Here is a 115343-nt window from a genome sequence, read left to right on the forward strand (position 1 = left end):
CCGGTCCGGCCGGTCCGGCCGGTCCGGCCGGTCCGGCCGGTCCGGCCGGTCCGGCTCCACGATGTCGGGCGGGCCGGCCGGGGGTCGGTCCGCAGGGCAGGGCCGGCCACTCCGTCGTGGTGCCGGAGGGGCCGTCCTCGTGTCGGACAGGGGGAGAGGTCTGGCGACTCCTCGCTCCTGGCCCCGGTCGACGGGCACTGCGGCGCCGTGTGCGCAACGGCGGCGATCGCCCGGCCGTCGTGCCCTTCTGCGGGCGGTTCGGTGGTTCGGCGGTTCGTCAGTCGGCATCGTCGTTCCGGAGCGAGCGCCACTCACGCGGCGGGACGCCGTAGGCGGCCCGGAAGGTCCGGCTGAAGTGCGCCGGATTGACGAAGCCCCACCGCTGGGCGACGGCCGACACGGTCGGCCCGGTACGGCCGCGGCGGCCCAGCTCTCGGGCGCACGCGTCCAGCCGGAGCTGCTGGATCAACCGGCTCACCGTCACCTCCTCGCCCTCGAACAGCCGGTGCAGGTAGCGCACGGAGATGTGGTGGGCTCGCGCGATCCTCTCGGGCGACAGTTCCGGATCGCCCAGGTGCCGGTCGATGTACTCCCGCACCCTGCCGACCAGGTGCGCGTTCGGGGTGCCCGGCTCGTCCGCCGCCCGGGCCAGGACGAGCTGGGCGATCAGTGCGCTGAACAGGTCGGCGACGCTGCCTGCCAGCCGGTCGCCGACCCGGGCCGGGTAGGAGTGCGCGGAGGCGGCCAGGACACCGAGGAACGGCAGGAGCACGGGTCCGCACCCCTCCGCGGGGCCGACGGCCGTCGCCGACGCGTGCCGCAGGTCGCGCTCCGGCACACCCAGCAAACGGCGCGGCAGGTGGAACAGGTGGGTGCGGAACCGCTCCGGGTAGTCGACGGCGTACGGGCGCGCCGTGTCGTACAGGACGAGCCCGCCCGGCGGCACCTCGGCGCGGCGCCCGTCCTGCTCCAGGACGGCCCGGCCCGACACCTGGACGCCGACCCCGACCTGCGGTTCGCTCAGCGGCGCCCGGGCGATCAGCGCCGCCGTCCGCGAGAGCCGGGCGGCGTCCGCCTCCAGTGTGGAGATCCGCACGTACCCGAGCCGGTGCGACTCCACCAGCCCGTCGAACGGCAGCCCGGTGAGCGGGCGCACCTCGATCGGCACCAGAGTCCGCGACACGGCCCCGCTCCAGAAGCCCGCCTTCTCCTCGTCCGCGACCGACCCGGTTGTCACCCGCACGCCCATCTGACCGCCCTTCCGCCGAAGTCCTGCACCCTCAGCCTGGGGCTCGGGCTCCGCGGGGCGTTAGGTCATCTGACTGTCGTGTCCGGGCGGTGGGCCCCGGGGCGGGAGATGGGGCGTCGCGGCAGGTCAGGTGCCGTCGAGGGCGTGGGCGAGCGCGGCCCGCGAGGTGATTCCGAGCTTCGGGAAGATCTTGTAGAGGTGGGCCCCGACGGTGCGGGGCGACAGCTGGAGCTGCCGACCGATCTCCTTGTTGGTGAGGCCGGTCGCAGCCAGCCGGGCTATACGCAGTTCCTGACCGGTCAGGCCGGACGGCTCTGCGGCCGTCCCGTCCGGCGGCGGGGCCACGAAGTCGCCCGCGGCCCGCAGTTCCTCCTCGCAGTGCTGGGCCCAGGGTGACGCCTGGAGGCGGCGGAACACGTGGTGGGCCACGCGCAGCACCTCCCGGGCCCCGGGGCGGTGGCGCCGGCGCAGCCACGCGCCGTGGGCGAGCCGCAGTCGGGCGAGGTCGAACGCCCACTGCTCGGCGCCGGGTACGGCGTACGCGGCGCGGTAGGCCTCGTCGGTCTCGTCGTCCTCGGCGGCCAGGGCGGTGGCGGCCGCGAAGAGGAAGGCGTGCCGGCCTGAAATGTCCGCGGAGCGGGCCGCGCGCCCGGCCGCGAGGTGGGCTCGCGCCTCCTCGTGCCGGCCGGTGCGCACGGCGGCCGCCACCAGGTCGAAGACCAGCGCGTGGTGCCAGGGCGGACCGCCGGGCAGGCGCCCGGGCGGAGTGAGCTCGCAGAAGTGCGCGTACGCCTCCTCGTAGCGCTGGTGGGCGAGCGCGGCCAGGCCGCGCAGGTGGGTGAGGCGGTCGAGGACGTACCGCATCCGGGCGCGGGTGGCGGTGGGCCGGACGGCCTGTTCGATCTCCCGCAGTCCGGCCTCGTCGCCCCGGCCGGCCAGGAAGTGGGCATAGTGCTGACGGAACATCAGGGCATTGGTGTGGTAGCCGAGTTCGTCCGCGATCTCGGCCTCACGCAGGCAGACGGGTGCCTGGTCCCAGTGTCCGAGCAGGAAGTCCTGGTGGCACTTGGCCTTCGCGATCGAGCCCTGGGTGGCGTAGCCGTGCAGCCCGGTGAAGCGCTGCCACAGGTCGCCCTCGGGGCAGTCGAGCGCCGAGGCCGTCCACAGCAGGAGCCAGGCCGCACCGGCCTCCTGCTCCTCGGTCAGCTGCTCGGCCACCACCCGCAGCGCGGCGGCCGCGTCCGGGCCCGGGTCCGTCCAGGCCTGCAGGCACAGCCGACCCGCCTCGGAGACGCTCCCCCGGTGTCGCTCCAGGGCGCGCCAGGCCCAGGGGTCGTCCGTGTAGGTGGCCGCCAGGAGCAGTTTGAAGTAGGCCTGTTCGACCAGCCCTCCGAAGGTGTCCGCGCCCGGTGCGGTCAGCGCGTCGAGAGCTGCGGGCAGCAGTTTGGCGGAGGACTCGAAGTCGATGTGGTGGCTCTGGTCCGCGTAGACCACCGCGTACGCGAACAGCGGGGCGACGTCCTGCGGCACGGTGCTGGCCCGCAGTTCCGCCACCAGGGCCGCGGCGTGCCGGAGCTGCCCGCCGCGGGCCGCCATCACCGCGGCCCAGGTGAGCCGGCGGGCGCGGTCGCAGGAGCTCGGGCTGAGGACGGCAGCGCGTTCGAGCAGGAGCGCGCCCTCCGCGTCGCCGCCTCGGCGGGCGAGGTCGCGGCCGGCCTCCTGGAGGCGGTGCGCGAGGTCCCCGTCGGGCAGCAGCGCGGCGGACGCCTCGTGCACCAGGCGCCTCGGGTCGTCCGGCGCGAGGGATTCGGACAGGGCGCGGTGCGCCTCTCGGCGCTCGGTGTCGGAGGCTGCGGAGACGACGGCGGTCCGGACCAGCGGGTGCCGGAACACCAGCTGTCCGGCCGGGTCGAGCCGGGCCAGGCCGTCCGCCTCGATGCGTTCGAGGATCTCCCGCGCATTCTCGTCCGCGAGGGCGCGCAGCCACTCGCCGCTGCTGAAGTCCGGGCCGGTGGCGAGTGCGCCGAGCAGGAGGAGGTGACCGACCTCGGGCGTCACCTTGTCCAGCCGTTCGGCGAACATCCGCTCCAACTTCCGCCCCAGGGGGAGTTGTTCGGGCAGCGGTGCGGTTCCCCGCTGCTGGGCGTCCGCCAGTTGACGCGGCAGTTCCACCAGCGCCAGGGGGTTCCCGGCCGCCTCCGTCAACACCCGGTCCCGGGCGGGCGCCGCGAGTTCGGGGTAGCAGGTGCCCAGCAGCAGGGCCGCCTCCGTCCGGGGCAGGGCCCGCACGTCGGCGGCTTCGGCCGACCACGTCTGGGCGGCCGGCCCGTCCGGGCGGGTGGCGCCGACGATGACCACCGGCAGTTCGGCGCAGCGCCGGTGGAGGAAGTCGAAGACGGTCGCGCTCGACGAGTCGATCCAGTGCAGGTCGTCCAGGAGCAGCAGCACGGGGGCGGTCCGTACCGCCTCCTCCAGCAGCGCCAGGGCGGCGGCGCCGACGGCGAAGCCGCTCGGGGTTCCGGAGCGGACGCCGAGCGCGCTTTCCAGAGCCTCCCGCTGGTGCGCGGACAGGGCGCCGGACCGCTGGAGTGGCGACCAGAAGGCCTGGTGGAGGGCTCCGAACGCGAGGTCGGTCTCCGTCTCGGCGCCGACCGAGCGCAGGACGGTGAATCCGCGCTCGCGCGCCGCCCGCTCCACCCAGGCCAGCAGCGTGCTCTTTCCGACGCCCGCGTCACCGCGCAGCAGCACCGTGGAACCGCTGGCGCCGTCCACGGCCTGGACCAGGGCCGCGGTCAGCAGCTCCGTCTCCCGCTGCCGCCCGATCAGGACCGGCCACCGTCCGCCTTGCGCCACTCTTCGTCCCCTCGGGTCAGCCGGTCCGCTCCCCCGGGCACCCAAGGTTATCGCTCGCCAGAACCGGCCGGTACCGCGCTCCGCACCGTCCCGGGCGCGAGCGGCGTGCGGTCGGGCGTCGCTCGCGTGCTGGGCGGACGGGCCGCGCCGGGCGGCCCGGCGGTCAGCGCTCGGCGGCCCGCCCTTCGAGGAGCGGAGACGTCGCTCACGGGATTGTGTCTGGGGCCTGCTGGCCGGTGCGCTCCGGGCGCTCCTCGGGTCCTGGAGCGAGGGACGCCCCCTCAACCGCGTCTCGCGGTCGGCGGCGATCTGGTCGTGGCTCGCGCCGGCAGCCACCAGGACGATCGGCCTGCGCTCGGCGCCGGTGAGGTTGGGCAGCGTGCCGAAGGTCACGGCGTCTTCTCCGTCGGGGTGGTTCGGGCGGGTCGCAGCTGCTGCGGGATCGGTACGTCCAGGGCGGCGAGGTGGAACAGCAGCCTCGGTCCGAGCCGTTCCGCCTGGTCGGTCCCGACGACCAGCACGAGGTCGCCCTCGGCGGCTGTCTCGAAGATCCGCTGCTCCGGGCCGGGTTCGCACGGTCCGGAGCGGACGCGGTGGACGGATCCTGCTCCGAGCGCCCGGAGGGCGGCATGCTCGACAGCGTCCAGCGGATCAGGTGTGAGGTGGGCGGCAAGCGGGGTGCTGACCGGCAGCAGCACCACGTGGTCGGCATCGCCGAGAGCGGCGCCGAGCTCGTCGGCGTGCGCGCTGGTGCGGGCGATGCCGTCCGGCTCCAGGACCACGACCAGCGAGCCCTCGGTGAGCATCCGGGCGGCCGTGACGTCCTGGGCGATCTCGCGAGGGTGCCGGGCACGGGAGTCCACCACGGTGATGCCGGACTGCGTGCCAACCGTGGCCAGCGAACGCTCGACGCCGCGGAAGGCGCCGGCTCGCTCGGCGATGACCTGCGGGCCCTCGCCCAGGATCAGGGCGGTGGCGATGGCGGCGCACACGGCCAGGGCGTGGTGGCGGCCGGTGACCGGGAGGACGAAGGCGTGGTCCGTCCCCTCGTGTCGGAGGGTGACGCGGAAGTCCTCGCCGGTCCAGCGGGGCCTCGTGATCCACACGGTGTCGGCCGGGTCGGTGCCGACGGTGACCACATGCGGTCCGGGCCGGTCGCCCAGGCGCTCGCGCAGGATCTTCGCGCCGTTGTCCCAGGTGGGCAGGACGACGGTGTCGGCGCGGCGGGCGAGGCGCTCGGCGGCGTCGAGGCCGGCGATGTTGTCCTCGTAGTGCGGGGCGTTCGCGCCGGTGGTCAGGATGAGCGCGGCGGCGAAGTGGGGGCCGTGGTGGAGGAAGTGCGGTGCGGGGCGGTGCTGCCAGGCGCCGGGCGGAGCGGCTTCGTGGGTGGCGGTGTCCGGGCAGAAGTCCGCGACGATACGGCCGTCCCCGGCGTGGCCGGCGCTGCCGCCGCCGGCCGGGGTGTTCAGGACCCAGCCCGTCCGGCCGTCATCCAGCAGGGCCGCCAGGGCGGCCGCCGCGCTCGCGGTGCTGTGACTGCCCGCCACCGCCACCGCCTCGGACCCCGCCTCGGCGCAGATGGCCGTGAGCGCGACGGCCCGGCCGAGAATCGGCAGCCGCAGCACCTGGGCGCGGTCGAGCTCGGGGTGTGCCCCGGCGAAGACACCCGACCACACCACGGCCGTCCGGTCGGTGCGCACGTGCTCAGGCTTGAAGCCCACCCGCACCCGGACGCCGGCAGCTCTCAGCGCGGCCACCGCCGGGCTGTCCCGGTCGGCCTCGGGGACGCTGCCGGTGACGTCGGCGCCACTGCCCGCCAGCCACAGAGCCAGGCCCTCCATGCCGGGAGCGGCGACATCGACCAGGTGTACGGCCCTCAGCAGATCGGGCACGGCAGACGTGTCCGGGCCCGCGACGGGGTGGCTGCCGGGGTGGGTGGTGGTGTCCATCATGGTCTCCAACGGGAAGTCAATGGAAGGAAGTTGGGCGAGGCGGGGAGGGGGGCGACCCGCCGCCGATCCGGGGTACCAGGGACGCATGGCCGGCGACGGGGCTGTGCCGGACCGAAGCGTGTCCGATCGGTGGACCGTGCTGTGTTGCCTTGGTCTTCTGCTGACCGCCGTTCAGCGTTGCGAGGTACTCGGTCCCGAGTTCACCGCCTCTGGCGGGTGAGGCATCGTCGGGGCTGTCCGTCCGGCCCTGGGCGCGCGGTGTCTTCCGCGGCTGCGGTGCCCGGGGGTTTCGGGGAGCGTCTGCGACCAGGTGGCTACCGGGTTGCCGAGCCAGCGCGTGGCCGGCGGCACCTCCTCGCCGCGCATCACCAGCGAGGCCGCGCCGACCGACGAGCCCGGCCCGAGGGTGGCCCCCGGCAGGATGATCGAGTGCGGTCCGATCGACGAGCCCTCGGTCAGGCGCACCTCGTCCAGCCGCATCACCCGGTCGTGGAACAGGTGCGTCTGCAGCACCACCCCGCGGTTGACGCTGGCGCCGTCGTCCACCCGCACCAGGTCGGTCTCCGGCAGCCAGTGCGTCTCGCACCACACACCCCGGCCGATCCGGGCGCCCAGGCTGCGCAGCCAGATGTTCAGGAACGGCGTGCCGATCAGGGTCGAGCCCAGCCACGGCATGGCGAGCTCCTCGACGAAGGTGTCGTACAGCTCGTTGCGCCAGACGAAGGTCGACCAGAGCGGGTGCTCGGCGGCCCGGAACCGGCCCAGCAGCAGCCACTTCACCAGGGTGGTGGTCACGCAGGCGGCGATGCCGGCGCCGAGCAGCACCGGACCGCCGCAGGCGATGGCGGCCGCCAGGCCGTCGGTGTCCATCACGTCCTGCAGGGCGGCGAAGGTCAGGTCGCCCAGCAGCGCGCTGCACACCACCGGCAGGAACCGGCACAGCTCCACCGCGGCCCGCGCCAGCACCAGCCGCCGGGGCGGGTCGTAGGTGCGGCTCGGGTCGCCGGTGTCCGCGACCCGGGGCAGCGCGATGCCCGGCCGGCCGAGCCAGGACGAGCCCGGCGTGGCGTGCGGCGGCGTGTCGGCCAGCACGCCGACCAACGCGTTGTCCGGCAGCTCGCGGCCGGCTGCGACGATGCCGGAGTTGCCCACGAAGGCCCGTCGGCCGACCCGGGCCGCCCCGAGCCGCAGCCAGCCGCCGCGCACCTCGAACGGTGCGACCAGGGTGTCGTCGGCGAGGAACGCGCCGTCATCCACCCGCATCAGCCCGGGCAGCGTGAGCACCGTCGAGGCCTCCACCCGGCGCCCGACCGTCGCGCCCAGCAGCCGCAGCCAGACCGGCGTGAACAGGCTGGCGTAGAACGGGAAGAGCGAGCCGCGCGCGGTGTCCATCAGCCGCGCGACCACCCAGACGCACCAGCCGACCCGGCCGTGCGCCGGGTGGTACCCCGGCCTGATCGGCCGGCTGAACAGCCGGACCAGCAGCACCAGCAGCAGCGCGTAGCAGCTCACCGAGACCGCCACCAGCACCGGCGTCACCAGCATCAGCTGCAGCAGCGCGGAGCCCAGCGTCCGGTCGGTGTCCAACAGCGGGTAGGCGAGCGCCAGGGCCGGCGCCGCGGAGGCCGGCGGCAGCAGACCGAAGCCGAACAGGCCAAGGCTGTAGGCGAGTTCCCAGCGGCGGGACCGGTGATGTTCGGGGCGAGGCCAGCCGGAACCCGCAGGGGCGGCGTCGGGGACCGGGCGGGCCGGCGAGCCGTGCACGTGCGCGTCGGCCGGCACCGGGTCGAGTACGCAGCTGCCGGGGGCGACGTCGGCCCGGGCACCGACCCGGGCGCCCGGCATCAGGGTGGACCGGGTGCCGACCCGGGCGCCCTCTCCGACCTCGACCGCGCCCAGGTGCAGCAGGTCGCCGTCCAGCCACCAGCCGGCCAGGTCGACCTCGGGCTCGATCGAGCAGCCCGCGCCGAACCGGCCGAGGCCGCTCACCGGCGGCATCGCGTGCATGTGGACGTCTTCACCGATCTCACAGCCAAGTGCTCGGGCGTAGTGGCGGGCCAACGGGGTACCGGCCACTACCGCGACGTTGAACATCGCGACCGTCCGTTCGGCGGCCCACAGCCGCAGGTGCACCGAGCCGCCGCGCGGATAGCTGCCGGGCTTCATCCCGGTGGTCAGCAGCCGGGCCGTGCCGGCCCCGATCGCCAGCCGCCCGGGGGCGCTGGACAGCACCGCCCAGCCGGTGAGGATCAGCCACCACGGGGTGTACGGCGCCTGCAACAGGGTGCCGCCGGACAGGTTGTCCAGCGCGGCGAGGCCGAGCACCCAGCGCAGGCCGCTGACCGTGTACAGCACGGCGAGTACCAGGAACTGCACCAGAGCGGCTCGGCGCGGGGTCGGCCGGACGGTCCGCTGCTCGCGCGGCGGGCCGCCCAACTCGTCCAGTCTGGCGGCCATGTCGAGCAGGCCGGGGCGGGCGTAGAGGTCCGCGATCGAGACGGCGGGGTACCGCTCGCGCAGCACCGAGACCAGCTTGGCGGCGGACAGGCTGGTGCCTCCGAGCGCGAAGAAGTCGCCGTCGGCGCCGGCCGGGGTGCCCAGCAGCGCCTCCCACTGCCCGGCCAGCCAGCCGGCCGTACCGGTCGGGCGCGGGCCGTCGGCGGCGGCCGGGCCGGTGGTCGCGAGCGGCCAGGGCAGGGCGCTCCGGTCGACCTTGCCGGAGGTCTTGGTGGGCAGCTGGTCCACCACGCCGAGCACCGGTACCAGCGACTGCGGCAGTCGCTCCAGCAGCAGCGAACGGGCGGCGGCCGGGTCGAACGGGGCGCCGTCGTGCAGCACCAGGTAGCCGACCAGCACCTCGCCGCCGGCCGGGGTCCTGCGCACGGCCGCCGCGGCGGCCCGTACCCTCGGCAGTGCCTGCAGCGCGGCGTCCACCTCGCCCAGCTCGATCCGACGGCCGGCCAGCTTGATCTGCTCGTCGGCGCGGCCGACGAAGACCAGGCCCTCCGGCTCGGCCCGCACCAGGTCACCGGTGCGGTAGACCCGCGGGCTGCGCAGGTAGGGGCTGTGGCCGTACTTCTGTGCGTCCTTCTCCGGGTCCAGGTAGCGGGCGGCGCCGACGCCGCCGATCACCAGCTCACCGGTCTCGTACCAGGCGACCGGCTTACCCTCGCCGTCCACCACGGCGATCTCCCAGCCGTCCAGCGGGGCGCCGATCCGCACCGGCTGCCCGGGATGCATCTGCGCGGCGGTGGCGACCACGGTGGTCTCGGTCGGACCGTAGGTGTTCCAGAACTCCCGGCCGGGCACCGCGATCCGCTCGACCAGCTCGGGCGGGCAGACCTCGCCGCCGACGATCACCAGGCGGACCTGGGCCAGGCACTCCGCCGGCCAGAGCGCGAGCAGCGTCGGCACGGTGGAGACCACGGTGATGCCGCGCTCGACCAGCCAGGGCCCGAGGTCGGTGCCGGCCTTGACCAGCGAGCGTGGCGCGGGCACCAGGCAGGCGCCGTGCCGCCAGGCCAGCCACATCTCCTCGCAGGAGGCGTCGAAGGCGACGGACAGGCCGGCCAGCACCCGGTCGCCCGGGCCGAGCGGCCGGCGCTGCAGGAACAGCCGGGCCTCGGCGTCCACGAAGGCCGCCGCCGAGCGGTGGGTGACGGCGACGCCCTTGGGGCGGCCGGTGGTGCCGGAGGTGAAGATGATCCAGGCGTCGTCGGCCGGCGACGGCCAGGCCGGCTGCCCGCCGGGGCGGACGTGCGGGCTGGGCGTGATGGTGCGGCCGGCCCCGAGCACCGCGCAGACCTGGGCGTCCTGCCAGATCATCTCGGCCCGCTCGTCCGGGTCGTCGGCGTCCACCGGGACGTACGCGGCGCCGACCCGCAGCACGGCGAGGATGGCGAGGTAAAGGTCGGCGGTGCCGGACGGCACCCGCACACCGACCCGGTCGCCCCGGCCGATCCCCGCGGCGGCGAGCCGGCCGGCGAACTCGGCGACCTGGTGCAGCAGCGTGCGGTAGTCGAGCACCTCGCCGCCGGCGTCCAGCGCGGGGGTGTGCGGGCAGGCCTCGGCGGCCGCCACGAGGGTGTCGAGCAGCGTGCGGGCCGGGGCGGCCGGGGCGAGCGGCCAGAGCGCCCCGGCAGTTACGTCCGGAGTGACCTCGCCAGGACTTTCCGCCCCGAAATACTCGCATGTCTCCATCGAATGTCTCCATCGGCAGGGCTTCTCGACTCTCTGCCGACGGGACTCCTCATCCGCCGGCAGCAGAACGGGCGTGCAGACACCGCGGCAATCACTCCGAAGTACACGGATGAACAGAGCATCAAATGCCATTCCATGCCGGGTCTGATCTGGGGTTCGATCTCACGAGGGTCAGATGCCGAACTGAGCGTCGTACGGCGGGCTGACGTAGGAATCCGGCGGGTGAGAGGTGTTCTCGTATCCGCTGAAGGGCAGCGGCTGGGGCTGGGGAAGGCCTGTCGTCGTGATCTTCATACCTCCTGGCGGAATCGACTGCGGCGGGTCGGCTTCGTGATCGCAGGTGCCGTTCGTGGCCGTTGCACCGCGATGGGTTGAAACCGGGTCGGTGTCCGGCCCGGCGGATAGATCGCCAGTCGTCACCTCGGGAACGGCGGCGGGAGCCCGCGACCTGGATGGCAACTGCGGGACAGGACGGGAGGTTTCCGGCCTGTGGTACGCCGCCGAGCGTATAGGCATAACGACGTCAAGGCCCGATGACGGCATATGCCTTAAGGGGCTGCTAAGGATTCGCTCAGTCTCGTCCGTGGCCCGCAAAGGCGCTCGCTGGGTCAGGACACCGCAGGTCGGGGCCAATGTGGTGGTGGTTGCGACGCCCTTGTCGCCATGGAGTGGCTCACCGGAAGTGTGTCGGAAATGCCGGCCGTGCCCGTCGGGCCGGGTGAGCACTCTCCTGAATGAGCAAAACCTTATGTGTCGTTTAGGAATGGCGCTGAACGGAGCATCGAGCGCGTGGATCTCCTAGCATCCATGTCACCAGCGGCCGATCTGCCGAACCGTCATCCCGTAACCGTTTTGGCCGGCCGCCGCCGGAGAACGACCGCGATTGCGATTCCCCCTGTCAGCGATCGCCCCCTCCTTCCTCCCCCGACGAGGCATCAGCCGCGCCGGTGCCTCCTCCAGGAGTACTGACATGAAACACGATCCATTTCGCCATCGCGCCCGCGGCCGAAGCCGCAAGGTGATGGCGCTCAGCCTCGGCCTGGGCAGCGTGCTCACCGCCGGCGCCGCCGCTCTGGGGGTGTCCTTCGCCGCCACCACGTCCGCGCCGCCCGCCCAGCCCAACATGAACTGCACCCTGAAGGTGCCCGCCAACCCGCTCACCGCGAAGGGTCTGGCCACGCCGTACGTCCTGTCCGCCACCAACGCCGCCCAGGGGGCGTGCCACGAGGCCAACGCCAACCAGTCGGCGTTCGTCCAGGCCACCGTGGTCGACCCGGCCACCGGAACGGTGTCCGTCTACAACCCCCTCGTGGTGGACAAGGGGACCAAACCTGCCGCCGCGCCCGTCGTTCCGGCCCTGCCGGCCGGTGCCGTCGTTGGCATCTGGTTCGGATTCAACGGCAACGTCCTGACCATGGCCGGGCAGACCGCCGCCGGAAAGTGCGTCGGCGGCACCCCGGGCGGCCAGCCGTTCGGGCAGTTCGCCTACTGCAACGCTCCCGCCTTCTTCACCGCGGCGAATGCGGCCGACAAGGCCGGCAAGCTGAGGATTCCGGCACTGGGTACCGCCAAGGACGGCAAGCCCTGTCCGACCACCCGCGACTTCGGTGTCGTTGACCAGGACCAGAGCGACAACGTCACCTCCGAGTACCTGGCGACGGCGAAAGGTGCAACGGCACAGAAGACCAAGAGGAACTCCGCTGCGTTGAGCGGGGGGATGAAGAAGATGCAGCCCACCGCGTTGCTGAACGGCAGTGACAACCTGCTGCTCGACGACTTCATCGACCCCGCCCTCGGGTGCACCCCGTGGACCGCCCCGGACCTCGCCGACCCGGGCAGCAACGTCACCTCGCTCGCGCTGAACGAGCTGCAGGCGGCCAAGTTCCAGGCCGCCCCGATCGCCCTGGTCCCGCTCAGTGACCCCATGGTCCAGGAGAACGGCAAGCAGAACCCGGCCAAGGTCAACCTGTACCGCGCGGGCGTGGACCAGCCGCCGCTGGGCGCCGCCGCCAATGGCGCCCCGTCCGCGTACTGCACCGACATCACCACAGCCGGTACCCAACGTATCGCCCTCGACAGGCAGTTCACCACCGCTGCGGCCTCGCCGCAGGCCGGGCAGAACCTCTTCGACTTCCTCAGCCAGCGCTACACCGCCTCGCTCACCGGCCTTGGCTGCAAGCAGCCCGCCCCGACCCCGAGCACCGGACCGACTCCGACCGGCAAGCCGAGCCCGGGCACGAGCGGCAAGCCCACCGCGAACCCGAGCCCGGGCACGAGCGGCAAGCCCACCGCGAACCCGAGCCCGGGCACGAGCGGCAAGCCCACCGCGAACCCGAGCCCGGGCATGAGCGGCAAGCCCACCACCACACCCATCAGCCAGTTCCCGCCCTGCTGCAACGCAGGGCAGTAGGAGCAGCCGCCGGGCCCGGTCCCCCCGCCCGGCGGCACCCCTGCTCGTCACCCCGGACGCGCTACCGGGGTGGCGAGCAGCCCGGGTGATCGCGTCGGCGCTGGGCGAGGCCGGCGCGCTGCCGGTCACCAGCGCCGCACCTGCCAGCGGCATAACAGCGAAGAGAGTTGTGCCAATGCACTCCAGACCACGATGTCAGCGCTGCAGTTTCGACGGGCCTGGCACCGGCCACATCTGCAATCCACAATCCGACGCCCCGTTCCCACCGGACTCCCGCCTCGATCTGCGCATCCCGCCGTACCTCCTGGAGCTCGATGCTCCGGAGGCGGGAACCGAGGCGGACACAATCGTGCTCCCGGTCATCAGCGAACTGGATCCGTCCGCCGAGCGCCGCGCCGGTGATCCCGGTCCCGGAAGACGCCGAGATCCGCAGTCGTCCGGGGCTGCCGCCCGCCGGTTCACCCGCAGCACGGTGCTGATCGTCGCGCTGGCCTTGACGGTGGGGGTGGTCCTGTATACGCAGATATCGGGACTGACCGCGCCGGCCGGCTCCGGGGACGGGACGTCGGTGGCCATCCCCGGCGGCCCGGTTGGGCAGAACGATTTCTCGCTCCCGCCGTTCGCGTCGCCCTCCCCGAGCGGGGCGCCGCTCCCGCAGCAGGCCGGTGGAACACCGGGTTCCGTCGCGTCGGCGCCGGCGGGCACCACACCGGGCTCCGCCATACCGGCGCCGGCGGATACCACACCGGGTTCCGTCGCGTCGGCGCCGGTCGGCACCACTCGCTCGGACCCGCCCCTACCCCCTGCCGCCCAGGTGCTGGTGGACGCCGCGTCCGGCAACTGCCTGACGGCCGGCCCGGACGGCAGCCTGCAGATCTGGACCTGCGACGGGCGCGCGACGCAGCAGTGGACCCGTACCGCCGCCGACGAACTGCGCACAGCCAACGGCACGCTCTGCCTTGCTCCCGCACAGGACTTCGGGCAGGACGGTACCCGGGTGATGACCATCCTCTGCACCGGATCGGCCAGCCAGAAGTGGACCGTGCGCCCGGACGGCAATCTGGCCAACGCCAGATCCGGGCTGTGCCTGGACGTACTTGACGGATACCGGGCCAACGGCACCCCTCTCCAACTGTGGACCTGCCCCGGCCCGGCCAGCCCGGCCTGACAACGCCGTTACGGCACAACGTCGTTGGCAATCGGTTCCGGCACGTCCCGAGGCACGGCGAAGCCAGGGGTGAGCGATCCCTTAGCGGAACCGAAAGTTCCACGGGGGCGGTGTTTCGGAGACTGGACGGGCCTTACTGTCGGTCTCAGTCAGCCCGGCTCTGAGGGCTTTCCGTACCGGGCTCGCGGTTTCTCCGACCGCTCCGCCCGCACGGTCCGTCCGGCAGGCGGAGTCCGGCCTTCACGTCCCTGGCACTCGCCGCGCCGCCGGCCCCCGACTTCCGGCCGGTTCCACTGCGGCTCCTCGCGTCCCCGACCCGCACAGTGAGGATCACTCCATGAACGACATGACCGACCCCACCGGGGCAGCCGCCCCGGAACGAGCCGCCGAGCCGAGTCGCACGGTCCGCCCGCTCTGGGAACACGCCGCCGAAGTCGGTGCCCCCGCGGCGGTATCGGCCGCCGAAGCGCTACGGCGGGTCGCCACCGGCGAAGCGGTGAGCCGTCGGCCGGGGTCCCGTGGCTGCCCGGTGACTCCGGCCCACGGCACTCCTGGCACCGTGGCCGGCACCCATGACGGTCCTACGGCATCAACATGGCCGCCGTCGCCTTCGTCCTGCTGATGAAGTTCCTGTACGGCGTGGGCCGGAACACCATCGGCGTCAACGCCAACCGCCGCCTGCTGGCCACCGATCCGACCACCCCCGGCGGGCGCGCGAACACCACGACATCCGGCTTCCAGTTGCCGGTCTTCGGCGAATCCTCCGCCCTGCTCGCCCTCGACGTGGACCTCCCGCCCGGCGAACCCGCGGCCACCGAAGAACCCGCGAGCGCGCAACCCGCCACCGCCCAATGGGATACCGGCGAACCCAACGTGATGCTTGTCGCCGGGCGCCAGCAGTACCTGGCCGAACAGGCGGCGCTCCAACAGCAGCAGTACCAGGCCACGCCCCGGACACCCGCCACGTTCTGGGGCCCCAGGCAATCGCGCCCGCGCTCGACCCCCGACAGCAGCAGGCGTACCCCCAGCCATACCCACCCCAGGCCTTCCCCGGCCAGCCCGGGTCCGCGGATCCGGCCGGCGTCGAGGCGCAGTACCCGTCCACCGCTCCTTCGCGATCGGCAGGCCCCGCCCAGGATTCGGATCGATGCACTGTCGATCGTGTCCGTACCGCCACCTCCTTCGACGTCCGACGACAAAAGGATCAACGTATGCCCAGAACACTGAACAGACACCAGTCCCGGGCCGACAGAAGCCGGGTGGCCACACTCAGCCTGACTCTCGGTGGGCTGCTCGCCGTCGGCGCGTCCTTGCTGAGCGTCTCCTTCGCCGACACCGTCCCCGTCGCCGCCCCGCCCGCCCCCTCCGACCCGGACTGCACGCTCACCGTGCCCGACGCACCACTCACCGCCCGCGGGCTGGCCACCCCCTATGTCCTGACAGCCACCGACCCCGCCAAGGGCCCTTGCCACGAGAGCAACCCGCACCAGGCGGTCTTCGTGCAGGCCACCGTGCTCGACCCGGACACCGGAACGGTCTTCGTCTACAACCCGTTGGTGACCGACAAGGGCAGTGAGCCCGCCGTCGCCCCGGTTCTGCCCAAGCTGCCCGAACACGCTGTCGTCGGCGTCTGGTTCAGCTTCGACGGCAATACCCTCACCCTGGCCGGCCACGCCGCCGCCGGCAAGTGCGCAGGCCGATCGCCGATGCAGCCGTTCGGCCAGTTCGCCTCCTGCAATGCCGCCGAGTTCTTCAGGTCTGCGTGGTCCGCGCAGAGCGCCGGTCGGCTCGTCGTGCCGCCGCTGGGCACGGCCCGTGACGGCCGCCCCTGCCCGACCACCCGCGACCTGGGCATCGTCGGGCAGGACCACGACGGCAACGTGACCACCGAGTACCTGATCACCGCACGCGGTGCGACAGCACAGCGGACCGCCGTCACCACCGGCCGGCTTTCCGGCTCGACCGTGGCGCGCAGCGCCGTCGCACCGTCCACCGGCAGCGACAACCTGCTGCTCACGAACTTCATCGACCCGGCGCTCGGCTGCACCCCGTGGACGGCTCCCGACTTGGCAGACCCGGGCAGTAGGGTCACCTCGCTCGCCCTGGACGAGCTCCAGGTAGCCAACTTCAAGGCATCGCCCGTGGGCCTGGCCCCGCTCACCGGAAGCCCCACCGGCCCGCCGCCCGTGGGAGGCAAGGACCGGACCCGGCAGTTCCCCGCTGACGGCAACCCGCCGCCGGCCGATCACGCCACAACCGCCGATCTTCGTACCTACTGTCAGGCGCTCGCCACCGTGGACACCCAACGGCTCCTACGGGACAAGGAGTTCACTGCCAAGGCCGCCTCGCCGCAGCCCGGACGCACGCTGTTCGACTTCCTGAACCAGCGGTTGGCCGACTCCTTCACCGGCCTCGGCTGCCGCCAGGTCCTCGCGCCGGCCCCCAGCCCGACAGCCGGCGGAACGCCGACCGTCACGCCCGGCCCCACGGCTGGCGGAAAGCCGATCGCCACTCCCAGCCAGGCAGCCGGCGGAACGTCGACCGCCATGCCCAGCCAGATCCCGTCGGCCTTCGGCAACCACTTCTGAGCTTGTTGTTCAACCTCGCCGGTCACTCGACCTGCTGAGATCCCCGGGAACCGGGGACAGACGACGCGGCCGTTCTCCACGCTTCGAGATGTCAGGTAACGAAGTACGAGAGAACGGCCGCTGCGTGTGAGTCTCCCAGCCGACGAGATGCTGGTCGTCATGGACTCCGGCTGCGACGTCGCTGACACGCCGGGACGGAATACGTGTCGCGGGAGATCTCCCGCACGCCACGCCGCCCGCGATCCGCGGGCGGTCCGGCCGTGCCCCCGGCGCGCGGTGCCGGTGTCCGGGTCCCTGGTCAGCCCATGGTGAAGAGGAAGCTGCCGGAGTTGTAGTAGTTCGGCAGGTGCACCAGAAATGATCCCGGGTGCGGTGGATGCGCCTTCGTCCAGTCCTGGGGGCCCAGGAGGTGCGCGGGATAGTCGCTGGAGGGGACCGGTGGAACGAACAGGAGGCGGAATGCGGCTGCCTGGGCGTCCGGAGCGAATCGCCAGAGTTGCTCGGCCGTATCGGATCGGCAGGCCGTGAGGGTGACAGCGACACCGTTTCCGCCCGTGGTGGTGCCGTCGAGACATGTCCCGGTGCCGGTGTTGCGCAGCTGGTAGGTGTCCTGTCCGGCCGGTAGCCGCTGCCAGCGCTGGGTGGCCTGGCCGTTGCACGGCTGGAGCTGGAGCGGGCCGGCGGTCTGTGCGGCGGTCGTGGGGCCGACGCAGAGCGCCGAGCCGAGGTTGACGAGCGGAAACCCTGCGGCGACCGGTTGCGTGGGTGAAGGGGTGGTGTTGGTGGGCGTGGCGGTCACCGGTGGGGTGGGCGACGGGGAGGTGTCGATGGGAGCCGCGGCTGAGGCCGAGGCGGAGGCGGAGGGCGGGAGGGAGGACATGGCGGCCGGGCCGATTTCCGGGGGCGCATCGTCGGAGCCGTCGGTCGGCAGCGACCTGCTGGGAGCGGGCAGGGTCGGGGCGTCGACCGGCTGCGGATGTTCTCCGGCCCTCTCCACTGTGCTGAGGAGCAGGCCGGCGATGACGAGTGCGGCCAGGGCACCGGTGCCTGCCGCGGCGAAGGGTATGAGCAGGCGCCAACCGGTTCGGCCGTCGGTGCGTGCCGCTCGGGGCAGGCGCCGGTGCCTGTCGTGGGTGCCGGGGTTGGGACCGTCGGAATTCGGATCGATGGGCGTCGGGTCCTGGGGCTCCTGCCCGGGTACGAGGGCCATGACCGATGGCGATGATCCCGCATCCCACAGCACCAGTGCCTTGAGCAGGGCGGGCCGCTGCCAGGTACGGACGGTGTCCAGGTCCGCCCGGACACTTCGGCAGCTCTCGCACCTGGCGAGGTGGCGGTCGAGGTCCTCGGGTTCGCCGCCGGTGGCGTGCCGGACGCTGTCGCCGAGTCGTGCGGCCAGGTGCCGGCAGAAGCGCTGGGGCGCGCGGGAGGCGTATGTCTGGAGGCAGGCGTCCTGAAGGCGGCGCTCGGCAGGGCTCTCGGCCCCCGGCGTACGGGCCGGCGACCCGGCCGCGTCATCGAGGCGCTGCCACAGGTCCTCCTGCCGTGCCGCGGGCAGGCTCTCGAACGCGCTCAGGATGAGCGAGTCCGCTTCCGCCGCGGTGAGCGCCGCACGTGCCGACGCAGCTCCGTCGCGAGACCGGGGAAGGTCTGCGAGCCAGGCGGTGAAGGCCGGGCTCAGAGCCGATCCGCGTCCCGTGTCGGCCCACTCGGCCGCAGTCCTGGTCACCTGGGCCAGAAGCCGCAGGCGGCTCGGGCCCGGGTGGCCGCCGGGGCCGTCGGCTTCGACTGCTCGCCGCCGCGCCTCGTTCGCGAGCTCCTGCGCGGCGCGGCTGTCGGCACAGCACGTGTCGGCGTACGCCGACACGGCCTCCTGGTGGCGGTTCGTCGGCTGGGTGGCGCTGGGTTCGTCCGGCTGTCGGCTGCCCGGGAGCCGGTGTGCGGAATCGGCTTCCGGGATCGTCGCGGTCCCCGAATGTGGCATCTTCACTCCTGAGCATGCCGGTGGGAAGGCAAGTGGTCGGACAGTCACTGCTCGGCCCGGCGCGAGGGCGGGGCCGGGCGCTGCGGGCCGGCCGGAGGATGCCGTGGGTGAGGCACCCCGTGCGGCGCCGTGGCCAGTGGATTCAATGGCGGGCGTTCCCCGGCGGGATCTCCGGACCCGGCGCCGCCGAGGTCCGCCGATGGCGACCTTGGCGGGGGAATTTACCAGCTGGTAGCGGTCGGGAAAAGTCGATGATCCATCAGTGTGCGAATTATCTGTGAGACGCTCCGTCAGCAACGGGTTCATTCAGGTCTGTTTTCGGGCTGCGTGCGGAACGGAGTCGAGCCTCGCTGTGTTCCGGTCCGTCAGCCGTGTCGGCCGCGCGGCTTCTGCGCTCCCCGTCGGCGGTTGCGCCAGCGGCGGCCGAGGGGCCGTCGGTCCTGGGCCGCCAGCGCGAGGTCCACCTCCACCCGTGCTCCGCCCAGCGGGCCGGGCCCGATGCGAAGGCGGCCGCGGGTGGACTCGGCCGCGCTGCGCGCGATGTCCAGGCCGAGGCCGGTCGATCCGGCACCACTGGTTCCTCGGGAGAGCGCGACGGCTGGGTCCGCGATCCCGGGCCCGTCGTCCTCGACCACCAGGACGACGCTCTGGGCTGTCCGTCGTACGCTCACGGCGAAACGGGTGCCGTCCGGGGTGTGCCGGAACACGTTGCCCACCAGGGCGTCGACCACGGCCGCGACATGATCGCCCGGCAGCTGAACGGGCGTCGGTTCGTCCGTCGCCTCGAAGGTGCAGACCCGACCCTGTTGCTCGGCGAGGACGGCCCAGAAGCCGACGCGGTGGGCGGCGACCTCGGACACCTGGCATGACTCACCCGGGGCCGGGCCGGGCAGTCCGGTGCCCGTGGCGCGTGGCGCGACGCCGGACTCGGCCCTGGTGGACCTGGTGGACAGGGGCGTGCGGGCGGCGACGATGATCGCATCCAGTTCGTCCTCGAGTTGTTCGACCGCCTTCGCCAGCTGGGGCGCGGCCGGCGTGGGGCCGATCCGTTCGGCTGCGAGGCGCAGTGCGGTCATCGGGGTGCGCAGTCGGTGCGACAGGTCGGCCACCAGCTCCCGCTCGGTCGCCAGCAGTTGCCTGACCCGGTCGGCCATGGTGTTGAAGGCGTCGCCGACCGCTCTGAGGTCGGGCGGGCCGGTGGGTTCGACGCGGACGTCGAGGTCGCCCGCGCCAAGGGCAGCTGCGGCGTGGGACAGCTTGCGGGAGGCGCGTACCACGCGGGCGCCGAGGCGGTCGGCGACCAGCACCGATCCGACGACCAGGCTCGTGGCGAGCAGGGCCATGATGGTCCAGGCCCGGGTCAGTCCGCGGTTCAGCTCCGAGTCGGGCACGAACTCCTCGACCACGGCGATCTGGTCGTGCCCGAGCAGGACGGGTTGGAGGTAGTCCCGGCCTCCGGGAACGTCGCCGATCAGAGCGGTCCTGCCCTGCACCGCCCGGTTCAGCAACTGGGTGCCGGAATGGGTGGTGCCCAGTCGGCTGCCGTCGGTCAGATGGATGCAGAGGCGGCCCGTCGTGTCCGTGCGGGCCACCGCCGCGGCGAGATCGGCCTGGTCCGGGACCAGCGTCAGCAGCGGCATCGTGGCGGCCACGCGCTGCTCGGCGGCGAGCATCGCCTGGGTCTGGACGTGGGTGCGCAGGAGCAGGGCCAGCGGGACGAGGAACGACACGGTGACCATGACCGTCACGGCGAGTGCGACCGTGGCGAGGGCGGACCTCACCGGGGCGACACCAGTTTCACACCGACGCCCCGGACGGTGTGCAGGAAGCGCGGCCGGGCGGCGCGCTCGCCCAACTTCCGGCGCAGGCAGGACAGGTGCACGTCCACGGTCTGCTCATCCACGTAGGTCTGCCGCCACACCTCGGCGAGCAGCTGTCGTTTGGAGATCACCCGGTCGGCGTTCAGTGCCAGGAACGACAGCAGGTCGAACTCGCGTCGGGTCAGGCCGATCTCCCGGCCGGCGAGATGGACCGTCCGGGCGAGCGGGTCGATCCGCAACTCGCCGAGTACCAAAGGCTCGTGGTTCATTTTGGGGACTCCGTCCCCAGGGGCGAGCGTGCGGGCCGGGCTGTTGCAGCGACGCAGGACGGCGGTCAGTCGGGCGAGCAACTGCCCGCCGGAGAAGGGCTTGACCAGATAGTCGTCCGCACCCGCGTTGAGCAGTTTGATGATCTCGGCGTCGTCGTCCCGCGCGGTTGCCACCAGCACTGGGACCTGGGACAGTCCGCGGATCATCTTCAACGCGTCGGCGCCGTCGAGGTCCGGCAGGCCGAGGTCCAGCACCACCGCGTCCGGCTGCCACTGGGCGACCTCACGCAGTGCGCCGAACCCGTCGGGGGAACTGCGCACCACCAGTTGATGGCCGGCCAGCAGCTCTATCAGGGAGGCACGGATGGCGGGGTCGTCTTCCACGACGAGCACGGACGTCATGGCGCACACCGTAGCCGACGGGCCGATCCGGCTGACAGTGCCTTCGAACCGGTGGGCGGGCAGGGGCGGGTACACCGGGCCATCCGGTTGGCCACGGCCCCGGCCGTCATGGATTTCCGCTGGTCAGCGAGGTGATGCAGACGGGATTCGGGGAAGTTTAGCGGAGGCTTAGGACTTCCTTAGCGGAGGCACAGCGAGCGGTCTCGGCCGGGTGGCCGCGGTTGCCGGAGTAGCATGGTCCGCCCTCGGGAACTGCCGACACACCATCGGCGGCGGCATCGGTCGGCACCGTTCGTGGACGGTTCCGGCGGGCGCGGTGGGATGCCGCGCCCGCCGGGGCGGTGTTCGGACGGGCTGCGGGCGACACGACGGTCGGCCGATGCGCCGGTGCGTCCGCGGGCCCGTTCGCCCTGATCGCTCGCCGGAGTGGTCAGGAGACGTTGAGGGCGGTGTCGTCGATCACGAAGCTGGTCTGCTCGGCGCCCGTGGCCTCGACTCCGGTGAAGGTGATCGTCACCTTCTGGCCCGCGAAGGCCGAGAGGTCGAGGGTCTTGTGTACATAGCCGTCGGTTGCGTCCCGGTTGGTGTAGGTGGCCAGGGTGGTCGAGTTGGCCTTGACGGTCAGGGTGTCGGCGCCGGTGGACGGGTTGCAGCTGGCGACGTGCAGCCAGAAGCTGAGGCCGGCCCTGCAGCCGGCCTCAATGGTCACCTGCTGTGACAGGGTGTCGGTTGCGCGGTAGGGATAACCTCCCAACCAGGCATCCCAGTGGCCCGAGTGCGGCTGCATTCCCGTGAAGTCGTAGATCACGGCGTCGGTGGCCGTCCATGGCGCGGCCGTACCGGTCTCGAAGCCGGGATTGCCGAGCAACTGGGCCGGGGAACAGGTGGCTGAGGCCCGGGTGGGGGTCGGCTTGCCGGTCGGGGTGGCGGTGGGCTTGGCTGTCGGGGTGGTCCTGCTCGACGGCGAAGGACCGGTGGCGGTCGGTGTCGCGGTCGGCGTCGGCTGCTGGCAGCCGAGGCTGGTGAGGGAGGCGGCGAGGCGCTGGGTGAGGAAGCCGAAGAGGTTCTGGCCGTCCTGGGGTGAGGGGACGGCGGCGGTGAACTGCTTGTCGAGGTTGACGCGCTGGGCGCCGAGTGTGGCGAGGTTGGTGCAGTAGGCCGTCGGATCGCCGTTGGCCGCGGCGCCGAGTGCGGGCTGATTCACGCCCGCGCGGTAGAGATTGGTCTTGTTCCGGTTCTGCTGGTTGTTCTCGTTGACCATCGGGTCGCTGAGCGGGACGAGCGCGACGGGCGCCGCCTGGTGCTTGGCGGCCTGGAGTTCGTTGAGTGCAAGCGAGGTGACCTTGCTGCCCGGGTCGGCGAGATCGGGGGCCGTCCACGGGGCGCATCCCAGTGCCGGGTCCAGGAAGTTGTCGAGCAACAGGTTGTCGCTGCCGTTGAGCAGCGCGGCGGGTTGCGTCGTTCCCCCGCCGCTCATGGCGGAGAGATTCTTCGCGGTCTTCTGGGCGGTCGCGCCCTGGGCGGTGGACAGGTACTCGGTGGTGACGTTGTCGCTCTGGTCCTGGTCGACCACGCTGAAGTCACGCGTGGTCGGGCAGGGCTTGCCGTCACGGGCCGTGCCCAGCGGCGGGACAGCGAGCCTGCCCGCCGCCTCCGCAGTGTTGGCGGCGGTGAAGAAGGCCGGCGCGTTGCAGTAGGCGAACTGACCGAAGGGCTGCCCACCTGGCGTGCCGCCCGTGCACTTTCCGGCGGTGGTCTGGCCGGCCAGGGTGAGGACGTTGCCGTTGTAGCCGAACCAGATCCCCACCACGGCGTTCGCCGGCAAGGTCGGGACGACCGGCGCCACGGCGGGGGCGGATCCCTTGTCGATGACCAGGGGACTGTAGACGGATATCGCGCCGGTGGCCGGGTCGAGGACGGTGGCCTGGACGAACGCTGACTGGTTTCCGTTGGACTCGTGGCAGGCTCCCTGTGCCGGAACGGTCGCCTCCAACGTGTAGGGCGTGGCGAGGCCTTGGGCGGTGAGCGGGTTGGCTGGAACCTTGATGGTGCAGTTCGGGTTGGGCTGGGCCGCCGCGTCGGCGTGCGGCGCGGCCGGCGTGGTGGCGGCGAAGGACACGCCCAGGACGGCGGCGCCGGCGCTGAGTACGGCGGCGAGGCCGAGGACGGGCTTGGTCGCCCGGCGGCTTCGGCCGGGGGAGCGGTGATGAGCTGATCGTGAGGTCATGTGGGTCCTCAGGCGAAGATGCCGTGACGGCGCGATGAGGGGCTGGGGGAGCAGCCGCACGCGGACCGGTACTCGGGTCCACGCGGAAGTCCGCTTCGGGGGCCGCAGCCGGGGAGCGGGTCTCAACCTGCTTCGAACGGCGGCGTGTTCGATCGTAGGAGGCAGAACGGCTCGATGGCGCCGGCAGCGAGATCCCCTAAAAGTCGCCTAAGGACCAGCTCATCCGACGGACCGCTGCCGATGCCTCCGTCGCCCCTGCCACCACCCGGCCGGGAGCACGAGCACGCCCAACGCGGGCGGTGCGGACGGGGGCTGCGCCGGGAAGTGATCGGGATCGGTAGACGGTCGAGCGTGCCCCGGGCCTTCGGTCGCGGTCGGCAGCGAGGAGAGCAAAGCGGGTGCGTCCAGGTGCCGGATCCGCGGGACCGGCCAGACGATCGCAACCGCCCGACCCACCACGCTCGTCAGCGGAATGGTTCCTTGGCCCGGACTCCCCATGTGGAAGCGGGAGTCGGCGGACACATCGCGGTGGTCACCCATCACCCAGATCCGTCCCATGGGTACGGTGACGTCGAAGGTCTGTTGAGAAGGCGCATTGCCCGGCGCGAGATAGGGCTCGTTCACCGCGAAGCCGTTGACGGTGATCCTGCCGTGGTCGTCGCAGCAGGCCACGGTGTCGCCGCCGACCCCGATCACCCGCTTGATCAGGTTCCGCTTGTCGTCCGCGGGGAACAGGCCGACGAAGGAGAAAGCGGTCTTCACCGTTCGCAACACCGGCCCGTCCGAGGTGTTCTGTCGGTCTGTCTCCAGCCAGCCGCCGGGGTCATGGAACACCACCACGTCACCGCGGTGCGGCTGGCCGCCGAACCACGGGCTGAGCTTGTCGACCACGACCCGGTCGCCGATGTCGAGCGTGTTCTCCATCGAACCTGACGGAATCACGAACATCTGCGTCAGGAAGGTCTTCAGCAACAGGGCCAGCACCAGTGCCACCAGAGTGATCAGTGGCAGCTCGAACAGGCGGGAACGTCTCCGCCGGCGCACCGCACGCCGGGCGACCCTGCGCCGCTCGGCCCGCCCCCAAGTGGCACGATGGCGCATCCGCCGCCGCGAACCGCGAAAGCCTTGAGTTCTCATCGGCCCGAGCTTAGCGACTGTCTGCGGGGTAAAGCCGGTGGCCGTTCCCTCATTCAAATTCACTGACCCGATCGCAGCCCATCCGTCTGCGGCGAAGGCGAATTCACATCACTTGCCGATAAAGCTGCGCTAAGTCTTCTCTAACGGGTTTTCGGCAATGCTCGTCCGCATGTTCCCGGACCAGGAACGTTCCCATTCTCCGGAGGAGTCCGTGCGATCTCGATCGTTTGCCCTGTCCGCTGCCCTGGCCGTGCTGGCGCTGGCCGCCGTCTCGTTGAGCGCCAATGCTGCGCTGACGCCGCAGACTGCGGCCGCCCGAACGGCACTGCCGGAGACCATGTCCCCGGCCGTGTCCCATTCCCAGCGGCAGGACACTGTCGCTGCCGGCCAGCCGATGGCGGTCTCCGTCAACCTCAAGCTGCGCAACACCGCCGCCCTCGACCGGTTCCTCGCAGCCGTCTCCACCCCGGGTGACCCGCTGTACGGGAAGTACCTGACGCCCGACCAGTTCGCAGCCGAATACGGCCCGACCCAGGGCGACGTGGACAAGGTCACCCGGTTCCTCACCTCCCAGGGCCTGACCGTGACCGGGGTGAGTGCCAACCGGCAGGTGGTCAACGTCGGCGGCACGGCCGACCGGATCGCCGCGGCCTTCGGGACCCGCGAGAGCATGTACGTCGACGGCGAGCAGCACCGAACCTTCCACGCCAACGACACCCCCGCGTCGGTGCCGTCCGACCTGGCCGACGTCGTCGCGGGGATCGTCGGCCTCGACGACCACACCAGCCGCACCACCCGCACCGCGCGCATAGCCGAACCGGACGCCTCGACCCCGGCCGCCACCCCGGGCGGATTCGGCCCGGCCCAGTACGACGGCGCCTACAACCTGGACAAGGTCGGCACGAACGGAGCCGGCACCACGGTCGCCCTCTGGGAGTTCGACGGCTACCGGTCCTCCGACCTGACCACCTACGACCGCAGGTTCGGACTGTCCGGCCCGGCCGTGCGAACCGTCCCGGTGGACGGCGCCGACTTCGACGCCCACCCCGGCCAGGGCCAGGGCGAGGTCGAGCTGGACAGCGAGATCGTGCGCGGCGTCGCCCCCAACGCCCAGCAATTGATCTACGAGGCACCCAACAGCGACCAGGGCGAGGTCGACATGGCAGCCAGGATCGTCGCGGACAACAAGGCCTCGGTCATCTCGATCTCCTGGGGCTCCTGCGAGCCGGACACCACCGTCTCGATCATGACCGCGGTCAACAACTCCTTCAAGCAGGCCGCCGCCCAGGGCATCTCGATCTTCTCGGCCTCCGGCGACGACGGCTCGCGCGACTGCAGCCGCTCCGCCAGCGGCCCCGGCGTGCCCGCGGTCGACTTCCCGGCCTCCAGCCCGCACAACACCGGCGTCGGCGGCACCAACCTGAGGCTGAGCGGCAACACCTACTCCGCCGAGAGCGCCTGGATCACCTCCGGCGGCGGCACCTCCAAGGTCTTCGCCAAACCGACCTACCAGAACGGCACCGGCGTCAACGCCGCCCGACGCACCGTACCGGACGTCTCCTCCGACGCCGATCCCGCCACCGGGTTCGCGATCTTCACCCAGGGTAAGGCCGGCCCCAGCTGGCAGATCGTCGGCGGCACCTCGGCGGCCGCTCCACTGTGGGCGGGCTTCACCGCGCTGTACGACCAGAAGGCCAAGGCGGCAGGCCGGGCAGTGCTGGGCGAGGCGAACCCGAAGCTCTACGCGCTGGCCAACTCCGGCGGCGGCCAGTCGGCGTTCCACGACGTGACCACCGGCGGAAACCAGGACTTCCGTGCCAGGCCCGGCTACGACCAGGTCACCGGCCTGGGCACCCCGGTGGCCGACCAGCTGGCCGCCCGGCTGCTCGCCGCCCACCGCTGAACGGGACGGCCCCAATGGGATAGCCCCGACCGACCTTGAAGCCGCGTACGGCGAAGGCCGCTGACGAACGCACGAGGTTCCGCTCGCCCGGTGGCCTGGTGGCTCCCGATGGCCTCCCGCTCAGCATCGTCGAAGCGGTGCTGAGCGGGGCCCCGGCGGTACCGACTGAGCCTGGAGTGAGCGTTCCCTTAGGGAAGTCGAAAGTTCCGCGCTGACGGTGTTTTCGACACGCCGACAGGCCGTACGGTCTCTCTCACCAAGCCCGGTACGGGCAGCACGGCACCGGGCCCACCTCACCCGTCCACGCCGCCACGCCGGCCCGCCGCGCGGCCGGCATGCGGGCCCACACCGACGCACGCCGGGCCGGTGGCCACGGCCATCTGCCGACGCGCACCCCCCGTCACACTCCGCACCGTAAGGATCGTCCGTGAACGACATGGCCATCCCGGCTGTCACAGCCGCCCCTGAAGGAGGCGCCGAGCTGCGTCTCGTGGTCCGTCTCGACTGGCAACGCGTCGCCGAACTCGGACTTCTCGCATCCGAGTTGGCCAGTGAGCTGAAGCGGCCGGTCACTCTCGACGAAGCGGTGAGCCACCAACTGGCCTTCCGTACCCGCCCGGTGGCTCCGGCTCACGGCACCGTCGGCACCCTCGTCGGCACCACGCCGACGACGACGGTGATGCCGCTGTCCGGCGCGGCGGCCGTCGAAGCCCCTGGCCAGGCGCCGGTCGCGGCCGGCAAGCAGGCCGGACCCGCGTCGCTGGAGAGCGGCCCGTCGGGCCGGCCCGCAGCCGTTGCGTCCGGCCAGTCTCCGGTACGGCAGGCAACCGCGCCGGCGCAGACCGACGACAAGAACACTCATCCGCTGGTCGCCGCAGGGTGACCGCCGAGGCCGGACAGGTACCGCCCTCCTGGTCGGGTTCGTCCGGCTCCGGCCCGTACCGCACTCACAGCACTCATCGGAACCGCTCACCCCGGAGGGACCGCAGCATGGAACTCTCATCCCGGACCACTTCTCTCCGCCCTCGCGGCGAGGGTGGCCGAGCTGCCAGCGGCCGGCGGATGTCGTACCTCCTCCTCGCCGTCGGGACCTCGCTGCCGGCCGTGGCGTGCACTCCCACCGTCCCGACCGCCGCTCCCTCCGTCGCCGCGCCGCCGTCGGATGCCGGGACGAACGGCACGCCGACCGAACTGCCGGTCGGCGCACCGTCCGGCGGGCCGACATCCGAACCCGTGGGCACGCCGACCGGAATGCCCGCCACCACAACGGTCGGAACGCCGACGCTGAAAACGGGTGGAAAGCCCACCACCAGGCCGCCCGGAATGCCCACCGGTCGGCCGACCGAGCCGAGCGGTGTGCCGACCGCCATGCCGACGTCCGGCCCGGCCGATCCGACCTCCGGCATGCCGACGTCCGGCCCGGCCTACCCGCCCACCGGCATGCCGACCGCGGCAGGCAGTGCCCCGACGCCGGTCTACGGCAGCCACTGGTAGAGCGCCACCCGCCGGGCGCGGAGGCGCGCCGGCACCCAGGCGGTGGGTCTCCCACCGCTTTCCCCGGCGCCACACGGCCGATGTCGTCCGGCGCCGGGAAACCCACGCTCATGTGCACCGGGTCCGCGCCGACCGCCGGGCCACCATCACCATCGGACAAGGACAGAGCTTGAGGAATTCGACAAGGCCACGTCGCAAGCCCCCGCGGGACACCGTGACGCGGCTTCGCGCGGCCGCCGCCGGCACGGCGCCGGAGCTGCCGAGGCCCCCGGTCCCGGTTCTGGTCGCCGCCGTCGTGGTGGTGCTCGCCGTGGTCGCCACGGTGTTGCAGGCTCTCCAGCTCCCCGCGACGGCGCACAACCGCAGCGGCACGGAGGCGGTGCACCGGTTCGTCGACTTCTTCTTCGGCGTGCTGACGCTGATGGCCCTCAGCGGCAGTGTCACGCTCGGACTCCTGGCGGCCGAGCGACGGCTGCTGACGCCGCGCCACAGGGTCGCGGTGCAGGCCCTGCACCGAGCCGTCTCCGTGGCGGCCGTGGTGACGCTGGTGATCCACATCGCCAACAAGGTCGCCGAGGGGCATGCCGCTCCTGCGGCGGCCGTGGTGCCGTTCGCTCCCGGCACCCGGTTCGTGGTCGGCGTCGGCACCATCGCCGCCGAACTACTCGTCCTCGCCGCCGTGACCGGCGCACTGCGCGGACGGTTCACCGCCAACCCCCGCCTCACCCGGCTGTGGCGGCCCATGCACTGGGTCGCCTACGCCTCGTGGCCGCTCGCCCTCGCGCACGGGCTGGAGGCCGGGCGACCGGCCAGGGGCTGGGTCGTGTGGTCGTACGGCGTCAACATGGCTGCGGTGGCACTCGTCCTGCTCATCAAGTTCCTGTACGGAGCCGGACGCAACACCACTGGCGTCAACGCCAACCGCCGCCTGATGGCCGTGGACCTGATCGGTTCCGGCGAGGAGGCGGACTACCCTCCGATCGGCGACCAGTTGCCCGTCTTCGGCGAGTCCTCCGCACTGCTGGCGCTGGACGTGGAGATTCCGGACGCCCGGCCGGCGGCGACGCCGGAACCCGCCTCGGCTGCCCCCATGCCCGCCCCGGTGCCCATGGACCCAGCCGCCATGCAGTGGGACACCGGTGAGCTGAACGCCCTGCTCGACGTCGGCCGTCAGCAGTACCTGGCCGAGCAGGCGGCGTTCCAGCAGCAACAGCAACAGATGCAACAGCCGGCCCAGTTCACGATGGATGCCTGGGACACCGGCGAACTCAACGCGATGGTCTACGGAGGGGGTCAGCAGTACCTCGTGGAGCAGGCGGCGTTCCAGCAGCAGCAGGCCGAGTACCCCCAGCAGTCGTATGTCCAGCAGTACCCGCCCCAGGCGTACGCCGGCAACCCCGGGTACCCGCAGGAACCCGACACCGGCCCGCAGTTCCCGCCCTCGGAGGGGTCCTGGGCCGGTCCCGGCTACGGGTACCAGCCCACGTGGACACAGCCCTTCGGTTACGGCGTCGACTCCTGGCCGAACGGATGACGGCCGGCACCGCGGACGTCCCGGAGGTCATCCGGATGGGACCGCCCCGGCTCACCGCCGGGCTCGACCAGTACATCCGGATGGGCTACGAGGCCCATCTCGCCGTGCACGGGCCACTGCCCCGGTACGGCGCGCCGGAGCTGGTCGACCTCGCCCAGCGGATCGGGCTGGCCGGCAAGGGCGGCGCCGCCTTCCCCTTCGCGCGCAAGCTCCAGGCTGTGATCGACTCCACGCGGCGCCGGCGTCTGCCCGCAGCCGTCGTGGTCAACGCCACCGAGGGCGAGCCGGGCAGCGCCAAGGACCGGATGCTGCTCGCCCGCGCCCCGCACCTCGTCCTGGACGGGGCGCTGCTGGTCGGCGAGGCGCTGCGCGCCGAGAGCGTTGCCGTCGGCGTGGACGAGGGCAGCCCGGGCGTCACCTCGATGCCCGCGGCGGTCGCGGAACGCCGCTCCCGGCTGCCGATCCGGGTCGTGCAGCAGCCGGCCCGCTTCGTCTCCGGCGAGTCCGGTGCGCTGATCCGCGGCATCAACGGGCTGGTCGCCCTGCCGCCGAGCCGCAAGGTCCGCTCCTCCGACGGCGGACTCGGCGGTGTGGACGGGCTGCCGACGCTGCTCTCCAACGCCGAGACGTACGCCCAACTGGCCGTCGCTGCCCGGCTCGGAGCGGAGGCGTACCGCGCCGTCGGCCCCGACGCCGAGCCCGGAACGGTGCTGCTCACGGTCAACCGGCCGGGCGCCCGGCGGCCCGTGGTGGTGGAGGCCCCCGCCGGGACCCCGCTCGGCGCGGTGCTGGACGCCTGCGGGACCGGGCCGGGCCAAGGAGTGCTGGTCGGCGGCTACCACGGAATGTTCCTGGACGCGGCGTCGGCGGTGTCCGCTCCCTGCTCCCGGGCCGGGATGCGGCAGTCCGGTGGCACGTTCGGCGCCGGGATCGTCATCCCGCTGCCTGAGGACACCTGTCCGCTGGGCGAGGCGTACCGGATCGTCCAGTGGCTGGCCGCGGAGTCGGCAGGCCAGTGCGGCCCCTGCCGACGCGGACTGCCGGAGCTGGCACGGGCCTTCGGCGCGATGGTGGCCGGCGGCGGCAGCCGGGCGGTGGAGGAGGCCCGTCGGCTCGCCGCCGCGGTGGTGGGACAGGGAGCCTGTTCCCACCCCGACGGTTCCGCCGGGTTCGTCCGGTCCGCGCTCAGCGCCTTCAGCGAGGACGTCCGCGCGCACACGGAGGGCGCCGGCTGCGGACGGCGGGTGCGCGCAGTGCTGCCGACTGTTCCGTGGAGCCCGGACCGGGACGTCGGTGAGGTCGGCCGGGTGAACCTGAAGGTGGACTGGGCCCTGTGCGACGGGCACGGACTGTGCGCGGACATCGCCCCGGAGCTGTTCACGCTCGACCGGCACGGCTTCCCGGTGGTCAGCGAGGGCCCCGTGCCGGTCTGGCTGACGCTGTCCGCCAAACGGGCGGTCAACCAGTGCCCGGCCTTGGCCCTTCGCTTCGCCGTGTCCGGCCGCTGAGACGGATGGCCAGGCGATCGAGGGGCCGGCCCGATCGCCCTCCGGCGGGACCGGTACGAGCTCGCGGGACTCCCCCGGTGCCGCGGGTCGGCTGAGGAGTCGTCACGCCGGCCAGGTCGACGGTGACGTCCGGGCGCCACGGGAGGAGGTCGAGGTCCTGGCCCTGCAGGGCGAGGACCAGGGCTGAGTCGGGCAGCGCCCGGCGCAGCTCGCGCAGCAGCGCCTCGGCAGTCGGCCGGTCGAGTCCGGCGGTGGGCTCGTCGAGCAGCAGGATGCGTGGCCGGCGCAGGATCGCGCGAGCGACGGCGAGGCGGCGCCGCTGTCCTTGGGAGAGGGCGCGGCCGGCGGGGCCGACCGGGGTGTCCAGGCGCAGGGCGCCGAGGCCGACCGCCGCCAGCGCCGCACGCAGCCGCTCCGGGTCGGCGAGTGGTGCGGCCAGGCACAGGTTGGCCGAGACGGTCGTGTCGGCGAGCCAGTCGTCGGCCTCGACCAGGGTGAGCACGTCGGCGACGGCCTCGGCGGGCAGCTCCGCGACGGGGGCAGCCCCCAGCCGCACCTGGCCGACGGTGGTCGGCACCCGTCCGGCCAGCTGCCCGAGGAGCGTGGACTTCCCGCTGCCGTTGGGGCCGGTGACGACGACCAGCCGGGGAGCGCGGACGGTGAACGAGAGTGGCCGCCCGCCGTTTCCGGTGGGCACGTCCACCACGGTGAGCACCGGGCCGCCCGGCGTCGGCGCGGGCGTCTGCCGGTCGGCGGCGGTCGCGGCGAGCGGGCCCAGACGCGCGGCCGCGTCCTGGGCGGCGGCCAGCTCCTGGAGCAGCTGTGGAAGGCGGTCCAGGAGGTCCCACACCGCCGCGAGCAGCAGCGCCTCGCCGACGGCGTCGGCCACCGGCTGCGACCAGGCGCCCGCCTGCAGCGCGAGCAGCAGGGCGAGGCCCTGGCCGAGGGCGGCGAGCAGCCGCAGGCCCAGGCGGCCCACTCGCTGCTCGGCCGCCGCGGCGGCGGCAGCCGTCTCCTCGCGCTCCAGCGCCGTCGCGACGACACCTCGGACCTGCGGCATCGCGTCCAGGCAGCGCAGTTCGTTGAAGGCGGCCCGGGCGGCGATCAGGTCCGTCCGCGCGCCGGCCCGCGCGGCAGCGGCGCCCGCGAGGTGTCGCCGGGCCCGACGGCCGGTGCGGATCGCCCACCAGCCGCCGCCCGCGAACACGCCGAGCTCGGCCACGCCGAGTGCCGGGCTCGCCCGCAGCAGCAGCACCTCCACCAGCACCGCGGTGACGGCGCAGCCGGCCAGCGGCGCGACGACCTGGGCGGGCAGACCGGCCACCGTCTCGACATCGGTGGTCAGGCGAGCGAGCAGGGTTCCGTCGCGTTGGGCGCGGAGCTCGCGTGCGCTCAGCTCGCCCGCGCCCCTGACCAGGCGGCCGCGCAGGGTCACGGTCGTGGCGAGGACGACCCGGTGGCTGACCAGCCGTTCGAGGTAGCGAAGCGAGGTACGCAGCAGGGCGAGGGCCCGGACCGTCCCCGACGGGTACATCCACGACCAGGTCGTGTCGGCCAGCAGGGTCACCAGCGCGCAGGCCGTCAGAAACCAGCCCGACAGGCCCAGCAGGGCAGCCGCGCCCACTTCCGCCGCCGCGGCCAGCACGATGGCGATGGCCAGGTCGCGGCGGGGCACGGAGTGACGCAGCAGGTTCCAGGCGTTCATCGCGGCCTTCCCCGGTCCAGGCGGATCGTCCGGTCCGCGAGTGGGAGCAGTGCGGGACTGTGGGTGGCGAGCAGCACGCTCCGGCCGCGAGCCAGTGCGCGCAGGGCCGCCACCACACGGGCCTCCGCCACCGGGTCGAGGTGGGCCGTGGGCTCGTCCACGCAGAGCAGCGGTGCGTCCCGCAGCAGGGCCCGCACCAGGGAGAGTTGCTGGGACTGGCCGGAGGAGAGCCCGCTGCCCCGCTCGCCGAGCGGGGTGTCCAGCCCGCCCGGCAGGTCGGCGAGCAGGTCGCCGAAGCCGAGCGCGCGGAAGGCGGCGGCGAGTTCCGCGTCGCCGGCGTCCGGCCGGGCCAGCAGCAGGTTGTCACGGACGGTGCCGGGCAGCAGGTGCGCGGGCTGGCCGACCCAGGCGACCGAGGCGGGCGACGGCGGCTGCCGGATGCCCTCCCGCTCGTGGACGACGGTTCCGGCGGTGGGTTCGGCCAGTCCCGCGGCGACGGCGAGCAGGGTCGACTTGCCCGCACCGCTGGGCCCGGTGACCGCGACGAGGGCGCCGGGGGCCAGCTGGAGACTCACGTCGTCCAGTGCCGGCTCCGTACGATCGGGATGGCGGACCGTCACATGGTCCAGGTGCACGCCGACCGCACCGCCGGTGCGCCGGGCCGGCCCGGGCGGGCCCGGTTCCTCGCCGCCACTGCCGGCGCTGCCGAGGATCCCGTCGATCAGCTCCGCCGCGGCGCGGGCCTCGGCGCGGGCGTGGTAGCCGCGGGCCAGGTCGCGGGCGGGGGCGAAGTAGGCGGGGGTGAGCACCAGCACGAAGAGCGCGGTGGCCAGGCTCATCCGGCCTGGCACCAACGGCAGCTGGAGGTAGTCGAGCAGCACCAGGCCGCAGTAGGTCGCCACCACGGCGAGGGTCCCGGTGATCAGCAGCTCGATCCAGGCGGTGGAGAGGAAGGCGACCCGCAGCACCGTCTGGGTACGGCTGGCCAGTTCCTCGTCGTCCTCGCGCAGCGCGAGCCCGGCGGTCTCCCGGGCGCCCAGCCCGATCAAGGTGGGCAGGCCGCGCAGTTGGTCGAGCAGGCGCGCGCTGTGGCGGCGCACCGCCGTGAGCTGCGCGTGGACGGCGGCCTGCGTGCCGAGGCCGATGACCTTCAGGTTGGCGGGCAGCAGCGGGGTGGCGGCGACCAGGATCAGTGCCACGAACCAGCTGCGGACCGCGATGGCGGCCAGCGTCAGGCCGCTGCCCAGCAGCATCGTGGTGCGGGCGGGGACGTACTCGGTGAGCCACTCGGTCAGCCGGGCGACCTCGCCGGTCATGGACTCGGCGAGGGCGGCGTCACCGATGCCGGGGCGGGCGGGCCCGTGCGCGGGCAGAGCTGCGGCGAGCAGGCGCTCGCGCAGGGCCGCGCGCACCCGGCGGGCGCCGCGTGCGGCAGCCGCGTCGGCGGTGGCGAGCAGCGCGGACCGAACCACCAGCCCCGCGAGGACGAGCCCGGCTCCAGGCAGGACCTGCACCGTGAGCCGTCCGCCGTGCTGGCCGGTGAGCCCGCGCTGAGCGGCCCAGGCCAGACCCGCCGCCCAGAGCACGGTGCCCAGTGGGGCCAGCCCGCGCAGCAGGCCCGCCCGCCGCAGTTCCCTGCGGCCGGGCTCGGCCCATGCGTGCAGCCGGGCCGACACCTCGTCGTCCCGGCCCCGGCCTTGCCCCCGGGCCCGCTGGCCGCCGAGTTCGGTCAGCAGGGCGGTCGACGCGCTCACGTCTCGGCCCGCGCGGAGTCCGCGTCGGCGGGGTCGAGGTCGAAGACCCCGTCCCGCTGGTCGCGCCGGTCGCTGAGGAGCCAGGCGATCAGGGCCGTCGCCGAGAGGAGGGCGATGCCCACGGGGTCGATCCAGGTGGCGACGCCGCCGAAGACGTCCTGGGACATAGCCGCCAGCCCGATGCCCAGCACGGTGAGCAGCGCGCGCCGGAGAAGGGCCACGAAGCCGCCCGGCTCGGGCCGGGCCTGGTGGGATCCTCGCGCCCGCACTCGTAGCGGGGCGAGCGGTGCCTCGGAGGCTTGCGTGAACTTGCCGCGGAAGGCCCACCATGCGTACGCGTTGTAGGCGAGCACCACCGGCATGCACAGCCCCACGCCGACCACGAGGAAGGTCTGCGAGCCGTGCGGGCTGGATGCCTGGTGGATGCCCAGATCCGGTGGCACGATGACAGGAACGGTCGCGATCACCAGCGCCAGGAGACCGCAGGCCTGGGCGGCGACCACACCCGCGAAGGGCCGCCAGTCCGGCCGCCGCCCGAAGCCGTGCCACGCCACCGCCCCCGCGGCCACCGCCCCGGCGACCGCGGTCCAGTACAGCGTCGCGCGCACGGGCTCGTCGAACCTGAACTTCTGCGGATCGGCGACCTCCAGGCCGAACCCGAGGATCAGTGCGGCCACGGTGGTGCCCACCAGCAGCGGGCGCCCGGCGCGGCCCGCCCGCTCGCGCGCGGCGCCTTCGGTCTTGTCCTGCAGCCAGGCGGCGCCGGCCAGCAGGTAGAGCACCACCAGGCCGAGCGCGCACAGCACGCTGTAGGGGGTGAGCCAGTCGAAGGCGCCGCCGCTGAACGAACCGCCGCGCTGGCGCAGGCCGGAGAGCACGCCGCCGAGCACCAGGCCCTGGCAGAGGGTCGCGGCGACCGAGGATGCGCCGAACAGCAGGGCCCAGCCGCGTCGGTAGCCGGCGGCGGCGCTCTGGAACTCCAGTCCCATGCCGCGCAGGATGATCGAAAGGAGCATGCCGGTCAGAGGCAGGTAGACCCCCGGCAGCACGGTCGCGTAGACGCCGGGCAGCCCGGCCCACAGGGCGACGCCGGCCAGCACGAGCCAGCTCTCGTTGGCGTCCCAGGCGGTGGCGACCAGCTCGCCGTACTCGCGCCGGCTCTCCCCCTTGGCGAGGAGGCTGAGCATGCCGACGCCCAGGTCGTAGCCGTCCAGGACGACGTACATGCCGAGCGAGAGCAGGACGAGGGCGTAGGTGGCGTACTCAGGCAACGGGGGCCTCCGTTCCGAGGGGGGTCGTCGCGGCGGCGTCCGCGGGCACGTCGGGGCCGGCCTTGACCGTCCGGACGATGTAGCGGACCCAGATGACCAGCAGGGTCGAGTAGAGGAGCACGAAGGCGGTCAGGGTGGTCGCGGCCTGGGCGGTGGTCAGGTGCGACAGCGCGTCGGCGGTGCGCAGCTTGCCGTAGACCACCCAGGGCTGCCGCCCGGTCTCCGCGGTGATCCAGCCGCCGGTGATGGCGATGACGCCGGCCGGGGTCATCCAGACCATCCAGCGCAGGAAACGGCTGGAGTCGAACAGCCGCCTGCGCAGGCGCAGTACCAGCCCCGCGAGGGCGGTGGCGAACATGGCCAGGGCGGTGAAGTACATGGCGCGGAAGCCGTAGAAGGCGCTCCACATGTTGGGCCGCTGGTCGGGTGGGGTCTGCAGCAGGCCGGGTACCTCGGCCTTGCCGGTGAGGTCGTGGCCGATCACCGCGCCCAGGTGCGGGATCGTGATGCGCAGGTCGTTCGTGCCCTGGTCGGTGTCGGGGACGACGACCACGTTGTATCCGTCGTTGTCGGTGCGCCAGTTCCCCTCGAACGCCTGGAGTTTCGCAGGCTGGTGCTGCGCCATGAAGATGGCGGTGGCGTCGCCGACGTACAGCTGGATCGGCATCAGGACGGCGAGCACGCCGAGGGCGATGGACAGGCAGCGGCGGGCGAACGGCAGCGCGGCCCGGCGCCGCTTGACCAGGTACCAGGCGGAGATGCCGCCGACGAACCAGCTCGCGCTGATCAGCACGGCCAGCAGCATGTGCGGGAAGCGGTAGGTGAAGGCCGGGTTGAGCAGGACCTCGGTCCAGTCGCTCGGGTGGAACTGGCCGGCCGTCTCGGTGTAGCCGGCCGGGTCCTGCATCCAGCTGTTGGCGGACAGGATCCAGGTGGTGGACAGCAGGGTACCGAAGGCCACCATCCAGGACGCGAAGGCCATGGTGCGCGGGCGGACCCGGCCCTCGCCGTAGAGCATGACGCCGATGAAGCCGGCCTCCAGGAAGAAGGCCGTGATGACCTCCATGCCGATGGTGACCCCGATGACGGGTCCGACCGCGTGGGCGAAGACACCCCAGTTGAGGCCGAACTCGAAGGTCATCACGGTTCCCGCGACGACGCCGAGGCCGAAGCCGACCGCGAAGATCTTCTTCCAGAAGCGGAAGATCTGCTGGTAGAGCGGGTTGCCCGTGCGTACGTACGCGGTCTGCACGACGGCGAGCAGCACGGAGAGGCCGACCGTGAGGGCCGGGAAGGACATGTGGAAGATCGCCGTGATGGCGAACTGCCACCGGGACAGTTCTATGGCGGCCGGTGAGGCCATGAGGTCTCCGGGAGATGTGTCGAACAGGCGGGCACGACGATCAGCGGCGCGGGGTGGTCCGGGTCATCGCGCCCGCGATGACGGCAGTGAGATGACGGCAGTGAGAAGCGGACGGCTTGCTGGAGCGGCACCTCACTCCCGGTAGAGCAGCACCGTGGCGCCGGCCAGCACCGCGCTGGCCACCAGTGCCCAGGCGATCTGACCGTGCAGCACCAGGACCGCGCCCGGCACGGCGCCGGCCAGCATGGTGGCGACCGCGAGGATCCTGCGCCGCTGGCGCGGCGCGGCGCCCCCGGCCAGGCGGGAGTCGGCCGCCAGGCCGGTCAGGGTGAGGGTGAGCACCGTGGTGGTGAGGTCCGGCACGCCGAGGCCGCGCACGGTGCCGTTGCGGATGCCCATCGCCACCGCCACCAGGGCGATCACGGCGTACCGCACGGATCCGTCCGCACTCCAGGCGAAGGCGACGACGGCGGCCGCACCGTGCAACGAGACCTCCAGGACCAGGGCCGCGCGCAGCCATCGGCCGCGCCGCGTGGTGGTGTGCCGCCCCGCGAGGCGGCCGGCCAGGACCGCGCCGGCGAGGAAGGCGGCGAGGGAGGTCAGCGAGCCCGCGACGGAGAACCCGGGGGCTCCGGCCAGGGCGAAGGCGATGACGACGACGTTGCCGGTCATGTTCGCCGTGAAGACGTGGCCGAGGCCGAGGTAGCTCACCGCGTCGATCAGTCCGCTGACCGCGGTGAGGGCGAACAGGGCCAGCGCCAGCGGATGGCGGTCGTGGACCTGTGGTCCAGGGAGCTGTGGTCCAGGGAGCTGTGGCGGGGCGGTGCGGGGATCGTCTGCGGGCGTGGTCATGACGCCTCCTCTCCGAGTTGCCGCACCGTCAGAAGAAGCACGGGTCCAGCGGCGCCGCGCCCTGGCCCGGGAGGGCGAGACCGCGGGCCTCGCGCCAGGCGCGCTGCTCGTCGGAGGCCGCCGCGGCCTGCGCCACCAGCTCGGCCTGGTGGACGCCGGCGAGGCTGGGCGCGGGGGTGGCGTGGTAGCCGCCGAACCGCGTGACGGGGCTCCACGACGGCGTCACCGCGGGCAGGTCGGGGGCCAGCCCCTGGTGCTCCTGGGCGCCGTGGACGATCCGGCCGCCGACCACGGTGAGCACGGACTCGATGTGCGGGATGTCCGGCTCGGGCACGGTGAAGTAGTCGGCGCTCAGCACCGCCAGGTCCGCGTAACTCCCCACGGTCAGACGCCCCTTGACCCCGTCCTCACCGGTGAGCCGGGCGCCGCCCAGGGTGTAGAGCTCCAGGGCCTGCTCGCGGCTGAGCCGGTTGTGGTCGGCCGCGAGCCGCCGCCCGCTGACCGCGCGGCCGGACACCAGCCAGTGCAGGGCGACCCAGGGGTTGTAGGAGGAGACCCGGGTGGCGTCGGTGCCGGCCGCGACGGTGAGGCCGCGGTTCAGCATGGCGCGCAGCGGGGGCGCCTCGGCGGCGGCCGGGGCGCCGTAGCGGTTGACGAACGCCTCGCCCTGGAAGGACAGGCGGTTCTGCACGGAGACGGCTCCGCCCAGGGCCGCGATCCGGTCCAGGCTGTCCGGGCTCACCGTCTCCGCGTGGTCGAAGAGCCAGCGGTTGCCGTGCGGGAAGAGGCCGTCGGCGGCGAGCTTCTCGAAGACGGCGAGGTCGCGGCGGATGGTCTCGTCGTACGTGGCGTGCAGCCTGAAGCCCCAGCCGTTTTCCATCAGCAGGCGCACGGCCTTCTCGAACTCGGTCTCGTAGGCGCCCAGGTGCGGCCGCGGCTCGGTGAAGTTCTCGAAGTCGGCCGCCGCCCAGGTGAGGTTCTCCCCCGCTCCGTTGAGGCGCAGCCAGGCGTCGCCGTCGCCGGGGCGCACGGTGCTGACCCAGCGGGCGAGGTCGTCCAGCTCCTGCCCGGCGGTCTGCGGAAAGAGGTGGTAGGCGATCCGCAAGGTCAACTGTCCCTGCCGGGCCAGGTCCATGACGGTGCCGTAGTTCTCCGGGAAGCTCTGGAAGCCGCCGGCGGCGTCGATCGCGGAGGTGAGGCCGAAACGGTTCAGCTCGCGCAGGAAGTGCCGGGTGGAGCCGGCCCGGTCCGCCTCGTCCAGCATCGGTGCCTTGGCCAGGGTGGAGTAGAGCAGCAACGCGCCCGGCGCGGCGATCAGCAGGCCGGTCGGTTCGCCGTCGTGGCCGCGCACGATCTGGCCGCCGACCGGGTCCGGGGTGTCCCGGGCGAAGCCGGCCGCGCGGAGCGCGGCCCGGTTGAGCAGCGCCGACTGGTAGAGGTGCAGCACGAAGACGGGGGTGTCGGGCGCTGCGGCGTTGAGCTCGTCCAGGGTGGGCAGGCGGCGCTCGGCGAACTGGTCGGCGGACCAGCCGCCGACCACCCGCACCCACTGGCCGGGCGGGGTGCGCTCGGCCTGGACCCGGAGCATGGCGAGCGCCTGACGCAGCGTCGGCACGCCGTCCCAGCGCAGTTCCAGCACGTAGTTGAGACCGCCGCGGATGACGTGCAGGTGTGCGTCGTTGAGTCCCGGGACGGCCCGGCGGCCGAGCGCGTCGACCACCCGGGTGTCGGGGCCGACCAGCGGGACGACGTCCGCGTCGTCACCGACCGCGCTGATCAGTCCGTCCCGGACGGCCAGCGCGGTCGCCCGGGGACGCCCCGGGTCGTTGGTGTACACCTTGGCGTTGCGGATGACCAGGTCGGCGGGCTGGTCCGGGGTGCCGGGCCGGAGGCCGGCGACGGGCATGCTGGACAACGGAGTTCCTCTTTCGAGCGGTGGCGGCTGATGGGTCGGCGTGCGCGGCGGGGGTGTGCGCCGGGTCAGTGGGGGCTGAGCGCGGCGGGCGGTGCGGCCGCCCCGGCGAACCTAGGCAGCCCGCGGTGCCCGGAGTGCCTTCGCAGCGCATCGCCGGTTGCCTCGCAGCGCACGGCGCGTGCGGCCGACCCGGGGATGCGCCGTCGGTGCAGTCTCGGAACAGTCCTGGGCGCGCAGCGAGCAGCCGCGTCGGGCCGGCGCGCACTAGCGTCGTCGAACGTGGCGCCCCGATGGCCCGGCCAGGCGCCTGCGTACCCGTCAACTCCCCGAATGGAGAAGCACCATGGTCGACTTCGCCACGGTCCACGCCGCCCCGAGCCCCGATCTGCTCACCCCGGACAACGCGATGATGCTGTTCGTTGACCACCAGCCGCAGATGTTCTTCGGCACCGGCAGCGGTGACCGCACCGCCATCATCAACTCGACCGTCGGCCTGGCGAAGGCCGCGAAGATCTTCGACGTGCCGGTGGTGCTCTCCACCGTGGCCGCGGAGTCCTTCTCCGGGCCGATCCTCCCGCAGCTGCGGGCGGTCTTCCCCGAGCAGGAGGTGATCGACCGGACCAGCATGAACGCCTGGGAGGACGAGGCACTGGTCGAGGCGGTCAAGGCGACCGGCCGTAGCAAGATCATCCTCTCCGGCCTGTGGACCGAGGTCTGCCTGGTCCTGCCGGCGCTGTCGGCGCTGGAGCAGGGCTACGAGGTGTACGTGGTCGCGGACGCGTCCGGCGGTGTGAGCCCGCGGGCGCACGAGCACGCCCTGCAGCGGATGACCGCGGCCGGCGCGGTGCCGGTCACCTGGGTGCAGGTGCTGCTGGAGCTCCAGCGCGACTGGGCCCGGACCGAGACCTATGTCGCGGTGACGGACCTGGTCAAGGAGCACGCCGGCGCCTACGGCATGGGCGTCGTCTACGCCCAGGCCATGATCAACCCGCACGCCGCCGGCTGACGGGCCGCGACCGAACTCGACCGGAGTCCCTCATGAACACGGGCCTTCTCCTGCTGCGGGTGGTCGCCGGCCTGCTGATCGCGGGCCACGGCGTCCAGAAGGTCAGCTTCCGCCTGGGCGGCAGCGGACTGGCGGGTGGCACCGCCGAGTTCCGCGGCGACGGCTTCCGCGGCGGGAAGCTCACCGCGCTCGCCGCGGGCGGCACCCAGATCGGGGCCGGACTGATGCTGGCGCTCGGCCTGCTCACTCCGCTGGCCGGCGCGGGTGTGATGGGCGTGATGACCGTCGCCCTCACCGTCAAGTGGCCGCACGGGCTGTGGGTGCAGCACGACGGGTACGAGTACCCCCTCGTGCTGATCGTCATCGGTGCGGTGCTGGCCGCCACCGGCCCCGGCCAGTGGTCGCTCGACGGCGCCCTCGGCCTGGCGCACTGGCCGTTGTGGTGGCTGCCGGTGGCGGTGGTCGCCGGCGTCGGCGGCGGCCTGGCCACGCGGCTCGCCCTGCACCGGGCCTGACCGCGGGCAACTCCCGATCGCGTGGGCCCCGGGGCAGCTACCTGCCCCGGGGCCCACGCTCATTCGTCACCCAGGGAAGGTCGATGAAGCCGAGTACCGTCGCGAATTCCGGCGGGTCCGCCTGGACCCCGCTGCGGGAGAAGGTGTTCCGCGCCCTGTGGCTGGCCCAGTTCGTCTCGAACGTGGGCGGCTGGATGCAGACCGTCGGGGCGCAGTGGCTGCTGGTCGGCCACGGGGCGGCAATGGTCTCGCTGGTCCAGGTGGCGGCCGGGCTGCCTGTGCTGCTCCTCGCCCTGCCTGCCGGCGTCCTCGCGGATCTGGTCGACCGCCGCAGGCTGCTGCTCGGGATGCAGGCGGCCATGGCCGCGGTCGCCGCCGTGCTCGCCGCGCTCGCGCTGACCGGCGTCCTCGGACCGTGGTCGCTGCTGCTCCTCACCTTCCTGCTCGGCTGCCTGACCGCGCTGAACGGTCCGGCCTGGCAGGCGCTCCAGCCCGGTCTGGTGCCGCGCGAGCAGCTGCGGCAGGCCTCGGCGCTCGGAGCGGTGAACATGAACGTGGCTCGTGCGCTCGGCCCCGCACTGGGTGGCGCCCTGGTCGCCGCCGCCGGTGTCGGTTGGACGTTCGCGGTCAACGCCGTCTCGTTCCTCGCCATCCTGCTGGTCCTGCTGCGCTGGCACCCCGTCGGACAAGCTGCCAGCCGCGGCCAGGAGCGCGAGCAGGCGCTCGCGGCGCTGCGCGCCGGCGGGCGCTATGTACGCAGCGCGCCGGGGGTTCGGCGGATCCTGCTGCGCAGCGCGTTGTTCGTCCCCGGGGCCGCCGCCCTGTGGGCTCTGCTTCCCGTGACCGCCGAGAACCGGTTGGGCCTTGGCTCCGCCGGGTACGGCATGCTGCTCGCCGCGGTGGGGCTGGGGGCGATTCTCGGCGCGGGCGCGCTGCCCCGGCTGGGTGCCCTTCTGGGATCAACCGGCATGCTGGCGCTGGCCGGCACGCTGACGGCGGGCACACTCGTCGTCGTCGCCGTCACCACGGACGCCGTCCTCGCCGGTTCGGTCCTCGCACTGGCGGGCGCGGCCTGGATCTGGGGACTCTCCACCCTCAGCGCCGCCTTGCAGCTCGAACTCCCCAACTGGGTCAGAGCGCGGGCGGTCGCCTTCTATCTGCTCGTCTTCCAGGGCGGCAACGCCCTGGGCGCGCTGGCGTGGGGGCAGCTGGCCCAGCACGCCGGCCTCACCGTCGCCCTGACCGCGTCGGCCGCGCTGCTCGTGCTGGGCGTGGTCTCCCTGCGCCGGCTTCCACTGCTGGACGGCCGGGTCGATCCGTCGCTGTCCGACACCTGGCCCGAACCGCGGCTGACCGTCGAGCCGGCCCCGCAGGACGGCCCGGTCCTGGTCACCGTCACCTACCGGGTCGCCGGCGCGGACTCCTCGGCCTTCGTCCGCGCGATGGGTGCCGTCGAGGCCTCCCGGCGCCGGACCGGTGCCATCGGCTGGGGCCTGTACCGGGACGCAACCGAACCGAACCGTTTCATCGAGGTCTTCACGGTGACCTCGTGGGCGGAGCACCGCGCCCAGCACCACGAGCGCTACACCGGAATCGACCGCGAATTCGAGCGCACGGCCCGGGAGTTCGTGCGGAGCGAGCCGGTCGTGACGCACGCCGTGACGGCCCGGGAGTGAGCCGGGTCCGGCTCGGCGCGCGCCCGACGGAGAAGCGCCGGTACGTGGTGGCTCAGAGGCCGAACCGGGCACGGTGGGAGGCGGGGACCAGGTCGGCGTACTCGGGGTGCTTGGTGATCCACCCGCGGATGAAAGGGCAGTAGGGCAGCACGGCGAGCCCCTGCTCGCGCGCCGCGTCCAGCGCGGCACGCGCCAGCCGGCCGGCCAGTCCCCGGCCCTCGAAGCGCGGGTCGATCTCGGTGTGGATGAAGGCGATCTCGTCGCCCGAGCGGTGGTACTCGGCGAAGCCGGCGAGTTCTCCGCCGTCGTGGATCTCGAACCGGGACTTGTCGGTGTCGTCGGTGACGAGCTGGTCCATCGTTCCTCCTACGGGGTGTGGTCGACCGCCTGGGCGATGCGCGGCACCGGAGCGCGGTGCCTGAGCGCGGCGTCGAAGCCATCATAGTTTAAATCTCAACATCTGTCCTGCCTCGACCGCCTCGGCACTCCCGTGCCCTCTGGGGACAGCACCGGGCACCCACGGAGCAGGCCGCCCCGGCCGGACCGCCTAACGTCGGTCGCGGCCCGGCCCGCGCGCCGCGCGGGCCGGCCGATGACGGCGCATCGGATGGTGAGGGAGACGGCTGACAGATGAGCGGAACCGATGAGTTCGACCTCGTGGTGCTGGGTGCCGGTCCGACCGGCGAGAACCTAGCCGATCGTGCCAGGGCCGGCGGGCTGAACGTGGCGATCGTCGAACGCGAGCTCGTGGGCGGCGAGTGCTCGTACTGGGCGTGCATGCCGAGCAAGGCGATGCTCCGGCCGCCGGCCGCGCTGCGGGAGGCGCAGCGGCTGCCCGGCGCCCGGGCGGCGGTCGGGGGCGGGCTGGACGCCGACGCGGTGCTGCGGCGCCGGGACGACTTCGCCTCGCTGTGGCGGGACGACGGCCAGGTGGCCTGGCTGGACTCCGCCGGGATCACGCTGGTCCGCGGGCACGGCCGGCTGGACGGCGAGCGACGGGTGGTGGTGGACGTCCCCGGCGGGAATCGCCGCATCCTGACCGCACGTCACGCCGTGGCCGTCTGCACCGGCACCGGTGCGGCCCTGCCCGACCTGCCGGGCATCGACCGGACGGGCGTGTGGACCAGTCGCGAGGCGACCAGCGCGGCCGAGGCCCCCGACCGGCTGGCCGTCATCGGCGGCGGCGCGGTCGCCGTGGAGATGGCCACGGCCTGGCGCGCGCTCGGCAGCCGGGTGACCCTGCTGGTCCGGGAGCCGGCGCTGCTGCCGCGGCTGGAGCCGTTCGCCGGCCACCTGGTGGCCGAGGCACTCCGGGAGTCCGGGGTCGATCTGCGGTTCGGGGTGTCGGTGGCCGGCCTGGCCCGGGACGGCGAGGTCGTCCTGGACCTCGGCGAGCACGGTGAACTGCGGGCCGAAGAGGTGCTGTTCGCCACCGGACGGCGGCCCGCGACCGGCGATCTGGGGCTGGAGACGGTCGGGCTGAAGCCCGGCGGCTGGATCGAGGTGGACGACACCGGGCTGGCCGTGGACGTGGCCGGCGGCTGGCTCTACGCGGCCGGCGACGTCAACCGCCGCGCGCTGCTGACCCATCAGGGCAAGTACCAGGGCCGGGTCTTCGGCACGGTGATCGCCGACCGGGCGGCCGGCCGTGAACTCGACCTCGCTCCCTGGGGGCGCAGCGTCGCGACCGCCGACCGGGCGGCCGTACCCCAGGTGGTCTTCACGGACCCGGAGGTCGCCTCGGTCGGGCTCACCCTCGCCGAGGCAACCGCGACCGGCCGGCGCGTGCGGGCCGTCGACTACCGGATCGGCGACGTCGCGGGGGCCGCGCTGTACGCCGACGGGTACCACGGGCAGGCCAGGGCCGTGATCGACCTGGACCGGGAGACCGTGGTGGGGGCGACCTTCGTCGGGTCCGGGGTCTCGGAACTGCTCCACTCGGCGACCGTCGCCGTCGCCGGGGAGGTACCGCTCAGCCGGCTCTGGCACGCGGTCCCCGCCTACCCGACCATCAGCGAGGTCTGGCTGCGCCTGCTGGAGGCCTACCGCGGCTGAGCCGGACGCGCGCGGACCAGCGGCCGGCCGCCGGGTCATCACCTACGACCGGCGCGGGTGGCCGAGGCGGGACGGCAAGGGCATGGTGGGCGGGGCCCGTCGTCGGACGGGCCCCGCCGGCTGGTCACGCCCCGCTCTGGGGAGTGACCACGAGGTGCTCGGCGAGGAACCAGACCTGGGCCTCACCGGTGCGGATGACCTGGGAGACCAGGAGGTCCTGGGTGCCGTCGTCGCCGAGCTGCGCGGTGCGGGCGGCCGCGTCGCGGGCCTCGGCGAGGATGGTCTCGTGGGCTTCGAGGAGCCGCGAGAGCATCGCCGGCACGTCCTCGACCCCGTCCGGCGGGCGCGGTACGCCGGTGATCTCGGCGGCGTGGCGGGGATCGCCCACCGCGACGCCGCCCAGGCTCCGCACCCGTTCGGCGAGCACGTCGACCAGGGCCAGCTGCTCCTGGGCGTGCTTGTCGAAGAGCAGGTGCAGTTGGTAGAAGGTCGGGCCGTGCACACCCCAGTGGTGCTTCTTGTACAGCGTGTACAGGAACTGGGTGTCCGCGAGGATGCGATTGAGCCGCTGGCAGGAGTACTGCCGGGCGTCGTGGGACAGGGCGATCGGCAGCTGTGTGACGGTGCCGAACGTCTGGATCTCGGGGCTGTGCTGGTGGAGGCGCGGTTGGCTGCTCATGGTTCTCCCGGTCAGTTGGTGACGGAGCGGACGGCGGCGCGGATCAGGTCGGCGACCTGCTCGGGGTGGGCGAGCATGACCAGGTGCGAGGAGTCGACCTCGACGGTGGTCATCCCGGCACGCTGGTAGCCGAACCGTTCGACCTCGGGGTTGATGGTCCGGTCGGCGGCGGAGACGAGCCCCCAGGACGGCTTGCTCCTCCACGCGGCGACCGGCGCGGCCTCGCCGAAGGCCGCGGCGGCGAGCGGGCGCTGCGAGACCGCGAGGACGCGGGCCAGCGCCGGGTCGACGTCGGCGGCGAAGATCGCCGGGAAACGGTCGACCTCGACCGAGACATCGGTGCCCTGGCCGTCCGTACCCCGGCCGTCCGTACCCCGGCCGTCCGCGCCCTCCAGCGGGAAGGGTGTGTACACCAGTGCGGACGCGAGCTCGGAGGCGGGGAAGCGGCCCTGCAGCTCGCCCAGGCTCTCCCCCTCCTCCAGCGCGTAACCCGCCAGGTACACCAGTGCCTTGACGTTCTCCTCGGCGCCGGCGACGGTGATCACGGCGCCGCCGTAGGAGTGGCCGACCAGCACGACCGGTCCCGGGATCTGCCGGACCATCGACGCGATGTAGGCCGAGTCACCGAGCAGACTGCGGTTGGGCACGGCCGGTGCCACCACCTTCAGCCCGTCGGCGAGCAGTTCGGGGATGACCCGGGCGAAGCTGGAGGCGTCGGCGAAGGCGCCGTGCACCAGCACGACGGTGGGGGTGTCGTTCGTCGTCATTCCTGAGTCCTTGGGGTTTCTGAGTTCTCCGGGCACCCGCCGCACCGGGGTCCGGCGCGGCGGAGGCCGTGACGGTGGCGGGCGGTCAGCCCTGGTGCAGCGCCTCGCGCAGCGTCTCGATCGCGAGGGTGATGGCGCCCTGCGCGGACTTCGAGGGACGCAGCGCGTCGAGCATCACGAAGTCGTGGATGGTGCCGAGGAACCGGACGGCGGTGACGGGAACGCCGGCCTGACGCAGCTTCACGGCGTACGCCTCGCCCTCGTCGCGCAGCACGTCGGCCTCACCGGTGATGACCAGCGCCGGCGGCAGCCCCTGGAGCTGCTCGACGGTGGCGCGCAGCGGGGAGGCGGTGATCTCGGCGCGCTGGTCGGGGTCGGTGGTGTACTGGTCCCAGAACCACTGCATGGCGTCGCGGCGCAGGAAGTAGCCGGTGGCGAACCGGTGGTAGGAGTCGGTGTCGAAGGCCGCGTCGGTGACCGGGTAGAACAGCACCTGCTGCACCAGCGGGACGTCGCCGCGCTCCTTGGCCATGAGCGTGAGCGCCGCGCTCATGTTGCCGCCCACGGAGTCGCCGGCGACGGCGAACCGGGTGGCGTCCAGGCCCTTGGTGGCTCCGTCGGTCACGACCCAGCGGGCGACGGCGTAGTTCTGCTCGATGGCGACCGGGTAGCGGGCCTCGGGCGACAGGTCGTACTCGGGGAAGACGACGGCGGCCTGCGCGCCGACGGCCAGCTCGCGCACCAGGCGGTCATGGGTGTGCGCGTTGCCGAACACCCAGCCCGCGCCGTGGATGTAGAGGACCGCGGGGAGCGGGCCGGTGGCCCCGGCGGGACGCACGATGCGGGCCCGGACCCGGCCGGTCGGGCCGCCGGCCACCTCGATCCACTCCTCGTCGACCTCCGGCTTGGCGATCTCGCCGGACTGCACCTCGTCGACCGCCTCGCGGCCCTTGGCCGGGCCCAGGTCGAAAAGGTAGGGCGGGTTCGCCGTGGCCTCGACGAAGGCCTGGGCCTCGGGCTCCAGGGTCGGCCCGGCACCGGCGGCGTTCTGCTCGGACATGGTGATCACCTCTGGGTTTCGTTGTCCTGTGTGGTGGTGATCAGGCTAGGAACGCGCAGGCGGGAGGCCTGTCCTGACGGCGCACGCCCTCCAGCCGATCCGCGCACCCCTCACCGCGCCGGCCGACGCCCCGGCCTGGCTGCCGCTCTTCGAAGGCTCGGTCGAAGGTTTCGCTTCCACTCCCCGTGCCGGTATGAATGAGCCGGAAGACCCGGCGGGCCGCCCCGCCTCACCAGGAACGGCGGTGCAAGGCCACGTGCACGGTGTCGACGGCCTGGATCAGCGCGGCCCGCGCGGTGCCGGTGGGATGGAGCGCGTCGAGGAGCAGGAAGCCGTGCACGGCACCCTGGTAGCGCGTCGCCACCACCGGGACGCCCGCCACGCGCAGCCTGGCCGCGTACGCCTCGCCCTCGTCCCGCAGCACGTCGGCCTCTGCCGTGACCACGAGCGCCGGGGGCAGCCCGGCGAGTTGGTCCGGGGTGGCCCGCAGCGGCGCGGCGGTGGCCTCCCGCCGCCGCCGCACCTCGGGCAGGTAGTCGTCCCAGAACCGGCGCATGTGGTCGCGGTGCAGGAAGTACCCCGTCGCGAACCTGCGGTAGGACGGGGTGTCGAAGTCCGCGTCGGTCACCGGGCACAGCAGCACCTGGTGCACCAGCCGTACGTCCCCGCGCTGCTGCGCGAGCAACGTCAGGGCCGCCACCAGGTTGCCCCCCGCGGAGTCGCCGACGGCGGCGATCCGGTGTCCGTCCAGCCCGATCTCGTGGCCGTGCGCCTGGATCCAACGGGCCACGGCGTAGCACTGCTCGATGGCCACCGGATAGCGGGCCGCGGGTGCCCGGGCGTAGTCCACGTACACGACGGCGGCGTCGGTGCCCAGGGAGAACTCCCGGATCAACCGGCCGTAGGAGGTGGCGTCGCCGAGCGACCAGCCGAGGCCGGGCAGGAACAGCACCACGGGGCTCGGCTCGACGGCGCCGACGGGTCTGGTCACCTGGACGTGCACCCGCCCGGTCGGTCCGCAGGGCAGGGCGAGCCATTCCGCCGTGGTGCCGTACGGATCGTCCGGCTCCCTGCCGACCGACGCGGCGACGTCCCCCGCGTGGTCCGGGGCGAGGAGGGAGAGGTCCGGTAATTCCGTCGCCCCCTTGCCGGCAGATGCGTCCAGGAACTCCTGGAGCGCCCGGTCGAGCGCCGGTCGTCGGCCGTGCGAGGGGGTGGTGTCGGACAACTCTTCGCTCCTGGCGTGATCGGACGGGCGCTACGACGCGCGGCGCGCACCGTGGCGGGCACCCGGTGCGCGCCGGGCGCGATGCCGGGGCGCAATGCCGGGCGCGCCTTCCCACCCTGCGCACACGCCGCTCGACCGTACTGCCGCGATGGCGGCCGCGGTGGCCTTTCCGTGCACGGATTTCCGACCGCCGGCGGGCGGAACGTCAGCCGACGTCCGCGTGCCTGTTGGGTCATTTGGCTGGGATTCGTCCTCCCGCCCAGAAGGCGGGTGACGGCGAGAAGCGGGCTGTTCGTGGACTACGGGCGAACGGCGATAAAATTACCCAAACCGATAGAATTGCCCAAACCGGTGGCCTGGCTTCCGGGCCCAGGCTGCCGCTCGACCTGTGTGACGCCGGGGAGCGGCACGGTGGCGAGGTCTCCTGAGGAACGCGGTGAGAAACGCGGAGTCCCGCACAGCGCTGGTGCGCGGGCCAGGTTGCTGCCCGTGCTGCCTGCTCTGCTGCTGTTCATCGGCCTGCTCATCGGCCTCTTCACGCCCCGCGATGTCAGGCCGGACGCCTTCCTCGCCACAGCCATGGTCGCTGCCGCCGCGCTGCTGCCCCTGTGGGGGACCGTGCTCACCGGAGTGGGCGCGTGCGCCATCTACGTCGGCCTCATGGTGGATTTCGATGCGCTGCGGGATGCGACCGCCTACTCCGAGCTGACCACCCTCGTGGTGATCGCGGCATTCGCCGTCTTCCTCAACCGCATGCTGGGCCGACGCGCCCATCAGCTGACTCAGGTCCGCTCGGTGGCCGAGGCGGCCCAGCTGGCGGTGCTGCATCCGGTACCACGCCACCTCGGGCACGTCACGCTGGAGAGCCTCTATCTCGCCGCCGCCGCGGAGGCCCGGATCGGCGGCGACCTGTACGAGGCGATACGCACCCCGAACGGCGTACGGCTGCTCATCGGCGACGTACGCGGCAAGGGCCTGCTCGCGGTGCAGACGGCCGCGGCGCTCCTCAGCGCCTTCCGCGAGGCCGCCCACGACGCGCCCGACCTGCCCCACCTCGCGCACCGCCTGGAGACGAGCATGAGCCGCCGCGCCTCCCAGTACCCGGGGGTCCCGGGCTCGGAGATCGCTGAACGTTTCATCACCGTACTCCTCGCCGAGATCCCGGACGACGAACCCGTCGTCCGCACCGTCACCTGCGGCCACCCGCCCCCACTGCTGCTGCACTGCGGCGGGGTCCGGGCGCTGCTGCCCGCCGCTCCCTCGCCGCCGCTCAACCTGGGCATGCTGGTGAGCGACGGCTACCACGTCGACCTCGCCCCCTTCCACCCCGGAGACCAGCTCCTGCTGTACACCGACGGGGTCACCGAGACCCGCGACCGCTCCGGCGCCTTCTACCCCCTCGCCGAACGCGTCCGCTCGTGGAGCGGCGAGGCGCCCCACCAGCTCCTCGACCACCTCCATCGCGACCTGATCGCCTACAGCGGAGGCGAGCTCGACGACGACATCGCCGCCCTCGTCGCCCGGCGGCGCCCGAGCCGCTGAGCCTGAGATGTGGCTCTGACCTGCGCAGGTTTCAGGCGCCGGAACTCGTTCGAGGCGCCGCCGGTTCCGGGCCGGAGGCGACAGCCGTGTTTCCGCTCCACCGGGGTGCGGTCGTCCACCGGATCAGGCTCCGCCGCGAGGGCGAATCCCGCAGATTGATCACAATCCGGTACGCGCGGTACGCGCCCTAGGAGCGCTCGGTCGCACCGCCTGTAGCGGCGACCGGCGCCCCACTCGGGACACCGGTTGTCGTCGGCAAGGTTGCGAGCCGGTCGGGCGTGCGCGCGCCCGACCGGCGGACCGAGTCGCAGTGCGTCCGCAGGAGCAGCGAGAGCTCCCGGCCGGGCTCGACCCCGAGTTCGCGACCGGTCAGGCTGCGGTAGGCGTCGTAGCTGCGCATGGCCTCGACCAGGTTCCCCTCGGCCAGGTGCGCCTCGATCAGCACCCGCTGGGCGCTCTCCCGGAGCGGTTCGACACCGACCGCGACCATGGCCGACTCCACGGCCTCGGCGTAGCGGCCCACGCGCACGAGGTGGCGGCTCAGCGCCTCCAGGCCGTGCAGCAGCCGCTGGCGGATCCGCTCGCGCTCGATCAGCACCCAGTCGTCGTACCAGCCGGGCAGCAGGTCCAGCGCGTCGGCGCGCCACTTGAAGGTGCAGAGGTCGGCGGGGGTGGCGGTGTCGGCGATCAGGCGCCCGGCCCAGTCGCGCAGGACGTACAGGTCGACGACGGTGTGCTCGCGCATCGAGAGGGAGCACTTGTCCGAGTCGAGCACGTCGATGCCGGCCGCCTTGAGCCGCCACAGCGCCGAGCGGAGGTTGCCGGCCGCCCGGAGGTCGTCGCCCAGCGGCCAGAGGGTGCCGGCGGCATGTCGGCGTTCCACCCACCCGCCGTTGAGTGCGACGAACGCGAGCAGCCGCTTGCTGCCCTCGGGCACCTCCAGCCGGCGCCCCGCGTGCACCACCCGCGGAGTGCCGAAGAGGTGCAGGGTCGGCGCGTCGCCCTGAGTGGGGATCAGGATCGGCGATTCCAGGAACAGTGCGTGCATGGCGGTCCTCCGCGTCGAAGTCCGGCCCAGATGCTATGCGCGCCCCGTCACTCCCCCGTCACCGTGCGCGACCGAATGGTGCTTTCCCGCCCTTTCTCCCGGTACACCTGGTCAGCTCTGCCCACTTCCGACGCGGCAGCCCCGCAGGAAGTCCGCCACCAGGCTCAGCGCCACTCCCGCGTCGACCGCCTGCCCTCGTGACTCGGTCCACGGCCCCCGGAGGTCCGTGTTCGCCGTGACCGTGATCAGGAACCGGCCCGGTGCCTGCGGCTCCACCCGCACCACGCACACTCCGGCGTACGGGAGGTCCTCCTCGTCAGCCGGTCTCATCGATCGCCACCCGACCCTGCGACCTGCGGCTCGTCAACGGCCTGCCCGTCGCCGGCTCCCTGAGTGATCGCCCCCGGCTGCGGCTCGGCGGCCGGGCCGTTCCGGCCGTCTCCCTGCGACTGGCAGGAGACCTGCCGGCTCCGGACGAATGCGACCCACCCACCCGTCCATGCGCCCTCCTCCCCGAACTTCGTCACCGGGACCAGGATGTCCACGTCGGCGCCGGAGTCGAGCGTGATCCTGTCGCGGTGCCGTGCCTGCTGGACGGCCTCCGCGATGTCGGCCCGGGAGGCGACGCAGAAGTGGAGGCTCAGTTTGTCGCCGAGCACCCGGCGCACCTCGCGCCGGAGCAGCCGCTCGTCGCTCTGGACCGGCAGGTAGCCGGCGGGTGGCAGCTCGCCGAAGCCGCGCTCGGCCAGCGGGGGCAGGGGCCGAACCGCGACGTCCCGCCGCTCGCTGTCCTCCTTCGCGGCCTTCTCCAGGGCGTCCTTCATCGACAGCGCGAGCCGCGACCGGGTGCCCTGCGCCATGTCCACGATCTTCCTGATCTCCTCGACCAGCACCGCGTCCGCGGCCCGATCGGCCGTCGCGTCCGTACGGGTGTCCCGCCACTGCGCCAACTGGGCCTGGAACTGGAGGATCTGCGCCACGTAGACGTTCCACGGCCGCATGCCCAGCCGACCCTGCCACCAGCGCTCCGGTGGCGGCGCGCCCACCTCGCGGCGGGCCGACCAGGCATCCGTGATCCACTGGGAGACGTCCTGCCCGATCGGGATCACCAGGGCGACGCGGACCGGGGGCCGCGAGTAGTCGACCGGCGGCTCCCACTCGGACGGCAGGACGGACGGATCGGCCAACCAGGGCGTGTCGTCGTCCTGCTCGATCCCGAACACCCGGGAGGCCAGCCAGTTCCGGCGGTTCGCGCTGAACTGCTCCTCCAGCCCGGCCGCCTTGTCCGCCTTCAGCTCGATCCGCACGCCCTCGGCGGTGAACTGGCGGTTGGTCGTAGCACCCGAGCACGGGTCCTCGCAGAGCAGGCCCTGGACGGCGGTCTCGCCGTAGTCCCAGTCCGCGCGCGACACCTCCACCCACCAGAAGGTGTCATTGCCGAGCTGCAGGTCCTTGAGCGGCAGCGACACCTCGTGCCGGGAGCGCAGCGGCCTCCCCACCGCGTCGATCGCCAGCCCGGAACCGACCTTCAACTCGCCCTGGTCGATGACCACTTGGAAGCCATCGACCACGCCCGGGCCGCCGGACCTTCCGATCGCCGAGGCGAACTCCCGGGTGTAGTCCTGGATCCGGTTCAGATGCTCGGCCCGCAGGAACAGCCCGTCGAAGGCGTGCAGACGGTCGATGTCGCCGCCCGCGGTGTCCGGCGTACCGGCGGAGCGTTCGTCGGGCGTGCCGGTCGACGTGGCGTACCCTGCGGCCCCTCCCGCGCCCGCGGCGGCGCCGCCCTCGGCGATGGTCATGACTCGGCCCTCCCGGCGTCGGCGGTCTGCTGCTTCAGGTGCATGGTGACCACGGCGTCGTGGCCGTCGTGTCGCCCGGCCGCCGGTCCGTCCGCCACTCCGGCGAACGGCACCCACGGGTCCGTCCCGTAGCAGGGCTCGGGGCCGGTGCCCCGGATCAGGACCCGCACCAGCCGGTGCGCGGGCGCGTTCTCCAGGTCGACGACGGCCCGGGTGTCGTCGTCCGTCAGCCGTACCCCGGCCACCCCGCTCCGCGCCCAGCCCGCGCCGTGCTCGGAGAGCGAGGTGATCGTGATGGCCTGCTCCAGTGACCTGCGGTCCACCGGCTTGTCGAAGCAGAAGCTCAGACAGGTGTCGCCGCGGGACCACCGCAGCGAGCCCGGATCCAGCCGGGGCCCCCCGGCGTCCTCGCGCAGGGTCTCACCGAGCAGCGCGGGGGCCAGTCCGCACAGCAGTTCCTGGATGGCGCCGGTGGGCAGCAGTACGGTACGGGCCTTCGGCTCCACCTCCACGTCGGCGACCTGCACGCAGCCGGGCCGGGTGATGACGTCGAAGGTCAACTCCGCCAGCACCACCGGCGCGTGGTCCTCCGTCACCGGGAAGAGCTGCGGGCAGGCGTCGCCCTCTTCGGACTCCGGTGCGTCCTGGATCCCGTCACACGCGGCCAGCCGGCGGAACTCCGCCAGCAGTTGCTCCGCCCGGTGCCCGGGCGCGGTGGCCCGCACCCGGTCGGCGGCCTCCGCCGCCTCTCGACCCGCCGCGTCGTCCGAACCGGTGACCTCGTCCAGCCCGAACAGCACCCGTACCCGGTGGTACGGGCGGCGGCGGGGCGGTTCGTCCCCGCGGATCACCACCCGGACGGTCTCGGCGATCCGGGAGTAGTCGTCGTGGCGGCGGGTGATGTCGCACGGGTCGGCGAGGGCCGGTACCGGTCGGCTCGCGCAGGTCCCGAACTCGGCCGTCAACCAGGCCGTCACCCGCCGGCTGTCCCCGGGGCAGGGGTCGTCCTGCGGCCGGCCGGACGTGGCCCCGGCCGCCTGCCCGCCGTCCTGCTGCGGGTCGCTCGACGCCGGGTGGTCCGCGGCCCACCGGACGGCCCACTCGGTCAGCGAGGGGCACGCCTCGGCGTCCAGGGCGAGTTCGCGGCCCCAGCCGTCCACCGCCAGGCCGGGCCCGACCCGCAACCGGTCGCCGTCCGCGTCGAGGTGGACGCCGTACCCCCAGATCACACCCGGGCCGTGCAGCCAGGCCGAGTGCAGCATCTGCTTGCCACGCGGGTTGCCCATCAGCACGCGGAAGTCGTCCTCGCCGAGCAGCATGCCGAAGGCCACGCGCAGGGCGTCGAAGGGGGTCACCGGCAGTTCGTCCTGCCGGCACGGGCCGTCGGACGTGCCGCTCGCCGAGCCGCACGGTCCGCACGGGGAGGACACCCCCGTACCGGCCGCCCCCGAATGGCCCGGGTGCCCGGACCAGCCGGAGGCCGCCGACGATCCGCCCGGGTACGCCGAGCCGCCACCGGACGTGCCGCTCCCCCTGCCGGTCGCACCGCCGGCCGTACCACCGCACCCGCACGGTGCGCTGCTGCCGAGCGCCGTCATGGTCTCTCCTCCCTGTTGGAGCCGATGGTGGCCGCGCCGAGCGCGCGCAGCGCCCGCTCGTCCGCCGCCACGCCGGGTGGGGCGGCCGGGTCCACCGGGAAGGGCCGGTTCGCCTTGGCGTACTCCCGGCGCATCGCCTCGACCAGCTGCGGCTGGCCGACCCGCCCTCCGGACTCCGCGGCGCGGAAGGCCGCGGCGATCGCGGCGTTGCGGATCCAGCCGCCGGGAACGGGGTAGCGGTGGGCGAGCGCGGCGAGGTCGATGCCGTCGTCCCGTACCGGAGCCGGCAGGTGCAGCTGCCAGAGCCGGTGGCGGTCCGACTCGCCCGGGAGGTCGAAGGTGACCACGAAGTCCATCCGGCGGACGAACGCGGCGTCGATGTTCTGCCGCAGGTTGGTGGCCAGCACGGCCAGGCCGTCGAAACGGTCCAGCCGCTGGAGCAGGTACGCCGTCTCCAGGTTGGCGAAGCGGTCGTTCGCCTCCGAGATCTCCGTCCGCGTCCCGAACAGGGCGTCCGCCTCGTCGAGGAACAGCACCGCCTGCATCCGCTCGGCGGCGTCGAACGCGGCGGAGAGGTTCTTCTCCGTCTCGCCGATCCACTTCGAGACCACCTGCGAGACGTCCACCACCAGCAGGTCCGTCCCGGCGGCCGTCGCCAGCACCTCGGCCGCCAGTGACTTGCCGGTGCCGGGCGCCCCGCTGAAGAGCAGCCGGACACCGCGGTCGGCGCGGGCCGCCTCCCGCAGCCCCCAGTCGTCCAGGACTGCCGCCTGGTACGCCAACCGGGAAACCGCGTCCCGGAGTTGGCGGTCGGGCTCGGGCGCCAGAACCAGCCGTTCCCAGGGCGCCTGCGGGCTGACCAGGTCCACGCCCGGCGGGAGGACCGCGCCGGCCCTGGTCCGGATCGCGGCCGAGACATCCGTCCGTGCGCCGTCCGGCGCGAGCTCGTCGCAGCTGTGCACGTCCAGCGCGACCTGCGCGGTCAGCGCCGGGTCCAGTGGGTGACGGGCCGCCAGCTGCGGGGCCTGCCAGGCCTCGTCGGGTAGCGCCGCGCGCCAGGCGGCCCGGCGGTCCTCCGTGTCGATCGGCCCGACCGGCACGGTGAGCACCGGCCGTTCCGGGCCGGGCCGCACGGCGCCCGGTTCGGCGCAGACCAGGATCGGACCGACCACCCGGCGCAGGTCCAGCCTGGCCGGTCCCGCCCCCTCCTCCGGCCGGGGCGCCACCAGGACGGGCACCCCGCCGCGGGCAGCCGCGTGCAGGCCGAGCAGACCCAGCACGGAAGGGTATTCGGGGCGTACCCGCCCGGCCACCGGCCGCAGCCCGGCGGCGCGGGCCAGTGCCGCGCAGCGGCTCAGCGCGATCGTCTCGTCCGGCGCGGTCACGATCACGGTCCGCGGTGCGGTGGAGCGCAGCGCGGCCACGGCCCGCTCGGCGGCCGGTCGCGCCAGCCACCCGTCCAGTCCGGCGACCGGCGGCCCGACCTCGACCTCGGTCAGCGCGTCGGGCCAGGCGTCCCAGCCGTGCAGGGCCTCCCAGAGGCGGTCGGCCAAGCGGAGGCTGCGGTCGTGGAACGTCCCCTCGCCGGAGACGGCGAGGGCGCCGCTGCGCGCGGCCGCCCCCTCGTGGAGCAGCCGACGCAGCGCCGCCCGGTCGGCGGCCGGTCCGGCCGACGCCCCGAGGTGCCGTTCGTGATCGAACAGGAGGGCGGCGAGGCCGACACTCGGGTGCGAGTCGCCGCGCGGGTGCATGGTCCGAAAGGTTCTGGCCAGTCCCTCGTGCTCCTCCGGGAGGCCGGCGAGCAGCACGAGGTCCAGCTCCACCTCGGTGAGGCCCAGCCGATCCGTCAGCCGCCGGATCGGTGCCGGGTCGGTGTGCGGCGGCCGCTCGTGCTCGGCCGCGGTTTCGGCCCATTCACGCAGGAAGCCGACGGAGGATCCGGCGGACTCCTCGTCGCAGGTGGCTTCGAGCAGCGCGGCCAGCCGGAGGGCGAGCCCGGCCGCCCGTGCGCTGAGCCCACGGCTGACCGCCTCGGGCGGCGCTTCAGGTGTGGTGAGCGGGCGCGCCTGCGGTGTTTCCGGCGTCTCAGGCATAGACGTACCTCACCACCGCGCCGAGCCAGGGCACCCAGCCCGGGTCCAGGTCCAGCCCGGCCCGGCGGACCCTCAGGTCGGTCTGGGCGACACCCAGCCGGACCTCGATCCACCCGGGTTCGGCGAACACCTCCCCGCCGCGCCGGGCGATCGCCCGCACGGCGGCCCGGCCGTCGGCCGAACCGTTCTCGGGATCGAGCCGCGCGGCGGTGGCCGCGGCCCAGGCGGCGGCGAGGGCCCGCACCCGGGCCAGTTCGGCCGCCGTGGGCGGCGGGGCGGCGAGCAGGGCGCCGGCGTGGGCGGGGCCGACGCCGGCCAGGGCGACCAGCGCCGCGTCGTCCGGGGCCGCGTCCGGGAGGAGCTCGCACCCGATGCGGTGGAGCACCCAGCGCAGCGGGCGGGCGGTCAGGGCGGTGTCGTCCAGTGCGCGCTGCGGGAGACCGGCGTCGGCCGCGGTCGCCAACAGGAAGAGCAGACCGGCCCAGCCGGTGAACTCGCCGCTCGCCCCGTCCGGGGCCGTGCCCGGGGCGGGACCGTCGTCCCGGTGCGTTCGGGCCGGCTGGGACGGGCGGGTCTCGGCCCGGTGCCGCCGGGGATCCCCGGCCGGTCCGGCCGACGGTGCCTCGGCGGTCGGGTCCTCCGCTGTCACGTCCGCGCGCCCGGGCTGGTCCTGCGACCCCTCGCCGGAGGGCCTCGGCGCACCCTCTGCCGGTTCCCCGCCCGTCGCGGTGCTGTCGGCCGCCGGGCGCCGCTCACCGTTCGCGCACCCGGAGGAGGGCGCCGTCGGAGCCGGTGCCTCCGCCGTTCGGTCCGTCACGGGCGGCTGCGCGGCCGACCCGAGCACCGCTCCCAGCTCCTCCGCGAGCACCCGTGGCAGGGCGGGGTGCGGCCGACGGTGGAGCGAACCGGGATCGGCCTCGGCGGCCACCAGCACGGCCCAGGCGGCCAGCGTCGCGGGCCCGGGGCGCAGCCGGGCCGACCGGGCCAGCCCCGCCAGCGCCGAGCCGGCCAGCAGGGTCCGGGCGAGCGCCCGGGCCGGCGCGACCGGCGCGGTGTCGGCATCCGTGCCGCCGCGCGGCCCGGCGGGACCGGGCCCGCACCAGGACGCAACCGCCGTCAACGCGGCCACGGCCTGCCACCCCTCCTCTCCGAGCACCCGGTCCAGGGCCGGCAGCCCGCACACGGCCGCTGCCCGGAGCAGCGCCGCCGCCGCGTGCCGGGGGACGCGACCGAGCGCCGCGAGCACGGCTGTCCGGGGCTCGGCGGTGGGCGCGGGGTCCCCGGGTCGCAGTGCCCCCGCCTGCTGCCAGGCCCAGAGCCGCCCGGTCCGTCCGCTCGCCACCCCGGCCACCACGTCGGCGAGCAGCTCGACGTCGTGCCGGTAGTGAACGATCTCGCCGCGGCCCTCCCGGATCGTCCGCTCGATCGCGGCGGCCATCGCCGCCGACCAGTCCTGTCCACTGGCGGGGCCGGGCCGGTCGAGGTCGAGCGGCACGGTCAGCCGCAGCCGTCGGACGCACCATCGGCCGGCCGGCAGCCGCACCTCCCTCAGCGCGCGCTCCAGGCCGCCCTCGACGACGCACCGCAGGGGTGTCTCCAACCCGGCGCGGCCCGCCGACGCCGAACCGTCGTCGTGCAGCGTCGCCGACAACCGCCCGATCGCCACCGTCGGAGCGCTCATCCCACCCTCACCGCCCCCACGGCCGCCGTCTCCCCCACCCGCGCGGCTGCCGAGGGGACACCGACCACACCGTCCTCGCCGACCCGGACGTGGCCGACCACGGCGGGCCCCCAGGCCGCGCCGGGGCCGACCACCGAGGTGAGGTCGAGGTGCAGGCCGCGGCCGATCCGCATGCCGACGCCGAGCGGGCAGATCTCCGCCAGGGTGTGGGCGGGCTTGTACAGCTCGACGATGTTCCGGACCACGTCGAGCGGCTCGCCCTGGACCGGCGCCGCGATCAGGACGGTGAACCGGTGGGCCGTCGCCGTGTAGCCGTCCTCGCCGGGTCTGACGCCGCCCACGGCGAAACGGCCCAGGGTGGCCGTCGCCCGCGCCGCCCCGCCGACCGCGGGGGCCGACGGCCCGCCCGGCCCGGTGCCGAGGACGGCGCCGCCGAGCCCACGCATCCGCCAGTTCTCCACGACGGCGACCGGGACGGGCAGGTACAGCCGGAGGATCCGTTCCAGGCAGGTCAGGGTGCCGCGGATCCGGAACAGGTCGTACGTCTGGGCGACGAGCGCGCGCCGGGCGTCGATCGGCCAGCGCCGGTCGAGGACGATCCCGACCAGGCCGGCCAGCCAGCCGAGGGCCTCCTGCGGGGTGGCGGTCGGGTCGAGCAGGATCGTCCGCAGGGCCGCCCGCCCGTCGAGCTCGTGCAGCAGCCCTTCGGCCGGGGCGAGGAAGCGCTGGAGGAAGTCGGCGTCGTCCTCGTCCCGGCTGAAGGCTCGGGGCAGTTGGGCGAGCAGCCGGTGGCCGGGGCGCTCCACCCGCAGGGCCCGGACGCGCGGGGTGAGCCTGGCCGTCCCGCTGAGGCCGAGGACGACCCAGAGATAGCGGCCCGGTGCGGCGTCGACCGGGGCCTCGAACGTCTCGAACGTGTCGTCGGGGGCGATCTGCGCCCAGGGCCACTCGCGGCCGGTGGGGCGTCGGAACAGCCCGCCCAGCGGCCCCAGTCGGTCGAGCTGGAGTTCGGAGGGCAGCGGCGGGGTCTGGTCGCCGTGGCGGATCGCGCGCTGCCCCTGCACGGCCGGCGTCCACGGCAGCGGGTCGGGGACGGTGTCCTCGTCGCTGGTGAGGAAGCCCACCCGGACGTCGGTTCCCGGGGGGATGCAGGCGTCGAGGAAGATCCGGCCCCAGCGGGTGCGGTAGGCGCCGGCGTCGAGCCGGTAGGTGACGAGCCGTCCGCTCTGGACGTGCTGCGCCGCCGGGCCGGCCGTCCAGCCGAGGCCTTCGTCGCAGGTGTACGCCGTCCGCCCGTCCGGGCTGACCTCGACGGCGCCGCCGTCGTAGCGCGGTGCCCGGACGGGCTCGATCTCCGCCCAGCCGTCCCCGTCCGGCCGGAACCGGCGGAACGGCTGCCCGGGGCGGCCGGCGACGGTGAGCAGCCCGTCGCCGGCGAAGGCGAGGTCGCTCGCCTCGCCGACCTCGATCCGGTGGCTGCCGTCGGGTCGGGCGACCACGGCCCGCCCGCCGCAGGGCACCGACCAGAGCAGGTACACCTGCCCGGCCGTGACGGCGACCCGGGTGGGCGTCAGGCCCGCGGCGAGCAGCGGTCCGTGCAGCGTCGGGCCGCGTCCGGGGCCGCGCCGCCCGCGCAGCCGCACCAGGCCCGCCGGGTTCGCCAGCAGGACGACGGCGCCGTCGCAGAGCGCCGCCACGTCCAGCGGTCGGCGGGCGCGGTGGGCGACGGTGCGCACCGGCACCCGGCGCAGCAGGCGCTCGGCCCAGAGGTCGACCACCTGCACCGCGGCGCCGCAGGACTCGGCGATGTAGAGGCGCTGCGCGCTGTCCACGGCGAGGCCCCGCGGGGTGCGCAGGGTGCCGGGGTGCTGATCGGCGGGGGCGGCCGGCGCCTTCGGGTCGAGGACGTCGACCCGGCCGCTGCCCGGGTACGAGCGGTAGGCCCGCCCCCAGCGGTCGAAGGCCAGCCCGGCGGCGCCGGGTCCGGACGGCCCGCCGACCGACGACGGCTCCGGTCTCCAGGCGAGGCTCACCCCGCCACCGTCCATCAGCGCCGTGCCGTCGTGGGCGCAGCGGGCCCACTGGTCGGAGTCGGTGAGGATGGTGATCGCCCGGTCGCCGTCCATCAGCACACCTCCGGGGGCAGCGGGACGAGGACGGGGTCGCCGCCGGGCAGCGGGGTGGCCCCGTAACCGGCGCCGGGCGGCAGCGGCGGGCCGGTGACGACGGTGATCTCGGCGAGCCGGGGGACCTGCCAGGCCTTCAGCTGGACGAGCGGGGAGGTCGTCCAGGCGGCGGTCGGGTTCGCGCGTACGGCCAGCCCCAGTTCGCCGTCGAGGTACTCGACACCGTCCACCTGCACGGCGACGGCCTCCAGTTCGGCGCGCCGAACCGCCCGCCCGAGCGGCCAGCCGGTGCCGTCCGGTCCGTACGGCGGCACCGGCGCGAGGTACTGGCGGATGATCAGCTCGACCCAGCGGCGGACGGCGTCCACCTGGTAGCCGTCCCGGACGTGGACGCCGACGGAGACGGCGATGTCCAGGTACGTCGGGGGGATGACGTAGAGCTCGGTGGTGAGCAGCCTGCGCGGGTCGAGGTAGGCGGCGACGCGGCGCAGCAGGGCGAGGTCGGGCAGCGGCGCGCTCAGGTCGCGCAGGTCCTCGGTGGGGAAGACCAGGACGCTGACCACCCCGGCGGCGGACCTGCTCAGGGTGTCGGGGTGGAACAGCGGCAGCGTCTCGGCCCGCCGTACGCCGGGGACTTCGAGGGCGAGGGCGCGGAAGTCGTCGGCGGTCACGGCCCGGTCGCGCCGGTGGAGCTCGGCGGGGAGGCTGTCCAGGGCTTCGGCGAGGGAGGCCGGGTCGGCGCCGCCGGCGGCGGGCAGGACGTTCCTGGCCTTGATCCCGGCCACGCCGGTGAGACCGTCGATCGCCCCGGCCGGGACGTTCCCGGCGGCCCCGCCGCCGTAGCGGTAGGAGGTGACCCTGATCCGTTCGCCGATCTGCGGCACTTTGCTGCGGGTGCCGAACTGGACGAGCCCGGCGGTGAGGTCGACGGTGTAGTGCCGGTCCAGGGGGCCGCTGTCGGCGAAGGTCTCCACCTCCGTCCAGGGCTGCCAGCCGTCCACCTCCTCGACCTCCAGTCGGACGGTGCCGGGGACGACCGGGTGCTGGGTCAGCCGGTAGGTCTGGCCGGCGTCGGCGGTGCCGGTTCCGAGCAGTTCCGGGGAGGCCGTCCGGGCCTGGACGACGGCGACCACGTTGACGCCGACCCAGCGGATGCGGTGGATGGCGTCGTTCTCGGTCGCGGGGCGGCGTACCCGCAGCCAGCCGATGACGCGGGCCGCGGTCTTCTCGTCGTCCAGCGGGGGCGGGCTGAGCAGGTCGCCGGTGGTGGTGGGCGCTTTCGCGTGGGTGGGGAAGGTGTTCGGCAGTTGCAGGGTGACCACGCCGGTGGCGGTCAGGCCGCGGGTGGTGTCGGCGAGGACGGCCATGTTGGTGAAGGCGGTCCCGGCGCTGCCGGCCCGGTCGGGCCCGTTCCAGAGCTCCCAGAGGAAGGCGGGCGGGTCGGCGGTGAGGTCGGCGGCGCGCAGCCGGGAGCGGTCCGGGTCACGCGCCTCCAGGTCGAAGGGCCTGGGGAGTTCCGCGTCCTGGACGACCCCGAGGAAGATCGCGCGGTTGCGCAGCTCCGTCGGGTCGGTGCTGTTCCTGCCGAGCAGCGCGATCCAGAGGCACTGGTCGAGCGTGGTGCTGACGTCGAGTGACGGCTGATCGGTGGCCAGCGGGTCGGTGGGGACGGCGGTGGTGACGTAGAAGTCGGGGGCGGCCCCGGCGCGGACGTGGTTCTGCTGGTCGAGCGGGAGGGCGGCGACGGCGTCCTCCCGCCGGCGGGCCTCGGTGCTGCCCGGGGCGGCGGCCGGGGCGGCGGTCTTGCCGACGGCGAGGGTCTCCAGCGGCCAGGCGACCACCTCGCCCTCGGTCTCGAAGGGAACGGCCCCGGCGCGGGCCTCGGTGCCGCGCGGCAGCTGGACGCCGGCAGCCCCGTCGGTGTCCAACACCATGAGGGTGCGCGCGAGTTGGGCGGGCCGAGGGCGGAGTTCGAGCAGGCGGAGGAAGGCGACCTTGGTGGCGTCGGGGATCTGGTTGAAGCGGAAGAGCAGCGACTCGCCGAGGTACGCGAACAGCTCCAGCAGCGCCACGCCGGGGTCGGTGGCGTTGTGGTCGGTCCACTCGGGGTTGTAGACCGGGATGCGCTTGATCAGCTCGTCGCGCAGCTGAGCGAAGGTACGGTCGTCGAGGATCGGACCGATCAGGGCCATGGCCGGCTCACCCCCTGCCCGTCATCGCAGGTAGAACGGGTAGACGAGGTTGTCGGACCGCAGGTCCATCAGCCGGACGTAGGCGATGTCGATCCACACCATGGTCGGCTCCTCCCCCGGGGTGACGGACACGTCGGCCACCTGGATCCGCGGCTCCCAGCTGCTCAGCGCCCGCTCGATCTCCGCCCGGAGCGCGGCCCGGGTGGCGGCCGTGTTCGGCGCCATCAGGTACTGCCGCAGCCCGCAGCCGAAGTCCGGCCGCATGACGCGCTCGCCGGGCTCGGTGTCCAGGATCGTCTCGATCGACTGCCGGACGAGCTCCATCCCGCTCGCCCAGGCCAGCCCCCCGCCCGGCCCGCCGGCTGCCCGCTGCGGCCGGAAGGGCAGATGGATCCCGGTGCCGAGCCACACGTCGGCCGGCGCTCCTGCCGGAGTGTCAGTTGCTGCCATGCCGTCGATGATGGTCGGCGGGCGTCACCGGCGCGTTATCACCAGCCCGACGGGAGATTGCCCCTCATCTCCTTGATCGCGTCGTCGTACTTGTCCTTCCTGCCGGCGGGCAGGAAGCCGCGGATGTCGTTCACGTCCTTGGTGATCGCCTGACCGAACTTCCCGGCGAGGAGCAGGTCCGTCTGTTCCTTGCGCCAGTCGACGGCATCGCCGCCCGACCCCCAGCTCCTGGTCATCCGGTGGTCAGCGGTGTCCATCTCGATGGCGGGGGCGGTGAAGCGCGAGATGCCGTTCAGCTTGTCCTTCACCTTGGCCGCTTTGCCGCCGGACGCCTGGGCGTCCTTGATGGCCTTCCAGGCCGGCATGTGGTTGCGTTCGGTCCCCTTGACGGCCCTGCGCCTGCCGCCCTTCTTCGCCGGCTCTCTGCCCAACTGGTTGTAGGGGCCGCCCCGGTACACGTGGTTGGTGGCCCTGAGCCGGGGTTTCCTCTTGGTCTCCGGGCTCATCCGGGCGTCGATCAGCCACTCGTCGCCCTCCCGGTCGGCGGCCAGCCTGGTGAAACCGTAGGTCTTCTTGATCCCGGCCAGCGCCTCCCGGACCTCTTCCTCCTCGTACGGCTCGGCGAGCGACTCCTGAGCCAGTCGGCCGATCGCCTGGAGGCCGCCCTGCCAGCGCTTCTCCTTGGCCGGGTCCGGGACCTCTCCGGCGTCCTTCTTCCCCTTGTCCGGACCCGGCTTCGCCGCCGCCGGCTCGCCCGGTTTCCCGGCTGCGGGCGCGCCGCCCCCGGCCTTGGCCGGCGCCGCGCCGGGGCCCTCGTTCCAGGCGCCGGCCTTCTTGTCGTCCTTCCCCGACTTCTTCGGTACGTGGTCGTTCATCAGGTCGGTCATGAACTTGTCGGCGCTGAAGGCGACTTCGCCGAACTTCACCTCGGGGACCTTGCCGGAGCCGAGGACGTGCTCGACGTCGGCGCCGATCCCGAACTCGCCGGGGAGCGGGTACTCCAGCTCGAACAGCGGCCAGGTCCAGCGGTGACTGGGGGCCGGTGACCACCAGGGGCTCACCAGGGCGACGAAGAGGTCGCCGCCGAGGCCGAGGAAGGGCTGGGCGGCGATCTCCAGGTGGCCGCCGATGAAGAACTCGCCCTGTTTGCCGGCCTTCGGGTCGGCGACCTCGCGGTAGCCGATCCTCGGGGTCGCCTCCACGTAGCCGCGGATTCCGGCGAGCGCGTTCAGCGCGACGCCGGCCTTGACGTCGTGGCCGATGATTTCGAGGCCCGCGCCGCCCTCCGCGACGAGCCGGATGCCGGCGAAGGCGGAGATGTTGAGGGTGCCGGTGATGCCGAAGTTCCTGAGCACCTCGGGCTTGGTGGACCAGGTGCCGCTGAGTTCCATCCGGTCCAGCGTGGCCGGGCCCAGCTTGGCGAGCACTTCCAGGCCGATGTCGGCGAAGACGAAGATGTTGCCGACCAGCGGGACGCCGTAGAGGGCGCGGACCTCCAGCTTGGGCAACGCCTTGATGTAGTCCTTCTGCTCGAACAGCGGCTTGGTCATCCTCGGCGTGATCTTGCCGACCAGGGTGACGTCCCCGTGGTGGTCGACCACCACCAGGGCCTCACCGCTCAGCCACTCGGCGAGCTGCACCTTGACGGTGCCCCAGCCGGCGACCACACGCGGCCCCGCTCGCGGGCCGGCCGAGGCCGGGGTCGGCGCGGCCCCGCCCTCCGCCTCTGCGGCAGCCGGGGCACCACCGGGTACGGACGGCTTCGGTGCCGCCGCCTTCGCCTGCGCCGCGGCGATCTGTCCGTCCGTCAGCTCCTTGGCGCTCTTCTCGTCGGTGGCGACCAAGGTCACCTCGCCGTCGAACTTGTCGTTGCCGTAGTGGACGGTGCCCCTCACGTCCACGACGCCTCCGGCGAAGGCCGCCGTCACCGACCCCTTGAAGCCCCTCAGTTCCACCTCGGCCTTGGCCTCGCCGGACAGCCTGCCCTCGGCATCGAGCTTGACCGGGACCGTGATCGTGCCGAGCCCGGGCACCGTGCCGGTGGCGGTCGCGTCGAAGGTGACCTGCCGGTTGGCGAAGCCGATCGACCCCGTGGCGTCGAGGAACCCACCGAGCTTGAAGTGCAGCCCACTCGCCCGGATCAGCAGGACGGGCCCCTCGAGCCGGTTGTCCACCGCCGGCAGCTTCAGGTCGTTCACTCCGGCGAGTCCCAACTCGTCGGCGTGGTTCACGACTTGACCGAGCAGTTCGGCCGGGCCGGTGAGCAGCTTCTCCTGCACGACCGCGGACGCGTGGCCCTCCACCAGACCACCCTGCACCCGGACGGCGAGCACCGGTCTGATGCCGTACCGGGCGAGCGGCAGGAAGAAGGGGTGGGCCAGAGGCAGTGTCTGGTAGTCCTTGCCCGGGCCGGTGGTCAGGCCCTCCTCGGTCTTCCGCAGGTTCAGCGTCCCGACGGCGAGGTCGCCCAGTCCGACCCTGACCGGGCCTCCGGCGGCGCCCTTGTTCTCCAGGTACTCGGCAACGGCCGGGGTGGGCGCCAACGCCGACCCGCCCTGGAGCGCCAGCACGTCCTTGGGCACGTCGGGGGCGACCGCGGCGGCCGGCGGGGCGGCCGGGCCGTCGCCGGCCCCCGCGGTTCCCCGGCCCTTGGGGACGACGCCCGAGAGCCGGCCGGCGAGGCCGCCCGCCGCCGGGGCCGCCGCGGGCGCCGCGGGGGTGGGCGGCGCCGCCTCGGGTGCGGGCGCGGGCGGTTTGGCTTCGCGGGCCCCGGCCCCGGCGACGGGGGCCATCAGCGGCCTGCGCGGGAGCCGGCGGGTGGGTCGGTCCGGTTCACTGGCTGTCTCCACAGAGCGGGTCGGGCGGGGAGCTCTCGGCAGCGGGTGGCGACGGCTCGGCGGCCGTCGTCGGGTCGAGGGCGGCCACCAGGTCGGCGGCCGCGGCCTGTGCAGCGGGATCCTGGCCGGCCACGGCCGGTTCGAAGGGGTCTCGCACGGCCATCGCGGCCGTCGCACCCGGTTGGCCGAGCAGATCGTCCAGCGGCTTCGGACCGGGGTTGTCCGGCGCCCCCGGGGGGATGCCCGGCTTCGGTCCGGTGAGCAGCACCGCGAGGTCGCCGCCGGGGGTGTTGAGGAACGCCTGGAGCGCGCCCAGTGCGACGAGATCCGGCGGCAGGCAGAAGCGCAGGGCGAGCATCCACCAGAGCTGGAAGGCGAGCACCACGATCGGCAGGAAGAGGCTGAACAGGAAGAACGCCACGATCATGAACAGCTCCAGCGCGAAGGTGCACACCCGGAAGTCGGTGCCCCCCGCACTGCCGCTGCCGGGGTCCGGGATCTTGCCGGTCACGGGCAGCTGGGAGCCCGGCGGGCTGGTGATCGCCACCCCGCCGGGGCCGGCCGGGCGTCCGGCGCGGGCGGCGAGGGACCGGAGGTCCGGCATCGTGATCGACACCTTGTGGTTCTTCGTGCCCTCCGGGTCGTAGAACGCGGCCAGGCTGAACGGCTCGGTCGTGTCGCTCCAGGACTCCTGCGGCGGGCAGTGCTCGTGGCCATGTTCCGGCGGCCGGCGGGCGACACAACGGATCTCGTACACGTGCTGGTCGTCGAGTTTGGGCGTGCCCTGGTCGTCGTGCTCACCGGAGAGGGTCGGCACGAGGCCGAACCAGAGCGAACGGGTCCCCGCCCGGTCGCACTCCGATGCGGGTTGCGGGATCCGCCACATCAGCAGCTCCTGCTCCGGCTCGGGCTTGCCGTCGGGGCCCACCGTGCCGGTCGGCACCCAGTGCGGGCCCTTCGGGCCGGTGGTCCAGCTCTGGACGACCGGTGGCCCGATCGCGGCGAACAGCTCGCTGTTCTCGGCCTCGAACCGGGCTCGGTAGGCGAGGTCGGCCCAGAGCACGTTCGGCAGGTCCCGGTCGCTCAGCCGCCCGGCCTCCGCGCCCCGGGCCTCCAACAGATCGGTGGTCAGCTTCTTCGCCAGCCGGCGCACCGCGGCCCGCTCGGGCTTCGGTACGGTCCGCTCCTGGCGCCGCATCACCATCCGCACCTGCAGGCCGTCGGCCGCGGCGCCCGGCCGCGGCAGGCCCGGCCGGTCGCAGAAGAGCTCGACGACCACGGCGTAGAAGCGGTGGTGGCCGGGCTGGTACAGCTTGCGCAGCGGGGTCGCGACCATCGTGTGGGTGGCGAAGTGCAGCCGTCCGCGCCGCACCTGGCCCGGCGGCAGCGGGACGGGGTACGCGTACACGTCCTCGACCGGATCGAAGGTCAGCGAGGCGCGCGGGTCCGCCGTCAGGCGCTGGACGAAGTCGGGTGCGTCGTACTTCTGGATGGCCGGGGCCGTGGCCCGGGGGTCGAACCGGTCGAAGTGGCCGCGCTCGCAGACGTACCAGGGCGCGCACAGCTGGAATCCGTGTGCCACCCCCGTCACCAGATGTTCCCCACGCCCGGCGTGTAGGCGGGCGACATCACCATCTGCTCGGCGACCAGGGTGCCGACCTGGACGATGCCGCTGAAGGTGGCCATCGGCGCGTCGACCTTCACCATGGGAGCGGTGACGTCGACCGACAGGTTGGCCCTGACCTCCACCGAGGTGGCGGTCAGCCGGATCTCGCAGCCCGTGGCGTGCCTGACGGTGACGGTCTGGGCCGCGTCGTCGAGGCTCACCTCGTGTCCGGACGCCATGGTGATCCGCACCTTCGCGGCGCCGCCCGTGTCGTCGAACTCCAGCCGGCTGTCGGCGCGGGAGCGCAGCAGCCGGATGTTGTTCGCCGCCTCCGGGTCGTGCGGCAGGCTCTCCCGCCCGTTCCAGGCGGCGCCGAGGATGTACGGGCGGCGCAGGTTGCCCGCCTCGAAGACCACGACCACCTGGCTGCCGACCTCCGGAAGGACGAGCAGGCCCTGGTCGTCGTCGGCGTACGGCGAGCAGAGCGTGGCCCAGGCCCGGACGTCCCGGTCGCCGTCCCGGCCGAGCCAGGGGAAGCGCACCTCGATCCGGCCCAGCTTCTGTTCGTCCACGATGTTGGTGACCAGTGCGGGATAGGCCCCGTGGTAGCCGGGTGCGGCGCCGTCGGACGGTCCGGGCAGGGCCATCAGTTCACCTCGTTCAGGGTGGCCCGCTCGGCCTCGAAGCGGGTGCGGAACCCGTGCTCCAGGTCGAAGCCGTGGCGCAGGTGGGTGACGTAGTATCCGCCGCCCTCGAAGGGGGCGCCGACGTCCTGCAGGGTGAGCCGGCTGCCGACGACGAGGTCGGGCGTGCCGTTGGTGAGTCCGGTCGCGATGACGAAACGTCGGCCGCGCCTGAGCATCTCGGCCCGCGCCCAGGCGGCCGCCTCGGCCGCGTTGAGGGCGACCTCCCGCACCCGCAGCGTGCTGCTGGGGCCGAGCGCCCGGCCCAGCAGCCGCACGCCGGTACGCCCGCCGACGGTCTCGGCCTCGACCAGTTCCGGGCCGGCCCGCTCGTCGACCGCTTCGCGCCGTTCGGCGTCGTACCCGGTGACCACCACCTCGCTGCGCTGGTGCGCGAGGTCGGCCGTCAGCCGGGCGGACAGCAGGTCGCGGCCGAGGACGAGGGTCACCGCGGTGCCGGGCCGGGTGGCGCGGGTGCGCAGGTGCAGGGTGGTGCCGGTGCACCAGAGCTCGGCCTGGAGCAGGCGGGCGCGCTCCCGCAGGAAGGCGAGGTCGCTCTGGTTCAACTGCTGGACGACGTCGTAGCGCGGGCCGGGCACGTCGACGTCCGTCCGCAGGCCGTGCTCGCGGGCGACCGCCGCGGCGAGATCGCCGTCGGTCACCTGCGTGTACGTGCGCATCCGGCGGGTCATCCGCAGCCGCATCAGGGCGTCCTCGGCATGGGCCACCACCACGGGCGGGTCGCCGTCGCCGAGGACGAGCTCCAACCCGGAGACCGTGCCCTCGAAGACGGTCCGCTGCTGCGCTTCGGGGCCGAGGGCGACCTTGAGCGCGCTGCCGAGGTCGATCGTCTTCCCGTCCAGGTGCAACAGGCTCTCCTGAGGGCCCGTGGCGCCGATGCCGCTGGCCAGGAACCTCGCCTGCAGGGTACGCAGGCCCTCGACGCCCTCGCAGACCTCCAGGCGGATGCAGTCCCGGCCGAGATCCCGCACCAGGTCCCCGCCGACGGTGAAGACCGGTGCGACCGCCGTGACGCCCGGCTCAGTCATCGAAGCCCGCTGCCGCGACCCGCCCGGCGAGCCACGTCGCCCGGTCGAGCGCCGCGCGCAGGTGCTCGACCAGTTCCGCCTCCTCGACCGGGCCACCCCGACCTGCCGCCGGTGCGGGGCCGGGAGCGCCGACGGGGACGACATCCGTGTGGACTTCACCAATGTGCACGCTCATGGCAGGCCTCCCTAGGGTCGCCACCTCAGGGTGCTGGGCGGTGCGTCACGGCGGCGTTGCGCGCAGTCCGCCGCGGTGCGCGCGGGCGTCACCGGGGGCAGGTGTTCCCACGGGGGCGTCACCCCGTCGGGCGGCGGGAGCTCCTGGGCCCGGGCCCGGCCTGCCAGGCCGCGCGCGCCGCCGGCCGCCACCTCGGCCAGGGTGCCGGGGTCGGCGCGGGCGCGCAGCGGCACGCCCCGACCGTACGTCAGGGCGCGCGGGTCCGTGGTCGGGGACATCGCGACGGGGCTCACCGGGGCCGGGGGCCGCCCGCCGGAGGATGCGCCGCCGCCGGTCGGGGCGGGCGCGGTGCCGGCCCCCGGCGGCCCCGGGACGGCGAAGGCTCCGCGCGCCTGATCGACCGCCAGCGCCGCCCGGGCTCCACCCACCGTGTTCGCCGAGGCGGCGATCCCGCCGCCGGCCGAGAGCGCGAAGCCCGCGGCCGTCATGTCGTCCGCCCCCACGCCCACCGGCGCCGTCCCGGTGCCGCCGACGGCACCGGCCTGGGCGGCCTGGGCGCCCGGCGGCGCGGCATCCGGGCCGATGCCCAGGGCCCCGGCGAGCCCGGCGACCGAGGTGGCCGCGACCTCTCCGGCGAATCCGGCCGAGAGGCCGATGCTCCCGCCCGCCGCGACCTCGACGCCGAGTTGGACGTTGAACCCGGCGGTGAGCGAGAGCGGGCTCGCCAGCCCCCGCATCGCGCCGCGCCACGCCGCCGGATCGAGCCCGAGCCGGGCCAGCAGTTGCTGGGCGCTCTCCCCGGCCTGGGCCTGGACCACCTGCTGCGGCTGGTCCGTCCCGGCGGTGCCGGGAGTGGAGCCCGCCTGCGGCGCGCCCGGGTCGGTCGCGGCCCGGGCGTCGCGCGCTCCCGAGCCCTTCTGGTTCGCCTCGAAGGCGAAGTCCTGCTCGACGATGGTGACGGCGACCTTGGCCCGCAGCGGAGTGCCGTCCGGCGCGAAGAGGTCCAGTTCCTCGCTGACCTGGGTGACGATCCCGTTGAAGAGGAACGTCCCCCACTGGAACTGGACGATCGGCGGCGGGTTGCCCTTCTTCTCGCGCGGCGGCTCGACGAACTGGCGGACCAGCGCCGTCCAGTCCCGGACGTCCACGTACGTGCCGGGGCCGCCCTGTTCCGCGGTGTCGAAAGCCAGGTCGAAGGCGAGGGTGGCGTGCTCCTGCGACGGGCTCTGGCGCTTCTCGGTCCGGGTGCCGATGCCACCCCGGTCGATGTTGTTGTTCCGGCTGAGCCGGAGCGTGACGGGGTTGAACTGGACCTCGACCTTGGGCCCGTCGCCCTTGACGCGGGGCGGCTGGTCCTTCGCCCCGGCCTTCGTCACCGTGAGCCGTTGCAGGGTCGCGTGTGCCAGCTCCGCCATCAGGAACCCTCCAGTCGCAGGCCCTCGTGGGCGATGTGCAGTTCCTCCACGGCGATCTCACCGGTCTTCGCGTTGAGCGCCGGCCCGGTGATCTTGAGCGGGAGCCCGCGGGTGAACCGCCAGTGGGAGACGGTCCGTGCCCCGGTCGCGTCCAGGACCTCGATGTCGCCGTCATAGCGGGCCGCCCGCTGTTCGCCGCTGACGATGCCGTGCAGCCAGTCCCACAGGGCGGTGTCGGCGCGGCCGCCGGGGACCGGGACGAGCATGCCGCGCTTGAGTACGATCGGTTGGAGCTTGACCCGGCCGATCCCCCGGACCAGCCCGTCGTTGCGGCCGCCCTCGGGGTGGTCACCCACCTCCATCTCCAGTTCCAGGCCGGTGCACTCCTGGAAGCCCCCGTCGCCGAGCCGGTCGGGCGGGCCGCCGGCCGCACCGCCCGACGCCGGGCCGCTACGGGACGCCCCGGTCGGCTGGTCGGTCAGTGCGGGCGGGCCCGTCGAGGTCGGCCCCGGGGAGGTGCTCCGCCGGAGCGAGACCCGGAAGTTGAACGCCTGAGCCAGACCGGCCACCACTCACCCCGCCACTCTCACGTCACCGTCCGCGTCCTGGGCGATCCGCAGGACGAGGTACTCCAGCGGCTGGGCGGGCGCCACCCCGATCTCGGCCACCAGCCGGCCCAGCCCCTGCGACCAGCCGGGGTTGAGCTCGTCGTCGCAGCGGACGAAGAACGCCTGTGCCTCGGTGGCCCCGCTGAACGCCCCGGCGCGGAACAGGTCGCGCAGCAGCAGCGTCATCGCACCGCGCAGTTCGTCCCGCAGCTGCGGCGAGTTGGGCTCGAAGGCGAGGGTCTGGGCCTGGCGTTCGAGGACCAGCCGGAGCATCGTCATCAGCCGTCTCACGCTCAGCTGGCGATAGTCCGGATCGCGGGAGAGGGTCCGGGCGGAGGCCAGCCGGAACCCGTCCCGCTCGGGGGCGAAGACGTCGATGCCGAGCAGGTGGAGCTCGTCGCGCTCGGTCGGGGCGGGCAGGTCGGCGGCGGTCACCGCCCCGACCGCGACGGCGTTGGCGGGGCCCCACGGGATGCCGAGCCGGTGCTCGCGGTCGGCGATGATCCCTGCGGCGAACGCGGACGGCGGCACCAGGACGGCCCGCAGCTGCGGGTCCTCCGGGTCGACCACACCGAGCCACGGGTGGTGCGCGGCCGCGTAGGAACTGTCGAAGCCGGCCCGCCACCGCTCCGTCAGGCGCAGCGGCAGTCCGGGTGGCACGTCCAGCAGGGCGACGAAGCGGCGCTGCTGCTCCGCCAGGTCGACGAGCCGGCGCTGGCGGCGCAGGATCTCGGCGAGCGCGCCCGGGTCGCGGCCGTCCAGCGGCACCGCCCGTTCCGGCGCAGGCGGGTACACCACGGGGGCGGCCGGGGGCGGACAACGCCCGTCGGCGCAGGGACGCGGCTGCTCCGGGAGGTCGGTGGTACCGGTCGGCACCAGGTAGTCCCAGAGGAGGTCGGGCACGGAGAGCAGGACGACCTCGGGTTCCAGCGCCAGCCGGTCCAGGCCGATGAACGCGGCGGTGCCGTCGTCACCGGTCTGGGCGCCGCCGACGGGGAACAGCTCGGGTGGGGTGTCCCCGAAGAAGCTGTCCGCCGTGACGGCCGCCCAGCGGTCCGTGCCGGAGCGGACGCGGACGGCGTCGACGGCCGGGAGGGAGGCGTCCGGGGGCAGCACCAGCTCGGGCCAGCTGCCGTCGGGGGTGATCAGCCGGGATTCCTCGGCGAGAACCTGCCGGACGAAGCGCGGGTGCGCCACGGCGAGCCCGAGGTCGGTGAAGCGCTCCTCGCGGGCGAGGTCCGGGGCGGCGTCGCTGACGGTCACGGTGGCGGTGACGACGTCCACGTCGAGGTCGGCGTCGGGCGGCGCGCTGCCGGGCGGCCGGTCCAGGACGGCGGTGCGGCCGCGTGACGGCGACTCCTCGACCAGCGTGACCAGGAGGAGTTCCCCGGCCGCCGGCAGCCCCGGTCCGCGGACCCGCAGCACGGAGCCGGCCGGCACGGCGACGGCGTCGGGCAGCGGGAGCCGGGTCCCGTCCGCCTGGCCGGTGAAGTGCCGGGCGGCGTCGAACTCCCAGCGCACGGCGAGGCGTCCGCCCCAGCTGCCCTCGTCGGCGGCGCAGAGGCCGAGTTCGACCCCGGTACCGCTCTCCGGGTCGGCCAGCTGGACGGTGTACCGGGCGACGGCCGACACGGCGGCCGGGTCGGGGGCCCGGGGCACCGGTGAGACCCGCAGGACGTACGCCCGCGTGCCACCCTGGGCGAAGAACGCCCGGACGGCGTACGGCAGCAGGCCCGGGCCCTCGAAGCCGCCGAAGCGCCACTGGTAGTCGGTCCAGCGGTCGACGGCGACCGGCCGGTCCACCGGGCCGCGCGGTGCCACGCCGACGAAGCCGGCCACGTCCAGGCGCACCGGCCGGAAGCCGGTCGGCGGGCGCCGGGCGTCCCGGTAGACGCCCGGCGCGCCGAGCCGCAGGCCGGGGGCGCTCATCGGGACGCTCACAGCGACGCGAAATCGATCCGCTCGGCGACGAGGTGCAGTTCCTCCATCGCGACCTCGCCGCCGCCCTTGCCGGCCAGGGTGGGCCCGACCCACTTCTTGGGCTGGGCGTTGTGCAGCGTCCAGGAGCAGACCGCGGTGCGGGCCTCGTCGTAGAGCGTCACGACGACCGTGCGGGGGTCGAAGTTGCCCTCCCGGGTGGCTTTGATCCAGTTGAACAGCCGGAGGTCGCCGATGATCCCGCGTTTGAGGGTGACGTCGTCGGTGACGTTGGTGTTGGCGATCTTGCGGACGTGGTTCTCCTTGTCGTTGCCGTTGCGGTACTCGGAGAACTTCACCTCGTTGCCGGCACCGGTGAAGTCGGAGAAGCCGCCGGCGATCTGGTCCTCGCCCCCGGCGTCGCCGAGTTTGACGAGGAAGTTGAAGGCTCCGTACGGGTTGTTGCGCGTGGCCATGTGCTGCCTCCTGCTCGAGGACCGGACTTTGACGACACGGCGCCGGTCAGACGGCCGGCGCGTCCGCGGTGAACTGGCCGATCCGGAAGATCACGAACTCGGCCGGGTAGGTGGGGGCCACCCCGATCAGGCAGATCATGCGACCGTTGTCGATGTCGTTCTGGGTCATCGTGGTGCGGTCACAACGGACGAAGAACGCCTCCTCCGGCTTGGTGCCCATCAGCGCGCCGCTCTTCCAGGTGACGAGCAGGAAGTCCTCGACGGACTGGCGCACCGACGCCCAGAGCCGCTCGTTGTTCGGCTCGAACACCGCCCACTGGGTGGACTTGTCGATGGAGTGCTCCAGGTAGATGAACAGCCGCCGGACGTTGACGTACTTCCACTCCGGGTCCGAACTCATCGTCCGCGCGCCCCAGACCCGGTTGGACCGGCCCTCGAAGAAGCGCAGCGCGTTGATCCCCTCGGGGTTGAGGACGGCCTGCCGGTCGTAGGTGACGTTGGTGACGAACTCGCTCATGCCGTACACGACTTCGTTCGCCGGGGCCTTGAACACCCCGCGCTCGATGTCGCTGCGGGCGTAGATCCCGGCGACGAAGCCCGAGGGCGGCAGGTCCAGCGTCGGCGTGGGCGCGCCCGGATCTGGCCGCCGGGTGGGGTCGACGATCCTCAGCCACGGGTAGTAGAGGGCCGCGTAGGTGCTGTCGAACTGCGAGCGGAACCGGCGCACGTCGGACATCGAGCTGTTCTGCGGCGGGTCGACGATCGCCATCCGGTAGCGCAACTGCTCGCAGTGGACGATCAGCCCGTCCACCGCCTCCTTCTGCTGCTGTTGATCCGTCAGAGAGACCGTGTCGGGCATGGCGACGACGGCGATGTCGTCGATCTCGCCGAGCGCGGCCAGGGCGGTGGCGGGCTTGTTGAGGTCGTCCGGGTCGGCGGGCCCGCCCAACAGGTCGTCGGGGCTCGGGGTCAGGCCGTCGCCGCCGCCGCCGAGGAAGCCCGGGTGCTGGGCGTCGAGCAACAGCAGGGCGGCCAGCTTGTCGCCCGCGGAGGGCGGCGGGGCCGCACCGTTGGCCGGCGTCAGGTAGCCCAGCCAGACCAGGGAGAACTCGTCGGCAGGATCCTTGGCGCTGAGCACCTTCGTCACCGAGCGCGGGTGCGGGTCGTCCAGTTCGAGCTCGTTGTAGACGTCCAGCCGGTCCGCGCCGGAGCGGACGGTGACGGCCAGGGTGATGTGGAAGACCGCCGTCCCGGCGACCGGGGCATCGACGGTGACGCCGTCCTGGTTCAGGTAGCCCAAGCCCCCGTCGGCGGCCCGTGCCACGACCCGGATGTCGGCGGGGTTCGGCTTCGTCCTGTCATCGAGCTTCGGCGGCTTGCCGTCGGCCCCCAACGGGGCCACCTCGACGGCCGCCCCCGGCTGGACCCCGGTCAGTCGGACGGCGGCCGTGCCGTTCGCGGCGGTGGAGGAGATCAGCACGTTCTTGCTGCGCCGGAACGCCACCGCGACGTTGATCCGGGCCCCGGCCCGACCGGGCCAGCGGGCCCACCAGCGCAGCACCGCCGTGCCGGTCGAGGGCACCGCCAGCGAGGCGAAGTTGGCCGGCCCGTCGATCACCGGGTTGTTGGGGTCGTTCGTCATGGTGAACGAGAACACCCGGGAGACGTACAGCCGGCGCCCTCCGTTGGCGAAGAAGGCGCGGGCCGCCAGCGCCAGGTAGCAGGGGCTCTCGTCCCCCAGCGTCAGCCCGCCGAACGCGCGCTCGTACTCCGTGAAGCTGGTGACCAGCGCCGGGCCGGGCACCAGGGTCTGCCCGTTGGCGATGTACGGCACCGGACCGTAGGCCGTCCGCCCGGCCATGCCGAAGGTGCTGGTGGGCACCCCTTCGATCGACCGCGAGCGGAAGCTGGTCTCCTCGACGTAGACGCCTGGGGTCAGGTACTCGGGCATGCGCGGGCCTCCTCGGTCTGCGGTTCACATGTGGGGCAGGTCGGTCTCGGGGAGCACCCGGCCGACGGTCAGGCTCCGGACGACGTCCCGGGTGGCGGTCCGGTAGCCCGGGGGCACGGCGATGCCCCGCAGCACCGGGTTGTCGAGGTCCGCCGCAGTGGGCGGGGCCTGACTGCGGGGGATGTCCTCGACCACGAGGTCGGCCAGCGGATCGAGCGGGTCGACCGGTGGGAGGTGCGCCCGGTCGGGGACGGCGGTGCGCAGCGCGACGTCGAAGGCGGAGGGCGTGGGGTGATGCAGCGCGCCGATGCCCTCCACCAGCAGCAGGACCTGGCCGTACTCGTCGCCGTGCGCCCAGCCGACCGGGACGCCGCCGGCGCCGAAGGCCTCCACCCGGGGCCAACGCACCGGCAGGCCCAGGTAGGTGACGCGCAGTCGCAGGCCTGTCATGCCGCTGGTCACCGGGTACGCCACGCCGGGGAGCAGCCAGGGGCGCAGCAGCCGGGAGGCCGCCGGTACGTAGCCGGCGGTCGGCGGGCGGCCGTCGGCGTCGCTGAGTTCGCCGACCGTCCAGAGCGGGATGCGCAGGCGGCGCGGGACGAGGCGGCGGGCCGGGTCGTCGACCCGCAGCAGGACGGTGCGGTTGCGGACACCGCCGGTGCCGTAGCGCAGGACCGATCCGGTGGCGCCGTGGCTCTCCAGGGGTCGCACCGGGCCGCCGGGCGGCGGGGCCTCGCGCCCGACCCGGACGCCGGCGGCGGGCGCGGCGGTCCGGGCGTCGAGCGGGCGGACGGCCAGTGCGAGCCGGTGAAGGACGTCCACCCGGCCCGCGTCGACGGTGATCGGGGAGCCCGGTCCGGGGTCGGCCGTCACCGCGGAATCCCGGAGAGTCGGGAGGCCACCGTGGTGACCTCCTCGGCGGTGGGCCGGCGGGCGCCGTCGATCCGCACCACGCGGGCCAGATAGGGCAGGCAGAGCCGGTAGTCGGTGTGCATCGCCTGGAACGCCTCGCTGAACGAGTCCATCGCCAGCTCGTCCGAGACGACCTGGATCATGTCGCCCGGCTCCCAGTCACCGCTCGGGTCGAGCAGCGGACCGGTGAGGACGGCCTCGCTCTCCAGCGTCCGCGCGGCCAGGCCGAGCCACTCCAGTTCGGACTCGACGAACTGGTCCCAGGCGGCGAGCATCATGTGCATCCGCAGCGGCACCCGGGGCAAGCCGTCCTGCGCGGAGACGGCGCCCCAGCCTGCCCGGGTCTCCCGGTCGATGCTGAGCCGGTAGCAGTACAACGAGACGGCCGGGTAGCGGATCACCGCGCCGGCGGTGTCCACCTTCTCGAAGTCCAGCGGACCGGCGAGCACCGCCGTCGGCCGCCGGCCGGTCCCGTCGGGGATCTCCTCCGCGAAACGCCGGTTCAGCAGCGCGACCACACTGCGTCCGACGGCGGCGAGTGCCCGGTATCCAGCCATGGTCCGATGCTGGGCGGCGGACGTCACCGCAGCGTTGCCGCCATTCGGCGACGGTGCGGTGACAGTGGTCGGCGCACAATCGGCGGGCCTCCGCTCCCGCACCCAGGAGCGTCCCCTCACCCCGGAGAAAGCGCATGAGCCACGAGACCACGCACCCTCCCGGACACTCCGGCTGCTGCGACGCGGACGCCATCGACGAGCTCCACTGCAAGGCGGCGGGCATCAAGACGCGGGCCGATGTCATCGACAAGAGCCTCCAGACCCTGGACCCCTTCAAGGCCAGGTTCTCCACCGCGAAGCAGGACTACGGCACCGCGCGCGGCACGGCCGCGGGCGACGTCAAGGCGGCGGAGGAGCAGCTGAAGGCGATCCGCGAGGCGCTGCGCTGCCGGCTCGACGAGGAGCAGCGCGACTGCGCCGAACGCTCGGAGCAGAAGGTCTGCGCCCGGATCGAGCAGTGCGTCGGGGAGCCCGGCTGCCGCGAGTTCCCCTGCGACTTCACCACCGAGGGCCACGAGGACGACCCGGCCGCCAAGCTCGCGGGCCTGATCGCGCACTACCAGAGCGAGGTCGACCTGGCCTCGAAGTTCTTCCAGGACGACCTGCTGGCGGAACAGACGGCACTGCCGGCGCGCGCCGCCAAGCTCAAGGCGGACGCGACGAAGCTCGCCGCGGACGCGGCCGACCCGAGCCGGAACCCGTTGGAGCTGTACGTGCGGCTGCTGGTCCTCGACCGGCAGGTGAAGGGCGTGTGGAACGGGTTCCCGAACGTCCAGGAGTACGTCGACTGCCTGTGCCGGACGCTGCTGTACGTCCTCAAGGGGTGGGAGGCGGTGGCCACCCTGTCAGGGTGGCAGGCCAAACGGGTGTGCAAGGACCAGGGGCGTCAGGACAAGTGCAAGCAGCTCCAGGACCACACGGTGGACGAGGTGCTGGCCGAGGCCGCCAAATGCCTGGGCGACTGCGCTCCGCACGGGGGCTCCCCCGGGCCGTACTACCCCAAACCCTGCTGAGGAGCCGTCACCGGGGGCGGTACCCGGGCCTGCGCCCGGACCGGCGTCGGGCGGCGTCCATGGCCGGCCCCGCGCCGTCGGGTCCGCCATCGGGCGGATCCTCGTCCTGATCGTCTGCCAACGCGCCTCTGGCGCCTGACGGACGGGTCAACGGCCGCATCCGTCTCCCCTACCGACCGCGGGTGTGAGGTTTCCGTGTGCGATCTCTGTGCGATTCGTGCCGGGCGTGGTTTCATGCCAGCTCGTGCGGACTTCTTGGGACGATGACGTGCTGGCCGGGCGCGACCACGAACTGCGCCGACTGGTCGGGCTGGTGGAGGCCGACGATCGGCCAACGGCGGTCGCGGTGGTGGAGGGGCCGCCCGGGATCGGCAAGACACGGCTGCTGGCCGAGTTGCGGCGCTCGGCTGCCGTGCTGGGACGGCCGCTGGGGCAGGCGCGGGCCACGCCGGGCGGCCGGTCGGCGCCGTACGGGCTACTGCTGGACGCGCTCTGGGCCACCGGAGCCCGGAACCTCCTCGAACGGTTCGCCGACGAGGTGGAGGGCGAGGAGGCGGCACCCGGACACCGGCGCCATCGGCGGCTGCGCGAGACGCTCGCCGGATCCTCGCTCGTCCTTCTCCTGGACGACCTGCAGTGGGCCGACCGGGAGTCGCTGCTGCTGCTCGACCGGCTGGTCGCGAGCCCGCCGGCCGGGCGGTTCACCGTCGCCCTGGCCTGTCGCGGCGGCGGCTGTCCGCCCTGGCTGGCCCGGACGCTCGCCGACGCCGGCGCGCTGTGGATCGAGCTCGGCCCCCTGGACTTCCCCGACCTCTCCCGACTGGTGCCGGGGGCGGCACCGGAGCGCCGGCGATTACTGGCCGAGGCGAGCGGCGGCAACCCCCGATACCTGCGCGCACTCGCGGATCTGCCGCCCGACCTAGTGGCCGAGCTGGCCTCGGGAGATCCGCGCGGCCTCGCCCGTCCGAGCGACCCGTGCGTGGACGGCCGGCGGACGGAGGACCGGCCCGCAGGCGGCTGGCAACCGGAACCGGAGCTGCGCGGGGAACTGGCCACGCTGTCGGAGCGTGCCCGCGAGGTGCTGCGGGCCGCGGCCGTGGCCGGCCATGAGTTCGACCTGGCGTTGGTGGCGGCCGTGGCCGGCCTGCCCGCCCGGGCGGTCGGCGGCGCGCTCGACGAGCTGGCCGGGCACGGCTGCGTCGTCTCGACCGGCAGCCGGTACCGGTTCGCCCAGCCCTTGCCGGCCGCCGCCGTGTACCGGCTGGCCGGCCCGGTCTGGCGCTCCGAGGCCCACCGGCGCGCCGCCGACCACCTCGACCGGTGCGGGGTACCGCCCGAGGTGTGGGCCGCTCAGGCCGAGTACGCGGCGCCGGCTGCGGGCCCGGAGGACCTGGCGAGGCTCGCCGCGGCCGCCCGTTCCATGCTCGAACCCGAGCCCGCGACCAGCGCCCGCTGGCTGCGCGCCGTCCTGCACGCACTCCCCGATCGGCCCGAACACGCCGGGCTGCGCGCCGAGACCACGGCGCTACTGGGCCGCGCACTCACCCTCACCGGCCGGCTGGACGAAGCCGCCGAGGTGCTGCGCCCACTGCTGTCCCCGTCGGCCGCGGGCTGGGCGCAGGCCGTCGGGCCGGTCGCCCTCGCGGAGCGGTTACGCGGCCGGACGGACCGGGTGTACGGCCTCCTGGGACGGTCCGGGGTCCGGGCCGACGACGAACTCCAGGTGGCCAGACTGGATCTGATGAACGGCCGGACGGAGCGGTGCCTGCGCCGGGTGGAGGCCGCGGTCCGCGTCGACGGCTCGGACGGTGTGCGCGTGACCGCGCACAGCCTGACCAGCCTCGCCGCGATCGGCCAGGGGGCGGTGCCGACCGCCCGTCGGGCCCTGGACGCGGCGGAACGGCTCGCCGACTCGCTGGACGAGCGCGGACGGCTCCGTGCGCTCGCCACCCTTCCGGAACTCGGCTGGGCGGGAGTGCTGTTGGAGCGAAGGCAGCGGACCGCCGAACGCATCGAGCGGGGCATCGCGCTGGCGGAGCGCCATCAGCACCACTACGTGCTCCCGCAGCTGCGCGCGGTGCAGGCGGCGCTGCTGCTGATGTCGGGCCCGCTGGACGAAGCGCGTACCGCCGCGGAGGAGGCGCTGGACCTGGCGCGGGAGCTGGGTGCGACCGAGACGCTGGCGATCGCGGCGGCGCTCCGGCTGCGGGCGGTGGTGTGGCAGGGCGGACCTGATGCCGCAGGGCCGGCGCTGGAGTTGCTGCTCGGCCTGCCGGAACCGTCAACGGCGGTATGGCGCGCGGTGGTTCGGCACGCCGTCGTGGAGGCCTCGGTGGCCTGCGGGCATCCACTGACGGCGGCGGAGGCCACCCGGCTGCTGAGTCTCGGCGACGGTCGGTGGCGCGACCCGATGCCGGCCCACGGCCACGACCTGATGGCCGCGGTGCACGCGGCCGAGGGGAACACGGCCCTGGTCGCCCGGCATGTCGAGTTGGCGGGGCGGGCCGCCCGGAGTGCCGGGCTGCCGGCGGCCGGCGCTGTCGTTTCGCTGGCCGCGGCCCGGTTGCTGCGGGCCCGCGGGGAGCAGGACCGGGCGAGCCGACTGGCCCGCCGGGCCTCGGACCGACTGGCGGCCTCCGGTTTCGTGGTCAGGGCGGGGCTGGCCCAACTGGTCGCCGCCGAGATCTCCGCCGAGCACGGCGACCGGTCCGGTTACGAGAGCGCGACCGGCGCGGCGAGGCGGCTGTTCGGCAGGGTCGGGGCGCACGCCTTGCTGGCGAGGGCGGAGCAGCCCTGGCGCGCCGGCCGGCACACCCCGGAGGCCCGCGGCGTCGGGACGGAGGCCGGCCGGGTCCGGCCGCACCCCTTCGGGGAGCCGCTGCTCTCCCCGCGCGAGAACGAAGTCGCGGACCTGGCGGCCCAGGGGCTGACCAACCAGGCCATCGCGCAACGGCTGTTCATCAGCGTCCGCACGGTGGAGTCCCATCTCACGCTGGTCTACCGGAAGTTGGGGATCAGCAGCCGGGGCGCGGTGGCGCGGGCCCTGGATGCGGTCCGGCACGAGCGGCCCGCCCGCGACGAGGTCGACTGACCGGCGGCGTGAGGGCCGGCTCGGTGAGCCGCGATCCCGCGTGAGAACTCCCGGTCGATGGAGGTGGTGTCCGGCACGTCACCGCCGATTCTGCGGCTGGACGCGGGCTGTGCCCATCGTGGATCCCCGTAGTCCCCGCGCACCACCGGATGCCGAATGATCCTGCGGGAATCCCCGATCTGCTGACATGTCAGCGCCACTAGCCTCCTCGACCATTCCCACCGAACGGAGACGCACCTCCGAGGGGGAGTCACTTCTCGCACGAGGGGGTTGCGATGAACGTCGGTTCGGGTCTTCAACGCGCGCGCTCGTCCACGGTCCTGGCCACCGCGCTCCACCGGTTGAGCCACCTGGCGATCGGCGCGGCGCTGGAGGATGCGGTGCGGTCGGCCGAGGCCGGCGGCCGAGCCTGTGTCGAGAGTGCACCCGGCGAGGGCGTCCGGGTCGAGCTGCGGTGGCCCGAATGATCACCGTCGCGGTCGTGGACGACGATCGGATGCTGCGCGACGGGATGCGGTCCTGGCTTCGCGACGTGCCGACGGTGCGGCTGGTCGCCTCGAGTGCCACGGTGGACGAACACCTGGCTACGACGACGGCGGTGGACGTCACCCTGCTCGACCCTGTCCTGGCGGACGGTTCACTCCCCGCCGCGAACATCCGCCGGCTGTCCGCCGCCGGGACCCGGGTGCTGGTCATCAGCACGGTGCCGGACCGCTCGCGGATCGTGGCCGCCATCGCCGCGGGCGCCGACGGCTACCTGACCAAGGACAACGATCTGGACACCCTGGTGGCCGCGATAGCGGAGATCGCCGCGGGCGGCACCCTGCACCCGCCCGAGACGGCCTTCGCCCGTGCGCACGACGACAGTGCGCACAGGCCTCGGCTGTCGCCCAAGGAACTCCAGGTCCTGCTCGACTACGCCTCGGGGATGACCCTCAAATCCGCGGCGCGGCGGGCCGGCATCACCCCGAACACGGCGAAGGACTACCTCGACCGCGTCAAGGCCAAGTACCAGCAGGTGGGGCGGCCCGCCTACACCAAGATCGACCTGGCGACACGGGTACGAGAGGACGGGATCGACGGGCTCTGACGTCGTCATCCGGACGGTGCCGACCCAGTGAACGCTCTCCGATCCACCACGCTCAAGCCCCCCGTACGGGGGGCTACGGGCGGCACCTGAGACGCGGCTAGGTTCGCTGTCGGCGCCAAACCGGACTCGAACCCCGGCTCCGGTGCCCATCGCACGGGCGGACGCCTGGCGCGCAGACGCATGCACGGCGGAACGGTCAGACCCGCGATCCGCCCGACCCGGCGGGACTGCAGCCAGACACCCGCCGCCGCGCCAACCCCATCGGATCCAACGACGAAAGGCCATACCATGAGGGTGATCTCCCGGGCGTTAGGCGTCGCCGCAGCCGCCGGCACCATGCTGCTGGCCGCCGCGATCCCCGCATCGGCGACCCCGACCCAGGCCAACTACACGGGCAGCGGCTTCGGTTCGACGGCGGCCGGCGCCAAGCAGGCGGCACTCAACGACGCCCTCGCGCAGGCCCGAGCCGCTGGATTCGCCAACACCCAGTGCCTGCAGCTGGGCATCGCACAGGCCTGGCCGGACTCCCCCTTCCTCGCGTCCCGGACCGCGAAGGGCGCCGAGCCCGCCGTATCGGGGCCGGTGGTGGGCACCACCTGGGAGGGCACCGCACAGGTCCAGTGCGCCTCTCAGCCGGCCCCCGGCACGGTCAACCTCAACCGGTACAACGGCCCCGAACACCTGAGCACGACCGGGTCCGCACCCGGCGGCTACTACCTGGAGGGCAGCCTCGGCTGGCTGTACGGCAGCCAGGTCGCCGGCACCGCCCCGCTGTACACGTGCCATGTCTGGGGCAGCGTGGACACCTTCACCTCACCGGACCCGAACTGCGAGGGCCAGCAGTTCGTCAGCACGCTCGGCTTCATCTACACCTCGCCGCCGGCCGGCGTGGCGAGCCGCGTGGTGAGGCGCTGCATCGTCGGCAGCGACCACTTCGACTCCAACGACATCAACTGCGAGGGCCAGATCGCCGAGGGCATCCTCGGCTACTCGCTCGACTGACCCACCGTCCACCGGAGTCGAGGCGGAATCGAATCCGTTCTGATCCGCCGTGGTCGGGAAGGCCGAGTCCGTGCCGGACGCCGCCCTCCCGACCACCCGCCGAGCACCGCGACGGCCCGACCCCCCTGGCGAGGGGGGCCGGGCCGTCCGGCCCGGTCACCCCTGGGCAGCTGAAGATCGGCGACCCACATCAGCGGCCTTCGCAAAGTGCGGCCCGACTGCGTGAGAGTGCGCGGGTCAGCGCGTGTTCGCCTCCGCCACGGCCCACTCTCCCCGGCCGCTGTCCACTCAGACGGCGTCGGGGTCGGCGATCCGCCTGCGGTGGTGGAGCAGCGCGCGTGGGCTGTTCCAGCCGAGGGCACCCACCACGCGGCCGTCCGAGCGGTAGAGGGCGACGAATCCGCCCGTCTGCGGGTCACCGTCGACCACCTCGACCTGGGAGTCAGCGGGGGCCCAGCCATGGATCTGGATCTTGGTGTCGTACTGGTCGGTCCATCCGAAGGGGGTCGGCGTGAAGCGGGTGGCGCCATCCGGTCCGGCGAGAAGGTTCTTGGCGGCGGTGACGGCCTGCTGGGTGGCGTTGGTGCGTTGTTCGAGGCGGACCCGGCCGCCTGCCGTGGGGTGCGGCCAGTTGGCGACGTCCCCTGCCGCGTAGACGCCGGGCGCGACTCGGCAGGTGTGGTCGCAGAGCACCCCGTCGCCCAGCGGAATCCCGGAGCCGGCCAGCCAGTCGGTGGCGGGCACCGAACCGATGGCGACGACGACCGCGTCGGCCGGCAGGCGGGTGCCGTCGTCGAGCACCACCGCGGTGACCCGGCCGCGCTCGCCGGTCAAGCCGGCGACACGGCGGCGCAGCTGCAGGCGGACACCGTGTCCGCGGTGCAGGTCGGCCACCAACTCTCCCACCCGTGTTCCGACCTGCCTGGCAAGCGGGGTGGGTTCGACATCGACCAGCACGACATCGAGGCCGAGACCGCGCGCGGTGGCGGCGATCTCGCTTCCGAGGAATCCGGCACCGATCACCACGAGCCTCGGCCCGGCCAGTAGCTCCGCTCGTAGGGCCAGCGCATCGTCCAGGGTGCGCAGCACGTGCACGCCGGCCAGATCATGGCCGAAGGGCAGACGGCGTGCACGCAGCCCGGTGGCGATGATCAGACCGTCGTAGCCGAGCCGCTCACCATCGGCCAGGGTGACGGTGCGGGTGATCGGGTCCAGGCCCACCGCCCTGCAGCCCAGCCGCAGGTCCAACCGGAGCCGTTGGAGGTCGGCCGCCGGGCGCAGGGTGGTTCGGTGCGGTTGCCAGTCGCCGGCCAGCACCTGCTTGGACAGCGGTGGTCGGTCGTAGGGCAGGTGCGGTTCCTCGCCGACCACGGTCAGTGTGCCGGTGAAGCCCTCGCGCCGCAGGGTGTCGGCCGCCGTCAGCCCCGCGGCGGAAGCACCCACCACGACGATGCGATCCGTGGCAGGCACTACTCGGCCACCGTGATGGCCATGGCGGGGCAGCGGATGGCGGCATCCCGCACCCGGGCTGCCAGCTCATCCGAGGGGTCGGCATCGAGCAGGACCACGATGCCGTCCTCCTCGCGCTGGTCGAAGACCTCGGCCGCGGCGAGCACGCACTGGCCGGCTCCTACGCACCTGTCCTCTTCTACGGTGATCTTCATCGGTGTTCGCTCCGTGTCGGTGTGGCCGGGTTCGGGATGCGGTGATCGACCGCCGTGGTGGTGTCGCCTACCACGTCACGGGCAGCTCGTGGACGCCGTAGACGACCATGCCGTCGCGCATCGGCACCTCCTCCACGGGCACTGCCAGTCGCAGGGTCGGGAACCGGTCGAACAGGGCGGAGAGTGCGGCCTTCATCTCGACCCGGGCCAGCTGCTGTCCGAGGCACTGGTGGATTCCGTGGCCGAACGCCACATGCGGGCTGTACGGGCGTTCGACGTTCAACTCGTCGGCGCCGTCGGGGAACTGCTCCGCATCACGGTTCCCGGACGGGATGGCGGCCACCACCGTCGTGCCGGCCTTGATCCGGTGGCCGTTCAGTTCCAGATCCTCCCGTGCGGTGCGGCGGATACCGAACTGAATGACGCTGAGGTAGCGCAGCAACTCCTCGACGGCACCGTCCAGCAACGACGGGTCGGCCCGCAGCGCCGCCACCTGTTCGGGGTTGCGCAGCAGGCACATGGTGCCCAGCGCGATCATGTTGGCGGTCGTCTCGTGCCCGGCGACCAGCAACAGCACGCCGACGCCGACCAGTTCCTCGTCCGAGAGCTCACCGGAACGCACCAGACCGCTCAGGATGTCGTCGCCGGGCTCGGCCCGCTTGGCGAGCACCAGGCGGTGCATGAACTCCCGCATCTCCAACTGCGCCCGCCGGGACTCCTCCGGGTCGCCGTCGACCTTGAGCATCATGGCCGAACCCCGCTGGAACTCCTCCCGGTCGGCGTAGGGCACACCGAGCAGCTCGCAGATCACCAGCGAGGGGATCGGCAGCGCGAACGCCTCGACCAGGTCGACCGGGCCCGTGGCAACCGCCATCGCGTCCAGCTGCGCGGCCACGATCCGTTCCACCGCCGGGGCCAGCTGCTGCATCCGGCGCACGGTGAACTGGCCGGTGAGCAGCCGCCGGAACCGGGTGTGCTCCGGCGCGTCCATCATGATGAACATTCCCGGGGCGGGTGGCGGCACCGGTGCGTCCAGCGGCTCGGCTGCGCCGATCCGTACCGTCCGGCGCTGCGAGCTGAACCGCGGGTCGGCCAGCACGGTCCGGATGTCCGCGTACCGGGTGACCAGCACTCCGGGGAGGCCGTCGGGCAGCGTCACCTCCGCGATCGGGTCCTGCTCCCGCAACGTCCGGTACTCCGGCGGTGGGTCGAAGGGGCAGCTCCGCGCCAGGGGCTGCGTCCCGCTGATGGGCTCGGTTCCGGTCATGAGTGAGTCCTTTCCTCCTCGACGTCCCCCGTGCTTCGAGCCAACCCGATGCCGCTGACCTCGCCCGGTCGACAACCTGACCGTTGCCTGACAGCGGGCGATCCGGGCGCGTGGAACCCGGGAGCGCCGCGGCGCGTTGTCGCCGTGGACAACGCGATCTTGTGATGGGTACCCGCTATGCACTCCGATTCGTCGGCACACGGTTTGCCACTGCTCCGAGGGGCCGGGCAGCGGCTGCTGGTGGTGGACGACGACCCGATGCTCTCGGAGCTGCTGGAGACCACCCTGGGCCTTGCCGGGTACCGGGTCGTGACGGCGGACAGCGGCGCCGCCGCCCTGCGGGCCTACCGGGCGGCGCCGGTGGACCTGCTCGTGCTGGACGTGATGCTGCCCGACCTGGACGGCTTCGCCGTCTGCCGGAGGCTCATCGAGAGCGGGGCACAGCTGCCCGTGCTGTTCCTCACGGCACGGGACTCGGTCGAGGACCGGGTGGCGGGCCTCGCCATGGGTGCCGACGACTACCTCACCAAGCCGTTCAGCGTTCCCGAACTGCTCGCCCGGGTGCACGCCCTGCTGCGCAGAGCCGGTACGACGGCGGGGCCCGCTACCGTCCTTCGCTTCGCCGATCTGACCATGGACGAGCGCAGCCGGCGGGTCCACCGCGGAGGCCGCCTGGTCGGCCTGTCGCCGACCGAGTACCGGCTCCTGCGGTACCTGCTGGTCAACGCCGACCACGTGGTGTCGAAGGACCAGATCACGCACCACGTCTGGCAGCACCGTTTCAGCGAGGGTGTCGTCGAGAAACTCGTGTCCCGGCTCCGGGCGAAGGTGGACGTCCAACCGCCGGCCTTGATCCACACGGTGCGCGGCTTCGGCTACAGCCTTCGGCTGCCCGAAGGCGACTGACGTGGCCCGGGCATGGCGCGGCTCACTGCGGGCGCGGCTGATCGCGGGGGTCATCCTGCTCGCGGCCCTGGGCATGGTCGCCGTCAACGCCGCTTCGCTGATAGGCCTGCGCCTGTACCTCATAGAGGCCGCGGACGCCCAGCTCGGCCAGGCCCGTACCGCGGTCCAGCAGAACCTCACGAGCCGGACCACCCCGGTCAGCGCGACCGACCTCGACTCGCTGCTGCCCGGCGGCGCCTACCTCGCGCTGCTCGACCAAAACGGCGCAGTGGTCGCACAGACGGCGGCCGGAGGCCTCGACGGCCGCCCCATACCGCGGCCCGACCTGCCCGCGCCGGTCCCCGCCGGGTTCGCCCGGCACGCCGTCACGGTCTCGGGCCGTGGCGCACCCACGGTCAGGTACCGCACCCTGAGTTTCCCTGCCGGTGCACCGGCCGAGGTCCGGACGGCACCCGGCACACCCCCCGCGACGTTCAGCACCGTCGTGGCGGCCACGAGCCTCGGCCCCAGCGAGGACATCGTGTACTGGCTGATCGGCGCCGATGCGATCGCGACCCTCGCCGTGCTGATGGGAATCGCCCTCCTCAGCCGCGGCGTGCTGCGGGTGAGCCTGCACCCGCTGCGGGACATGGCCGCGACCGCCACCGCGATCGCCGACGGTGATCCCGGCCAGCGTATCCAGGTCGCGCGGCCCGACTCCGAGCTCGGCGAGGTCGGCACCGCCCTCAACCGGGCGTTCGACGAGCGGCAGCGCTACGAGGAACGGCTCCGGCAGTTCGTGGCCGATGCCTCGCACGAACTGCGCACCCCGCTGACCTCGATCAGCGGATGGGCCCAGCTGCACCTGCACGGACTGACCCGCGACCCCGTGCTGCTCGAACGAGCCATGCTGCGGATCGAGAGCGAGGCCGCTCGGATGCACGCCATGGTGGAGGAACTGCTGCTGCTCGCCAGGCTCGACCAGGGCCGCCCCCTCGCGAGATCTCCGTTCGATCTGGGCCGCCTGATCACGGACGCCGTCGCCGACACCCGCCTCCTGGCCCCCGACCGGCCGATCGCCGTGGACGTCCAGGGCCGGATCACGGCCTGCGGCGACGAGGAACGGCTGAGGCAGGTGCTGCGCAACCTGCTGAACAACGTGCTGCGACACACCCCTTCGGGAACGCCGGCAGCCGTGACGGCGCGTTCGCTCCCCGACGGCGCCATCGAGCTGGCGGTCGCCGACGAAGGTCCCGGCATGGACCGCGAGACCGCGAGCCGCGTGTTCGAGCGCTTCTATCGTGGCGACGAAGCCCGCGGTCCCGGCGGCGCCGGACTCGGCCTCGGCATCGTCAAGTCGATCGCCGAAGCGCACGGCGGTACCGTCTCGGTGCGCACGGCACCAGGGCAGGGCACCACCTTCACCGTGACCCTGCCCGCTGCGCGGTGAGCCGCCCGCAACGACCGGTCAGCCGAGAGCCTCCTCGGCCCGGCCGGCTGGTGGTCGGCGGGCTGCGCCGATCGGTACCCGCCCCGGTCACACGGCACCGCCACCACCCTGTGTCAGCTCCTGCCGTGCCGGTGCGCCCGCTCCGGCGCCCTCCCTGGAACGCGGGTTTCGTAACGGAAAGTCACGGAACCATCGGTCCCGGGCACGTGACACGGGTTGTCGCGCGCGGGCGGGCGGTCGCTCCACCAGGCCGGACCGGGCGGCGGCCAGGCCGTTCCGAAATGAGCAGAATACCCGCGGTACACCGCTGTCGCGATCCCTGAGCGACCTCACTCAGGATCGCGACAAACGGTCCCATATCAATCAAAACAAGGAGTACGCTGGGCGATATCCGGATGCGCGACCCGCATCTGCCGGGTCGCACGAGGATCCGCGCGTAAGGAATGGGTCGACATCATGACTCTTCACTCAGATACAGGCACACCGAGGAAAGCGCGCAGACGCCGCATCACCACATTACTGGTGGCTGCCGCCACCGCGGGGGCCGTTTCCATGCTCGGCGCGGGGTACGGGAGTGACTCCGCCCAGGCAGCCGGTCAGCAGGCGCCCCCGGCAGCGGCCGCGGTGGTGTCCACCGTCTCCTTCAACACCCCGAACGCACCTTCCGCCGTGCAGGTGGGCATCGTCGACTTCGCCTTCTCCCCGTCGACGCTGACCGTCAGCCAGGGCACCACGGTTACCTGGACCAACGACGGCGCGGTTCTGCACTCGGTGAAGAGCGACGGTCGTGGTCCGCTGCACTCGGGGCCGTTGAGCCCGGGAGAGTCCTACAGCTTCCGGTTCAACTCGCCCGGGACCTACAGCTACTACTGCTGCTTCCACTCCTCCGTCATGCTCGCCAAGGTCATAGTGAGGTGATAACCCGTTGTTCAACCAGGAATTCGGCCTGGCGATCGAACGAAGGTTTCCGCTCGGATGATTCTCCGCCGGGCAGGGCATGAAGGCAGGGCCTCCCGAACGGCTCGCACCGCCCCCGGGAGGCCCCTTGTCGACCAGGCCGGCAGACAACCCTCGGTCACCCCACCAGCTCTCGCCCGGTTCGAAGCTGCGGATCACCGCTCCTGCGGGACGTCGGACTGTGCGGGGTTGATCGGGAGTCGGACCTGGAAGCGGGTGTCGCCGGGGACGGACTCGAGCCGTAGGTCGCCGTGGTGCCGGTTGACGATGATGCGCCAGGAGATGTCCAGGCCCAGTCCGGTGCCTTCGCCGACGGGTTTGGTGGTGAAGAACGGGTCGAAGACCCGGCTCTGGACGTCGGCGGGCACACCCGGGCCGGTATCGCGGAACTCGACCAGCACCCGATCCCCGTCCCGTGCGGTGCGCACCGTGAGCGTGCCGCCCCCGGCTCCGTCGCCGCGCATGGCCGAGGCGGCGTTGTCGATCAGGTTCGTCCAGACCTGGTTCAGCTCAGCGGGGTAACCGGGGATGCCGGGCAACGTGCGGTCGTAGTCGCGCACGACGGTGATGTCCGGGCCGAGCTTCGCGGCGAGCAGCAGCAACGTGCTGTCCAGCAGCTCGTGCACATCCGCGTTCTGGTAGGGGGCCCGGTCCAGCTGCGTGTACTGTTTCGCCGCGCCGACGAGCGCGGAGATGCGACGGATGGCGTCCTCGATCTCACCCAGCAGCAGGTCGGCCTCGACCGTGCAGCCCAGCCAGTTCAGTGCGCTGCCCAACAGGTGTTCGGGGACCGCGCCCGCGATGTCGTCCAACCAGTCGGTGCCCAGGCTCGCCTGGACGAGGACCGCGGCCAGCTGCCTGCCGTCGGCGACGTCGTGCGCCTCCAACCAGTCCTCGACCTCGTCCTCGAAGTCCGCGGCCTGCAGCGGGCTGAGGGACGGGGCGTGCCGCACCCGGCTGACGGCCATGTCCTGAAGCTCGTTCAGGTGGGCCAGGTCTTCGCCTCGGTGTGGCTCGGCCACGAGCTCGCCGAAGTCGCGGCGCACCCGGGCGATGCGCTCCCGCAGCGCGGAGGTGGCGCGCATGGCGGCGGCAGCCGGGTTGTTGAGCTCGTGCGTGAGTCCGGCGGTCACGGAGCCGAGGGCAAGCAGCCGTTCCCTCTGGCCGATCGCCTCCTGGGCGTTCTTGAACCCGAAGAACAGGCCCTCCAGCAGGTGGACGGCCATCGGAAACCATTCGTGCATCATCCGCGCGAAGGCTTCCGCGGGCAGGACGAAGAACCTCGACCGTTCGGTCACCCGCAGCGAGTTGTTGTACACCTGCGGCACCTGGTCGCCGAGGTAGGCCTGGAAGGCCCCGGCGTACACCCCGGGCGCGGACGTGCGGCTGATGTCCACCTCCTGGCCCCCCACACGACGCGAGAGCACCACGGTGCCCCGGAAGAGCACGTAGAAGCTCTCGGCCGGATCGCCCTCCCGGTACACCGGGCCCGGGTCGAACCACTCCACATGGCCGTCCCGGCACAGTCGGGCGACTTGGTCGGGGGGCAGCTTCTCGAACAGGAACAGCGTCCGCAGCTCCTGCTCCTCACACTTGGCCGGGCGGGTGGTCATGACTGCTCCAGGTAGCGGTGTGCGAGCATGACGGCCATGGCGCCCTCGCCGACGGCCGAGGCAACCCGTTTGGCGGACTCCGCGCGCACGTCTCCGGCCGCGAACACCCCCGGCACGCTGGTCTCCAGATGGTAGGGCGGCCGGTCCAGCGTCCATCCGGCGGGCGGGCCCCCGTCGGCGCTCAGGTCGGGCCCGGTCAGCACGAAACCGTGCGAGTCCCTGAGCACGGTGCCCTCCAGCCAGTCGGTCAGCGGGGCGGCGCCGATGAAGACGTACATCCACTGGGCGTCGACGGTCTCGGTCCGCCCGGTCGCCTTGTTGCGCAGGGTCAGCCCTTCCAGGTGGTCCTTGCCGTGCGCGGCCTCCACGACCGTGTCCGTGCGCACCGTGATGGCGGGGGCCTCCTGGACCCGCTGGAGCAGGTAGTACGACATGGAGGCGGCCAGCTGCGGCGCCCGCACCAGCAGCGTGACCCGCCGGGCGGTGCGGGCGAGGAACATCGCGGCCTGGCCGGCGGAGTTCGCCCCACCGACGATGTACACGTCCTGTCCCCGGCAAGCGGCCGCCTCGGTCAGCGCCGAGCCGTAGTAGACCCCGCGCCCGGTCAACTCGGCCACGCCCGGCACGTCCAGCTGCCGGTACGACACACCCGTCGCGAGGATCACGGCCTGGGCGGAGACGGCGGAGCCATCGGCGAAGCGCAGCGTGCGGGCGGACCCGGTCACCTCCAGGCCGGTCACCCTGCACGCCGTGAGCAGCTCCGCCCCGAACTTGGTGGCCTGGCGGCGTGCCCGGTCGGTGAGCTGTGCGCCGGAGACTCCGTCGGGGAAGCCCAGGTAGTTCTCGATGCGGGAGCTCTGGCCGGCCTGGCCGCCGGTCGCCTCGCGTTCCACGAGGACGGTGCGTAGCCCCTCCGAGGCTCCGTAGACGGCCGCGCCGAGGCCGGCGGGTCCGCCGCCGACGATGACCAGGTCGTAGAAGTCGGCCGCGGGTGTCGTCGACAGCCCCACGTGGGCAGCCAGGTCCCGTTCCGTGGGCTCGACCAGCCCGGTGCCGTCCGGGGTCACCACCAACGGCAGCTGCCGCCCGTCCTGCCCCGCGGCGGCCAGCAGCCGCCTGCCCTCCGGCTCCTCGCTGGAGTACCACCGGTACGGCACCTGGTTGCGGGCGAGGAACTCCCGGATCTGCGAGGAGCGCGCCGACCAGCGGTGGCCGACGACCTTGGTGGTGTTCACGACGCGACCGTCGGTGGCCAGCCACGTCTCCAGGAGGTCGTCCACCACCGGGTAGAGCTTCTCCTCCGGCGGCTCCCACGGCTTGAGCAGGTAGTGGTCGAGGTCGACGACGTTGATGGCGTCGATGGCGGCATTGGTGTCGGCGTAGGCGGTGAGCAGCACCCGTCTGGCCCCCGGGTACAGATCGAGCGCCGTCTCCAGGAACTCGATGCCGTTCATCTGCGGCATCCGGTAGTCGGCCAGGATCACCGCCACCGGCGCGCCCCGCAGCTTCAGCTCGCGCAGCGCCTCCAGCGCCGACGCGCCGGACTCGGCGCGGACCACCCGGTACCGGTCCCCGTAACGGCGGCGGAGGTCCCGGGCCACAGCACGTGACACGGCGGGATCGTCGTCCACGGTCAAGATCACGGTCCGCGCCGCGCCGGTGGCCTCTGCCATGGTTCACCACCCGGGATTGTCGCAGGGCTGGGGGCCCTTCCAGTCTGCTCGTCGTGACGCGCGACGGCCCGTCCTCGCAGCATCACGGGGCAGGCGGCTGGTTCGCCTGGGCGGACGCCCCGGGACGACGTGGCCTGTGGTTCGTCTCAGGGGTATTCCCGAGGATAGTACTTCGCACTCGGACGAGCGTGCCGGCCGTTGCCCGCCCTGGTGAGCTGCGCCCAAGCCGGCTGTCCGGTCGGATCCAGGCGCCCGCGGACGGGAAGCCGGGCCGCCGGCAGCGGAATCCTTCTCGGAGCGGGACGCCGGAAGGCCGTCTGACCACCCCCGGCACCGACCGGCCATCGCCGACACACCCGCCCGACGAACTGTCCGTTACCGGCCCACGTTCCCAGCAGGCGGTAACGGACAGTCGAGCAGGGTCAAGAGGTAGCCTCGGCGCACGGCATTCCACTCAGCCGGCATCCTTCGCCACGATCTACTGCACCACGACCGTGCCGTGCATAAAGGGGTGGATCGAGCAGATGTACGCGTACGTCCCGGGCGTGGTGAAGGTGTAGCTGTACGAGGCGCCCTGGTTCAGCGTCCCGGAGGCGAGCGGGCCGGAACCGCTGCTGGTCACCGTGTGCGCGTCGGTGTCGCTGTTGGTCCAGGTGACAGTGGTGCCCGTGCTGACCGTGAGTGTGCTGGGCGCGAACGCGTAGTTCGCTATGGTGACTTGCTGTGCTCCGGCGGCCGGGGCCTTGGGCACGGCCGTCGGGACCGTCTGCGACACCGCGGACGCGGCGACACCGTGCGATTGTGCGGCCACCGCGCCCCCTGCGCCGAGCGCGCCGAGTCCCGCGGCGACCGCGGCGGCCACCAGGGGTCTCGCGATCCGACGGCGCGCATTGTCGTTGCTCTTGGTATTCCTGCGTGATATCTCAGTCATGATGCCCACCCGACATGTGTTGGCTTGACGCAGGGCTCTCTCAGCGTATCCCCCGCGCCACCGGATGGGCATCTCAGCAGGTTGGCCGCTCAGGACCGTTGCCTCAGGTGCCACGCCCGGCCTCGCCCCGGTACGTGTCCGGCACATGAGAACCAACCACCGCCCGGGCCGGCGGGCACCCTCGAAAGCCCCGCATTCGATACGAGGCCGGTGCCGTCCGGGAACCGCTGTGCCGGACGGCACCGGCCGCGCTTCAGCCGGAAGGGACTACCAACGGTCGTGCGACGGCACCGGGTTGAGCTTGGCACTGAGCGCCGAGAGGAAGGTCGGGAGCTTGTCGACCATGGTTTTGGGGACCGGGGTGGTCTGGACGGTGCCCCGCCTCACGTCCTGGATGACGAGCGTGAAGGTGCCGTTCTCCTCGACGAGTTCGGCGGCGTAGAGCAGTGTTTCCATCGAGGTCTCCATCGAGGTTTCCATCGGTGATCCTAGGCGTGGGCGTCGTTCAGCCAGCCGGTCCACGCCTTGGTGGCCTGCTCCTCGTCGGCGTTCTCGGCGAACAGGTGGTGGCCGAGCCAGATCGGCCAGTTCCAGGAGCTGCCGTTGAAGAACCGGTACAGCGTGTCGGGGCCGCGCAGGCCGATGAAGTCGGTGCTGAGCCAGTCCACGACCACCTCCTCCGGGCCGCCGTCCGGGCCGGGGACGAGGAGTGGCAACCGGTCGCCGACGGCCGCGTCGTCGGGGAGGCCGAGGCGTCGGCGCAGGGCGGCGAAGTCGGCCGGGTCGGTGGTGGTTTCGGGGCGCTGGGCCTTGGCGTAGACGGCGGGGCGGCCGGCGAAGTGCCGGAGGTACTCGGCGAGGGCGTGCTGGTAGAAGTCGACGTGCTTCTCGGCCGCGTCCGACTTGGTGTCCCAGTTCCAGGTGTCGTCGACGACGCCCGTGTGCACCCAGTGGATTCCCATGCGCAGGTGGCTCGTTCCGCCGTCGGCCGGCTCGATCCGGTAGGTCAGCGTGTTGGAGAACCCGCCGTCCTGGGTCGCCCGAACCGCGAAGTGGCGCGGTGGCTCCCATGCCACGACGGTGGCGTCGCCCCGGGTGGCCTTTCCGCCGACGCGCGGCTCGACCTCCATGGGGTACAGCCAGCCGAGGTTGCCGGCGCCGGTGGCGACCGCGTCCCAGACCTGCTCGGGTGTGGCGGGCAGGTCCTGCTCCCGGCGGACCTCGAACTCTCGGGCCATGGTCAGTTCTCCTTCGTCATCGGTCATGTGTCAGTAGGTCAGCGGGAGGGCGCACAGGCGCCGTTGCAGCGGGTTGGGCCGCCATTCGAGGGCCGCCCCGCCGGCGGCTTCGTCGGCCAGCCGCAGCTGCGGAAGCCGGCGGACCAGCGTGCCGATCGCCACCTCGGTCTGGAGCTTGGCCAGCGGGCCGCCGAGGCAGAAGTGCGGGCCGTTGCCGAAGCTCAGGTGCCGGTTGCCGGGGCGGGTCAGGTCGAGCCGGTCCGGGTCCTCGAAGCGCTCGGGGTCACGGTTGGCCGCGGCGAGGAACAGGTACACGAGGTCCCCCTCGCGTAGCGTCCGCCCGCCGATCGCGACGTCCTCGGCGACGACCCGGACGATCGCCTGGGTCGGCGTGTCGTAGCGGGCCAGTTCCTCGACGGCGGTGCGGATCAGCGCCGAGTCCTCGCGCAGCCGGGCCAGCTGGTCGGGGTGGCGCAGCAGGGCGAGCGTGCCGTTGCCGACCAGATGGGTGGTGGTCTCATCGCCTGCGGTGATCAGGACGAAGCAGGTGGACAGCAGTTCGGAGTCGGTGAGCCGGTCGTCCTGGGCCTGGGTCGCGACCAGGGCGCTGATCAGGTCGTCGCCCGGGTGGGCCCGGCGTTGGCGGACGAGCCGGGCGAGGTACTCCTCGTACTGTTCGATCGCCGCCTCGGACTTGTCGATGTCCTCGCTCATCCGGCCGAAGCGACGGAACCAGGTCTCGACCTGCGGACGGTCCCCGGGCGGGATGCCGAAGAGCTCGCAGACGACGGACAGCGGCAGCGGGGAGGCGACCTTCTCGATCAGGTCCATGGTCGGCCCCGCCGCGACCGCCTCGTCGACGAGCCGGTCGACGATCCGCTGGATGCCGTCGCGCAGGGCTTCGACGCGCCGGGCGGTGAACGCCCGGTTGGCCAGCTTGCGCAATCGGGCGTGGTCCGGCGGGTCGGTGTTGGTCATCACCCTGCCGAGCCGGTCGGTGAGTCGGCTGAAGGCCTTCAGGTCGCCGCCGAGCGCGCCGTAGGCGCGGGTCATCCGGTCCCGGTCGTTGGACAGCCGCAGGTCGCTCAGCGCCGCCTCGACGTCGGCGTACCGGGTGAGGTGCCAGATGCCCTGGGCGTTGCGGTGGACCGGGCTCTCGCGCCGCATGCGGGCGTAGAACGGGTAAGGGTCCCGACCGGACTCGGGCGTCCGCAGCGCCGCGGCGAGGTCGTCGGGCCGGGCGAGGCCCGCGCTGTCGCGGGCCTCGTCCAGGGTGTCGGTGGAGGTCACGTCGGCCCTGCTACCGCTGGGCGTCCATGGCGTCGGCGAGGCTCTTGGGCCGCATGTCGGTCCAGGCCTGCTCGACGTGCTCCAGGCAGGCGGCGTGGGTGTCGGGACCGTGGGCGACGGTCCAGCCGGCCGGGACGTCCGCGAACTGCGGCCAGAGCGAGTGCTGGTTCTCGTCGTTGACGAGCACGAGGAAGGTTCCGTCCTGGTCGTCGAAGGGGTTGGTCATGGATCAGTCCTCCTGGTGGGAAAGGGTGGTGTCACCGGTGGCCTCGGCGAGCCTGGCGGCCAGGATCGGTCCGATCTGGGCCAGCGAGCCGGCTTGGGTCATCCGGTCGTGCCGGGTGGTGATCTCGTGGGATTCGATCCGCCCGGCGATGTAGGGGCGCCAGATTCCGGGCCCGGCGTTGTCCTCGGCCCGGTCGATCGTGGAGTTGAACAGCAGCAGGTCTCCTTCGAACCTGCCGGGGACGAAGTCGACGGCCAGCTTCGCGTTGTTGATCATGATCTGGACGATGACCTCGATCTGGTCCTCCGTCAGGCCGGCCAGGGCGCTGCCCCGCCGGTTCAGGACCTCGGCGACCTCGCCGTAGGTCAGCGCCCGGTCGCCCAGCTCGTCCGGGTCGACGTCGAGCACCCCGACGAGCACGTCCCGCTCGGTGGGCACGGGCACCTCCTCGAACTGCACGTCCTTCACCGGGTAGGCGTCGAGGATCGCCAGCATGCCGGTCCGCTCGCCACGCGCCTGCAGCTCGCAGGCGACCGCGTGGGCGATCAGCCCGCCGGCGGACCAGCCGAGCACCAGGTACGGGCCCTCCGGCTGGATCTTCTGGATCTGGTCGGCGTAGTCGGCCGCCATCTCCTCGAAGGACGTCGGCAGGGGTTCGGGCCGACCGAGGCCGCGCGCCTGGATCGCGTAGACCGGGTGCTCCGGGCCGACGTGGTTCAGCAGCCCGCTGTACGACCAGCTGATGCCACCTCCGGGGTGGATGCAGAACAACGGCGTGCCGGTCCCGGTCGAACGCAGCGGCAGCAGCACGTCCAACGCGTCGTCGGGATCGTTCATGACCAGGCGCTCCGTGAGCCCGGCCACGGTCGGCGCCTCGAACAGCATGCGCAGGCCCAGCTCCACGCCGAGGGTCTCGCGGACGCGGGACGCCAGCCGGGCGGCCAGCAGCGAGTGCCCGCCGAGTTCGAAGAAGCTGTCGTCGATGCGCACCTGCTCCCGGCCGAGGACCTCTGCGAAGAGGTCGCACAGCAGTTGCTCCTGCGGCGTCCGGGGGCCGCGTCCGGCGCCCGGCGCCCCGTACTCGGGGGCGGGAAGGGCGGCCCGGTCCAGCTTGCCGTTGGCGGTCAGCGGCAGTGCCTCCACGGTGACGAACGCCGACGGCACCATGTACTCGGGCAGTTCGCGGCGCAGCCGCTCGGACAGCTCGCCCGCCTCGGGCGCGCCCTCGGGAGCGGGCACCAGGTAGGCGACGAGCCGCTTGTCGCCCGGCCGGTCCTCCCGGGCGACCACGGCCGCCTGGGAGACGCCCGGGCAGCTCGCGAGGATCGCCTCGATCTCGCCGGGCTCGATCCGCAGGCCGCGCAGCTTGACCTGGTGGTCGGCGCGTCCGGCGAACTCCAGCGTGCCGTCGGCCGGCCACCACGCCAGGTCGCCGGTGCGGTACATCCGGCTCCCGGGCGGCCCGTACGGATCGGCGGTGAAGCGCTCCGCCGTCAGGCCGGGCCGGCCGAGGTAGCCCCGGGCCACGCCGACCCCGGCGAGGTAGAGCTCGCCGACCAGGCCCGTCGGCACCGGCCGCAGGTGGTCGTCGAGCACGTAGGCGCGCATGTTCGCCATCGGCCCGCCGATCGGCACGGTCGCGGCGTGCTCGGGGAGGGTGCGCACCGGGTGGCAGGTGGCCAGGGTCGTGGCCTCGGTGGGCCCGTAGCCGTTGACCACCTCGATGCCGGGGCAGGCCGCCCGCACCCGGGCGACGGCGGCCGGGGAGACCACGTCACCGCCGGTCCACACCTCGCGCACCCCGGCGAGCAGGCCCGGCCGTTCCTCGGCGACCAGGCGGAACAGGCCGGCCGTCAGCCACAGTCCGGTCACCCCGTGCGCGGTGACCGTGTGCTGGAGCAGGTCGAGGTCGAGCCGCTCGGGCGGTGCGGCCACGACCCGGCCGCCGCTGAGCAGCGGCACCCACAGCTCGTACGTCGAGAGGTCGAAGGCGGTCGGGGAGTGCATCAGCACCCGCTCGTGTCCGCCGCCGTGCCATTCGGGGGTGAGCGCGAGGCCCACCACGTCGCGGTGGGTGACGGCCACGCCCTTCGGCCGGCCGGTCGAGCCGGAGGTGTACATGATGTACGCCAACTGCCGCTGGTCACACGGGACTTCGATGTCGGACGAGTCGGGCTCGGCCTGGATCAGCGCGGTCAGCACGTCCTCGGTGAGCACCAGCGCGGCCCCGGTCTCGCGGAGGATCAGCTCGATCCGGGAGGAGGGGAAGCGCGAGTCGAGCGGCACGTAGGCGCCGCCCGCCTTGATGATCGCCAGGATCGCCACGACCAGCTCCGCCGAGCGGTCCAGCATGACCGCGACCGGCGTCTCCGGCCGCACGCCCTGGCGGATCAGCGCCCGCGCGAGGCGGTTGGCCCGCAGGTCGAGTTCCCGGTAGGTCAGCTCGGTGCCGCCCGCCACGACCGCGACCGCGTCCGGGGTGGCCCGCACCTGGCGGGCGAACAGCTCCGGCACCGCGGCCTCGGGCAGCTCGACCGCGGCGCCGCTGGACGTGGACAGCAGCCGACGGCGTTCCTCGCCGGACATGATGTCGATCCGGCTGATCGGCCGGTCGGGGTCGGCGACCGCCGCGCTCAGCAGCCGCGCCCAGCGCTCGAACAGCAGCTCCACGGTGGGCGCGTCGAACAGGTCGGTGGCGTACTCCACCGCGCCGACCAGGCCGTCGAGGCCGCCGTCCGGGCGGAACTGCTCGGCCAGGCTGAACGTCAGGTCGACCCGCGAGGTCCCGGTCGGCGCCTCCAGGTGGCCGGTCTCCAGCCCCGGCAGCCCGAACTCGCCGAGCGGCGCGTTCTGCAGGGCCAGCATGATCTGGAACAACGGGTGGTGCGCCAGCGACCGGGTCGGGTTGACCACCTCGACCAGGTACTCGAACGGCACGTCCTGGTGGTCGTATGCGGTGAGCGCCTTCTGCCGCACCCGACCGAGCAGTTCGGCGAAACCGGGGTCGCCGCTCGTGTCGGTGCGCAGCACCAGGGTGTTGACGAAGAAGCCGACGAGCTCGTCCAGCGCCTGGTCGGTCCGCCCGGCGATCGGGCTGCCGATCGGGATGTCCGTGCCGGCGCCGAGCCGGGTGAGCAGCGCGGCGAGGCCGGCCTGGAGCACCATGAACATGCTGGCGCCGCGCGCGGTGGCCAGGTCCCGGAGCGCCTGGTGCAGTTCGGCGTCCAGCCGAACCGCCACCCGACCACCCAGCTGGGAGGCCACCGGCGGCCGGGGCCGGTCGGCGGGCAGCTGCACCTGTTGTGGAATTCCGGCCAACTCACCCTTCCAGTAGGCCAGCTGCCGGGCGAACAGGCTCTCCGGGTCGGCGGCGTCGCCGAGCAGGTCGCGTTGCCAGCGGGTGTAGTCGGCGTACTGCACCGGCAGCGGGGACCACTGCGGCTCCTCGCCCCGGCAGCGCGCCGCGTAGGCCGTCGCGAGGTCGCCGGAGAGCGGCCCCATCGACCAGCCGTCGGCGGCGATGTGGTGCACCACGACCAGCAGCGCGTGCCGGTCGGGGGCGAGCGCGTACAGCTCCGCCCGGACCGGCGGCTCGGCGGCCAGGTCGAAGCCGCGCCGGGCCACGTCCGCCAACCGTTCGGCCAGTCGGCTCTCGTCGAGCTCGACCACCGGCAGCGCCGGCTGTGCCTGCGAAGCGCTCAGGACGACCTGGTACGGCACACCGTCCGTCTCGCGGAAGACCGTCCGCAGGCTCTCGTGCCGGGCGACCACGTCCGCGAGCGCGGCGTGCAGGGCCGAGCGGTCGAGAGCGCCGGTCAGGCTCAGCGCGAACGGCATGTTGTAGGTGGCGCTCGGCCCGTCCATCCGGTGCAGGAACCACAGGCGTCGCTGGGCGAAGGACAGCGGCACCCGTTCGGGCCGCGGCTGGGCGGTCAGCGCGGGCCGCGCCGTTCCGGAGCCGTCGAGGCGAGCCGCCAGCCCGGCCACGGTCGGCGCCTCGAACAGCGTGCGGACTTCCAGCTCCGCCCCGAGGGTCGCCCGGACCCGGGAGGCGAGGCGGGTCGCCAGCAGCGAGTGCCCGCCCAGGTCGAAGAAGCTGTCATCCACTCCGACCTGGGCCAGCCCGAGCACCTCGGCGAACAGCTCGGCGAGGAGCTGCTCCTGCGGGGTGCGCGGCGCCCGCCCGACGCCGACCGAGCCGAGGTCGGGAGCGGGCAGCGCGCGACGGTCGAGCTTGCCGCTGGCTGTCAGCGGCAGCGCCTCCAGCGCCACGAACGCCGACGGGACCAGGTAGTCGGGAAGCCGCCCGCGCAGCCAGTCGCGGAGTTCGCCGATGAGGGCGCCGGTGCCCCGGCTGCCGGTCGGACGGTTGGTCAGCGACGACATCGCCCTGCCGGTGGCCCGGGCCGGCCGGTACGGCTCGACCGGGGAGCCTCGGTGCGCCCGGGGGTCGGCGAAGACGACGTCCAGGGCGTCGGCCGCGGTGGCCGACCAGGTGACGCCCACCCAGCGGTCGAGCTCCCGCCCGAGGGCCTGGAAGTCGTCCGGGTCGGGAAGGCCACCCTCCTCCGGGGCGTGCAGCCGCTCCAGCAGCTCGGCGAGCGCCCCGTCCCCGTTCTGCACCGCCCGGGCCAGGGCGGACTCCCGCACCACGCGACGGTTCGGCACCCCGGTGATCCGCAGCACGTCCGCGCGCGGGCGGGCGAGCAGCTCGCGCAGCTCGTCCAGTCCGGCGACCTGCCGACCCCACTCCAGCTCGACGGACCGGCTCGGGGCCGCCGGGCTGACCGGCGCCTTGTGCAGCGTCACGTCGTAGCGGTAGCGGGTCAGTTCGTTGTGGTGCCGGCCGCTCTTGACCTCCACGGCCACCGCGCCGATGTCCGTGCCGCGCTCCCGCAGGACGGTGAAGAAGTCCGGGTCGACCAGGAGCTCCTTCTCCACCCTCACGGCCTGCTCCACCGCACGGCGCACCGCCGCGAGGTCGGAGCCGTCACCGGTCCGGTGCAGCTGGACGGCGGTGGCCAGCGGGCGCAGCAGCCGCAGGTTGCGGACGTCGCCGACGAAGAGCGCGCCGCCGGGGGCGAGCAGCCCCATCAGCCGGTCGATCACGTCGGCGAGGTAGTCGACGGAGGGGAAGTACTGCACCACCGAGTTGATCACGACGGTGTCGAACTGCCCGGCCGGCAGTCCGTCGGTGTCGTGCGCCGGGCGGGTCTGCAGCACGACGCGCTCGGCCAGGTCCTCCTGCCGGACCACCTGCGCGGTCAGCGCGTCGATCGCGGTGGCGGAGAAGTCGGTCGCCCAGTACGTCTCGCAGTGCGGTGCGATCTGCGAGAGCAGTAGACCGGTGCCGACACCGACCTCCAGCACCCGGCGGGGGCGCAGGGCCAGGATGCGGGCCACGGTGGCGTCCCGCCACTCCCGCATCTGCTCGACGGGGATCGGGCTCGCGTCGTAACTGCTGTTCCAGCCGACGAAGTTCTGGCCGAAGGCGGCTTCCTCGGGAGCGATGGGCAGGGCGTCGTAGATGTCCTGCCACTCGCCCACGTGGTCCGCTTCCAGGCCGCTGTCCCGGGCCGCGTCCTGACGCGGTACGACGTAGCCGACGAGTCGGTCGTCCTGGGCGAGGACGGCCGCCTGGGCGACGGCGGGGTGCTCGGCCAGCGCCGCCTCGACCTCGCCGGGCTCGACCCGGAAGCCGCGGACCTTCACCTGGTCGTCGGCGCGGCCGACGTACTCCAGCTGGCCGTCACCCAGCCAGCGCACCAGGTCGCCGGTGCGGTACATGCGGCTCCCGGGCGGGCCGAACGGGCAGGCGACGAACCGTCCGGCCGTCAGGCCGGGCCGGTTCAGGTAGCCGCGCGCCAGACCCGCGCCCGCGACGTACAGCTCCCCCGCCACGCCCGGCGGCACCGGCCGCAGTCGCCCGTCCAGGACGTACACCCGGGCGTTGGCGATCGGACGGCCGATCGGCGGTACGCCCGCCCCCGGGGACAGCGGGTCGCTCATGGTCGCGCACACCGTGGTCTCGGTCGGACCGTACGCGTTGATCATCCGCCGGCCCGGTGCCCAGCGCTCCACCAGCTCCGGCGGGCACGCCTCACCCGCCACCACCAGCGTCGACACGGACACCGAGCCTTCCGGCACGGCGGCGAGGACGGACGGGGGCACGGTCACGTGGGTGACCTTGAGGCCCGGGTCGGTCAGCGCGGCGAGCGGCTCGGCCGCGGGAGGCAGCACCAGGGCCGCGCCGCGCAGCAGGGCGGTGTAGATCTCGGACACCGAGGCGTCGAAGCTGGGCGAGGCGAACTGGAGCACCCGGCTGTCGGGTTCGATCGCGAAGCGCTCGATCTGTCCGGCGACCAGACTCGCCACACCGCCGTGGCCGACCACGACGCCCTTGGGGCGGCCGGTCGAGCCGGAGGTGTAGATCACATAGGCGGGTTGCCGGACGTCGAGCGCGACCACGGGGTCGGTCTCCGGCCATGCGGACACCTCGGTCACCATCGCCGGGTCGTCGACCATCAGTGCCGGCTGGGCGTCCGCCAGCATGAACGCGATCCGCGACCGCGGGTACGCCGGGTCCACCGGCAGGTAGGCGGCCCCGGCCTTCAGCACACCGAGGACGGCCACCACGGACTCCACCGAGCGCGGCAGCGCCACGGCCACCAGCTGCTCCGGCTCCACACCCCGGGCGATCAGCGAGTGCGCGAACCGGTTGGCCCGGCAGTTGAGTTGGCGGTACGTCAACTCGACGTCGGCACACACCAGCGCGACCGCGTCCGGCGTCGCCGCCACCTGTGCCGCGAAGGCCTGCGGCACCGGGACGGCCGCCACCTCGCGGGCGGTCGCGTTGCCCCGCTCCAGCAGCCGGTGCCGCTCGTCGGCGTCGAGGAGGTCGATCCGTCCGATGGACTGGTCCGGGTCGGCGGTGACCGCCTCCAGGAGGAGCGTCCAGCGCCTGGTGAGAGCGGCGACCGTCGAGTGGTCGAACAGGTCGGTGGCGTACTCCACCGCGCCGACGATCCCGGCCGGGCTGCCGTCCGGACCGAACTGCTCGGCGAGGCTCACACCCAGGTCGAACTTGGCGGTTCCGGTGGCCACCGCGTAGGTGGCGACGTCCAGGCCGGGCAGCGAGAACCGGCCCATCGGCGCGTTCTGCACGGCCAGGACGGTCTGGAACAGCGGGTGGTGGGACAGCGACCGGGACGGGTTCAGCACCTCCACCAGGTGCTCGAACGGCACATCCTGGTGCGCGTACGCCGACAGCGCCGTCTCCCGCACCCGCCCCAACAGCTCGGCGAAACTCGGATCACCACTCGTGTCGGTGCGCAGCACCAACGTGTTGACGAAGAACCCGACCAGATCGTCCAACGCCTCGTCGGTACGCCCCGCGATCGGACTCCCGATCGGGATGTCCGTTCCCGCGCCCAGCCTCGTGTACAGCGCGGCGAGGCCTGCCTGCAGCACCATGAACAGGCTGGCGCCGGTGCGTCGCGCCAACTCCGTCAGAGCGGTGTGCAGTTCGGGGCTCAGCTCCAGGCCGACGTGGTCCCCGCGCCAGCCGGCGACGGCCGGCCGCGGCCGGTCGGCGGGCAGTCGGAGCAGCTCCGGCAGGTCGGAGAGCTGCCGCTTCCAGTAGTCGAGCTGCTCGGCGAACCTGCTCTCGGGGTCGGTGGCGTCGCCGAGCAGGTCGCGCTGCCACAGCGTGTAGTCCGCGTACTGCACCGGCAGGTCCGGCCGGCGCGGTGCGCGGCCCTCGCTCCGGGCCGCGTACGCCTCGGCCAGGTCGCGTGCCAGCGGACCGGTGGACCAGCCGTCACCGGCGATGTGGTGCATGACCAGCAGCAGCACATGGTCGTCCGGCGCGAGCGCGAGAAGCTCGGCCCGCAGCGGCGGTTCCGCCGCCAGGTCGAAGGGCTGTCGGGCGAACTCGGCGAGCCGCTCCCGCAGTTCGGCCTGCGACACCTCGGTCAGCCGGGCCCGGGGCCGGGCTGCCCCCGGTGCCAGGACGCGCTGGCACGGGACGCCGTCGACCTCCGGGAACACCGTCCGCAGGCTCTCGTGCCGGGCCACCACGTCCGCGAGCGCCTCGTCCAGCGCGGACCGGTCGAGCGTCCCGGTCAACTGGAGCGCCAGCGGGATGTGGTACGTCGCGGCGGTGCCGTCCATACGGTGCAGGAACCAGAGCCGGCGCTGGGCGAAGGACAGTGGCACGGCCTCCGGCCGCTCCCGTGCGGTCAGCGCCGGGCGGGCGTGACCGGCCTCGGCCAGCGCCTCGGCCAGGCCCGCCGCGGTGGGCGCCTGGAAGAGCGCGCGCAGCCCGAGCTCCACGCCGAGCACCGAGCGCACCCGCGCGGCCAGCCGGGTGGCGAGCAGGGAGTGCCCGCCCAGGTCGAAGAAGTCCTCGTCGACCCCGACCCCCGGCAGGCCCAGCACCTCGGCGAACAGCTCGCACAGGATCTGCTCCTGCGGCGTGCGCGGCGCCCGGCCACTCCCGGCGGGACCGGCCTCGGGCGCGGGCAGCGCCGCCCGGTCCAGCTTCCCGTTGGGCGTCAACGGCAACACGTCCAGCGGCACGAACGCCGACGGCACCAGGTAGTCGGGCAGCCGCTCGCGCAAGTACGCCGCCAGCTCCGCCGGTCGGACGGCCATGTCGGGACGGGCCGTCACATAGCCGACGAGCCGGTCGTCCTGGGCGAGCACGGCGGCCTGGGCGACCGCCGGGTGCTCGGCCAACGCCGCCTCGATCTCGCCGAGTTCGACGCGGAAGCCGCGGACCTTCACCTGCTCGTCGGCGCGGCCGACGTACTCCAGCTCGCCGTCGGCCCGGCGACGCACCAGGTCGCCGGTGCGGTACATGCGGCTCCCGGGCGGGCCGAACGGGCAGGCGAGGAACCGCCCGGCCGTCAGGCCGGGCCGGTTCAGGTAGCCGCGCGCCAGACCCGCGCCCGCGACGTACAGCTCCCCCACCACGCCCGGCGGCACCGGCCGCAGTCGCTCGTCGAGCACGTACACCCGGAAGCCCGCGACCGGTCGGCCGATCGGCGGCACGCCGGAGCCCGGCGACAGCGGGTCGCTCATGGTCGCGCACACCGTGGTCTCGGTCGGACCGTACGCGTTGATCATCCGGCGCCCGGGCGCCCAGCGGGCCACCAGCTCCGGTGCACAGGCCTCACCCGCCACCACCAGGGTGGCGGCCGTGAGGTCGGCGCCGTCCAGCGCGGCCAGGGCCGAGGGCGGCAATGTCACATGGGTGACGTCGAGTCGGCGGTCCGTCAGGGCCTCCAGCGGAGCCTCGGACGGGGCCAGGACGAGCGCGGCACCGGTGAGCAGGGCGCTGCAGAGGTCCCAGAAGGACGCGTCGAAGCTGGGCGAGGCGAACTGGAGCACCCGGCTGCCCGGCACCACGCCGAGCCGCTCGACCTGCGCCGCCACCAGGCCCGACACGCCGGAGTGGCTGACCACGACGCCCTTGGGGCGGCCGGTCGAGCCCGAGGTGTAGATCACATAGGCCGGATGCCGGACGTCGAGCGCGACCACGGGGTCGGTCTCCGGCCATGCGGACACCTCGGCCACCATCGCCGGGTCGTCGACCACCACCGACGGACGGGCGTCCGCCAGCATGAACGCGATCCGCGACCGCGGGTACGCCGGATCCACCGGCAGGTACGCGGCCCCGGCCTTCAGCACACCCAGGACCGCCACCACCGACTCCACCGACCGCGGCAACGCCACCGCCACCAGCTGCTCCGGCTCCACACCCCGCACGATCAGCGCGTGCGCGAACCGGTTCGCCCAGGCGTTGAGTTGACGGTACGTCAATTCAACATCGCCACACACCAGCGCGACCGCGTCCGGCGTCGCCGCCACCTGCGCCGCGAACAGCTCCGGCAGGCTCACCGGAGCCGCCCCACGCTCGGCGGCGGGCAGCAGCTCGCAGCGCTCCTCGCCGGACAGCAGGTCGATCCCGCCGATCGGCCGGTCGGGAGCGGCGGTAACCGCGGCCAGCAGCCTGGTCCACCGGGCGACCAGCGACTCGACCGTCGAACGGTCGAACAGGTCGGTGCTGTACTCGACGGCACCGCTGATTCCCGCCGGCGCGCCGTCGCTGCCGTGTTCCTCCGCGAGGCCGAAGGTCAGGTCGAGCCGCGAGGTCCCGGTGGGCACGGTCACCCCGGAGACCCGAAGGCCGGGGAGGTCGAAGTCGCCGCCCGGCGCGTTCTGGACGACCAGCCCCGTCTGGAACAGCGGGTGGTGGGACAGCGACCGGGACGGGTTCAGCACTTCCACCAGGTGCTCGAACGGCACATCCTGGTGCGCGTACGCCGACAGCGCCGTCTCCCGCACCCGCCCCAACAGCTCGGCGAAACTCGGATCACCACTCGTGTCGGTGCGCAGCACCAACGTGTTGACGAAGAACCCGACCAGATCGTCCAACGCCTCGTCGGTACGCCCCGCGATCGGACTCCCGATCGCGATGTCCGTCCCCGCACCCAACCGCGTGTACAGCGCCGCCAACGCCGCCTGCAACACCATGAACAGACTCGCACCCGAACGCCGCGCCAACCCCACCAGCGCCGCGTGCAGTTCGGCGTCGATCCGGAGTTCCAGCAGGTCGCCGCCGTAGGTCATGGCGGCCGGGCGCGGCCGGTCGACGGGCAGCTGCAGCTGCTCGGGCAGACCGGCCAACTCCTCGCTCCAGTAGGCGACCTGGCGGGCGAACACGCTGTCCGTGTCGCGCTCGTCGCCGAGGATCTCGTGCTGCCACAGGGTGTAGTCGCCGTACGTCACCGGCAGCGGCGGCCATGTGGGTGTCCCGCCGCCCCGCCGGGTGGCGTAGGCGGTGGCGAGGTCGCGGGCCAGCGGGCCCATGGACCAGCCGTCGCCCGCGATGTGGTGCATCACCAGCAGCAGCACGTGCTCGTCCGGCGCGACCGCGAACAGCTCCGCCCGCAGCGGTACTTCCGAGGTCAGGTCGAAGCCGCGCACCGCCGCCTCGCGCAGCAGGCCGGGCACCTCCGCCTCGCCGGCCGCGCGGACGGCCAGCGGGACGGCCGCCTCGTCGACGTCCAGCACCCGCTGGTGCGGGATTCCGGCGGTGTGCGGGAAGACCGTGCGCAGGGTCTCGTGCCGGGCCACCACGTCCGCGAGTGCGGCGCTCAGCGCCGCCCGGTCGAGGTCGCCGGACAGCCGCAGGGCCAGCGGCATGTGGTAGGTGGCGCTCGGCGCCCCGAACTGTTGGAGGAACCAGAGGCGGCGCTGGGCGAACGACAGCGGCATCGGCTCCCGGCGGACCCGGGGCATCAGGGCCTGCCGCGCGGTGGCGGCGTCGTGCAGCCCGGCCGCCAGCCCGGCGGGCGTCGGCGTCCGGAACAGGGCGCGCAGCTCCAGCTCGACCCCGAGGGTGGCCCGGACCCGCGACACCAGCCGGGTGGCCAGCAGGGAGTGCCCGCCCAGGTCGAAGAAGTCCTCGTCGACCCCGACCCGCGGCAGACCCAGCACCTCGGCGAACAGCTCGCACAGGATCTGCTCCTGCGGCGTGCGCGCCGCGCGGCCGCTCCCGACCGTGCCCGGCTCGGGCGCGGGCAGCGCCGCCCGGTCCAGCTTCCCGTTGGGCGTCAACGGCAACGCGTCCAGCAGCACGAACGCCGACGGCACCAGGTAGTCGGGCAGCCGCTCGCGCAAGTACGCCGCCAGTGCCGCCGCGGTGGCCGGCTCCGGTGCCGAGGGCACGACGTACGCGACGATCCGGGTCTCCCCCGGCCGGTCCTCGCGGGCGAGCACCGCGACCTGGGCGACGCCCGGGTGCGCGGTCAGCTCGGCCTCGATCTCGCCCGGCTCGATCCGGAAGCCGCGGACCTTCACCTGGTGGTCCACCCGGCCGGCGAACTCCAACTCCCCGTCGGCGCGCCAGCGGACCACGTCACCGGTGCGGTACATCCGCGCGCCGGCCGGACCGTACGGGTTGGCGACGAAGCGCCCGGCGGTGAGCCCGGACCGGTTCAGGTAGCCGCGCGCCAGCCCCGCCCCGGCCAGGTACAGCTCGCCCAGCACGCCGGGGGCGACCGGACGCAGGGCCGAATCCAGCACGTACGCCTGGCAGTTGGCGATCGGGCGACCGATCGGCACCGGCAGCGGGCAGGCGGTCGGGTCGGCCGGCAGCGGGTAGGCGGTGATCACATGGGTCTCGGCGGGGCCGTAGTGGTTGTGCAGCTCCCGGCCCGGCCGACGGGCCTGGAAGCGACGTACCGCACCGCCCAGGCGCATCGCCTCGCCGGCCTGGGCGACCAGTCGCAGGTGCGGCAGGTCCAGCCCGGCCTCCTCGGCGGCCTCGGCCAGCGCCTCGACCACCAGGTTGGGAGCGAACAGCTCGGCGACCCGGTGCCGGTCCAGCCAGTGAGCGAACAGCTCGGCGCTGCGGCGCTGCTCCTCGGTCGGCACCACCAGGGTCTTGCCGTACAGCAGTGCGGAGAGCACCTCCTGCACCGAGACGTCGAAGCTGATCGCGGTGAACTGCGCGGTGCGCGTGCCCGGTTCGCCGCCGACGGCCCGGTGGTGCCACTCCAGCAGGTTCAGCAGCCCGGCGGCGGGCATCACCACGGCCTTGGGCCGGCCGGTGGAGCCGGAGGTGTAGATGACGTAGGCCGGGTGGAGCGCGTCCACCGCGACGGCCGGATCGTGCTCCGGCAGGTCCCCGTCCGGTGTGACGGCGGCGAGGTCGTCGAGCACCACGGCCGGCCGGGCGTCCTCCCGCATGTACGCGATGCGGGCGGCCGGGTAGTCCGGGTCGATCGGCAGGTACGCCGCGCCCGTCTTGAGCACCGCGAGGACGGCGACCGCCAGCTCGGCCGAGCGCGGCAGCCGCAGGGCGACGACCTGCTCCGGCCCGACCCCACGTGCGATCAGCGCGTGGGCCAGCCGGTTGGCCCGGCGGTTCAGCTCGCGGTACGTCAGCACGGTGTCCTCGAACACCACCGCCGGGGCCTCCGGGGTCGCCCGAACCCGCGCCTCGAACAGGGCGGGCAGGCCGGCGGCGGGAGCCGGGCACGTGGTGTCGTTGCGCGCGACCAGCAGCTCGTGCCGCTCCTCGGCGGTGAGGACGTCGATCCGGCTCAGCGGCCGGTCGGGCTCGGCGACCACGGCCGCCAGCAGGCGGAGCCACCGGTCGACCAGCGCCGCCACGGTGGCGTGGTCGAACAGGTCGGTGCTGTACTCGACCCGCCCGACGATGCCCCCGGCCGCCCCGCCGGTGCCGCCGCGCTCCAGCAGGTGGAAGCCGAGGTCGAACATCGCCGTGGGCGTCCGCACCAGGACGATCTCAGAGCGCAGTCCGCTCAGCGCGAACTCGGTGCGGGGCACGTTCTGCAGCGCGAGCAGCACCTGGAACAGCGGCTGCCGGGCGAGCGACCGGGACGGGTTGAGGGCCTCGACGACGTGCTCGAACGGCAGGTCCTGGTGGGCGTACGCGCCGAGCGCGCCCTCCCGGACCCGGACCAGCAACTCGGCGAAGGACGGGTCGCCCGAGGTGTCGGTGCGCAGCACCAGGGTGTTGACGAAGAAGCCGACGAGCTCGTCCAGCTCCTGGTCCGTCCGGCCGGCGATCAGGCTGCCGACCGGGATGTCCGTGCCCGCGCCGAGCTTGTCCAGCAGCGCCGCCAGCGCGGCCTTCAGCACCATGTAGACGCTGGCCCCGTGCTCCCTTCCCAGGCGAACCAGCGCGCCGTGCAGCTCCGGGTCCAGGTCGATCGCCAGGTGGCCGCCCCGGTACGAGGTGGTCGCCGGACGGGGCCGGTCGGCGGGCAGCCGGATCTGCTCGGGCAGACCGGCCAGCCGGTCCGTCCAGTAGGCCGACTGCCGGGCGAACAGGCTCGCGGGGTCCTCGCGGTCGCCGAGCAACCGGTCGTGCCAGAGGGTGTAGTCGGCGTACTGCACCGGCAGCGGCGCCCAGCCCGGCTCCTCGCCCCGGCGGCGCGCCGCGTAGGCGGTGGCCAGGTCGGCGGCCAGCGGGCCCAGCGACCAGCCGTCACCGGCGATGTGGTGCACCACCAGGAGCAGCACGTGCTCCTCGGCGGCGAGTTCGAACAGCTCCGCACGCAACGGCGGTTCGGCCGCGAGGTCGAACCCGACCGCCGCGGCCCCGGTCAGCAGACCGGTCAGCTCCGTCTCGTCGGCCGGGGTGACCGGCAGGTCCGGCCGCACCTGCCCGGCGGCCAGCACGTGCTGGTACGGCACGCCGTCCACCGTCCGGAAGACCGTGCGCAGGGTCTCGTGCCGGTCGACGACGTCGCCCAGGGCCTGCGCCAGGGCCACCCGGTCCAAGGAGCCGGAGAGCCGCCACGCCAACGGCATGTTGTAGATCGGCCCGGCGCCCTCCAGCTGGTGCAGGAACCACAGCCGCCGCTGCGCGGACGACAGCGGCACCAACTCGGGCCGCTCCGCCCGCCCCAGGGCGAGCCGGGAGCGCTCGGCGCCGCCCAGCCCGGCGGCCAGCCCGGCGGCCAGCCCGGCCACCGTCGGGGTCCGGAACAGGGTGTGCAGCGCCAGCTCCACGCCCAGGGTCGCACGGACCCGGGCCACCAACCGGGTGGCCAGCAGGGAGTGCCCGCCCAGGTCGAAGAAGTCGTCGTCGACGCCGACCCCCGGCAGCCCCAGCACCTCGGCGAACAGCCCGGCCAGCACCTGCTCCTGGGGCGTGTGCGGTGCCCGGCCGGTCCGCGACCCGGTGGCGTCCGGCTCGGGCAGGGCGCGCCGGTCGAGCTTGCCGCTGGTGTTCAGCGGCAAGGCGCCGAGAGAGACGAACGCGGCGGGCACCATGTAGTCCGGCAGCCGCTCCCTCAGGTGCGCGCGCAGCTCGTCCGGCTGGACGTCCGCCGCGGTGGCGGGCACCAGGTAGGCGACCAGGCGGGTGTCCTCGGCCCGGTCCTTGCGGGCGATCACCGCGACCTGGCGGACCAGCGGGTGTTCCGCCAGCGCCGTCTCGATCTCACCGAGTTCGATCCGGAAGCCGCGCACCTTCACCTGGTCATCAGCACGGCCGACGTACTCCAGCTGGCCGTCGGGGCGCCGACGCACCAGGTCTCCGGTGCGATACATCCGCGCGCCGTCCGGGCCGAACGGGCAGGCGACGAACCGCCCGGCGGTCAGGCCCGGTCGGTTCAGGTAGCCACGGGCCAGGCCCGGGCCCGCGAGGTAGAGCTCCCCGGTCACCCCCGGTGCCACCAGACCCAGGCGATGGTCCAGCACGTACGCCCGTAGTCCGGCGACGGCGCGGCCGATCGGCGGCACGCCCGATCCCGGCGACAACGGGTCGCCGATCGTCGCGACGACCGTCGCCTCCGTCGGGCCGTACGCGTTGATCATCACCCGGCCCGGCGCCCAGCGCGTCACCAGCTCCGGCGGGCACGCCTCGCCCGCCACCGTCAGCGTCGGCACATCCACCGCGTCCGGCGACAGCGCCGCCAGCACCGAGGGCGGCACCGTCGCATGGGTGAGCGCGAGGCTCTGGTCGGTCAGCGCGGCGACCGGCTCGCCCGCGGGCGGCGGCACCAGGGTCGCGCCGCCGAGCAGGGCGCCGAGGATGTCCCACAGCGAGACGTCGAAGCTGGGCGAGGAGAACTGGAGCACCCGGCTGTCGGCGCCGATGCCGAGCCGCTCGACCTGGGCCGCCGCCATGGCCCGCACACCCGCGTGGCTCACCACCACGCCCTTGGGCCGGCCGGTCGAACCCGAGGTGTAGATCACGTACGCCGCGTGCCGGGCGTCCCCGGTGACGACCGGATCGGTCTCCGGCCACTGCGACACCTCGGCCACCGTCGCCGGGTCGTCGACCACCACGCTCGGCCGGGCGTCCGCCAGCATGAACGCGATCCGCGACTGCGGGTACACCGGATCCACCGGCAGGTAGGCGGCTCCGGCCTTCAGCACGCCCAGGACGGCCACCACGAACTCCACCGACCGCGGCAGCGAGATCGCCACGACCTGCTCGGGCGCCACCCCGCGATCCATCAGCGCATGCGCGAACCGGTTGGCCCACGCGTTCAACCGCCGGTACGTCAGCTCGACGTCCTCGGCGGCCAGGGCGACAGCCTCCGGGGTGGCCGCCACCTGCGCCGCGAAGGCCTCCAGCACGCTCTCGGCGTCCGCCCCGTCCTCGACGGCGGGCAGCAGCTCACGGCGCTCCTCGGCGGACAGCAGGTCGAGGCCGCCGAGCCGGCGCTGCGGGTCGGCGACGGCCGCCGTCAGCAGCCGGACCAGGCGCGCCACCATCGTCTCGACGGTGGCCGGGTCGTACAGGTCGCTCGCGAACTGGACGAAGGCGTCGATCCCGGCCGGGGAGCCGTCCTCGGCGTGCCGCTCGGACAGCGACAGGACCAGGTCGAACTTGGACGTGGTGGTGGCCAGCTCCAGCCCGCCGACCCGCAGGCCGGGCGGGGCGAACTCGGCCCGGGGGTTGTTCTGCAGCACCAGCATGACCTGGAAGAGCGGGTGGTGGGAGAGCGACCGCACCGGATTGAGGGCCTCGACCAGGTGCTCGAACGGCAGGTCCTGGTTGGCGTACCCGGCCAGCGCGGTGTCCCGGACGCGGGCGAGGAGCTCGGCGAAGGTCGGGTCGCCCGAGGTGTCCGTGCGGAGCACCAGGGTGTTGACGAAGAAGCCGACCAGTTCGTCCAACGCCTGGTCGCCACGGCCGGCGGTGAGGCTGCCGACCGGGATGTCGTCCCCCGCGCCGAGCCTGCTCAGCAGGGCCGCGAGCCCGGCCTGGAGCACCATGAACAGACTGGTGCCGTTGGTACGGCCGAGCTCGCGCAGCCCACGGTGCAGCTCCGCGTCCAGCTCGGCCCGCACGAAGCCGCCCCGGTGCGAGGCGACCGCCGGTCGGGGCCGGTCGGTGGGCAGCTGGATCTGTTCCGGCAGGTCGGCCAACTGCCGCGTCCAGTAGGCCGCCTGGCGGGCGAACGGGCTGTCGCTGTCGGTCGCCTCGCCGAGCAGCTCGTGCTGCCACAGGGTGTAGTCGGTGTACTGGACGGCCAGCGGCTCCCGGCGCGGCTCCTCGCCCCGGCAGCGGGCCGCGTAGGCCTCGGTGAGGTCGATGGCCAACGGGCCGAGCGACCATCCGTCGCCCGCGATGTGGTGGAGCACCAACAGCAGCACGTGCTCGTCCGGCGCCAGCTCGAACAGCTCGGCGTGCAGCGGCAGTTCGGCTTCCAGGTCGAACCGGTGGGCCTGTGCCGCCGCCAGTGCGTCGGACAGCCCGCCCTCCGTGGTCCGGCGCACGGCGAGACCGGGGCGGGCCGCGACGACGTCCAGCACCTGCTGGTACGGCACGCCGTCCACCACCGGGAACACCGTCCGCAGGCTCTCGTGCCGGGCCACGACGTCCGTCAGCGCGGCGTGCAGCGCCTCCCGATCGAGCGGGCCGGACAGCCGCCAGGCCAACGGGATGTTGTAGTTCGCACTGGCGCCCTCCAGTTGGTGGAGGAACCACAGCCGCCGCTGCGCGAACGACAGCGGGATCCTCTCCGGCCGTCGGTACGGAGCCGGCGCGGCCTGCGCCGGTCCGGCCGCCACGAGCGCCGCGGCCAGGCCGGCCGGGGTCGGCGCCTCGAACAGGGTGCGCAGTTCCATCTCCACACCGAGCGTCGCGCGGATCCGGGCGGCCAGGCGGGTGGCCAGCAGGGAGTGCCCGCCCAGGTCGAAGAAGCCGTCCTCTACGCCGACGGACCCCACCCCGAGGATCTCGGCGAACAGCTCGCAGAGGATCTGCTCCTGCGGGGTGCGCGGCGCGCGGCCGGTGGCCGCCTGGGCGAGGTCGGGCGCGGGCAGGGCCCGATGGTCCAGCTTGCCGTGGGCGGTCAGCGGCAGCGCGTCCAGCAGGACGAACGCGGCCGGCACCATGTACTCGGGCAGCCGCCCGGCCAGGTGCTCGCGCAGGTCGGCCGTGCGCGGCGCGGGGCCCGCGGCCGGTACCAGGTAGGCGACCAGCCTGGTGTCGTCGGCCCGCTCCTGCCGGGCCAGCACGGCGACCTGCGCGACGGCCGGGTGCGCCGCCAGCGCCGCCTCGACCTCACCGAGCTCGATCCGGAAGCCGCGCACCTTCACCTGCTGGTCGGCCCGGCCGACGTAGCGCAGGCTGCCGTCCGCGGCGCGGCGCACCACGTCGCCGCTGCGGTACATCCGGGAGCCGACCGGTCCGAAGGGGTCGGCGACGAACCGCCCGGCGGTCAGGCCGGGCCGGTTCAGGTAGCCGCGTGCCAGCCCGGCGCCCGCGACGTACAGCTCGCCGGGCACGCCCGGGGCGACCGGTCGCAGCCCGGAGTCCAGCACGTACGTCCGCAGGTCCGGGAGGGCCGCGCCGACCTGGCCGGCGGCGGCGCCGGAGCAGCCGAGCGGCGCGTAGGTGACGTGCACCGTGGTCTCGGTGATGCCGTACATGTTGACCAGCCGCGGCGCGTCCTCCGCGTGCCGCTCGTACCAGCTCGCCAGCCGGGCGTGCTCCAGCGCCTCGCCGCCGAACACCACCGTGCGCAGGGCGAGTCGGCGGCCGGTCTCCGGGGCCTCCGCGTCCGCCTGCATCAGCTGGTGAAAGGCGGACGGCGTCTGGTTGAGCACCGTCACCCGCTCGCGGGCGAGGAGCTCCAGGAACCGGCCGGGCGAACGGCTGGTGTCGTGGTCCACGACCACCAGCCGG

75 protein-coding genes (1 of these 75 running past the window's edge) are annotated in these 115343 nt (G+C 73.4%); 22 read left to right on the forward strand and 53 right to left on the reverse strand.

Annotated elements, in window-relative coordinates; all coding sequences use genetic code 11:
- Positions 1-277 precede the first annotated feature (277 nt).
- The 5 genes from ABZW30_RS18795 to ABZW30_RS18815 all read right to left on the reverse strand — a co-directional run bounded on the left by ABZW30_RS18795 (position 278) and on the right by ABZW30_RS18815 (position 10548).
- Entirely contained in the window at positions 278-1249 is a 972-nt protein-coding gene (locus ABZW30_RS18795) for a helix-turn-helix domain-containing protein (RefSeq protein WP_355672225.1), read from the reverse strand.
- A gap of 126 nt (positions 1250-1375) precedes the next feature.
- Complete coding sequence (locus ABZW30_RS18800; protein ID WP_355672226.1) at positions 1376-4102, reverse strand: AAA family ATPase; 2727 nt, start codon at positions 4100-4102, stop codon at positions 1376-1378.
- 389 nt (positions 4103-4491) lie between these two features.
- On the reverse strand, positions 4492-6051 hold the full coding sequence (locus ABZW30_RS18805) for a Mur ligase domain-containing protein (protein ID WP_355672227.1): 1560 nt from the start codon (positions 6049-6051) through the stop codon (positions 4492-4494).
- 174 nt (positions 6052-6225) lie between these two features.
- Positions 6226-10254 (reverse strand): Pls/PosA family non-ribosomal peptide synthetase, encoded by a 4029-nt coding sequence (locus ABZW30_RS18810; protein ID WP_355672228.1) that lies wholly within the window; start codon positions 10252-10254, stop codon positions 6226-6228.
- 171 nt (positions 10255-10425) lie between these two features.
- Positions 10426-10548 (reverse strand): hypothetical protein, encoded by a 123-nt coding sequence (locus ABZW30_RS18815; protein ID WP_355672229.1) that lies wholly within the window; start codon positions 10546-10548, stop codon positions 10426-10428.
- Between the two features lie 676 nt (positions 10549-11224).
- On the opposite strand from ABZW30_RS18815, the gene ABZW30_RS18820 reads away from it, so the two are divergent.
- The 4 genes from ABZW30_RS18820 (at position 11225) to ABZW30_RS18835 (ending at position 16420) form a co-directional block, all read left to right on the forward strand.
- On the forward strand, positions 11225-12664 hold the full coding sequence (locus ABZW30_RS18820; RefSeq protein WP_355672230.1) for a hypothetical protein: 1440 nt from the start codon (positions 11225-11227) through the stop codon (positions 12662-12664).
- An 85-nt stretch (positions 12665-12749) separates the two neighbouring features.
- A complete protein-coding gene (locus ABZW30_RS18825) occupies positions 12750-13832 on the forward strand; it encodes a ricin-type beta-trefoil lectin domain protein (protein WP_355672231.1) in 1083 nt (360 codons plus the stop codon).
- A 594-nt stretch (positions 13833-14426) separates the two neighbouring features.
- Entirely contained in the window at positions 14427-15059 is a 633-nt protein-coding gene (locus ABZW30_RS18830; protein ID WP_355672232.1) for a hypothetical protein, read from the forward strand.
- 32 nt (positions 15060-15091) lie between these two features.
- Entirely contained in the window at positions 15092-16420 is a 1329-nt protein-coding gene (locus ABZW30_RS18835) for a hypothetical protein (protein WP_355672233.1), read from the forward strand.
- A 298-nt stretch (positions 16421-16718) separates the two neighbouring features.
- On the opposite strand, the gene ABZW30_RS18840 is transcribed toward ABZW30_RS18835, so the two are convergent.
- From ABZW30_RS18840 to lepB, 5 genes are all read right to left on the reverse strand, one after another.
- A complete protein-coding gene (locus tag ABZW30_RS18840) occupies positions 16719-18404 on the reverse strand; it encodes an RICIN domain-containing protein (protein WP_355672234.1) in 1686 nt (561 codons plus the stop codon).
- 365 nt (positions 18405-18769) lie between these two features.
- The gene (locus ABZW30_RS18845) at positions 18770-20185 is read right to left on the reverse strand and encodes a HAMP domain-containing sensor histidine kinase (protein ID WP_355672235.1); all 1416 of its coding nucleotides are present in this window, start codon (positions 20183-20185) and stop codon (positions 18770-18772) included.
- The gene (locus ABZW30_RS18850) at positions 20182-20895 is read right to left on the reverse strand and encodes a response regulator transcription factor (RefSeq protein WP_355672236.1); all 714 of its coding nucleotides are present in this window, start codon (positions 20893-20895) and stop codon (positions 20182-20184) included. Before ABZW30_RS18850 ends, ABZW30_RS18845 begins: the two co-directional genes overlap by 4 nt.
- 430 nt (positions 20896-21325) lie before the next feature.
- Complete coding sequence (locus tag ABZW30_RS18855) at positions 21326-23122, reverse strand: hypothetical protein (protein WP_355672237.1); 1797 nt, start codon at positions 23120-23122, stop codon at positions 21326-21328.
- 219 nt (positions 23123-23341) lie between these two features.
- Positions 23342-24322, reverse strand: coding sequence for a signal peptidase I (lepB, locus tag ABZW30_RS18860; RefSeq protein ID WP_355672238.1), 981 nt, complete (start codon positions 24320-24322; stop codon positions 23342-23344).
- 148 nt (positions 24323-24470) lie between these two features.
- Here lepB and ABZW30_RS18865 point away from each other — a divergent pair, with 148 nt between their 5' ends.
- The 5 genes from ABZW30_RS18865 to ABZW30_RS18885 all read left to right on the forward strand — a co-directional run bounded on the left by ABZW30_RS18865 (position 24471) and on the right by ABZW30_RS18885 (position 30698).
- Entirely contained in the window at positions 24471-26162 is a 1692-nt protein-coding gene (locus ABZW30_RS18865; RefSeq protein ID WP_355672239.1) for a S53 family serine peptidase, read from the forward strand.
- 436 nt (positions 26163-26598) lie between these two features.
- Positions 26599-27045: a hypothetical protein gene (locus ABZW30_RS18870; protein WP_355672310.1), complete on the forward strand. Its 447-nt coding sequence runs from the start codon at positions 26599-26601 to the stop codon at positions 27043-27045.
- 179 nt (positions 27046-27224) lie between these two features.
- Positions 27225-27656 carry a hypothetical protein gene (locus ABZW30_RS18875; protein WP_355672240.1) on the forward strand — a complete coding sequence of 144 codons (432 nt, stop codon included), beginning with the start codon at positions 27225-27227 and terminating at the stop codon, positions 27654-27656.
- A 214-nt stretch (positions 27657-27870) separates the two neighbouring features.
- Complete coding sequence (locus ABZW30_RS18880; protein WP_355672241.1) at positions 27871-29190, forward strand: hypothetical protein; 1320 nt, start codon at positions 27871-27873, stop codon at positions 29188-29190.
- Entirely contained in the window at positions 29187-30698 is a 1512-nt protein-coding gene (locus tag ABZW30_RS18885; protein ID WP_355672242.1) for an NADH-ubiquinone oxidoreductase-F iron-sulfur binding region domain-containing protein, read from the forward strand. Before ABZW30_RS18880 ends, ABZW30_RS18885 begins: the two co-directional genes overlap by 4 nt.
- Here the strand turns inward: ABZW30_RS18885 and ABZW30_RS18890 are convergent.
- The 6 genes from ABZW30_RS18890 to ABZW30_RS18915 all read right to left on the reverse strand — a co-directional run bounded on the left by ABZW30_RS18890 (position 30649) and on the right by ABZW30_RS18915 (position 39549).
- Positions 30649-32403, reverse strand: a complete 1755-nt coding sequence (locus tag ABZW30_RS18890) for an ATP-binding cassette domain-containing protein (RefSeq protein WP_355672243.1) — start codon at positions 32401-32403, stop codon at positions 30649-30651. The genes ABZW30_RS18885 and ABZW30_RS18890 overlap by 50 nt on opposite strands.
- Positions 32400-34157: an ATP-binding cassette domain-containing protein gene (locus tag ABZW30_RS18895; protein ID WP_355672244.1), complete on the reverse strand. Its 1758-nt coding sequence runs from the start codon at positions 34155-34157 to the stop codon at positions 32400-32402. Before ABZW30_RS18895 ends, ABZW30_RS18890 begins: the two co-directional genes overlap by 4 nt.
- Positions 34154-35428 carry a cytochrome d ubiquinol oxidase subunit II gene (locus tag ABZW30_RS18900; protein WP_355672245.1) on the reverse strand — a complete coding sequence of 425 codons (1275 nt, stop codon included), beginning with the start codon at positions 35426-35428 and terminating at the stop codon, positions 34154-34156. Before ABZW30_RS18900 ends, ABZW30_RS18895 begins: the two co-directional genes overlap by 4 nt.
- Positions 35421-36791 carry a cytochrome ubiquinol oxidase subunit I gene (locus ABZW30_RS18905; RefSeq protein WP_355672246.1) on the reverse strand — a complete coding sequence of 457 codons (1371 nt, stop codon included), beginning with the start codon at positions 36789-36791 and terminating at the stop codon, positions 35421-35423. The genes ABZW30_RS18900 and ABZW30_RS18905 overlap by 8 nt, the downstream gene beginning before the upstream one ends.
- A gap of 132 nt (positions 36792-36923) precedes the next feature.
- Positions 36924-37643 carry a YoaK family protein gene (locus tag ABZW30_RS18910; RefSeq protein WP_355672247.1) on the reverse strand — a complete coding sequence of 240 codons (720 nt, stop codon included), beginning with the start codon at positions 37641-37643 and terminating at the stop codon, positions 36924-36926.
- Positions 37644-37671: 28 nt separating this feature from the next.
- Complete coding sequence (locus tag ABZW30_RS18915) at positions 37672-39549, reverse strand: amidohydrolase (RefSeq protein ID WP_355672311.1); 1878 nt, start codon at positions 39547-39549, stop codon at positions 37672-37674.
- Positions 39550-39901: 352 nt separating this feature from the next.
- Between ABZW30_RS18915 and ABZW30_RS18920 the strand changes: the two genes are divergently transcribed.
- From ABZW30_RS18920 to ABZW30_RS18930, 3 genes are all read left to right on the forward strand, one after another.
- Positions 39902-40564: a hydrolase gene (locus ABZW30_RS18920; RefSeq protein ID WP_355672248.1), complete on the forward strand. Its 663-nt coding sequence runs from the start codon at positions 39902-39904 to the stop codon at positions 40562-40564.
- 32 nt (positions 40565-40596) lie between these two features.
- Entirely contained in the window at positions 40597-41079 is a 483-nt protein-coding gene (locus tag ABZW30_RS18925) for a DoxX family protein (RefSeq protein ID WP_355672249.1), read from the forward strand.
- An 83-nt stretch (positions 41080-41162) separates the two neighbouring features.
- Positions 41163-42755 carry an MFS transporter gene (locus tag ABZW30_RS18930; protein WP_355672250.1) on the forward strand — a complete coding sequence of 531 codons (1593 nt, stop codon included), beginning with the start codon at positions 41163-41165 and terminating at the stop codon, positions 42753-42755.
- Positions 42756-42807: 52 nt separating this feature from the next.
- Here the strand turns inward: ABZW30_RS18930 and ABZW30_RS18935 are convergent, their stop codons facing one another.
- Positions 42808-43113: a GNAT family N-acetyltransferase gene (locus tag ABZW30_RS18935; protein WP_355672251.1), complete on the reverse strand. Its 306-nt coding sequence runs from the start codon at positions 43111-43113 to the stop codon at positions 42808-42810.
- 272 nt (positions 43114-43385) lie between these two features.
- On the opposite strand from ABZW30_RS18935, the gene ABZW30_RS18940 reads away from it, so the two are divergent.
- On the forward strand, positions 43386-44810 hold the full coding sequence (locus ABZW30_RS18940) for an NAD(P)/FAD-dependent oxidoreductase (RefSeq protein WP_355672252.1): 1425 nt from the start codon (positions 43386-43388) through the stop codon (positions 44808-44810).
- 124 nt (positions 44811-44934) lie between these two features.
- On the opposite strand, the gene ABZW30_RS18945 is transcribed toward ABZW30_RS18940, so the two are convergent.
- From ABZW30_RS18945 to ABZW30_RS18960, 4 genes are all read right to left on the reverse strand, one after another.
- The gene (locus ABZW30_RS18945; protein ID WP_355672253.1) at positions 44935-45489 is read right to left on the reverse strand and encodes a DNA starvation/stationary phase protection protein; all 555 of its coding nucleotides are present in this window, start codon (positions 45487-45489) and stop codon (positions 44935-44937) included.
- 11 nt (positions 45490-45500) lie between these two features.
- The gene (locus ABZW30_RS18950) at positions 45501-46256 is read right to left on the reverse strand and encodes an alpha/beta hydrolase (protein WP_355672254.1); all 756 of its coding nucleotides are present in this window, start codon (positions 46254-46256) and stop codon (positions 45501-45503) included.
- Between the two features lie 85 nt (positions 46257-46341).
- Complete coding sequence (locus ABZW30_RS18955; protein ID WP_355672255.1) at positions 46342-47316, reverse strand: alpha/beta hydrolase; 975 nt, start codon at positions 47314-47316, stop codon at positions 46342-46344.
- Positions 47317-47545: 229 nt separating this feature from the next.
- Positions 47546-48544, reverse strand: coding sequence for an alpha/beta hydrolase (locus ABZW30_RS18960; protein WP_355672256.1), 999 nt, complete (start codon positions 48542-48544; stop codon positions 47546-47548).
- A gap of 489 nt (positions 48545-49033) precedes the next feature.
- On the opposite strand from ABZW30_RS18960, the gene ABZW30_RS18965 reads away from it, so the two are divergent.
- The gene (locus tag ABZW30_RS18965) at positions 49034-50086 is read left to right on the forward strand and encodes a PP2C family protein-serine/threonine phosphatase (RefSeq protein ID WP_355672257.1); all 1053 of its coding nucleotides are present in this window, start codon (positions 49034-49036) and stop codon (positions 50084-50086) included.
- A 187-nt stretch (positions 50087-50273) separates the two neighbouring features.
- On the opposite strand, the gene ABZW30_RS18970 is transcribed toward ABZW30_RS18965, so the two are convergent.
- From ABZW30_RS18970 to ABZW30_RS19070, 21 genes are all read right to left on the reverse strand, one after another.
- Positions 50274-51134, reverse strand: coding sequence for a BTAD domain-containing putative transcriptional regulator (locus ABZW30_RS18970; protein WP_355672258.1), 861 nt, complete (start codon positions 51132-51134; stop codon positions 50274-50276).
- Positions 51135-51245: 111 nt separating this feature from the next.
- Complete coding sequence (locus ABZW30_RS18975) at positions 51246-51464, reverse strand: hypothetical protein (RefSeq protein WP_355672259.1); 219 nt, start codon at positions 51462-51464, stop codon at positions 51246-51248.
- Positions 51461-52936, reverse strand: coding sequence for a hypothetical protein (locus tag ABZW30_RS18980; protein ID WP_355672260.1), 1476 nt, complete (start codon positions 52934-52936; stop codon positions 51461-51463). Before ABZW30_RS18980 ends, ABZW30_RS18975 begins: the two co-directional genes overlap by 4 nt.
- On the reverse strand, positions 52933-54291 hold the full coding sequence (locus ABZW30_RS18985) for a hypothetical protein (RefSeq protein WP_355672261.1): 1359 nt from the start codon (positions 54289-54291) through the stop codon (positions 52933-52935). Before ABZW30_RS18985 ends, ABZW30_RS18980 begins: the two co-directional genes overlap by 4 nt.
- Before the next feature lie 239 nt (positions 54292-54530).
- On the reverse strand, positions 54531-56627 hold the full coding sequence (locus ABZW30_RS18990) for an ATP-binding protein (protein ID WP_355672262.1): 2097 nt from the start codon (positions 56625-56627) through the stop codon (positions 54531-54533).
- Positions 56620-58308: a hypothetical protein gene (locus ABZW30_RS18995; RefSeq protein WP_355672263.1), complete on the reverse strand. Its 1689-nt coding sequence runs from the start codon at positions 58306-58308 to the stop codon at positions 56620-56622. The genes ABZW30_RS18990 and ABZW30_RS18995 overlap by 8 nt, the downstream gene beginning before the upstream one ends.
- Positions 58305-60434 carry a phage tail protein gene (locus tag ABZW30_RS19000; RefSeq protein ID WP_355672264.1) on the reverse strand — a complete coding sequence of 710 codons (2130 nt, stop codon included), beginning with the start codon at positions 60432-60434 and terminating at the stop codon, positions 58305-58307. The genes ABZW30_RS18995 and ABZW30_RS19000 overlap by 4 nt, the downstream gene beginning before the upstream one ends.
- Positions 60434-62626, reverse strand: coding sequence for a putative baseplate assembly protein (locus tag ABZW30_RS19005; protein ID WP_355672265.1), 2193 nt, complete (start codon positions 62624-62626; stop codon positions 60434-60436). The genes ABZW30_RS19000 and ABZW30_RS19005 overlap by 1 nt, the downstream gene beginning before the upstream one ends.
- Before the next feature lie 21 nt (positions 62627-62647).
- A complete protein-coding gene (locus ABZW30_RS19010; protein ID WP_355672266.1) occupies positions 62648-63076 on the reverse strand; it encodes a GPW/gp25 family protein in 429 nt (142 codons plus the stop codon).
- Between the two features lie 38 nt (positions 63077-63114).
- Positions 63115-65868 carry a hypothetical protein gene (locus ABZW30_RS19015; RefSeq protein ID WP_355672267.1) on the reverse strand — a complete coding sequence of 918 codons (2754 nt, stop codon included), beginning with the start codon at positions 65866-65868 and terminating at the stop codon, positions 63115-63117.
- Positions 65869-65908: 40 nt separating this feature from the next.
- Positions 65909-67495, reverse strand: coding sequence for a hypothetical protein (locus tag ABZW30_RS19020; protein WP_355672268.1), 1587 nt, complete (start codon positions 67493-67495; stop codon positions 65909-65911).
- A gap of 5 nt (positions 67496-67500) precedes the next feature.
- On the reverse strand, positions 67501-68166 hold the full coding sequence (locus tag ABZW30_RS19025; protein WP_355672269.1) for a phage baseplate assembly protein V: 666 nt from the start codon (positions 68164-68166) through the stop codon (positions 67501-67503).
- Entirely contained in the window at positions 68166-69251 is a 1086-nt protein-coding gene (locus tag ABZW30_RS19030) for a contractile injection system protein, VgrG/Pvc8 family (protein WP_355672270.1), read from the reverse strand. The genes ABZW30_RS19025 and ABZW30_RS19030 overlap by 1 nt, the downstream gene beginning before the upstream one ends.
- Positions 69244-69426 carry a hypothetical protein gene (locus tag ABZW30_RS19035; protein ID WP_355672271.1) on the reverse strand — a complete coding sequence of 61 codons (183 nt, stop codon included), beginning with the start codon at positions 69424-69426 and terminating at the stop codon, positions 69244-69246. The genes ABZW30_RS19030 and ABZW30_RS19035 overlap by 8 nt, the downstream gene beginning before the upstream one ends.
- Positions 69427-69437: 11 nt before the next feature.
- Positions 69438-70841, reverse strand: a complete 1404-nt coding sequence (locus tag ABZW30_RS19040) for a hypothetical protein (protein WP_355672272.1) — start codon at positions 70839-70841, stop codon at positions 69438-69440.
- Complete coding sequence (locus tag ABZW30_RS19045; RefSeq protein WP_355672273.1) at positions 70841-71410, reverse strand: phage tail protein; 570 nt, start codon at positions 71408-71410, stop codon at positions 70841-70843. The genes ABZW30_RS19040 and ABZW30_RS19045 overlap by 1 nt, the downstream gene beginning before the upstream one ends.
- A 3-nt stretch (positions 71411-71413) precedes the next feature.
- Positions 71414-73378, reverse strand: a complete 1965-nt coding sequence (locus ABZW30_RS19050) for a phage tail sheath C-terminal domain-containing protein (protein ID WP_355672274.1) — start codon at positions 73376-73378, stop codon at positions 71414-71416.
- A gap of 8 nt (positions 73379-73386) precedes the next feature.
- Positions 73387-73842 (reverse strand): phage tail protein, encoded by a 456-nt coding sequence (locus ABZW30_RS19055; protein WP_355672275.1) that lies wholly within the window; start codon positions 73840-73842, stop codon positions 73387-73389.
- Positions 73843-73888: 46 nt separating this feature from the next.
- On the reverse strand, positions 73889-75793 hold the full coding sequence (locus ABZW30_RS19060; RefSeq protein WP_355672276.1) for a phage tail sheath subtilisin-like domain-containing protein: 1905 nt from the start codon (positions 75791-75793) through the stop codon (positions 73889-73891).
- A 24-nt stretch (positions 75794-75817) separates the two neighbouring features.
- A complete protein-coding gene (locus ABZW30_RS19065; protein WP_355672277.1) occupies positions 75818-76666 on the reverse strand; it encodes a hypothetical protein in 849 nt (282 codons plus the stop codon).
- The gene (locus ABZW30_RS19070) at positions 76663-77262 is read right to left on the reverse strand and encodes a DUF4255 domain-containing protein (protein WP_355672278.1); all 600 of its coding nucleotides are present in this window, start codon (positions 77260-77262) and stop codon (positions 76663-76665) included. Before ABZW30_RS19070 ends, ABZW30_RS19065 begins: the two co-directional genes overlap by 4 nt.
- Positions 77263-77396: 134 nt before the next feature.
- On the opposite strand from ABZW30_RS19070, the gene ABZW30_RS19075 reads away from it, so the two are divergent.
- The 5 genes from ABZW30_RS19075 to ABZW30_RS19095 all read left to right on the forward strand — a co-directional run bounded on the left by ABZW30_RS19075 (position 77397) and on the right by ABZW30_RS19095 (position 83458).
- The gene (locus ABZW30_RS19075) at positions 77397-78275 is read left to right on the forward strand and encodes a hypothetical protein (protein ID WP_355672279.1); all 879 of its coding nucleotides are present in this window, start codon (positions 77397-77399) and stop codon (positions 78273-78275) included.
- 244 nt (positions 78276-78519) lie between these two features.
- Complete coding sequence (locus ABZW30_RS19080; RefSeq protein ID WP_355672280.1) at positions 78520-81366, forward strand: AAA family ATPase; 2847 nt, start codon at positions 78520-78522, stop codon at positions 81364-81366.
- Between the two features lie 275 nt (positions 81367-81641).
- A complete protein-coding gene (locus ABZW30_RS19085; RefSeq protein WP_355672281.1) occupies positions 81642-81833 on the forward strand; it encodes a hypothetical protein in 192 nt (63 codons plus the stop codon).
- Positions 81830-82456, forward strand: a complete 627-nt coding sequence (locus ABZW30_RS19090; protein ID WP_355672282.1) for a response regulator transcription factor — start codon at positions 81830-81832, stop codon at positions 82454-82456. The genes ABZW30_RS19085 and ABZW30_RS19090 overlap by 4 nt, the downstream gene beginning before the upstream one ends.
- A gap of 288 nt (positions 82457-82744) precedes the next feature.
- The gene (locus tag ABZW30_RS19095; protein ID WP_355672283.1) at positions 82745-83458 is read left to right on the forward strand and encodes a hypothetical protein; all 714 of its coding nucleotides are present in this window, start codon (positions 82745-82747) and stop codon (positions 83456-83458) included.
- A 288-nt stretch (positions 83459-83746) separates the two neighbouring features.
- Here ABZW30_RS19095 and ABZW30_RS19100 read toward each other — a convergent pair whose 3' ends face one another.
- The 3 genes from ABZW30_RS19100 to ABZW30_RS19110 form a co-directional block, all read right to left on the reverse strand.
- On the reverse strand, positions 83747-84901 hold the full coding sequence (locus ABZW30_RS19100) for an FAD-dependent oxidoreductase (RefSeq protein WP_355672284.1): 1155 nt from the start codon (positions 84899-84901) through the stop codon (positions 83747-83749).
- 26 nt (positions 84902-84927) lie between these two features.
- Positions 84928-85122 (reverse strand): ferredoxin, encoded by a 195-nt coding sequence (locus ABZW30_RS19105; RefSeq protein ID WP_355672285.1) that lies wholly within the window; start codon positions 85120-85122, stop codon positions 84928-84930.
- Between the two features lie 67 nt (positions 85123-85189).
- Positions 85190-86389, reverse strand: a complete 1200-nt coding sequence (locus tag ABZW30_RS19110) for a cytochrome P450 (protein WP_355672286.1) — start codon at positions 86387-86389, stop codon at positions 85190-85192.
- 204 nt (positions 86390-86593) lie between these two features.
- On the opposite strand from ABZW30_RS19110, the gene ABZW30_RS19115 reads away from it, so the two are divergent.
- The 3 genes from ABZW30_RS19115 (at position 86594) to ABZW30_RS19125 (ending at position 89642) form a co-directional block, all read left to right on the forward strand.
- A complete protein-coding gene (locus tag ABZW30_RS19115; RefSeq protein WP_355672287.1) occupies positions 86594-87295 on the forward strand; it encodes a response regulator transcription factor in 702 nt (233 codons plus the stop codon).
- A 1-nt stretch (position 87296) separates the two neighbouring features.
- Positions 87297-88724, forward strand: coding sequence for an ATP-binding protein (locus ABZW30_RS19120; RefSeq protein WP_355672288.1), 1428 nt, complete (start codon positions 87297-87299; stop codon positions 88722-88724).
- 522 nt (positions 88725-89246) lie between these two features.
- The gene (locus ABZW30_RS19125) at positions 89247-89642 is read left to right on the forward strand and encodes a plastocyanin/azurin family copper-binding protein (protein WP_355672289.1); all 396 of its coding nucleotides are present in this window, start codon (positions 89247-89249) and stop codon (positions 89640-89642) included.
- 194 nt (positions 89643-89836) lie between these two features.
- On the opposite strand, the gene ABZW30_RS19130 is transcribed toward ABZW30_RS19125, so the two are convergent.
- From ABZW30_RS19130 to ABZW30_RS19165, 8 genes are all read right to left on the reverse strand, one after another.
- Entirely contained in the window at positions 89837-91294 is a 1458-nt protein-coding gene (locus tag ABZW30_RS19130) for an ATP-binding protein (RefSeq protein WP_355672290.1), read from the reverse strand.
- Positions 91291-92967, reverse strand: a complete 1677-nt coding sequence (locus ABZW30_RS19135) for an FAD-dependent oxidoreductase (protein ID WP_355672291.1) — start codon at positions 92965-92967, stop codon at positions 91291-91293. Before ABZW30_RS19135 ends, ABZW30_RS19130 begins: the two co-directional genes overlap by 4 nt.
- A gap of 478 nt (positions 92968-93445) precedes the next feature.
- Positions 93446-93898, reverse strand: a complete 453-nt coding sequence (locus ABZW30_RS19140; protein ID WP_355672292.1) for a cupredoxin family copper-binding protein — start codon at positions 93896-93898, stop codon at positions 93446-93448.
- A 267-nt stretch (positions 93899-94165) separates the two neighbouring features.
- A complete protein-coding gene (locus ABZW30_RS19145) occupies positions 94166-94378 on the reverse strand; it encodes a hypothetical protein (protein WP_355672293.1) in 213 nt (70 codons plus the stop codon).
- Between the two features lie 8 nt (positions 94379-94386).
- On the reverse strand, positions 94387-95136 hold the full coding sequence (locus ABZW30_RS19150; RefSeq protein WP_355672294.1) for an SRPBCC family protein: 750 nt from the start codon (positions 95134-95136) through the stop codon (positions 94387-94389).
- 30 nt (positions 95137-95166) lie between these two features.
- Positions 95167-96426 (reverse strand): cytochrome P450, encoded by a 1260-nt coding sequence (locus ABZW30_RS19155; RefSeq protein ID WP_355672295.1) that lies wholly within the window; start codon positions 96424-96426, stop codon positions 95167-95169.
- 10 nt (positions 96427-96436) lie between these two features.
- Positions 96437-96652: an MbtH family protein gene (locus tag ABZW30_RS19160; protein WP_355672296.1), complete on the reverse strand. Its 216-nt coding sequence runs from the start codon at positions 96650-96652 to the stop codon at positions 96437-96439.
- A gap of 3 nt (positions 96653-96655) precedes the next feature.
- On the reverse strand, positions 96656-115343 hold the 3' portion of the coding sequence (locus ABZW30_RS19165) for a non-ribosomal peptide synthase/polyketide synthase (protein WP_355672297.1). 5210 nt of this gene lie beyond the right edge of the window; 18688 of the gene's 23898 nt are visible here — the last part of the coding sequence; the start codon falls outside the window, past its right edge; it ends in the stop codon at positions 96656-96658.

The organism is Kitasatospora sp. NPDC004669 (assembly GCF_040609455.1).
Classification (GTDB): Bacteria; Actinomycetota; Actinomycetes; order Streptomycetales; family Streptomycetaceae; genus Kitasatospora.

Bases quoted from the DNA above. Each gene is read 5' to 3' on its own strand.
- ABZW30_RS19130 (WP_355672290.1), bottom strand. From the start codon at position 91,294: ATGACCACCCGCCCGGCCAAGTGTGAGGAGCAGGAGCTGCGGACGCTG.
- ABZW30_RS18975 (WP_355672259.1), bottom strand. From the start codon at position 51,464: ATGAGACCGGCTGACGAGGAGGACCTCCCGTACGCCGGAGTGTGCGTG.
- ABZW30_RS18870 (WP_355672310.1), top strand. From the start codon at position 26,599: ATGGCCATCCCGGCTGTCACAGCCGCCCCTGAAGGAGGCGCCGAGCTG.
- ABZW30_RS18855 (WP_355672237.1), bottom strand. From the start codon at position 23,122: ATGACCTCACGATCAGCTCATCACCGCTCCCCCGGCCGAAGCCGCCGG.
- ABZW30_RS18970 (WP_355672258.1), bottom strand. From the start codon at position 51,134: ATGCACGCACTGTTCCTGGAATCGCCGATCCTGATCCCCACTCAGGGC.
- ABZW30_RS19015 (WP_355672267.1), bottom strand. From the start codon at position 65,868: ATGGCCCCCGTCGCCGGGGCCGGGGCCCGCGAAGCCAAACCGCCCGCG.
- ABZW30_RS18905 (WP_355672246.1), bottom strand. From the start codon at position 36,791: ATGGCCTCACCGGCCGCCATAGAACTGTCCCGGTGGCAGTTCGCCATC.
- ABZW30_RS19005 (WP_355672265.1), bottom strand. From the start codon at position 62,626: ATGGCCCTGATCGGTCCGATCCTCGACGACCGTACCTTCGCTCAGCTG.
- ABZW30_RS19140 (WP_355672292.1), bottom strand. From the start codon at position 93,898: ATGACTGAGATATCACGCAGGAATACCAAGAGCAACGACAATGCGCGC.
- ABZW30_RS18935 (WP_355672251.1), bottom strand. From the start codon at position 43,113: ATGGACCAGCTCGTCACCGACGACACCGACAAGTCCCGGTTCGAGATC.
- ABZW30_RS19105 (WP_355672285.1), bottom strand. From the start codon at position 85,122: ATGAAGATCACCGTAGAAGAGGACAGGTGCGTAGGAGCCGGCCAGTGC.
- ABZW30_RS18995 (WP_355672263.1), bottom strand. From the start codon at position 58,308: ATGAGCGCTCCGACGGTGGCGATCGGGCGGTTGTCGGCGACGCTGCAC.
- ABZW30_RS19035 (WP_355672271.1), bottom strand. From the start codon at position 69,426: ATGAGCGTGCACATTGGTGAAGTCCACACGGATGTCGTCCCCGTCGGC.
- ABZW30_RS18890 (WP_355672243.1), bottom strand. From the start codon at position 32,403: ATGAACGCCTGGAACCTGCTGCGTCACTCCGTGCCCCGCCGCGACCTG.
- ABZW30_RS18795 (WP_355672225.1), bottom strand. From the start codon at position 1,249: ATGGGCGTGCGGGTGACAACCGGGTCGGTCGCGGACGAGGAGAAGGCG.
- ABZW30_RS18980 (WP_355672260.1), bottom strand. From the start codon at position 52,936: ATGACCATCGCCGAGGGCGGCGCCGCCGCGGGCGCGGGAGGGGCCGCA.
- ABZW30_RS19060 (WP_355672276.1), bottom strand. From the start codon at position 75,793: ATGCCCGAGTACCTGACCCCAGGCGTCTACGTCGAGGAGACCAGCTTC.
- ABZW30_RS18805 (WP_355672227.1), bottom strand. From the start codon at position 6,051: ATGGACACCACCACCCACCCCGGCAGCCACCCCGTCGCGGGCCCGGAC.
- ABZW30_RS19160 (WP_355672296.1), bottom strand. From the start codon at position 96,652: ATGACCAACCCCTTCGACGACCAGGACGGAACCTTCCTCGTGCTCGTC.
- ABZW30_RS19085 (WP_355672281.1), top strand. From the start codon at position 81,642: ATGAACGTCGGTTCGGGTCTTCAACGCGCGCGCTCGTCCACGGTCCTG.
- ABZW30_RS19145 (WP_355672293.1), bottom strand. From the start codon at position 94,378: ATGGAAACCTCGATGGAGACCTCGATGGAAACACTGCTCTACGCCGCC.
- ABZW30_RS18810 (WP_355672228.1), bottom strand. From the start codon at position 10,254: ATGGAGACATGCGAGTATTTCGGGGCGGAAAGTCCTGGCGAGGTCACT.
- ABZW30_RS18925 (WP_355672249.1), top strand. From the start codon at position 40,597: ATGAACACGGGCCTTCTCCTGCTGCGGGTGGTCGCCGGCCTGCTGATC.
- ABZW30_RS18990 (WP_355672262.1), bottom strand. From the start codon at position 56,627: ATGCCTGAGACGCCGGAAACACCGCAGGCGCGCCCGCTCACCACACCT.
- ABZW30_RS18920 (WP_355672248.1), top strand. From the start codon at position 39,902: ATGGTCGACTTCGCCACGGTCCACGCCGCCCCGAGCCCCGATCTGCTC.
- ABZW30_RS18820 (WP_355672230.1), top strand. From the start codon at position 11,225: ATGAAACACGATCCATTTCGCCATCGCGCCCGCGGCCGAAGCCGCAAG.
- ABZW30_RS19110 (WP_355672286.1), bottom strand. From the start codon at position 86,389: ATGACCGGAACCGAGCCCATCAGCGGGACGCAGCCCCTGGCGCGGAGC.
- ABZW30_RS19075 (WP_355672279.1), top strand. From the start codon at position 77,397: ATGAGCCACGAGACCACGCACCCTCCCGGACACTCCGGCTGCTGCGAC.
- ABZW30_RS18950 (WP_355672254.1), bottom strand. From the start codon at position 46,256: ATGACGACGAACGACACCCCCACCGTCGTGCTGGTGCACGGCGCCTTC.
- ABZW30_RS18885 (WP_355672242.1), top strand. From the start codon at position 29,187: ATGACGGCCGGCACCGCGGACGTCCCGGAGGTCATCCGGATGGGACCG.
- ABZW30_RS18840 (WP_355672234.1), bottom strand. From the start codon at position 18,404: ATGCCACATTCGGGGACCGCGACGATCCCGGAAGCCGATTCCGCACAC.
- ABZW30_RS19050 (WP_355672274.1), bottom strand. From the start codon at position 73,378: ATGAGCGCCCCCGGCCTGCGGCTCGGCGCGCCGGGCGTCTACCGGGAC.
- ABZW30_RS18955 (WP_355672255.1), bottom strand. From the start codon at position 47,316: ATGTCCGAGCAGAACGCCGCCGGTGCCGGGCCGACCCTGGAGCCCGAG.
- ABZW30_RS18915 (WP_355672311.1), bottom strand. From the start codon at position 39,549: ATGCCCGTCGCCGGCCTCCGGCCCGGCACCCCGGACCAGCCCGCCGAC.
- ABZW30_RS19070 (WP_355672278.1), bottom strand. From the start codon at position 77,262: ATGGCTGGATACCGGGCACTCGCCGCCGTCGGACGCAGTGTGGTCGCG.
- ABZW30_RS18945 (WP_355672253.1), bottom strand. From the start codon at position 45,489: ATGAGCAGCCAACCGCGCCTCCACCAGCACAGCCCCGAGATCCAGACG.
- ABZW30_RS18830 (WP_355672232.1), top strand. From the start codon at position 14,427: ATGGCCGCCGTCGCCTTCGTCCTGCTGATGAAGTTCCTGTACGGCGTG.
- ABZW30_RS19025 (WP_355672269.1), bottom strand. From the start codon at position 68,166: ATGGCCCTGCCCGGACCGTCCGACGGCGCCGCACCCGGCTACCACGGG.
- ABZW30_RS19090 (WP_355672282.1), top strand. From the start codon at position 81,830: ATGATCACCGTCGCGGTCGTGGACGACGATCGGATGCTGCGCGACGGG.
- ABZW30_RS19030 (WP_355672270.1), bottom strand. From the start codon at position 69,251: ATGACTGAGCCGGGCGTCACGGCGGTCGCACCGGTCTTCACCGTCGGC.
- ABZW30_RS18815 (WP_355672229.1), bottom strand. From the start codon at position 10,548: ATGAAGATCACGACGACAGGCCTTCCCCAGCCCCAGCCGCTGCCCTTC.
- ABZW30_RS18850 (WP_355672236.1), bottom strand. From the start codon at position 20,895: ATGACGTCCGTGCTCGTCGTGGAAGACGACCCCGCCATCCGTGCCTCC.
- ABZW30_RS19040 (WP_355672272.1), bottom strand. From the start codon at position 70,841: ATGGCGGAGCTGGCACACGCGACCCTGCAACGGCTCACGGTGACGAAG.
- ABZW30_RS19150 (WP_355672294.1), bottom strand. From the start codon at position 95,136: ATGGCCCGAGAGTTCGAGGTCCGCCGGGAGCAGGACCTGCCCGCCACA.
- ABZW30_RS19095 (WP_355672283.1), top strand. From the start codon at position 82,745: ATGAGGGTGATCTCCCGGGCGTTAGGCGTCGCCGCAGCCGCCGGCACC.
- ABZW30_RS18930 (WP_355672250.1), top strand. From the start codon at position 41,163: ATGAAGCCGAGTACCGTCGCGAATTCCGGCGGGTCCGCCTGGACCCCG.
- ABZW30_RS19000 (WP_355672264.1), bottom strand. From the start codon at position 60,434: ATGGACGGCGACCGGGCGATCACCATCCTCACCGACTCCGACCAGTGG.
- ABZW30_RS19010 (WP_355672266.1), bottom strand. From the start codon at position 63,076: ATGGCAGCAACTGACACTCCGGCAGGAGCGCCGGCCGACGTGTGGCTC.
- ABZW30_RS19055 (WP_355672275.1), bottom strand. From the start codon at position 73,842: ATGGCCACGCGCAACAACCCGTACGGAGCCTTCAACTTCCTCGTCAAA.
- ABZW30_RS19135 (WP_355672291.1), bottom strand. From the start codon at position 92,967: ATGGCAGAGGCCACCGGCGCGGCGCGGACCGTGATCTTGACCGTGGAC.
- ABZW30_RS18875 (WP_355672240.1), top strand. From the start codon at position 27,225: ATGTCGTACCTCCTCCTCGCCGTCGGGACCTCGCTGCCGGCCGTGGCG.
- ABZW30_RS18940 (WP_355672252.1), top strand. From the start codon at position 43,386: ATGAGCGGAACCGATGAGTTCGACCTCGTGGTGCTGGGTGCCGGTCCG.
- ABZW30_RS18910 (WP_355672247.1), bottom strand. From the start codon at position 37,643: ATGACCACGCCCGCAGACGATCCCCGCACCGCCCCGCCACAGCTCCCT.